Raw genomic sequence first — 115,343 nt, forward strand, 5'->3', positions numbered from 1 at the left:
TCGTCAGCAGCGTCATGTTCATGCCCGATCAACAGCGCGGCGATGACGGCTGGAAGGCATTCGCGGCGCAGCGCAACCGGATACTTGAAACCATTCGCTCCAACGCCATCAAAAACGTGGTGTTCGTCTCCGGTGACATTCATGGCTCTCTGACTTGCCAACTGCGCCACAGCAAAAGCCCGGGGTTTGTTGTACACAGCATCGTGTCTTCACCCTTGTGCAATACCAAGCTGCTGCCGTATGCCAAAGCCAGTGACCTGATCGTCAACGGCCCCCTGACGACGATCGGTACAGGCACTTACTCGCTCACACTCACCAGCCGAGTGGTGAGCGAGGACAACTTCGCCTGCCTGACCATTGAAGACCAGAAGCTCAAGGTCGATTTTCACAATAACAATGGCCAAATCATCGAGTCAGCGACCATTACGCTGACATAAGTGCTAAACCTTGTGGGTCGGCCTGCAGAAATCCGTTGGCCGGCCGATAAGCCCCTATAGCACTTAGCCTTTATGTTCACTTGTCAGCGCCGTGAGCATGATGCAACCTTGCCGCAAACCACAGAAACAGGGTGACAGCCCGTGCGCAATCCGCATTTGTGAAGCGAGTGCCCCAATGAAAAGCCAACCCGATGCTGCCCCGCGGATGGCAGCCGAGGTCGTAACCCAGCTCCCCGTGCCTTCCAGACTTGGCATGCTGCGTTTCGAACGGCTGAACGAAGCCAGCTGGGCCATGTTCTACCTCGACCCTCACTGCGAACGCCAATTCGGTGTACCCGCGGCAGAGCTGTGCGCGCTGGTTGGCTCGCCCTATGCCAGCTTGATGGAGCCCCAGGCCCGCTATCGGCTGCACGATGCCATTGAGTACCAGCTCAGAACCAGCCACCACTACGTGGTGCATTACACCTTGCACACCGCTCTCGGCCCACTGAACCTGATGGAGCTGGGCGAAGCGTACAAGCAGCACAACCGTCACTTCTTGCGCGGCTACCTGCTCGCGGTCGAAGACAGCGCTGCCAGCCCGTTGCCGGCGCCTGTGGCCGAGCTTGAGACCCAAAACAGTCGCCTGCAGATCGCACTGGCACTCAATCAGCGCGCCCAACACGATCAGCTCCAGCACCTGGAGCGCGTACGCGCCCAGCAGGATTTAATTCTGCGTCTGGCTCGCCACCGGTACAGCCAGCACAACTCGCTGCAAGAAGCCGCCGAACTGATCACACGCAGTGCCTGCGACATTTATCAAATCGACGGGGCCAGCCTGTGGAACCTCGAAGGCAGCCAGTTGGTGCCGGTTTCAGCTTTCCAGCACGAGACCCAGGCCCACATCGCACAAGATATCTTCGACGCCAGCCTCTTCCCCGACTACCTCGAAGCCTTGCACACCAGCCGCTCGATCGACGCCCAGAATGCCAGCCGCGACCCGCGTACCCGCAAGCTGGTGGAAAGCCTGGGGCGATGCGAAGCCAGTGCCATGCTCGATGCAGGCATACGCATCGATGGGCAGGTCGTCGGCGTCCTGTGCCTGGAACAAATCGGCAAAACACGCATCTGGCAGGCGGATGAGATCGCCTTTGCCGGCGAACTGGCCGACCAGTTTGCCCAGGTCATCAACAACCACAATCGACGGACCGCCACCAACGCCCTGCGCTTGTTCCAGCGTGCGGTCGAGCAAAGTGCCAACGCCTTTTTGCTGGTCAACTGCGACGGCGTGGTGGAATACGCAAACCCCAGCTTTACCGCCATCACCCAGTACAGCACCGAGGAAGTCCAGGGCCACAAGCTGTCCGAGCTACCCGCGCTGGAAAACCTCAGCGAGTTACTCTTCGATGCCCATTCAAGCCTGAGCAATGGCAACAGCTGGCAGGGTGAGTTCAAAAGTCGGCGTAAAAACCTGGAGCCCTACTGGGGCCAGATGTCGATCTCCAAGGTCTATGACGACAACCGGGAACTGACCCACTACATCGGTATTTACGAAGACATCACCGACGCCAAGCTGGCGCAGCAGCGTATCGAGCGCCTCGCTTACACCGACAACCTGACCAATCTGGGCAATCGCCCGGCTTTTATCCGCAGCCTCGACGAGCGTTTCGCCCGCAACAGCAGCACACAGGTTTGCCTGTTACTGGTGGACATCGACAACTTCAAACGCATCAACGACAGCCTCGGCCACCAGACCGGTGACAAGCTGCTGATCAGCCTGGCCCGCCGCCTGCGCAACAGCCTGAGCCCCAGCGACGGTCTGGCGCGCTTTGCCAGTAATGAATTCGCGGTACTGCTGGACGACACAGACCTGGTGACAGGCCAGCAGATTGCCAGCCAACTGCTGATGACCCTCGACAAGCCGATGTTCGTCGACAACCAGTTGATCAGCGTTACCGGCTCGGTCGGTGTGTCCTGTGCCCCCTTGCACGGCCGCGACCCGCAAACCCTGATGCGTAACGCAGGCCTGGCGCTGCACAAGGCCAAAGCCTGCGGCAAGCATCAGGTGCAAGTGTTCACTGAAGCCCTGAATGCCGAAGCAAGCTACAAGCTGTTTGTCGAAAACAACCTGCGCCGTGCCCTCACGCAAAATGAACTCGAAGTGTTTTATCAGCCCAAGCTGTGCCTTCGCACCGGGCGATTGCTGGGCATGGAAGCCCTGCTGCGCTGGAACCACCCCAAGAACGGAATGATCCGCCCGGACCAGTTCATCAGCGTGGCCGAAGAAACAGGGCTGATCATTCCCATCGGCAAATGGGTCGCCCGCCAGTCCTGTCGAATGAGCAAGCAACTGAGCCTGGCCGGGCTGGGTAATCTGCAAGTGGCGATCAACGTCTCACCCAAGCAGTTTTCCGACCCGGACCTGGTGGCCTCGATTGCCAGCATCCTCAAGGAAGAACAGCTCCCGGCCGCACTGCTGGAGCTGGAACTGACCGAAGGCTTGCTGCTGGAGGCCACCGACGACACCCGCCTGCAACTCGATCAGCTGAAGAAGCTCGGCCTGACCCTGGCAATGGACGATTTCGGCACCGGCTACTCTTCGCTCAGCTACTTGAAGAAATTTCCGATCGACATCATCAAGATCGACCGCAGCTTCATCAAAGACATCCCCGACAACCAGAACGACATGGAGATCACCTCCGCCGTGATCGCCATGGCCCACAACCTCAAGCTCAAAGTGGTTGCCGAGGGCATTGAAACCGCTGCACAGTTGGCATTCCTGCGCCGCCATCGTTGTGATGTGGGCCAGGGCTATCTGTTCGATCGTCCGATCCCCGGCAGCGAACTGATAGAAAAGCTCAAGCGTTACCCCCGTGGCCCCGTGGCCTGACAGCGCGGCAACACTCGGGCACACTAGCGGCCTGACTTCCTACACTCTGACTGAGAGGACTTGAACCATGGTCTTGCGCTCGGAAATCCTGGTGAATAAAAACGTGCTCCCTACTAAAGAACAAGCCCTGCCGGGCCGCGACACCCACGTACAGCTGCCGGAAACCCACTACGTCACCGGCGAGCCGCTACTGGGCCCGTTTTCGAAGAATGTGGACTTTGCGATTTTTGGCCTGGGCTGTTTTTGGGGTGCAGAACGCAAGTTCTGGGAACGTGAAGGCGTGGTCAGCACCGTTGTGGGCTATGCGGGCGGCTACACTCCAAACCCGACTTACGAAGAAGTCTGCTCGGGCCTGACCGGCCACACTGAAGTGGTGCTGGTGGTCTACGAACCAGAAATCGTCAGCTACAAGCAATTGCTGGCCATGTTCTGGGAACTGCATAACCCGACCCAGGGCATGCGTCAGGGCAACGACATCGGCACCCAGTACCGCTCGGTGATCTACTGCACCACCCCTGAACAACTTGAGCAGGCACTGGAGAGCAAAAAAGTGTTCCAGGCCGAACTGGACAAGGCTGGCCTGGGCACCATCACCACTGAAATAGAGCAGGCGCCTACGGTCTACTTCGCCGAGGCATACCACCAGCAATACCTGGCGAAAAACCCGCAAGGCTATTGCGGCATTGGCGGCACCGGCGTGACCTGCCCGATTTGATCAAAGGCTACTCCTGTAGTCGCTGACGAGGAACGAGACTGCGATGGGTTGCGAAGCAGCCCCGGCATTCTGGAGGTCCTTCGGCCCTTTTCGCAGCCTCGTACCTCGTCAGCGACTACAACATCAGCTTACTCAGCGATCAACCATTCCATCTGCCAGCCACCCTGGGTTTGCCCCAGTTTCTTGGCCAGCCACGGCAGCAGTTCACGCAGTTCTTCTTCCAGACCCCAAGGCGGATTGGCAATCGCCAAGCCCGAGCCATTGAGGCTGTTGGGCGTATCCAGTGGATGCACGAACAATTCGACCTGCAGCAGTTTCGGTGCGCCCGAACCCGCCAGGTCCTGATAAAAACGGCGCAACTGGCGCTTGTCCTTAATCGGATACCAGATCGCCACCACGGTCTGACGCATACGGCTGATCGCGTCTTTCAACGATTCCGCGCAGCGTTTCATCTCGTCCAGTTTCTCGAACGGCGGGTCGATCAACATCAGCCCGCGCTTCTCGGCCACCGGCAGCAGCGCCCGCGGCACATGCCAGCCTTCGCCCAAATGCACGGCTACACGGCGATCGCCTTTCATGTTGTCCTTGAGCAACACACCGTCTTCGGGGTGTTTTTCGTTCAACAGCACGCGATCCTGGGAACGGGTCAGGCGACGCGCCCACTCCGGCGAACCCGGGTAATAGCGCAACTCGCCATCGGGGTTCATCTTGTGCAGCACTTGCATGTAGTCATCAGTCACTGCAGGCAGGTCTTTCTGGCCCCACAACCGTGCGATGCCTTCCAGATACTCACCCGTACGGCTGGCCTGATCGCCCTTGAGGTCGTACAGACCAATACCGGCGTGGGTATCGAGGTAGGCAAAAGGCTGCTCTTTGCGCGACATCAGGGCGATGAGGCGGGTCAAGACGATATGTTTGAAGACGTCGGCATGGTTGCCGGCGTGGAAGGCGTGACGATAGTTCATGGTTGCTCCTGCGCAGGGGGCGAAGTTTACCTTGTACACAACCTGACGTCAGGTGGCAGGCCGATTTTCCGAGATACGGTGAGCAAGGCCCAGGCAAAAAAAACGGCCCGTCTCACCTGGAGACGGGCCGTTTCAGTACACCTTCAAGTCAGCGCATGCGCTTACCCGATCAGTGGTTCTGCTGGAAATCCTTCTCGGCAGCATTGAAGCGCTCAACCATGCCCTTGCTTGGGCCTTTGCCCGCAAGGCTCACCAGCACGATGGCCAGGCTGGCCAGGATGAAGCCCGGGATGATTTCGTACAGGCCGAACAGTGCGAAATGCTTCCACACGATCACGGTAAACGCACCCACCAAAATACCGGCCAATGCGCCATTACGGGTCATGCCTTTCCACAGTACCGAGATCAGCACCACTGGACCGAACGCAGCACCAAAGCCTGCCCACGCGTAGCTCACCAGACCCAATACACGGTTTTCCGGGTTGGAAGCCATCGCGATAGCGATCAAGGCAACCACCAGCACCATGATCCGGCCCACCCATACCAGCTCAAGCTGGGAGGCGTTTTTGCGCAGGAAGGATTTGTAGAAGTCTTCGGTCAGTGCGCTGGAGCACACCAGCAACTGGCAGCTCAGGGTGCTCATTACCGCAGCCAGAATGGCCGACAGCAGTACACCGGCAATCCACGGGTTGAACAGCAACTTGGCCAGTTCGATGAACACGCGCTCAGGGTTTTCGTTCACAGGACCTGCCACTTCCGGGTGAGCCGAGAAGTAAGCGATACCGAAGAAACCTACAGCCACCGTACCGGCCAGGCACAGGATCATCCAGGTCATGGAGATGCGACGTGCGTTGGCAATCGACTTGACCGAATCAGCGGCCATGAAACGCGCCAGGATGTGGGGCTGGCCAAAGTAACCCAGGCCCCAGCCCATCAGCGAGATGATGCCGATAAAGGACGTGCCCTTGAGCATGTCGAAGTTGCTTGGGTCGTTGGCCTCGATGGCCAGGAACGTCGTGTCTACGCCGCCAGTGGCCAGCAGTACGATGATGGGCGTCAGGATCAGCGCAAAAATCATCAGGGTGGCTTGAACGGTGTCAGTCCAGCTCACGGCCAGGAAGCCGCCGATAAAGGTGTAGGCAATGGTCGCCGCAGCGCCGGCCCACAAGGCTGATTCATAAGACATGCCGAACGTGCTTTCGAACAGACGGGCACCGGCCACGATGCCGGAAGCGCAGTAGATGGTGAAGAACACCAGAATCACGATGGCCGAAATAATCCGCAGCAAGCCGCTGTGGTCTTCAAAACGGCTGGAGAAGTAATCCGGCAGGGTCAGCGCATCACCGTTGTGCTCGGTCTGCACCCGCAGGCGACCGGCAACAAACAACCAGTTCAGGTAAGCACCGGCCACCAGGCCGATGGCGATCCAGCTTTCCGACAGACCGGACATGTAGATCGCGCCCGGCAAACCCATCAACAACCAGCCGCTCATGTCGGAGGCGCCAGCAGACAATGCAGTGACAACGCTGCCCAGGCTGCGGCCACCGAGAATATAGTCAGAAAGGTTGTTGGTGGAGCGATAGGCCATGAGGCCAATCAGCACCATTGCCGCGATATAGATCACGAACGTGATCAGGGTTGGGTTACTAACACTCATTGATAAAGCCCTGGCATTGTTTTTATGTTTAGCGGCGGTCTGGCCGTACGCTCACAAACGTCCTGTTTGAGACGATCAACCTTGCCGCGCATTTATGACTGATGTTTCCCCAGGAAACCCATCAGCCGATGAACCCGTCTTTTAGCAGGTTGCACCTTGGGCGCGAATGCTATGCAACAAACCAAATAAGGTGCAACCAGTTTCTACCGCACAAGTTGCACCTTGTCGTCTTTTCAACCCAATTCGATGTTTTTGCTCCTTTTCGGAGCTAAAACGGCGCAAATCCAATTAAAAAGCACCGCACCAGTGCGCCCATCCCGCCTTGCTCAAAAATTCCTGACGAAGCGTAGAACAATCCGCAAAAAAACGGGTTGCACTAGGTTGCACCTCTTTCAGCGCAGCGCTAATCTTGCCGCCAGCTGCTGCCACGCAAATGTGGCACCCATGAGGATAAAAATATGGCTACCACCACCCTTGGGGTCAAACTTGACGACCCTACCCGCGAGCGCCTCAAGGCTGCCGCGACCTCGATTGATCGCACGCCTCACTGGCTGATCAAGCAGGCAATCTTCAATTACCTGGAAAAACTCGAGGGTGGTGCAACCCTGACCGAGTTGAGCGGTATCCCTGGCAGCGCCAGCGATGACGCCGACGACGTGCACGCCGATCACGCGCATCAGTGCTTCCTGGAATTTGCAGAAAGCATCCTGCCCCAGTCCGTACTGCGTGCCGCGATCACCTCCGCTTATCGCCGCCCGGAACCCGAAGTGGTCCCGATGCTGCTGGAGCAAGCACGCCTGCCTGCGCCAATGGCCGAAGCCACCCAGACCCTGGCCGCCTCGATTGCCGAAAAACTGCGCAATCAGAAGAGCGCCGGTGGCCGCGCCGGTATCGTCCAAGGCTTGCTGCAAGAATTCTCCCTGTCGTCCCAGGAAGGCGTGGCGCTGATGTGCCTGGCCGAAGCGCTGCTGCGTATCCCGGACAAAGGCACCCGTGACGCCCTGATCCGCGACAAGATCAGCACCGGCAACTGGCACCCGCACCTGGGCAACAGCCCTTCGCTGTTCGTCAACGCCGCGACCTGGGGCCTGCTGCTGACCGGCAAGCTGGTATCGACCCACAACGAAGCAGGCCTGACCTCCTCCCTGAGCCGCATCATCGGCAAAAGCGGCGAGCCGATGATCCGCAAGGGCGTCGACATGGCCATGCGCCTGATGGGCGAGCAGTTTGTGACCGGCGAAACCATCGCCGAAGCCCTGGCCAACGCCACGCGCTTTGAAGCCAAGGGCTTTCGTTATTCCTACGACATGCTCGGCGAAGCTGCACTGACCGAACATGACGCCCAGAAGTACCTCGCGTCCTACGAGCAAGCCATCCACTCGATCGGCAAAGCGTCCCACGGCCGTGGCATTTATGAAGGCCCGGGCATTTCGATCAAGCTGTCGGCCCTGCACCCGCGCTACAGCCGCGCCCAGTACGAGCGCGTCATGGACGAGCTGTACCCGCGCCTGCTGTCGCTGACCTTGCTGGCCAAGAAGTACGACATCGGCCTCAATATTGACGCCGAAGAAGCTGACCGCCTCGAAATCTCCCTCGACCTGCTGGAGCGCCTGTGCTTCGAGCCGCAACTGGCGGGCTGGAACGGCATCGGCTTCGTGATTCAGGCTTACCAGAAGCGCTGCCCTTACGTGATCGACTACGTGATCGACCTGGCTCGCCGCAGCCGTCATCGCCTGATGATCCGCCTGGTGAAAGGCGCGTACTGGGACAGCGAAATCAAGCGCGCCCAGGTCGAAGGCCTGGAAGGCTATCCGGTCTACACCCGCAAGGTGTACACCGACGTGTCCTACCTCGCTTGCGCGAAAAAACTGCTGGCCGTACCCGAAGCCATCTACCCGCAGTTCGCCACTCACAACGCCCAAACGTTGTCGGCGATTTACCACATCGCGGGTCAGAACTACTACCCGGGCCAGTACGAGTTCCAATGCCTGCACGGCATGGGCGAACCGCTCTACGAACAGGTTGTAGGCAAAGTTTCCGAAGGCAAGCTGAACCGTCCGTGCCGTGTGTACGCTCCAGTCGGCACCCACGAAACACTGCTGGCTTACCTTGTTCGACGCTTGCTGGAAAACGGTGCGAACACCTCGTTCGTTAACCGCATCGCCGACCACACGATCGCGATCCACCAGTTGGTGGCCGACCCGGTGAGCCAGATCGAGCAGATGGCCACGGCCGAAGGCGGCTTCGGCTTGCCGCACCCGCGCATCCCGCTGCCGCGTGACCTGTACGGTAGCGAACGCGCCAACTCCAGCGGCATCGACATGTCCAACGAACACCGCTTGGCGTCGTTGTCCTGCGCCTTGCTGGCCACAGCCCACAACGACTGGAAAGCCGCGCCGATGCTCGGTTGCGATTCCAGCAGCGAAACGCCTGCGGCGGTACTCAACCCGGCTGACCTGCGTGACGTGGTGGGCTATGTGCAAGAAGCCACCGTTGAAGACGCCGACAACGCTATCCAGTGCGCCCTGAGCGCCGCACCGATCTGGCAGGCCACCCCGCCCGCCGAACGCGCTGCGATCCTGGAACGCGCCGCCGACCTGATGGAAGGCGAGATCCAGCCACTGATGGGCCTGCTGGCCCGTGAAGCTGGCAAGACCTTTGCCAACGCCATCGCCGAAGTGCGCGAAGCCGTCGACTTCCTGCGTTACTACGCGGTACAGGCTCGCAACGATTTCACCAACGATGCCCATCGCCCGCTGGGCCCGGTGGTCTGCATCAGCCCGTGGAACTTCCCGCTGGCCATCTTCAGCGGCCAGGTGGCTGCGGCACTGGCTGCCGGCAACCCGGTACTGGCCAAACCTGCGGAACAAACTCCGCTGGTGGCCGCCCAGGCCGTGCGCATCATGCTCGAAGCAGGCATCCCGCAAGGCGTGCTGCAGTTGCTGCCGGGCCGTGGTGAAACGGTTGGCGCACGCCTGGTCGGCGACGATCGGGTCAAAGGCGTGATGTTCACCGGCTCCACCGAAGTTGCACGATTGCTGCAACGCAACGTGGCAGGCCGCCTGGATGCTCAAGGCCGTCCTATCCCGCTGATCGCCGAAACCGGCGGCCAGAACGCCATGATCGTCGACTCCTCGGCGCTGACCGAACAAGTGGTTATCGACGTTGTGTCTTCGGCCTTCGACAGCGCCGGTCAGCGTTGCTCAGCCCTGCGTGTACTGTGCCTGCAGGAAGACTCGGCAGACCGCGTCATCGAAATGCTCAAAGGTGCCATGGCCGAATCGCGCATGGGTAATCCTGAACGCCTGAACGTAGACATTGGCCCGGTGATCGACGCCGAAGCCAAGGCCGGGATCGAGCAACACATCCAGGGCATGCGCGACAAAGGCCGCACTGTTTACCAGATGGCCATTGCCGACATCGAAGAATGCAAGCGCGGCACCTTCGTCATGCCGACCCTTATTGAACTGGAAAGCTTCGACGAACTGGAACGCGAGATCTTCGGGCCCGTGCTGCACGTGGTGCGCTACAAGCGCAAAGACATCGACCAGTTGATCGCACAGATCAACGCTTCGGGTTACGGCCTGACGCTGGGCGTACACACCCGCATCGACGAAACCATTGCCAAAGTGGTCAACAACGTCAACGCCGGTAACGTCTACGTCAACCGCAACATCGTGGGTGCCGTGGTCGGCGTGCAACCGTTCGGCGGCGAAGGCTTGTCGGGCACAGGCCCGAAAGCCGGTGGCCCGCTGTACCTGTACCGCCTGCTGTCGACCCGCCCGGGCAATGCGATCGAACAATCGTTCGCCAAGGTCGATGCCATCAGCGCACCGGATACCCAGGCTCGCGAAGCCCTGAGCATACCGCTCAGTGCCCTGCACACCTGGGCAACCAGCAACCAGCAACCGGCGCTGGCCGAACTGTGCACCGAGTACGCTGCGCACTCGCAAAGCGGCATCACTCGCCTGCTCAACGGCCCGACCGGCGAACGCAACAGCTACGCCATTCTGCCGCGCGAACACGTGTTGTGCCTGGCTGAAGTGGAAAGCGACCTGCTGACCCAACTGGCTGCCGTACTGGCCGTGGGCAGCACCGCGGTACTGCCGCAAAGCGAACTGGCCAAAGCCTTGTACGCCCGTCTGCCAAAAGAGGTGCAGGCACGCATCACCCTGGTGGCTGACTGGACCAAGGACGACGTGATCTTCGACGCCGTCCTGCACCACGGTGACTGTGATCAGTTGCGTGACGTGTGCAAGCAAGTGGCCCAGCGCGCAGGCGCCATCGTTGGCGTGCAAGGTCTGTCCCAAGGCGAAACCAACATCGCCCTGGAACGCCTGGTGATCGAGCGCGCACTGAGCGTCAACACCGCTGCTGCTGGCGGTAACGCGAGCTTGATGACCATCGGCTGATGGTTTGATCGGGCAATAAAAAACCGGGCACCCGAAGGGGTTGCCCGGTTTTTTTATGCGTTGAGGCTTTGCAAACGTAAAGAGGGCTCAGATCTTGAGATTAATTGCGGTGAAAAAAATGATAATCCAACCTAACCATAAATAGCCAAACACCCCTGCCCAGATACCGTTGGCAAACGACAGAGTCGAATTACTATGGCCTTCGGGGTCGGCTTCCAAAAAATTGATAGCTCTCTGGGCACCTGCCAGTAAAAAACCGAGTACGCCTAAGATCATGACATTGACGACAACTAGCCACGCAGGAATAAAGGTGGCATTACCTATCACTGAAAAAATAATGCACACGACTGTTATGGCCAAAATCAATGCTCCACGCATGACTGGGGACCACTCGTAAGCTCGTCCCGACTCACTCAGTGACTTTTGGACTTTAGAGAACAAGGAGAAAATCATTAACGCCCCGAAAAAAGCACGAACTGCCGGCCAAACCTTGATTCCAGTCGCCAACCGATACTGCTTCCAGTGCTCGTAAAACCAGACAATCGAATAAAGCCCCATCGTCATGAAATACAGAACCATGAATTTCTTCACGGAAATCACAAAGAACGTGTGCGCACTCTGAGCAGGTGTTGATTCTTCTGAGTCAGGATTATCTTTTTTCAATAGAGATAACGGCATTTTTTCGCCCCGCAGAGTTAAATTGAGGCGGAAGTAGACAAAATAAGCCCAACAATGAAATGCAGTCCTCATCTCGTAATTTCGTCGGAAGATGCCCTGATACCCACCATACTGTGCACATGCCGGTATCCAACCATCGCCGTTAGCCATGTCAGAAATGAAAAGACACTGCGCCAACGCATCAGATGCAGCGTGGTAAGCCTGCTTGGATTTGGAAGACAGCCGCCCCGCACAAAACCTTTTTGACAGCCCGCCAATAACGCAGGTTAGAATCGCTGGCACGCAGACTGCATGAGCCGTTTGCGCCCTGTCTTTTGAGCTTTCTGGAGTACTGCCTTTGAATGCGACGACCATCAACAGCCTGTTCTTGATCGGCGCGTTGCTGGTAGGTGCAAGCATTCTGGTAAGTTCTCTGTCCTCGCGTCTGGGCATCCCGATTCTGGTCATCATCCTTGCGGTGGGCATGACTGCGGGTGTCGATGGCGGCGGCATTATTTTTGACAACTACCCCACCGCCTATCTGGTGGGCAACCTCGCCCTCGCGGTGATTTTGCTCGACGGCGGCCTGCGTACGCGGGTCTCCAGTTTCCGCGTGGCGTTATGGCCTGCGTTGTCGCTGGCGACCGTGGGGGTAATGATCACCACCGGGCTGACCGGCATGATGGCCGCCTGGCTGTTCAACCTCAATTTGATCCAGGGCCTGCTGGTGGGCGCCATTGTCGGTTCGACCGATGCGGCAGCCGTATTCTCGCTGCTGGGCGGCAAGGGCCTGAACGAACGGGTCTCGGCCAGCCTTGAGATCGAATCCGGTAGCAACGACCCGATGGCGGTGTTTCTCACCGTCACCCTGATCGACATGCTCGCCAGCGGCGAGACCGGCCTTCACTGGAGCCTGCTGCTCAACCTGCTGAGTGAGTTCGGTATCGGCGGTGCTGTCGGGCTGGCTGGCGGCTGGCTGATGCTGCAAATGGTCAACCGCATCAACCTGGCCAACGGCTTGTACCCGATTCTGGTCATCGCAGGCGGCCTGGTGGTCTTTGCCCTCACCAACGCCCTGCACGGCAGCGGGTTCCTCGCGGTATACCTGTGCGGCCTGGTGATCGGCAACAGCCCGATCCGCAGCCGTCACGGCATCTTGCACATGCTCGACGGCATGGCATGGCTGGCCCAGATCGGAATGTTCCTGGTGCTGGGCCTGCTGGTCACGCCACACGACTTGCTGCCGATCGCGATTCCGGCCCTGGCACTGGCCCTGTGGATGATCCTGTTCGCACGCCCACTGTCGGTCATGGTGGGCCTGCTGCCCTTCAAAGCGTTCCACGGACGCGAGAAGGCCTTTATTGCCTGGGTGGGCCTGCGCGGTGCGGTACCGATCATTCTGGCGGTGTTCCCGCTGATGGCCGGGCTGCCCAATGCGCAGCTGTATTTCAACCTGGCGTTCTTTATCGTGCTGGTGTCCCTTCTGGTGCAAGGCACCAGCCTGCCCTGGGTCGCCAAGTTGCTCAAAGTGACCGTACCCCCGGACTTGGCACCGGTCTCGCGCTCAGCCCTCGAAGTTCACGTGACCAGCGAGTGGGAACTGTTTGTTTACCGCCTCGACGCACAAAACTGGTGCATCGGTGCGGCCCTGCGTGAACTGAAAATGCCCGAGGGCACCCGTATCGCGGCCCTGTTTCGCGATCAGAAACTGCTCCACCCGTCGGGTAGCACCACCCTCGAAATTGGCGATTTGCTCTGCGTCATCGGTCACGAACACAACTTGCCAGCCCTGGGCAAACTGTTCAGCCAGCCTCCGAGCCGTGGCCTGGATCTGCGCTTTTTTGGCGACTTTGTGCTCGAAGGCGACGCCCAGCTGGGCGCTGTGTCGGCGTTGTATGGCCTGAAGCTGGACGGCATCGACCCCAACATTCCGCTCAGCAGCTTTATTGCGCACAAGGTCGGCGGCGCGCCGGTGGTCGGCGATCAGGTGGAGTGGAACAACACCATCTGGACAGTCGCCGTGATGGAGGGGAACAAGATAGCCAAAGTGGGCGTCAGATTCCCCGAAGGAAGTGCACCGGGGCCCGGGCTGTTCCTCTAAACTCCAACTTTCTGACCTTTGTCTGACCGGTATCTATGCCAACTCTGCGCACGTTCATCGCAACAGTCCTGCTCGGTCTGAGCCTTTGTGTCGGCACGCTACACGCGGCCGAACCGCCTACCTCCGAATCGGTGCAGCAAAGCCTGGACAAAATTGCCGATCGCAAGCTGCCAGATGCAGACCAGAAAGCCCTGCAGGCAGTGCTCCAGCAAACCCTCACCCTGCTGGACAACAAAGCCGATTACGAACAGCGCCTGAACGACGTCAAACAACAGCTCAGCAATGCGCCGCGCCAGACCAGCGAAAACCAGCGTGAACTGGCCCGCCTCAAGGCCAGCAAAGCCCTGCCGGTGGCCCAGCGCTACAGTGATTTGGCCGTGCCGCAGCTGGAGCAAATGCTGGCTGAGCGCACGACGCAGCAGGGCGAACTGCAAAAAGCCCTGGCCATTGCCAACAGCCAGAGCATTGCCGCACAAACCCGCCCGGAAAGGGCTCAGGCCGAAATCAGCACCAGCCAGACGCGTATTCAGCAGATCAACAACATCCTGAAAACCGGTCGTGACAATGGCAAATTGCTCACCCCGGATCAGCGCAACCAGCTCAACGCCGAAGTGGCCTCGCTCACCGCACTGATCGCCCTGCGCCGCCAGGAGCTGGCCGGTAACAGCCTGCTGCAAGACCTGAGCGGCAGCCAGCATGACTTGCTGCTGGAAAAAACCACGCGTCAGGATCAGGAAATCCAGGAGCTGCAAACCCTGATCAACCAGAAGCGTCTGGCGCAGTCGCAGCAGACCGTGACCGAACAATCCATCGAGGCGCAAAAGTCCGGCAGCAGCAGCCTGCTGGCGACCGAAAGCGCGATCAACCTCAAGCTTTCCGACTACCTGCTACGCAGCACCGACCGCCTCAATGAAGTCACCCAGCAGAACCTCGAAACCAAGCAGCAACTGGACAACGTCACCCAGAGCGATCAGGCGCTGGACGAGCAGATCAACGTGCTCAAGGGCAGTTTGCTGCTGTCCAAGATTCTCTATAAGCAGAAACAGGCCCTGCCGCGCCTGCAGAAAATGGACAAGAACCTGGCAGACGAAATCGCCGATATTCGTCTGTATCAGTTTGAAATCAACCAGCAACGGGAGCTGATCAGCAACCCGACGTCCTACGTCGACAACCTGCTGTCGACCCAGCCTGCCGATCAAGTTACCCCTCAACTGCGCAAGACCCTGCTCGAACTGGTCAACACCCGCAGTGACTTGCTGGACCGCCTGAATCGCGAGTTGAGCTCCCTGCTCAACGAATCGATCACGCTGCAACTGAACCAGAAGCAACTGCTCAGCACCGCCCAGAGCCTGCGTGCCACGCTGGACGAGCAAATGTTCTGGATTCCCAGCAACAAGCCCCTGGATCTGGAGTGGCTGGAAACTGCCCCGCGCCAGCTGGAACAGCAAGTCACCACCCTGCCGTGGGGCTCCAGCGTCAGCGAGCTGGCTGAAGGTCTGGTGCAGAGACCACTGTTGTTCCTGCCGTTCTTGCTGGTGGTGGCAGCCTTGCTGTGGAAGCGCCGTTACCTCTACAGCAAATTGAACAAAATCCATCAGGACATTGGTCACTTCAAGCGCGATAGCCAATGGCATACGCCACTGGCCATTCTGATCAATATTCTGCTGGCGATGCCTATTTCGCTGGCTCTGGCGCTGTGCGGCTATGCCCTGCAAACCGATGCCCGTGGCATGAACGCCAATACGGGCGCGGCCCTGATCCAGATGGCCGAAGCCTGGCTGGTGTTCTACACCGCTTACCGGATTCTGGCACCAGGTGGCGTGGCCGAACTGCATTTCCGCTGGGAAAAACCGCTGGTCGCGTTCCTGCAAAACTGGATTCGCAAGCTGGGCTTTGTCGTCCTGGCCCTGGTGGCCGTGGTCGCCTTTGCCGAGCAACAACCCGCTGCACTGGCCGATGACGTACTGGGCATCCTTGTGGTGTTGAGTTGTTATGCCGCCATGGCCTGGTTGCTGTGCCGCCTGCTGCTCAACGACTTCGAGACAGCGACAAAAGCCTATCGCCTGCGCAAATTGCTCGGTTTTGCCTTTGCGCTGTTGCCGCTGGCATTGTTCGTTGCCGTCTGTTTTGGCTACTACTACACCGCGCTCAAACTCAGCGACCGACTGATCAACACCCTCTACCTGCTGATGCTCTGGCTGGTGGTCGAAGCGGCCTTCGTGCGCGGCCTGGCGGTGGCGGCACGGCGCCTGGCCTACCAACGCGCACTGGCCAAACGTCAGGCGGCCAAGGAAGCAGGCGAAGGCAACGACATCATCATTGAAGAACCGACCCTGGACATCGAACAGGTCAACCAACAATCGCTGCGCCTGATTCGCCTGGCCCTGCTGGCGGGCTTTATCGGCATTTTGTACTGGGTCTGGGCCGACCTGATCTCGGTCTTCTCCTACCTCGACAACATCACCCTGTACGAGTACACCAGCGGCACCGGCGCCAACATGAGTATGGTGCCCATCAGCATTGGCGACGTGATCGGTGCACTGGTCATCATCGGCATCAGTATTGCCCTGGCGCGCAACCTGCCCGGGCTGCTGGAAGTGCTGGTGCTGTCTCGCCTCGATCTGGGCCAGGGCAGCGCCTACGCCACCACCACCTTGCTGACTTACGTGATCATCGGCGTAGGCTTCGTGTCCACCCTGTCGACCCTGGGTGTGAGCTGGGACAAGTTGCAATGGCTGGTCGCCGCGCTGTCGGTGGGCCTGGGCTTTGGCATGCAGGAGATTTTCGCCAACTTCATCTCCGGGATCATGATTCTGTTCGAGCGCCCGGTGCGGATTGGCGACACCATCACCATCGGCAACCTGTCGGGCACTGTGAGCAAGATCCGCATCCGTGCGACCACCATCACCGACTTCGACCGCAAAGACATCATCGTCCCGAACAAGACCTTTATCACCGGGCAGCTGATCAACTGGTCCCTGACCGACACCATCACCCGCGTCACCCTCAAACTGGGTGTGGACTACGGTTCGGATCTGGACCTGGTAAAAAGCCTGCTGCTCAAGGCTGCACAAGAGAACCCCCGTGTACTCAAAGACCCTGAGCCGCACGTGTACTTCCTCAACTTCGGCGCCAGCACCCTGGACCACGAACTGCGCATGCACGTCCGTGACCTGGGCGACCGTAACCCGGTGATCGACGAGGTAAACCGCTTTATCAACCGCGAGTTCAAGAACCACCACATCAACATCTCGTTCCAACAGATGGAGGTGTACCTCAAGAACTTGCAGGGTCAGGAATACAAGTTGGTGCCCGTAGGGCCGGAAGTCCCGCCCGAGCCGACACTACCCCCGCAAAAGCCGCAGTTGGGCAAGCTCGACTGACTCAAGGCTGATGCAACCTCTGTGGGAGCTGATTTGCCTGCGATGCAGGCAAATCGGTTTAACTGGCCAAGCCCGTTGATACCATCGCGAGCAAGCCCGCTCCCACCTTTGAAAATGCTTACTGGAGACGGTCATTGAAAGCCCTCGACGAACTGACTTTTGATAACCGTTTCGCTCGACTGGGTGACGCGTTTTCAACTCACGTGCTGCCCGAGCCCATCGACGCACCGCGCGTGGTGGTTGCCAGCGATGCCGCCATGGCGCTGCTTGACCTCGACCCGGCCGTGGCCCAGGACCCGGTGTTCGCCCAGCTGTTTGGCGGGCACACCCTGTGGGCCGACGCCGAACCCCGCGCCATGGTCTATTCCGGTCATCAGTTCGGCTCCTATAACCCGCAACTGGGTGACGGCCGCGGGCTGCTGCTGGGCGAGGTCTATAACGAGGCGGGCGAACATTGGGACTTGCACCTCAAGGGTGCCGGCATGACGCCCTATTCGCGCATGGGCGATGGTCGCGCCGTGCTGCGCTCATCGATCCGCGAGTTTCTCGCCAGCGAGGCACTGCACGCGCTGGGCATTCCCAGCAGCCGCGCACTGTGCGTGATCGGCTCCGACACCCCGGTGTGGCGTGAAACCCAGGAGCGCGCGGCCATGGTCCTGCGCCTGGCGCCCAGCCATGTACGCTTCGGGCATTTCGAATACTTCTACTACACCAAGCGCCCCGAGCAGCAAAAGCAGTTGGGCGAGCATGTACTGACCCTGCACTTTGCCGAGTGCCTGGAGCAACCCGAGCCCTATCTGGCGATGTTCCGCGAGATCGTCGAGCGTAACGCCGAGCTGATTGCCAAGTGGCAGGCCTACGGTTTTTGTCACGGCGTGATGAACACCGACAACATGTCGATTCTGGGCATCACCTTCGACTTTGGACCGTTCGCCTTCCTCGACGACTTCGACGCCAATTTCGTCTGCAACCACTCAGACCACGAAGGGCGTTACTCCTTCAGCAATCAGGTGCCTATCGGCCAGTGGAACCTCAGCGCACTGGCCCAGGCCCTGACGCCGTTTATCAGCGTTGAAGCCCTGCGCGAAACCCTGGGGCTGTACTTGCCGCTGTATCAAGCGCACTACACCGACCTGATGCGCCGCCGACTGGGCCTGACCACCGCCGAAGACGGTGATCAACAATTGATCGAAACCCTGTTGCAACGGATGCAAGGCAGCAGCATTGACTACACCCTGTTCTTCCGCCGCCTGGGCGACTTGCCAGCAGAGCAGGCCGTGTCCCGCATGCGTGACGAGTTTGTCGACCTCAAGGGTTTTGATGAATGGGCAGCGCAGTACGTTGCCCGGGTCGCCCGTGAAGGCGTGAGTGATGAAAGCGCACGCCGTGAGCGCATGCACGGGGTCAACCCGCTATACATCCTGCGCAACTATCTGGCGCAAAAAGCCATCGATGCCGCCCAAGCCGGGGATTACAGCGAAGTGCAGCGCCTGCACAACGTGCTGACCCGACCGTTCACCGAGCAACCGGGCATGGAAACCTATGCCGAGCGCCCGCCTGAATGGGGCAAGCACCTGGAAATCAGCTGCTCGTCGTAATGCAAAGCCTCAGATAAACATATCCACAGGCACGTTGAAGTAGTCCGCCAGCCAGCGTATCTGCCGAACGTTGAGCTGGCGCTTGCCGCTGAGGATTTCGGACACCACCGATTGGGTCCCCACGCCCGGCAAGTCGCTTTGAGTCAGCCCGTGCTCCTGCATCACCGAGCGCAACACATCGACACCACTGACCTTGGGCATCGGCCGATGCTCGAGGTCGTAGGCTTCAACCCAGTCACCGATGATGTCCACCAGGCTCATCAAGGGGTGACTCTCATCGTCGCCAATCAAGTCGGTCAACCCGTCGAGGGCTGCGACCAACTCATCGTAATCTGCTTCGGTTTTCGGTTTGCGTAGTAAAGGCGCCACGAACTTCCAGTGTTCTGCCGCCTGTGCGATCAATGCGTTCATTGTGCTTACTCCTTCCAATTGCCCTTGTCATAGTCACTGTGATCGAGCACATGACGAATGTAGAGGCGCTGTACCCGATAACGCACCACGGCGATCAGCCGCAGCTTGTTACCTCCAATATTGAAAACGTGGAACGAACCGACCTTGTCGGTAGCAGGGAAAAACGACCTTAACGCGGCAAAGTCCTGGGGGTTGAGGACCTTGATCTTGCGATACCACTCATCGAGTGCGCTCGCCGATTGCGGCCATTGTGCTTTCGCTTCCCAAATACGCTTGGCTGTTATCACTCGCATGCAACGTCCCTATCGCATCTTGCTATGGAGGTTAAGTCAGGGATCACTCAATCGCAATATGCGATAACCCGCCCCTGACCAATGGCGCTGTCGCTGTCTCGCTTCAAAGCCTAGATAAGAGCTGCGAAGCCGGCTCAGCACTGTATGAGCAAATACGTCGCCTCGTCCTGCCATAACAAAATCGCATATCAACCTGCCTAAACAGTCTTAGACGAACTAACGCGCCCTGATTATGGTGACGCCCGCGCGGCGGCTCTGGCCTGCCCGATACCTCATACGAGATTCGTTGCATTAAGGAAGACCCATGTCCTGGGACTCACTCCCCCTGCTGTTTGTTGCCGCTCTGCTGGTGTGGTTGTTGGTGTCGTTTGTGCGCGAGAAGTGGAGCGCCGATGTCGTAGCCGCCATTGGTGTTGCCGCCCTGCTGGTCACGCAGATTCTGACGCCCCACGAAGTGTTGAGTGTGCTCAGCAACTCGGCTCCCGCCACGATTGCCTGCATGTTTGTGCTCTCGGCCGCCCTGGAGCGTACCGGCTGCATTGATGCCCTGGGCAACTGGCTGGGCAACCTGGTAGGCGACAAACCGCTGCGGGTGCTCGGCGGACTGATGATTACCGCGCTGGTCATTTCGGCGTTCCTGAACAACACCCCCGTGGTGGCCATTTTGACGCCGGTGGCGATTGCCCTCGCCAAGCGCTCCCACAGTTCGCCGTCCAAGCTGCTGATCCCGCTGTCTTACGCCACGGTACTGGGCGGGATGCTGACGATGATCGGCACCTCGACCAATATCCTGGTGGACGGGGTTGCACGCAAAGCCGGGCTCGCACCTTTCGGCATGTTCGAAATCACTCAGGCCGGGCTGATGTTTGCCGCCGTGGGTTTTGTGTACCTGATGATTTTCAGCAACCGCCTGCTACCTGATCGCGACAGCCTGTCCAAGCAATTGCGCCCGGACCTGACTCGCACCTTCATGAGCGAACTGCTGGTGCCCCACCATTCGCCCGTGATCGGCAAAACCCTGACTGAAGCCAATCTCAATGGTGGCAGCGGCCTGCAAGTCCTGAAGATTTTCCGTGACGAGCAAGAGCTTTCCACGCCAGAGCCCACCACCCAGTTGCGCAGCGGCGATCGTCTGGTGCTGCACGGGCAGGTACAGAATGTGGTCGAGCTGCGTGAAAGCGGCGTGCTGGCCTTCAACCGTGGTGATGCGTTCGAAACCATCAGCAACCACGACGTGATCCTGGCCGAAGCCATCGTGGGCCGTAACTCGCGCTACAGCCACCGCCCCATGCGCGACCTCGACTTGACGGCGCGTTACGGCATTGCAGTGCTCGCGGTGCATCGCCAGGACGAAAACATTCAAGGCAACCTCGACGATCTGCACCTGCAATTTGGCGATGTGATCCTGGTTGAGGGCACGCCCAGCCAGATCCGTCGTTTCGCCGAAAATGGCGACTTGATCAGCCTCAATACCGTCCTGGAGCGCGCTTATCGCCGCGACAAAGCGCCGATTGCGATTATTTCGACGCTGGCGGTGATGATTCTTGCGGCGCTGGAAGTCATGCCCATCGAAGGGCTGGCACTCATCGCCGCAGTGACGGTAGTCGCCACACGCTGCCTGGATGTGCAGGACGCTTACAAGGCGGTGGACTGGAAAATCCTGAGCCTGATTTTCGGCATGCTGGCCATCAGCATTGCGATGGAAAAAGTCGGCCTGATCAATTTGGTGGTCAACCAGACCATGGCCGCCATCCCCAATGCCGGACCGCTGCTGATGCTGGGGTTTGTCTATTTACTGACCAGCCTGCTCACCGAGATCCTCTCCAACAATGCCGTGGCGGTATTGCTGACGCCGATCGCAATTGGTGTAGCGCAACAGATGGGTGTGGACCCCAGACCTTTCGTGGTGGCCGTGATGTTCGCTGCCAGCGCCAGCTTCGCAACGCCGATTGGCTACCAGACCAACACCTTTGTGTATAACGCAGGCGGGTACAAATTCAGCGACTTTTTGCGCATCGGCATCCCGCTGAATGTACTGATGCTGATAGTGGCAATGCTGGTGATTCCCTGGATCTGGCCGCTGACGCCAGTGGCGAGTTGAGCAATCATCTGCTGAACTGCACGCTCATGCGCCCCCCTTGTAGAGAATGACTGATGACCGAACCGCTGCTGATCCCCTGCCCACACTGCAACGGCCTTAACCGTATCCCCGCCGAGCGTATCGGCGAGCACCCCAAATGCGGGCGCTGCAAGAATGCGGTGCTGCTCGCCAAGCCCTTCGATCTTAAACAAACCGACTACCCCAGCCAGATCAAGGGCGACCTGCCGCTGCTGGTGGATGTTTGGGCCGAATGGTGCGGACCGTGCAAAGCCTTTGCCCCGGTATTTGAACAAGCCGCCAGCCAACTGATCGGCAAATGCCGACTGGCCAAACTTGACAGCGAATCCAATCAACAACTGGCCGGACAATTGGGGATACGCTCCATCCCTAGCCTCATCCTGTTTAAAAATGGCCGCGAAGTCGCTCGCCAGAGCGGTGCGCTGCCGTTGCAGCAACTTACCGCCTGGCTGCGCAGCCAGGGCATCAGTGCCTAAGCGTTCTGATCCAGATAATCGTGCAACTCTACAAACTGTTGAGTGAGTTTGTGCCGCGGGTCGAAGTGGATCAAAGGCTGACAGGCCTGGTGCGACTCGCGCATCCGCACGGAGCTGCTCAGGTACATCGGCAGCACCGGTAGCCCTTCAGCGATCAACTCATCGAGCATTTGCTGGGGCAGGCTGGCCCGGGCCTGGAACTGATTGACCACAATGCCTTCGACCAGCAGGTCTTCGTTGTGGTCTTCTTTCAGTTCTTCGATTTCAGCCAGTAGCCCGTAAAGCGCCTGACGCGAAAAACTGTCGCAATCAAATGGAATCAGCACCCGATCACAAGCGATCAACGCCGAAACGGCGTAAAAGTTCAATGCGGGAGGTGTGTCGACATAGATGCGGTCATAGTCTTCGGACAATTCTTCAAGCAGTTTTCGCAGCTTGTTGATCTTGTGCTTGGCTTCAAGCTTTGGCTGCAAATCAGCCAGTTCGCCCGTGGCGGTGACAACGTGCAAATTTTCAAAGGGTGTTTCGTAAATATCGACACGATTTTTTTTCGAACCGATCCCGGCTGACAAACTGTGCTTGAAGAAGTCGGCAATCCCCATCGGGATATCGTCGCCCGTGAGTCCGGTCAGGTATTGAGTGGAGTTGGCCTGGGCGTCCAGATCCACCAGCAACGTCCTGTAGCCCTCGCTGGCACTGACCGCAGCCAGATTGCACGCGATGCTGGATTTACCCACACCGCCTTTTTGGTTGAACACCACGCGACGCATTTCAAAACCTCCGTGTACCAATGTGTCCCCGAGTGTAGATTGCCTTTGTGCGGCTTAGCTACCTCGCAGAGAAATGCCTTACATCTATTAGAGATTTAACCGCAATAGTCGTCGAACATATCCGCCATATGGGAAGTATTAGTCTTATATTTTTCAGATCACGCAAAAACCATACTTGAAATGTAAGCAATATTTGCTACAAGCCAACTGCACCGGGATAATGTCGCCATTCTGTATCAGGTGTGGCATCGACTGATGCCCACTTTCGCATCAAGGAAGCCTGCAAGGGCGGGATGAAACTCCAGTGATCAATTTCAATATCGCCGCGTGGCGCGCCTGGGCTCCGGGCCTCGACAGCGTGGCCGATTGGCAAGCCTGGAGTCAGCAACCCAGCGTACTCGCCGCCAGCAACGCAGCACCTGATGTCTCGTTTCTACCCGCCATGCAACGCCGTCGCCTCAGCCGCCTGGCACGGATGGCATTCAGCGTCGGCTGGCCACTGGCACAAGGCCACGAGGGACTGCCACTGGTATTCGCCTCACGCCACGGCGAAACCCCGCGCACATTCGACATCCTCAGCGACCTCGCTGCCAGCCAGCCCCTGTCCCCGACACAATTCAGCCTCTCGGTGCATAACGCGGTCATTGGCCTGTGGTCGATCATGCGCGGCGAAACCAGCGAGATGACGGCCATTGCCGCTGCCGGAGACGGCCTGGAGCATGGCCTGATCGAGGCCTGCGCGCTGTTGAATGAAGGTGCGCCCGCCGTACTGCTGATCATCACCGAAGAGCAACCGCCACACGCCTACGCCCAATGGATTGATGATGTGCCCTTTCCTTACGCCGTCGGCCTGCTGCTGACCCCCGGGACGCAATGGCAGGTCTCCCTCGCAAGCACGACCACCGACATCGAAAAAGCCCCGTGGCCCCATAGCCTGAACCTGTTGCGCCACCTGTTCGATGGACAGGCGTCATTCCAGCACGCCTGGAAAGATCGCGTATGGAACTGGCAACACAGTCTGTGAGCGAGCATCGCGATGCTTATGTCTGGCGCCTGATCGCCACGGCGATCAGCTTTACACTGTTCGGTCTCGGATGCCTGTGCCTGCGGGTGGTGATTTTCCCGGTACTCGGTTGCCTGCCGGGAAACGCCGTTCGTCACCGCGAACGTGCCCGTGCAACCGTCAGCCGGCTGTTCTGGCTGTTTATTCGCACCATGGCCCGCATGGGCGTGCTGACCTATGACGTACAAGGTGCCGAACGGCTCGGTCGACCCGGCCAGATGATCATTGCCAACCACCCGTCGCTTATCGACGTGGTTTTTTTGATCGGCCTGGTAAGAAACGCCAATTGCGTGGTCAAAGAGAGCCTTTGGCAGAACCCGTTTACCCGCAGCCCCGTGCGCGCCACGCAGTACATCAGCAACGATGGCAGCGTCGACATGCTCGATAACGCCGCGCGAGCGCTGCAGGAAGGCCAGACCCTGATCATTTTCCCGGAGGGCACCCGCACGCAGCCGGGCACGGCACCTGCCTTTCATCGCGGCGCCGCCGCGATAGCACTGCGGGGTGCGAAAATCCTCACCCCGGTGGTGATCAAGGTCAGCCCCACCACGCTGACCAAGGCCGAACCCTGGTACCGCATCCCCTATCGGCGCGTGCACTTCAGTATTCGTGTCGGCGCCGATATAGATCCAGACACTTTTACCGCGCTTGGCCCGCCGCCTAAAGCCTCGCGCCTGCTCAATGACTTCGTGCATGACTACTTTATTAAGGAGCTCGCCACAGATGAGCGATCTGAAACGCGACATTAAACAGCTGATCATCGATGCCCTGGGCCTCGAAGACATCAGCGTCAGCGACATTGGTGACGAACAAACCCTGTTTGGCGATGGCCTGGGGCTGGATTCGGTCGACGCACTTGAGCTGGGCCTGGCGATTCAAAAAACCTACGGCATCAAAATAGACGCCGATGCCAAAGACACTCGCAATCACTTTTCCAACGTGGCCAGCCTTGCGGCTTTTGTCACGGCCAAACAGGCAGCCTGAGACCGAACCATGCAAACCCGTGACGACATTTTCAATACCCTGCGCGACGCCCTGGTCGAACTCTTCGAACTGGAGCCCGAGCGCGTCACCCTGGACGCCAACCTGTATCAGGACCTGGAAATCGACAGCATCGACGCCGTTGACCTGATCGACCACATCAAGCGCAAAACCGGCAAAAGAATCGCCGCTGAAGAATTCAAATCGGTGCGAACCGTCAATGACGTGGTCGAGGCAGTTTATCGCCTGGTTCACGCTGACGCATGAGTCGACTGATTGGCCTTGGGCTGTTGCTGGCGGGCCTGCTGTACCCCTTTGCGGTGTATTTCGGCATGGCCCATTTCGCCCCATGGCAGTTCGCGTTACTGCTTGGCGGCCTGTGGCTGGCCCGTGCCCTGACCGGAGAACGGCGCCCCGGCAGCCTGTGGATGGCGGTCGTTGCACTGGTGTTCTGCGGCCTGCTGGCGCTGTTCAACAGCCCGGCACTGTTGCGCTGGTACCCGGTCCTGATCAGTACGTTCATGCTCTGCCTGTTCGGTCTGAGCCTGAAGTTCGGGCCACCGATAATCGAGCGCCTGGCCCGCTTGCGCGAGCCGGTATTACCCGACATCGCAATTGATTACACACGGCAGGTGACCAAGGTCTGGTGCCTGTTTTTCATGCTCAACGGGTTAGTCGCAGCCAGTTTGACGCTGTGGGCGCCGCTGAGCTGGTGGACGTTGTACAACGGCCTTATCGCCTACGGGCTGATGGGGCTGCTGTTTGCCATTGAATGGCTGATACGACAAAAGGTAAGAGGCCGGGCATGAATTGGATAAAACTTGAGCAGCTATTGCTCAAGGGACACGCAGAGCGCCGCGTTACGGTTGACCCTGCGCTGAACCACGACACCCTCTGTAAACAGGCCTTGCGCCTGGCGGGCGGCCTGCAACAGCGAGGCGTGCAGCACATTGCCGTGCACCTTGAGGACGCTGGCGAACTGGCAGTGGCTTTACTCGGTGCATGGCGCGCCGGCGTCAGTGTGCTGCTGCCTGCCGACCTGCAAGCCCAAACCCGTCAGCGCTGGGATGACCGGGTTGACCTGTGGATAACTCAAAGCGACCAACTGCAAGCCTTGTACGCCGATGCAGTGCCGGCAGCAGAACTGGATCTGGACAAGTGCCAGCTCAGCCTGTGCACCTCGGGCTCCAGCGGCGAACCCAAGCGCATCGACAAAAACCTGCGCCAGATGGCCAACGAAGTCCAGGCGCTGGAACAGCTGTGGGGCGCCGATCTGGGTGATGCGTGCATCATTGCCAGCGTGGCTGCACAGCATATTTACGGGCTGCTGTTTCGCGTGTTGTGGCCCCTGTGCGCAGGCCGCACCTTTGTCCGCAAACAACTGGCGTTCCCTGAAGACATGCAGCGCGCCAGCCGCGAGCATTCATTATTCGCATGGGTCGCCAGCCCTGCCCTGCTCAAGCGCATGGCCGACAACCTGAACTGGCCCGCCCTGAGCCCGGTACGCCGGGTTTTCTCGTCGGGCGGCGCCTTGCCTGCAGAAGCGGCGCAAGGGTTGTTCGAGCGTCTGGGCCAGTGGCCGACCGAAATCCTTGGCAGCTCGGAAACCGGTGGGATCGCGTGGCGTCAGGGCCCAAACCTGTGGCAACCATTTGCCGATGTGCAACTGAGCCAGAGCGAAGATGGCGCCCTGATAATCGCCTCGGCGTACTTGCCCGCAGGTCATATCGAACAGACTGCCGACGCGGCTCGCATCGAGGCCGATGGTCGTTTCGAGTTGCTCGGGCGCCTGGATCGCATCGTCAAACTGGAAGAAAAACGTATCTCCCTGCCCATGCTCGAGCACGCGCTGGTCAACCACGACTGGGTGGCTGAAGCCCGCCTGGGCGTGGTCAACGAAAACCGTGCGTCCCTGGGCGCCTTGCTGGTACTCAGCCCCAGCGGTCTGTTTGCCTTGCGTGAACACGGTCGCCGCGCCCTGACCCAAACCCTGCGCCAGCACTTGAGCCAGCACTGCGAAGCCCTGGCCTTGCCCCGTCGCTGGCGCGTGTTGCGCCAGATGCCACTCAACAGCCAGGGCAAGCTGCCCCAGGCCCAGGTCGATACGTTATTGCTGGCACCCCGGCCTAAAATGCCCGAGGTGCTGAGCCAAGCCGAACATGACGGCCAGTGGACCCTCAACCTGTCGATCCCGCCAGACCTGGCCTACTTCAGTGGTCACTTCCCCAAAACCCCGGTACTGCCGGGCGTGGTGCAAGTGGATTGGGCAATGGCACTGGGTCAGCAACTCCTCGACCTGCCGCCGCGTTTTGCCGGAATGGAAGTGCTCAAGTTCCAGCAACTGGTACGCCCCGGCGACGCCATCGAACTGACCCTGCGTTTCGACCGTGAGCGCAGCAAGCTGCACTTCGCCTACCGCAACGCGACGGCGCCCTGTTCCAGTGGCCGCATCGTGCTGGAGCCCGCCCATGCATAACCCCTGCGCCGTGATTCCGGTGTACAACCACGAAACCGCCGTGCCGGCCGTGGTTGACGCCCTGCTCGCCGCCGGCTTGCCCTGCGTGCTGGTTGACGACGCCAGCAGCCCCGCGTGCAGTGCCGTTCTCGAACAGCTTGCCCAGGGCGAGAACACTTTCCTCATCCGCCTGGCCATCAATCAGGGCAAGGGTGGCGCGGTCATGGCGGGGCTGCGGGAAGCCGCCAGGCTGGGCTTCACCCACGCCCTGCAAGTAGACGCCGACGGCCAGCACGACCTGCGCGACGTCGCGACCTTTATGCAGGTGTCGCAGCAAAACCCCCAGGCGCTGATCTGCGGTTATCCGCAATACGACGACAGCGTACCCAAGGGCCGCCTGTATGCGCGCTACCTGACCCACGTGTGGGTGTGGATCAACAGCCTGTCGCTGCAGATTCCCGACTCCATGTGCGGTTTTCGGGTCTACCCGCTGACGCCGACGCTGGCGCTGATCAATTCGGTCAAACTGGGCAAGCGCATGGACTTCGATCCCGAGATCCTGGTGCGCCTGGCGTGGCGCAACCAGCCCATGCGCTGGCTGCCGACCAAGGTCCATTACCCCCAGGACGGCCTCTCGCACTTTCGCCTGTTCCATGACAACGCGCTGATTTCCGGCATGCACACCAAACTGTTTTTCGGCATGTTGATCCGTTTGCCGAGCATCCTCTGGAGGCGTTTCAAAGCATGAGCGAACCTCAACAGCATTGGGCTGACCACAAGGAGCGCGGCAGTTTCCGGCTGATGAAGCTCACTGCGTTCGGCATCAAACTGCTGGGCCGACGCCTGCTCAGCCCGGTGCTCTACGCCATTGTGCTGTACTTCTTTGTCTTCGGTGGCCGTGCCCGGCGCAGCATCTGGCAGTACCAGCAGCGGTTGGCCGACTGGAGCGGGAAAAGCGACCTGCGCCCCACCCGCAGACGGGTGTTCGGGCAGTTCATGGCCTTTGCCGATGCCCTGCTCGACAAGCTCGACGTGTGGAACGGGCGCCTCAAGATCGAAGACATCGACATCATCGACCCCGCCCTGCTGCGCAATCAGTTACGCGGCGAACGCGGCCAGATGCTGGTGGGCGCACACCTGGGCAACCTCGAAGTGTGTCGCGCACTGGCCGAGCTGGGCGAACAGGTGACCATGAACGTGCTGGTGCACACCAAGCACGCCGAACACTTCAACCGCCTGCTGGGCGAAGCCGGGGCCAGCCATTTACGGCTGATTCAGGTCAGTGAGCTCAACCCGGCAGTGATGCTGCAACTCAATCAGCGCCTGGAAGACGGCGAATGGCTGGCGATTGCCGGTGACCGGGTTCCGCTGCATGGCGGGCGCAATGTCGAGGTCGACTTTCTCGGCCACCCTGCCGCATTCCCCCAAGGCCCGTGGCTGTTGGCCGGGCTGCTCAAATGCCCGGTCAACCTGATGTTTTGCCTCAAGCACGAAGGACGCTACCGGGTCATTCTCGAACCCTTCACCGACGCCGTACTCTGGCGGCGCAGCGACCGCGAGCAGGTGATCGCCCAGTGGGCCACGCGCTACGCCGAACGCCTGGGGCACTACTGCCTTGAAGCGCCCCAACAATGGTTCAATTTTTACCCTTTCTGGAAGACCGATGACGACGCATCCGCATGAGCCAGTAACCTTCGGCCAAACCCCGTTGCGCATTGAAGACGTGCTGGCCCTGGCCAATCGTCAGGCGCCGACCCGTCTGCAAGACAACGCCGACTATCGCGAGCGCATCGCCAAGGGCGCACGCTTTCTCGACTCGCTGCTGGACAAGGAAGGCGTCATCTACGGCGTGACCACCGGCTACGGTGATTCGTGCGTGGTGGCGGTGCCGCTGGAGCATGTTGAAGCGCTGCCGCGCCACCTCTACACCTTTCACGGCTGCGGGCTGGGCAAACTGCTCGACGCCCAGGCCACCCGCGCCGTGCTCGCTGCACGCCTGCAGTCGCTGTGCCACGGCGTGTCCGGAGTGCGCATCGAGTTGCTGGAACGTTTGCAGGCTTTTATTGCCCACGACATCCTGCCGCTGATTCCCGAAGAGGGCTCGGTGGGCGCCAGCGGCGATCTGACGCCGTTGTCCTATGTGGCGGCCACGTTGTCGGGCGAACGCGAAGTATTGTTCAAGGGTGAGCGCCGCCTCGCAGCCGACGTGCATCAGGAACTGGGCTGGACACCGCTGGTACTGCGGCCCAAGGAAGCGCTGGCGCTGATGAACGGCACCGCCGTGATGACTGGCCTCGCGTGCCTGGCCTATGTCCGCGCCGACTACCTGCTCAAGCTGGCCACGCGCATCACCGCCCTCAACGTGGTGGCACTGCAAGGCAACCCCGAGCACTTCGACGAGCGCCTGTTCGCCGCCAAGCCCCACCCGGGGCAAATGCAGGTGGCGGCCTGGATTCGCCAGGACCTGGCCATCGACGCCCCGACCGCGCCATTGCATCGCCTGCAAGACCGCTACTCGCTGCGCTGCGCCCCCCACGTGCTGGGGGTGCTGGCTGACAGCCTGAACTGGCTGCGCGGGTTTATCGAAATTGAACTCAACAGCGCCAACGACAACCCGATCATCGACGCTGAAGAAGAGCGCGTGCTGCATGGCGGGCACTTCTACGGCGGTCATATCGCCTTTGCGATGGACAGCCTCAAGACCCTGGTCGCCAACGTCGCCGACCTGCTGGACCGCCAGCTCGCGCTGCTGGTGGACGTGCGTTACAACCACGGCCTGCCGAGCAACCTGTCGGGCGCAACCGCCGAGCGGGCGATGCTCAACCACGGTTTTAAAGCGGTGCAGATCGGCACCAGCGCCTGGACCGCCGAAGCCTTGAAAAACACCATGCCGGCCAGCGTGTTCTCGCGCTCCACCGAGTGCCACAACCAGGACAAAGTGAGCATGGGCACCATCGCTGCCCGCGATGCGATCCGCGTGCTTGAACTGACCGAACAGGTCGCTGCTGCCACCTTGCTGGCGGCTAATCAGGGCGTGTGGTTGCGCAGCCGCGCTGAAGACGCCCGCCCGCTGCCACCCGCACTGGCCCGGATGCACGCCGAATTGGCGAAGGACTTCCCGCCGGTGGTCGAAGACCGCGCCCTGGAAGCCGAACTGCGCTTGTGCCTGAGCCGTATTGCCCAACAACACTGGAGGCTGCATGCGTAGCAAAGGCGTTTTGCACGTTGATACCGAAGTGCTGGTGCCGTTTTTCGACATCGACACCCTGCACGTGGTGTGGCACGGCCACTACGTCAAATACCTCGAAGTGGCGCGCTGTGCGTTACTTGACCATATCGGCCACAACTACACGCACATGCTCGATGCGGGCTATGCGTGGCCGGTGATCGACATGCAATTGCGCTATGTCCGCGGGGCCACGTTTGGGCAGCGCATCAATGTGCGCGCCAACCTGGTGGAGTGGGAGAACCGCCTGAAGGTCAATTACCTGATTACCGACCTGGCCACAGGCGAGCGGCTGACCCGGGCCGTTACGGTGCAAGTGGCGGTCGAGATCGCCAGCAAGGAGATGCAACTGGTGTCGCCCAAGTGCTTCACCGACGCTGTCGCGAGGATGCTGCCATGAACCGCCTTGGTAGTCGCTGCCGCAGGCTGCGATCGAGCCCGAAGGGGTCGCGCTTTTTCAATATCGAAGGGCCTTCGGCCCTTATCGCAGCCTTCGGCAGCGGCTACAGGGGGTTGATTGTTACGCTGTTGCTCGGATTCACTCCTCTGGCCCACGCCTTCGACCTGCAACAACTCAGCGAACAACTGGCCAAACCCCAGGTGATCCACGGTGATTTCATCCAGGAAAAACACCTGCGCGCCCTGCCCAAGCCGCTGACCAGCACCGGTACCTTTGTACTGGCCAAGGATCACGGCCTGCTTTGGCAATTGAAAACCCCGCTGCAACAGGATTACCGCATCACGTCCCAAGGCATCGCCCGGCGAGACGGCACGCGCTGGCAAATGCTGCCCGGCAAAAGCGCCGGCGCCGAGCAAAACCGCTTGTTCCTCGCCGTACTGCAAGGCGACAGCAGTGGCCTGCAACGGGACTTCGACCTGCAACTGCAAGGCGAACCCGCCCACTGGACGCTGACCCTGACCCCACGCTCACTGCTGCTCAAGCAAGTGTTCAAGCAGATCAACATCGGCGGCGGCGAACTGGTGCAACGTATCGAACTGCAAGAAACCCAAGGCGACAGCACGCTGCTGACCCTGCTCAACAGCGTCAGCAACCAAGCCTTGAGTGAAACGGAGCAGCACGATTTTGCGCAGTGAACGCTGGTTGCCCCGTGGCTTCATGATCCTGCTGGTGGCGGTGCTTGCACTCGCCGGCTGGCAATGGCGCCACGGCGCACCGCTGTCGGCCAACCTGATGGAACTGGTGCCAGGGGATTCACCGGATGCGCTGGAGCTGAGCGCAGAACAACGCATGCAGGAACCCCTGAACCGCGAAATGCTGGTGCTGGTGGGCAGTAGCGATCGCCAGCAAGCCATCGCCTCGGCTGAGCAATTGGGCCAGCAGTGGCAAGCCAGCGGCCTGTTTGAAAAGGTGCAATGGAGCCTGCAGGCCGACCTCCCGGCGCTGCGTGATCAACTGCTGCGCGGCCGATTGGCAATGCTGTCTGCAGCCGACCGCACGCAACTGATCGAACACCCCGACGCCTTTATCCAGCAACGGGTACAAGCCCTGTTCGATCCCTTCACCGGGTTCAGCCTGGTGCCGAGCCAGGACGACTGGCTGGGTCTCACCGGGCGTATCCAGAACAGCCAGCCGCAGCGCGGTGCAGTGCAACTCGATATAGGCAGCGCAGCGCTGGTCGCCGAGGCCGACGACAAACACTGGGTGCTGCTGCGCGCCCGTACCCAAGGCAATGCGTTTGACATGAAACTGCCGCTGCGGGTTGCCGAGCTGCTTGAGCACAGCCGTCAGCAGGTCGCACCCCACGATGTGCAACTGCTCGCTGCCAGTGGCCTGCTCTACGCGGCCAGCGGGCAACAGCAAGCCACCCGCGAAATCACCTGGGTCGGCGGTGGAGCCACCGTCGGAATTCTGCTGTTGTTACTGCTCGCGTTCCGGCGCTGGCGGGTGCTGCTGGCGTTTGTGCCCGTGCTGGTCGGCATGCTGTTTGGTGCCGTGGCCTGCGTCGCGTTCTTTGGCAGCATGCACGTGATGACGCTGGTACTGGGCTCCAGCCTGATCGGGGTGGCGGTGGATTACCCGCTGCATTACCTGTCCAAAAGCTGGAGCCTGAAACCCTGGCGCAGCTGGCCCGCCTTGCGCCTGACATTGCCCGGTTTAAGCCTGAGCCTGGCGACCAGTTGCATTGGTTATCTGGCACTGGCCTTCACCCCGTTCCCGGCGCTGACCCAAATCGCCATCTTCTCCGCCGCAGGCCTGGTCGGTGCTTACTTGAGCGCCGTATGCCTGCTGCCCGCGCTGCTCAAAGGTGTGGAACTGCGCCCTGCGCAATGGCCCCTGCGTATTGCGCAATCGCTGCTCGACGTGCGCGAAGCCTTGCTCAAACGCATCCCCACGCCAGCCTTGCTGGTTTTACTGCTGGGGTTTTGCGCGGCCGGTTTGTGGCAACTGACCACCAAGAACGACATTCGCCAATGGGTCGGCGCCCCGCCGCAATTGATGGCCGAGGCACAGGCCATTGCACGGATTACCGGCTACCAGCCCACCAGCCAGTTTTTCCTGGTGCGGGCCGACAACGAGCAGCAATTGCTTGAGCGCCAAACCGCCCTTGGCGAGCGTCTCGATCAGTTGGTGCACATGGGCAAGTTGCAGGGCTACCTGGCGCTGAACCAATTGGTCAGCCTGCCCGGCGAGCAACAGCAATTGCGCAGTGCGCTGTCTCAGCTGGCGCAACATTGGCAGCCGCTGCTGGAGCTGGGCGTACCTGAAACCGCTCTGCAGGCCGAGGTTGCGCAATTGCAGGCCTTGCCCGAGCAACATATCGATGACGCGTTGAGCGGCCCGCTGGCCGAACCCTGGCGCGCACTCTGGCTAGGCAAGAACGCCGAAGGCGTTGCAGCCATGGTCAGCCTGCAAGGGTTGAGCAGTGCCAGTTTGCTGCGGGTGCAAGCGCAAGACCTGCCGGGCGTACAACTGGTCGACCGCCTGGGCGACTTGAATAACGTATTCGCCGCAACGCAAATCAGCGCCGCCGAATTGAAGCTGCTGTCCTGTGCCTTGATCGTATTGCTGCTGATCGCTCCGTTCGGTTTTGGCGGTGCACTGCGCATCGTCGCACTGCCGCTGCTGGCCGCGATGTGCAGCCTGGCAAGCCTGGGCTGGCTGGGTCAGCCGTTGACGCTGTTCAGCCTCTTCGGCCTGCTGCTGGTGACGGCGATCAGCGTCGATTACGCGATTCTGATGCGCGAGCAAATCGGCGGCGCCGCCGTCAGCCTGCTCGGCACCTTGCTGGCGGCATTGACCACATGGCTGTCGTTCGGCCTGCTGGCCGTGTCGAGCACACCTGCCGTCAGCAACTTCGGCTTGTCGGTCAGCCTGGGGCTGGCGTTCAGTTTTATCCTGGCGCCCTGGGCGGGCAGACAGGAGCACAGCCAATGATGACAGCCCTGTTCTGGCTGCTGGCCCTGGCCCTGTTTGCCTTGGCCACCCGCGTGGGCCGTCATTTCGGCGTGATTCCGATTGTCAGCCAGTTATTGCTGGCATCCATCGTCCTGCCGCTGTTGATGCTGTTCTGGATCGAACCGCACTGGCAGCTTGACGGCGCCCAACTGGTCGCGCCGGTCTGGCTCAAAAGCCTGTACAGCCTGAGTTTTGCCCTGTTGCTGGGCACCATTTTGAGCGACGTGATTGATCTGCGCCTTGATCGCCAGAGTGTAAAGATCGCCCTGCCCAGCTTTGCCGTGCCCTTCGCCTGCGGGCTGGCCTGCGCCGTCTGGCTGCTGCCTGAACAACCCTGGTTGAGTTCACTGGCGGTGGGCCTGGTGTTTGCCATCACCGCGATCCCGGTGTTGTACCTGTACTTGCGCCACATCGATTACCCGCCCGCCGCCACTCGGCGCCTGGTGCAAAGCGCGATCCTTATCGACCTCACATGCTGGACCCTGTTTGGCCTGGCCCAGGGCAGCCTGGACCTGAGCAGTTTGCTGCTGCCCCTGGCCGGTGCCCTGCTGCCGCTGCTGTTGCGCGCCCTGCGCATCCGTCAGCCGTTGTGTTACAGCCTGAGCTTTTTTGCCTTGCTGGTGGTGGCCGAACATTACCGCCTCAATGCCCTTATTTTCGGCGTCGGCTATTTGATCTGCATGGCGTGGCTCAAGGTGAAGCTGGTCATGCCGTTAAACGCTGTATGGCTGGAACGCTTGCAGACCACGTTGGCGATCCCGCTGATCCTCACGTTCGGCATTGTGCAAATCAATGTTCACAGCGCCCTGAGCGACATCAGCCTGCTGCAACTGACCGCACTATTGCTGCTGCCGATGGTCAGTAAGCTGCTGGGTAACTGGCTCGGGGTGAGCTGGGCCACGCCGTCGTTTGCCGGGGCCAGCAAATGGCGTGAAAGCCTGTTACTGAACATTCGCGGATTGAGCGAAATCGTCTTCCTCAACCTGCTGCTGCAACAACAACTCATCAGCCCCGCGCTGTACTTTGCGCTGATGTTGATGAGCCTGATCGCTACGCTGTTACCGGCGTTGGCGGGCATGAGTAAACCCCCTTTGAAGTCTGCCGTAGTACCCGGCAAGGAGCGCCTGTGTCAGGAATAGAAATGGAACGTCGTCAGGTTGTCGTGATTGGCGCAGGGCCGTCCGGCGCCATCGCTTCGGCCTTGCTCAAACGCAAGGGCCACGATGTGTTGATCATCGAGCGCCAACACTTCCCGCGCTTTTCCATTGGTGAAAGTCTGCTGTCGCACTGCATCGACTTCATCGAAGAAGCGGGCATGCTGGAAGCGGTACAAGCGGCCGGTTTCCAGCTCAAAAACGGCGCCGCCTTCGCCTGGGGCGAGCAATACAGCGCCTTCGATTTTGGTGACACGTTCAGCAACGGCAAACCCACCACCTTTCAGGTGCAACGCGCCGATTTCGACAAGCTGCTGGCCGATCAGGCCGCCTTGCAAGGTGTTGAAATCCGCTACGGCCAGACCGTGATCGCCACCGATGTTGAACGGGACAGAGCGTTGCTGGACATTGAACGCGAAGACGGCAGCCGCTATCAGCTCGAAACCGACTTTATCCTCGACGCCAGCGGCTATGGCCGCGTGCTCCCGCGCTTGCTCGATCTTGAAGCGCCGTCGAATTTCCCGGTGCGCCAGGCCGTATTTACCCACGTTGAAGACCGCATTGATTGCGACGGTTTTGATCGCAACAAAATCCTCGTGACCACCCATCCGACCCAGCGCGATATCTGGTTCTGGAGCATTCCGTTCAGCAATGGCCGCTGCTCGGTGGGCGTGGTCGCGGCAGCTGAACATTTTGCCGGGCGCAGCGAAAACCTCGACGAGTGCCTGCGCAGCTTCATCGACGAGACCCCTAGCCTGCAACGCGTGCTGGCCAATGCTGTGTGGGACACTGCGGCGCGTACCATCGGCGGCTACTCGGCCAACGTCAAAACCCTGCACGGCCCTGGCTTTGCGCTACTGGGCAATGCCGCCGAGTTCCTCGATCCGGTGTTCTCTTCGGGCGTGACCATTGCCATGCGCTCGGCCAGCATGGCCGCTGGCGTACTGCACCGTCAGTTGCAAGGCGAGGCCGTGGACTGGCAAGCCGAGTTTGCCGAACCGCTCAAGCGCGGGGTCGACACCTTCCGCTGCTACGTCGAAGGCTGGTACGCCGGCACCTTCCAGGACGTGATCTTCCACCCTGACAGCTCGCCACAGATCCGCCGCATGATCAGCTCAATCCTGGCGGGCTATGCCTGGGATGAAAACAACCCGTTTGTCAGCGAACCCAAGCGCCGTTTGCGCATGCTGTCGGACATTTGCGCTACGGAGTCGCCATGAAACCTCTGAGCGATACCTACGTTGAAGAAACCCGTCTGGGCTTCTGGTTTTTGCGCAGCCACACCTGGCAGCACCATGTGCTGCGGGTGGCCATCAATGACCTGCGCAGCCTGTTCAGTGAAGAACTGCCAAGCGCGCCGGTGATTCTCGATGCCGGCTGCGGCCAGGGAAAATCGTTCCAGTATCTGCATAAAACCTTCACCCCCACGCGTCTGGTTGGCCTGGATGCCGATCCGCTGAGCCTGCAATTGAGCGCAGAAGAAGCCCGGCGTCAGGGTATCGACATCGAACTGATCGGCAGCGACTGCGCCGAACTTGACGTGCCGGATGCCAGTGTCGACATCCTGTTCTGCCACCAGACCTTCCACCATCTGGTGCAGCAGGACCGGGCACTGGCCGAGTTTTACCGGGTGCTCAAACCGGGGGGGTACTTGCTGTTTGCCGAGTCCACCGAAGCCTACATCGACACCTGGGTGATCCGCTGGTTGTTCCGCCACCCCATGCATGTGCAGAAAAGCGCGGAGCAATACCTGGACATGATCCGTGATCAGGGTTTTGAATTCGGTCCGCAAAACGTCTCATACCCCTACCTGTGGTGGAGCCGCTCCAAGGATTTCGGCCTGCTGGAGCGCTTGGGCGTGCTCAAGCCAAAACCGGTAGGGCAACGGGAGGAAACCCTGATCAACGTGGTGGCGCGCAAGCCCCAATCCCCTGTGGGAGCGGATTTACTCGCGACAGGATCGCTGCGGTGAATCCGTTGAACCGAGTTGCCTGCATCGCGAGCAAGCCCGCTCCCACACGGATAATGTTTGTGTGGTTGTTGATGTGCATGCTGCTCAGTAGCTGCACCAGCTTGCCGCTGCCCAGGCACACCCCAACCCTGGCCTTGCCCATGCAGTTGCATATCCAGCGTGAACACGCCGATGAGCGTCAGGACTGGTTACTGGTGATTCAGCAGGAAAATGCCGGGCTGCGCTGGTCGTTGATGGACCCGCTGGGCATTCCTCTGGCACGTCAATTGTTGCAGGACGGCACCTGGCACGCCGATGGTCTGTTGCCGCCCAATCCCGAAGCCCGCGAGCTGTTCGCGGCGTTATTGTTTGCACTGACACCTGCGGCTGAATTGTCGGTTAATTATCCACAGGCAACCGCTGAACCTGATCGGCGCTTCATGGAACAGCGCTGGCAAGTGCAGTACCAGCAACCCCGGTTCTTTCGTATCGATATGAAGGGCGATCTGCACTACCGGATCAGCCCGCTGGAGGCCGCCCCATGACTGCTTACCTCAATGCCCTGGGCGTGGTCTGTTCGCTGGGTCGCGGCACCGATGAAGTCGCGCGCAAGCTGTTTGCCGGTGACTGCTCCGGCATGCAGCGTCAAAGCGGCTGGGTGCCCGAGCGCTCAATCACCCTCGGCGCGGTCAGTGGCGAGCTGCCTGCAATTGCGGCTGAACTCAGCCCGCAATGCAGTCGCAATAATCAGTTGCTGCTCGACGCTGCGTTGCAGATCAAAGACGACATCGAACAGGCGATCCAGACGTTCGGCCGCGAGCGCATTGCCGTTGTGCTGGGCACCAGCACCTCGGGCATCGATGAAGCCAGCCGTGGCATTGCCCACTACCTGCAACATCAACAGTTCCCCGGCGATTACGACTATCAGCAGCAAGAGCTGAGCGCACCGGCCACGTTTCTGGCCGACTGGCTGAACATCAACGGGCCGACCTATGTGATTTCTACCGCCTGCACCTCCAGCGCCCGCGCCCTGATGAGTGCCCAGCGACTGCTGGACATGAACCTGTGCGACGTGGTGCTGTGCGGCGGTGTCGACACGCTGTGCAAACTCACGCTCAACGGCTTTTCATCGCTGGAAGCCGTGTCGGATGAACGCTGCAACCCCTTTTCGGTGAACCGCCACGGCATCAATATCGGGGAGGCGGCGGTGCTGTTTGTGATGAGCAAGCAACCCGCGGGCACTCACTCCATCGCCCTGCTCGGCGCGGGCGCCAGCAGTGATGCGCACCATATTTCCGCCCCTGAACCCTCCGGGCGCGGCGCAGCTCAAGCCATGCACAAGGCTCTGAGTCGTGCGGGTTTGCAGCCCGCGCACATCGGCTATCTGAACCTGCATGGCACCGCCACCCTGCACAACGACGCGATGGAAAGCCACGCCGTGACACAGGTCTTCCCCCAAGGCGTGCCGTGCTCTTCGACCAAACCCATGACCGGCCACACCCTGGGTGCGGCAGGGGCACTGGAGGCCGCCTTTTGCTGGCTGAGCCTGACCCACGGCGATGCCCTGCCCCCGCACGTCTGGGACGGTCAACCCGACCCGGTGCTGCCTGCGCTGAACTGGGTAACGCCCGGCCAGACCCTGGCACCGGCGCCACAACGCTGCCTGATGAGCAACTCGTTTGCCTTCGGCGGCAATAACGTCAGCCTTATTATCGGAGACGCCCCATGATTGATTGGCCGCTCGCCGAACTGCTGCCCCACGCTGGCGACATGATCCTCATCGATCAGGTGCTGGCGTTTGATGAAGAGCAGATTCAAACCTGTCTCACCGTGAACGCAGGCGGTTTGTTCAACCGCGAAGACGGCAGCCTGCCCGCGTGGGTGGGCGTTGAGCTGATGGCGCAAAGCGTCGCTGCCTACGCCGGTTGCCACGCCCGCCTGCAAGGCCGTTCCGTGGCGCTGGGCTTTTTGCTCGGCACCCGCAAATTTGAATGCAACGTCGAACACTTTCCCCTCGGTGCCCAACTGCACATCCACGCGCTGCGCTCGCTGGAAGACGACAACGGCATGGGCGTGTTCGAGTGTCACCTCACCGGCCCCGGCATCCGTGCCAGCGCCCGCCTGAACGTGTTCCGTCCGCCCCAGGCTGAAAACTACCTTGTTCAAGCATCCCAGGAGACCCGCCATGACTGAGTCCATTTTGGTCACAGGCTCCAGCCGTGGCATCGGCCGCGCCATTGCCCTGCGTCTGGCCCAAGCCGGTTTTGACCTGGTGCTGCATTGCCGCAGTGGCCGCAGTGAAGCCGACGCCGTCATGGCTGAAGTCCAGGCATTGGGCCGCAGCGCACGGGTGCTGCAATTCGACGTGTCGGATCGCGCCCAATGCAAAGCCATGCTCGAAGCCGATGTTGAAACCCACGGTGCCTATTACGGCGTCGTGCTCAACGCCGGGCTGACCCGCGACGGGGCGTTCCCGGCCCTGAGCGAAGACGATTGGGACGTCGTGATGCGCACCAACCTCGACGGTTTCTACAACGTGCTGCACCCGGTCATGATGCCCATGATCCGTCGCCGTGCTGCCGGACGCATCGTCTGCATCACTTCGGTATCGGGCCTGATCGGCAATCGCGGCCAGGTCAACTACAGCGCCTCCAAGGCGGGCTTGATCGGCGCCGCCAAGGCCCTGGCCATCGAACTGGGCAAACGCAAAATCACCGTCAACTGCGTTGCGCCGGGGTTGATCGACACCGCCATGCTCGACGAAAACGTACCGGTAGAAGACCTGATGAAAATGATCCCCGCCCAACGCATGGGCACCCCGGAAGAAGTCGCCGGGGCGGTTAACTTTTTGATGTCGGCCGAAGCGGGTTACATCACCCGTCAGGTGCTGGCCGTCAATGGAGGCTTGTGCTGATGAAGCGCGTTGTCGTCACCGGCATGGCCGGTATCACCTCCCTGGGCAGTGACTGGGCCAGCATCGAAGCCAACTGTGTGGCCGGGCGCAGTGGCATTCGGCGCATGGACGAGTGGGACCGTTTCACCGAACTCAACACGCGGCTGGCCGGGCCGATTGATGACTTTGCGGTGCCCGCGCACTGGACCCGCAAACAATTGCGCAGCATGGGCCGCGTCTCGCGCCTGGCCGTTGGCGCAGCGGAGATGGCCTTGCAGGATGCCGGCTTGCTGGGCAACCCGATCATTCGTGACGGGCGCATGGGCGTGGCCTGCGGCTCGTCCACCGGCAGCACCGATGAGATCAAGGCATTCGGCAATATGCTGCTCAACTCCGTGGCGGACGGCCTCAATGCCAACAGCTACGTGCGCATGATGCCGCACACCACGGCGGCCAATATCAGCATCTTCTTTGGCCTGACCGGGCGCCTGATCCCCACTTCCAGCGCGTGCACCAGCGGCAGCCAGGGCATCGGTTACGCCTACGAGGCCATCAAGTTCGGTCGCCTGCCCCTGATGCTCGCCGGCGGTGCAGAAGAACTGTGCCCCACCGAAGCCATGGTATTTGACGCCCTCTACGCCACCAGCCTGAAAAACGACGCGCCGCACACCAGCCCGCGTCCCTATGACAAGGGCCGTGACGGCCTGGTCATCGGCGAAGGCGGCGGCATGCTGGTGCTTGAAGAGCTGGAACACGCACTGGCCCGTGGCGCGCATATCCATGCTGAAATCGTCGGATTTGGCAGCAACGCCGACGGCCAGCACACCACCCGCCCGGAAGTCAGCACCATGCGCCGGGCGATGGAGCTGGCACTGGAAGACGCGGGCATTGGCGCGCAGGCCATCGGCTACGTAAACGGCCACGGCACCGCCACCGAGCAAGGCGATATTGCCGAGACCCTGGCCACCCGCGAGCTGTTCGGCACACACATGCCCATCAGCTCCCAGAAAAGCTATCTGGGCCACACCCTGGGCGCCTGTGGCGCGCTGGAATCGTGGTTCAGCATCGAAATGATGAACAGCGACCGCTACCTGCCCACGCTCAACCTGGATGAAGTCGATCCCCGTTGCGGCGAACTGGACTACCTGCGCGACGAATTGCGCGTCATGCACAACGATTACGTGATGAACAACAACTTTGCCTTTGGCGGGGTCAACACCTCGTTGATCTTCCGTCGCTGGGTTTAACACCTCTGGAGCCAATGGAATGCCTTACTTGCTGCGTATTACCCTGATAGCCCTTGCCCTGCTGGGCACCGTGTCCTGCACCAGCAAACCCATTCAGAACCCGGACCGCACCTTGCATGCCTCGATCCACAGCGACCGTGCGCAAATGCAGCAAGCCATCGTCAAAGCCCTGGTCGGGCGTGGCTGGACGGTGCAAAAAATCACCCCCCAGCAGGTGCAGGCGCAGATCACCGTGCGCGAGCAATACCACGCTGAAATCGACATTCCGTACAGCGCCGACCATTACCGTATCCAGTACCGCGACAGCAGCGGCCTGGACTACAAGGACGGCAAGATCCACAAGAACTACATCCGCTGGGTGCGCCTGCTGGACCGCGATATCGTGCGCGACCTCAAGGACAACCAGAATGAACGCACGGCCAAACAGCTGTCTGAAGCGGCGCTGGTAAAACCGTTGTAAGCCTCAGAAATGACAAAGGCGCCTTTCGGCGCCTTGTTTACAAACAAACTGGTTTGTCATCGCACTGCATCTGTCCGGCTCTGGGATGGCTGGTTATCCAGGGTCTTCAGAGTCTCACGTGCCTCGGCAACCCTGACCATGGCTTTGGCAATGAAGGCAAGATCATCACCCGCTTCATCCCTGCAGGCTTCAAGATAGTGCCCAATATCTTCTTCCGTTTTAAGGAATTCGGTACTGTCCCAACGAGTGAAATGCTCAGTCACAAGTCTTTCTCCTTCCAGGTTTTGGCAATCAACCGCGCTTGTTTGATATCACGGGTTTGACTGCTTTTATCCCCAGCACACAATAAAACGATCCATTGATGGCCATGCTGCATGAAGTACAGCCTGTAACCGGGGCCGTAATTGATTCGAACTTCATTCAGCCCTGCCCTGATCGACTTGGTATCACCAAAATGACCTTCTGCCATCCGATCAATTCTGACCAAAATACGCGCACGGGCTCGACTGTCAGGCAAGCCTGAAAGCCAACGCGAAAATGTTGAACTGCGAGTGATTTCAATCATCCGCAAAAGGTAAGCCCAAGGCTACACCCGCAGAATCAGGCGATTACACTCCCTTCCGTCAGAAAATCCAGTTTGTTTAATAAGCCATTAGTGACCTTGCGCGAGAGCGACCCCTCGGTTTATCTGGCAAATCGCGGGCGCCGGTTTTGCGACCGCTTCGCGATCGGACGCAGCCTCGTTCTACTCGTCAGCGGCTACAACGCGGGGTTGGCGACAAAATCTGTAGCCGCTGACGAGCTGTGCGAGGCTGCGCAGCAGTCGTAAAGTCAGCGCCCACAAAAAACCTGGCAGCCCTAAACCCTGGCCACCGTTTTACGGGTCAGTAAATCCGCGAACGCATTCGCCATCGGTGAGTTGCTGCCCTTGCGCTGCACCAGCCACACCGCCGTGTTGGCATCCGGATCAAGCAGCGGCCGATAGACCACGCCCTTGATGCGCATATGCTGGAACGACGCCGGCAACACCGACACCCCCAGCCCCGCCGACACCAGCCCGATGATGGTCATGGCTTCACCCGCTTCCTGTGAAAAGTGCGGGCTGAACCCCGCCTGGCGCGCCAGGCTCAATAACTGCGCATACAAACCGCTGCCATAACTGCGCGGGAAGAACACAAAAGGTTCATCCGCCAAAGCCGCCAACTGCAAGCCATGGTCACTGCCTTCAGCCAAGGGGTGATCGGCGCGGATCACCGCCACCAGCGGCTCACGAAACAACTCCACGGCACTTAACGACTCTGGCAACGCCAGCGGACGCATGATGCCGACTTCAATGGTCTCATCCACCAACCCCTCGGCCACCTCACGGCTGCTCATTTCCTTGAGGTTCAGGTGCACCGCCGGGAATGCCTGGCGGAACGCAAAAATGGCCTGGGGAATGCTGGAATTGAACGGTGCCGAGGAGGTAAAGCCGATCTTCAATTCGCCCAGTTCACCCAGCTGCGCGCGACGGGCCACATCGGCCGCCTTGTCGACCTGGGCCAGCACCAGTCGCGCCTCTTCCAGAAACAATCGCCCGGCTTCACTGAGCTCAACCCGACGGTTGGTGCGATCAAACAAACGTGCCCCCAGTTCCTGCTCCAGCGCCTGTATTTGCTGGCTCAGGGGCGGTTGCGAGATACCCAGCAACTGCGCCGCCCGACCGAAGTGCAGCTCTTCGGCGACGGCGATGAAGTAGCGCAAATGGCGCAATTCCATACAAGCTCCATTGAGTCGTTAAACCTATCAAACAGGTCGAACAATATATTGGAAAGAATCGTTAGCTGCCTATATTCTTTCGTCATTGCCGCTCGGCTTTACCGCAATTTGAGGTCCCCGTGAAAACTGCTGCTGCACCGCTCGCCCACGAAATCCCGCCGTCCGTGCTGGATGATGTTGTCTCCCAACTCAATGATGTGTTTATCGAGAAAGGCACGCCGATGTTTATGCGCACGGTGCTGGCGCTGTTCTCGGGGGGCTTTGCGACTTTTGCGCTGCTGTATTGCGTGCAACCGATGATGCCGGTGCTGTCCCATGAATACGGGATCAATGCGGCACAAAGCAGTCTGATCCTGTCGGTCGCCACGGCGATGCTGGCCATTGGTCTGCTGATTACCGGGCCTATTTCCGACGCCTTTGGGCGCAAACCGGTGATGGTATTTGCACTGTTTTCTGCCGCAGCCTTTACATTGCTCAGCGCCATGATGCCGACCTGGGAAGGCGTGCTGATCACCCGGGCGCTGGTGGGTTTGTCGCTCAGCGGTCTGGCAGCCGTGGCGATGACTTACTTGAGTGAAGAAATTCACCCCCAGCACATCGGTTTGGCCATGGGTTTGTACATTGGCGGTAACGCCATTGGCGGGATGAGCGGGCGGTTGATCAGTGGCGTGTTGATCGACTTTGTGAGCTGGCACACCGCGATGCTGGTCATCGGCGGCCTGGCCCTGGCCGCCGCGATGATCTTTGTGAAGATCCTGCCCGAGTCGCGCAACTTCCGCCCCCGTGCCATGAACCCGCGCAGCCTGCTGGACGGGTTCACCATGCACTTTCGCGATGCGGGCCTGCCGTGGCTGTTTCTCGAAGCCTTCTTGCTGATGGGCAGCTTTGTGACGTTGTTCAACTACATCGGCTATCGCCTGCTGGCTGACCCTTACAACATGAATCAGGCGCTGGTGGGTTTGCTGTCCATCGTCTATCTGTCGGGCATCTACAGCTCGGCGCAAATTGGCGCGCTGGCCGACAAGCTGGGCCGCCGCCGTGTGCTCTGGGCCGTGATTGTGCTGATGCTGGCCGGGATCGCACTGACCCTGCTCGAACCCATCGCGTTTGTGATTATCGGCATGCTGATGTTCACGTTCGGCTTTTTCGGTGCGCATTCGGTGGCCAGCAGCTGGATCGGCCGCCGGGCCATCAAAGCCAAGGGGCAGGCATCGTCGCTGTACCTGTTCAGCTACTACGCCGGGTCGAGCGTCGCCGGGACCCTGGGTGGCGTGTTCTGGCATCTCGCAGGCTGGAACGGTATTGGCGCATTTATCGTCGGCATGTTGCTGATTGCGCTGCTGGTGTCGCTGCATCTGGCCCGATTGCCGGTGCTGCCGGGCAATACCCGCCTCCTGTAGCGTCAGTTGTTGATCTGCAGCCGGGCCTGGAGGCTGCTGTCGCGCTTCTCCAGGCTCAGACTTTCGAAGCGGGCGCCCTGTTGTTCGATGCGGTTGAGCCAGCCCAGCACCGCAACCGCATCCCCGATCAGGGTGATGCGTACAACACCGGCCTCCAGCTCGAACTGCTCGACATTCAACCCCGAACTCGCAGCACTTTCGCTCAAGCGCGCGGCCAATGGCTGACCAGAATCCTGCGCGGCTGAAGCTGGCCTGGCCCGCTGGACTTCATCCGCGAGTGCCACGTTTTTAAGGTGCAGCCCTTGAGCCGCCACCAACCTCTGCTGGGCCGGCAACCAAAGCCCATAGACACAGAATACAACCAGCAATAACACCGCCAGCCCGCCACACAGTTGACGATCTCGACGCGACAAGTGCTGCCAGCGCTCACGCAGATGGGGTTTCATATAACGTCCTTCAGGGTGAGTAATGCCTGCACCCGGCTGCCCTGCTGGCTGGCAGTGCCCAGGGTGACGGGCAGTGCGTTCTGCACACCCCGCGTACGCAGGTATTCAAGCTCGGCGAAGCTGGCGGCGGTGATAGTGAGTACCCAGCCGACATCCGTGCGCCATTCCATGCGTTGCACTTCAACACTGCTGGCACCTATCACCTGTTCAGTCAGTTGCACCAGCCGCGCCATATGACCACTGTGCGGGGCAGCCGCTTGTTGTTGCAGTGCCCTGAGTTGCGCGGTCAGGTCAACAATACGGGTTTGTTCGGGGTAGAGGGTCTTGAAGCGCTGCTCGCTGAGGGCCTGCAAGCGCGCCGCTTCACCTTCCAGAAAACTGCTGCGCCAATGGGTGAAGCCCAAGGCCAGGGCAAATATGATCAAAAAACCGGCACCGACTCGCCGCCACGGCAAACCCTTGATCAGGGGACGAAGCTCGCCTTGCAACAGGTCGATAGCGCCTTTGGGGGGAGCATTGCAATCGAAGTCCCGGTCAGTCAGTTGTGTGGGCAAAGCGCTTTTCACAACCGCCAGCGCCTGCTCTGTCAACGCCAGCCTGGCCTCCAACGCCCCACCAATAATCCAGCGCCCATCCCACCAGGCCATGCAGGCCTGATCGTGGGGTAACACGTCGGCGTCCGCCTGCACGCTGACGATGTTCAACCCACGCTCATGCAGGTGTGCCAATAACCCCTGCAAGCGTTGTTTATGGGTAATCAGCAATGGATAGCGCTGCTGGGCATCCGCCGGGCCGACGGCGATGTGCAGCTCATCAAGGTCCCCCGCCAGTTGATCTTCCACGGCGAAGGCCAGTGCTTGCACGCTGGGCCGACGCCTGCCGGGCCAAGGTTCCGTCAATAGCCAGGTGCACATCTCCATCGGCAGGATCAATCTCACCTCATGGTCTTTCAGTCCGGCCGCAGCCGCGCTCAGTGAGGTGTTTTCAAGGGGGGCGCCGTCGCGCCAGACGATTACGCGGGCGTGCTCGAAGTCTGGATCAGCACTGTGGGCAAAGCCTTCGACCGTGAGATAAAGCCAACTGTTCATCAAGAGGATTCGCTGTGTTGGGGCGCTAAAAAGCGCCGCTGCAGGAGGTGCCACTTCCCGGTTTCAAGATTTCGCGCCATATCGCTTTCAAGGCGCAAACGGCTTTGCCCCAGTCGCACCTCGGTGGTGATCCGAAACCAGCGGCTGCCAATCCCCAGGCCCTGGCTTTGGACCCCAAGCCCGATCAGCGCGGGTAAAAAGGTAAAGTCCTGCACGCTGGCGTAGCCTTGCAACGGACGCTCGGCCACAAGCCTGCGCGCCATGTCTGACGTCACGCCCTCAAGGGTCGCCAGCAGGGTGGCAGATGCGGTGTTGATGTTCAGCAGCCCGCCGCAGCCCAACAACGCGAGCCAGGGTTGCATGCGCGTCAACCACCGGGCGTCGACGCCGGGTACCTGACGCAATTGGCTGATATCGCTCAGGCTCAGCCCCTGGAGGGTACTGGCGGGTACGGGGGTGACTTCAAGCAGGGTTTGCAGGCGCAACCAGCGTTGGGCGATCACTTCATCGACGGGCGCTTTGCCGAGCAAGGCGGTCATGTCAAAGCGCCCTGCCAGGTCTTCGATCTGCACCTCAATCCGGGCATTTTCGCTGTCCAGTGCCGGTGTACCCGTGGCCCAGCCTTGCCCCGCGGCCACGACTGCTTTTGGATCGACCAGCATATCGCGCAAGCGCTGACGCCCCCAGGTTTCTCCGGCAATGCTCAACTGGCGCAATTGCAGTTGGTGAATTTGTTGAGCGCTGCTGTGCAAGGCCAGTCGATGGCTGCGCAGCATGCCCGCGGTGATCAACAGCGCCAGGCTCATGACCAGCAAAACGGTGAGTAACGCGATACCTTGCTGGGCCTTGCGCATTACTCCCCCTCCGGCAGTAACAGCACGCGGCGAACCCGCTCAAATCGCCCGACCGAAAACTGGACTTCCAGGGCTTTGGGCGCTGTCTTGGGGGCCGCCTTGCCGGTGGGCCAATCGCTGCGCCAACCGGTGTGTTCGTCGTATAAGCGCCAGCTCATGTCACGCACATCGCCAAGCAGTTTTTGTTTTTGCAGCACGGGTAAATCCACACCTTGGCTGTAGCGCCAGAGCACACCGTTTTCGAGCTGATAGCTGATGTCTTGAAGCTCGCTGCGCGGCTGGCCCAGCGGGTTGCGCCAATTGCCTCGGCGCAGGGTGAGTTCATTGGGCAACACCCTGAAGCCCGGCTGCCTGGCCGAGGTCTGGACCTGCAACACATCGCGCTCGATCATCGCAACGGCACGCTGCAAGCTGCGCAGGGATTGTTCGTGAGCACTGCTGCTGCGCTCGGCGCGCACGATGGCGTCAAACAAGCGCCAGCAGCCAATGCCCAGCAACGCAAAAATCGCGATGGCGATCACCAGTTCGAGCAGCGTAAAACCCGCCTGTGGCTTAGTCATGTGTGGCGCCGATCCAGTGGGTCACCGATTGCACAGTCTGTTCGCTACCCGCCGGGCTGACGCTGAGCTCAACCCGCAGCAAACCCGTGCCAGGCTCGGACACGATGCGTTGGCTCACGCGCCAGTCGCGTTGTGCATAGCTCAAGTGAAGGGTTTTTTGCCCCGGCGCCGGTGGCGGGGTTTGCAGCTGCAATTCGCTGAGGTGGTTGTCGGCCAGCCAGGCGCCAAACAGCCGGGCCTCAACCCGCGCGCTTTGCCCCAGCACATACTGGCTGGCAGACATGAGCGCCGCCGCCAGCGTGGCGAACACGGCGAGTGCAATCATGATTTCCAGCAAGGTGAAGCCTTTTTCAGCTTTCATGTCGGGGCTCGGGTACGTCAATCACGGCATCAGCCAGGCCATCGCTAACGATGCTGCGCCAGCGCTGCGGCGGGCTGTCGAAGTGCAGTTCGAATGCCGTGTTTTCATCGCTGCTCAACCACAACAACTGCGGCGTGACCGAACCCGCTGTCAGTGGCTGATCCTGACCATCCAGCGTCAGCGCCAGTACCAGCCCCACAGGCAGTGACACCCGTGGTTCGACTGCCTGCCACTGCTCACCTTCAAAGCGCATCAGTTGGTAGGCCCCGGGCTCCAGCCGCAGGCCATATTCCTGCCCCTCAAGCACGGCCTTTTCGCGCAAGCCGTGGATCAGGCCAAGCAAGACGTCTGCTTCCTGACGCGCGTTGCGGCTGTTGTTGTCGCCAAGGCTGATATGCACCATCGAAACGAGCACGCCGATCAACACCATGACCACCATCAGCTCGATCAGGGTGAAACCGGCCGCCGCTCGACGCATGCCTCAGTTGCTCCAGTTGCCGATATCGGCGCCATACCCTTCACCGCCAGGCACCCCGTCGGAGCCAAAGGAAAACAGGTCATAACCCGCCGAGCGAGTGCCCGGATTCAGGTATTGATAAGGCGTGCCCCAAGGGTCCAGCGGCATGCTTTTCAGATACCCCTGGGGGTTCCAGTTTTTCGCCACCGGGCTGCCAGAGGGCTGTTTGGTCAGGGCTTCCAGGCCCTGCTGGGTGGAGGGGTAGTTGAAGGTATCAAGACGGTACATTTCCAGGGCGGTGGCGATCGCCTGAATATCGGTGCGCGCAGCGGTCACTTTGGCCTGGTCCGGACGGCTCATGAATTGCGGAACCACGATGGCGCCGAGTACGCCGATAATCACCACGACCACCATGATTTCAATCAGGGTGAAGCCGCGTTGAGAGGATTTTGCAGGGAGTGTCATCAGTCAATTCACCAGTTGATTAAGACTAAGAATGGGCAACAGGATGGCCATGACGATCAGTAAAACCACGCCGCCCATCAGCACCAACATGATCGGTTCAAACAAGCTCACCACCAGCGCGATGCGCGCCGCGAGGTTTTTTTCCTGTTGCTCGGCGGCGCGCGCCAGCATGCTGTCCAGCTCACCGGCGCGTTCGCCGCTGGCGATCAGGTGCAGCATCATCGGGGGGATATCGCCACTGCGCTCCAGCCCTCGGGCCAGGGTGCCGCCTTCACGTACGGAACGGGCGACATCCAGCATGCGTTGGCGAATGGCCAGGTTGGCAATCACCGTGGCCGAGATTTCCAGGGCATCCACCAACGGCACGGCGCTCTTGCCCAAAATCGCCAGGGTGCTGGCAAAGCGTGCGGCTTCCATCGCACGCAGCACCGGGCCCACCAGCGGCAGGTTGAGTTGCAGTACATGCCAGCGCAGCTTCAGCCGGGGTTGACGCAAGGCCCAGCGAGCAGCGCCTGTCCCCGCCATCAGGAGCATCAGCAGGAGCCAGCCGTAGCGGCGCAAACCGTTGCTCATGGCGATCATGGCCTGGGTCAACGGGGGCAGAGGCTGGCCGCTGTTGATAAATATTTTGACCACGTCGGGCACCACGTAACTGAGCAAAAAGCCGACGATGGCCACCGAGGCGAACATCAGGATCATTGGATAGACCAATGCCAGCTGAATTTTCTGGCGCGAGGCCTGGCGGGCTTCGGTGTAGTCGGCCAGTTGCTCCAGCACATGGCCCAGGTGGCCGCTGCGCTCACCGGCGGCCACCGTTGCCCGAAACAGCTCCGGGAATGCAAGCGGGAACGCCGACAGCGCTGTGGCCAGTGCATGACCTTCCGTGACACGGTTGCGCACGGCGGCCAAGACGTTGCTCACCGCCGTTTTTTCACTTTGCGCTGTCACCGCGGACAAGGCTTCTTCCAGTGGCAGACCGGCATGAATCAGGGTCGCCAGCTGGCGTGTGAGCAAGGCCAGGTCAGTGACCCCAAGCCGCGTACCCGCCTGCCCATGCCGACCGCCAGGGCGGCTTTTTTTAGCCCCGCTCAAACGGGTGATGCGCAAGCCCCGCTCACGCAGTATCTGGCGTGCATGGCGGGCGCTGTCGGCCTCTTGCTGGCCTCGGCAGGTGCGTCCATTGGCGTCCTGCGCCTGATAGTCAAAGGCTGGCATGCTCAGTCCGCCTGGGTGACGCGCAGCAGTTCATCGAGGCTGGTCAGGCCTTCAAGCACCAATCGCTGACCGTCTTGAAACAGGCTGGGGGAACGTTGGCGCGCCTCCCGTGCCAAGTCCGGTTCGCTGGCACCCTGGTGGATCAAATCGGCCAGGGCCGGGGTGATGCTGACCAGTTCGTAGATGCCGGTGCGCCCACGGTAGCCTTGCTGACAGTGGCTGCAACCCTGGGCGCGATACAGGGTCGGGGCGGCTTGGGTGTCAAGTCCCAGCCGGGTACAGGCTGGAGGATCGGCGGGGTACGGGACTTTGCAGTCGGAACACAGGGTGCGCAGCAGGCGCTGGGCCAATACCCCGACCAGGGACGAAGCCAGCAAGTAGGCGTCGCCCCCCATGTCCACCAGCCGGGTCACTGCGCCAATGGCGCTGTTGGTGTGCAGGGTCGACAGCACAAGGTGCCCGGTCAACGACGCCTGGACGGCAATTTCTGCGGTTTCGCGGTCGCGGATTTCACCCACCATGACCACATCCGGGTCCTGGCGCAAAATCGCCCGCAAGCCACGGGCGAACGTCATGTCGGCCTTGGTGTTGACCGGCGTTTGGCCGATGCCCGGCAGGTGATATTCCACCGGGTCTTCGACCGTCAGAATATTGCGGTTCGGGTGGTTGAGATGGCTGAGTGCGGCATACAGGCTGGTGGTTTTGCCCGAGCCCGTGGGGCCGGTCACCAAAAAGATCCCGTGGGGACGCGCCAGGATCCGCTCAAACCGGTTCAGGGTGGCGGCGGGCATGCCCAGGCATTTGAGATCCAGGCGCCCGGCCTGCTTGTCGAGTAAACGCATCACCACGCGCTCGCCGTGGGCCGAGGGCAAGGTCGAAACCCGCACATCCACTTCATGCCCGGCCAGGCGCAGACTGATGCGGCCATCCTGGGGCACGCGCTTTTCAGCAATATCCAGCCGGGCCATGACCTTGATCCGTGACACCAGCAAGTTGGCCAGTTCGCGCTTGGGCCTGAGGACTTCGCGCAGTTGACCGTCGATACGCATGCGCACCGACAGGTAATGCTCGAAGGTTTCAAGGTGTACGTCCGAGGCTTTCTCGCGCATGGCTTCGCGCAACAAGGCGTTGATCAGCCGAATGATCGGAGCATCATTTTCTTGCTCCAGCAGGTCGGCGGTCTGGGGGACTTGTTCGGCCAGGCTCATGAGGTCAAGGTCGTCGTCCAGCCCCTGGGCCACCTGCTCGGCGGCACTGTGGCTGGCGCTGTAGCTCTTGGCCAGGCGCTCGCCGAATTGCGCATCCGCGATCACCTCCACGGTCACTTCGTGGCCTGCCCAGCGCCGCACTTCGGCCAGTGCGCTCAAGGGTGTGTCTGCTCGAACCAACAGGATCGGCGGGATTGAAGAGGCGTCCAGCAGCACCCCGAAACGTCGGGCGAAGCTGAATGGCAAACGTGCGGGGATCAGAGTCATGGGCGCTGGGCTTTGGGCTGACGCAGATCCACCGCCGATGGATCTTGCAGCCTGGCGTCGAACATTTGATTCGCTTTGCTGGGCAACAACCGAGCGTTTTTGTCTTTGCCAGCGGGCTGGCTCAGGTTGCGCAAGGTGTTGTAGCGGGCTTCGCTGATCTCACGCAGGTCCTGTTTGCTGCGCACAATGGTCGGGCGCAAAAACACCATCAGGTTGGTTTTGGTGTGGGTATCCTTGTTCCAGCGAAACAACGCACCCAGATACGGAATGCTGCGCAGCAATGGCACGCCACTCACTTGGGTGCGCACACTGTCTTTGATCAACCCGCCAATCACGATGATTTCGCCGTCTTCAGCCAGGATGGTGCTTTTTAAAGCGCGCTTGTTGGTGATCAAATCGGTCGAGTCGATGCCTTGCAACGAAGGCGCAATCTCGGAGTTTTCCTGTGCGACTTCCAGGCGCAGCGAACTGCCATCGTTGATGTGAGGTTTGATCTTGAGACTGATGCCGATGTCCTGGCGGGTCACGGTGGTAAAGGGGTTGTTGGAATTCTCGCCAGAGCCCGTGTAGGAGCCGGTTTTGAACGGTACGTTTTGCCCCACCAGAATTTCGGCTTCCTGGTTATCCAGCGTCAGCAGGCTGGGCGTGGACAGCACATTGTTGTTGGTATCGCTGGCCAGGGCCGAGATCAGCGCATTGAAACGATCGCCGCCCACTTGCAACACGCCTCCTTCAGGCAGTTTCGCATTGCTCGCGGACAAGGCACCGATCTGAATGTTGGTGCCGGGAAAGCTGATCCCGCCCGTGGCACCACCGGTGTTCACTCCCCATTGCACGCCAAGGGTTTCAACAATATCCCCGGAAATTTCAACAATGGCGGCGTGGATCAACACCTGTGAGCGAGGCTGATCGAGTTGGCGCACGATGCTTTCAAGGGTCCTGACCTGCGCGGGATCAGCCATCAGCACCAAGGCGTTCTGGCTTTGATCGGCCGCCACCATCACCTCGCGAGACGACGCTTTTTGGCTGGCACCGGCCAGGGCGGTCTCTTGCTTCATGCCTTGACCCACGGCCAGCAGTACCTCGGCCAACAGCTTGGCATCACTGTGACGCAGACGAATGACCCGCGAGTTTTCTTGCTGGGCGTTGGCCGGTGTGTCCAGCGAACGGGCCAGCGCGCTTAAACGCTTGCGCATGGCTTCACTGCCCAAAATCACAGACGATTGGCCGACATGTCTGCAATCACCTGGCTGCTCGCGCCCGTGGCTTTTTTATCCAGTGACTGCTCCATGACCTTGGCGATGTCACTGGCCAGCCCATGTTTAAGCTCGACCACGGAATGGCCATAACGGGTACCGGCATCCAGCTGACGCACGATATCGGTAATACGCCGGGTATTGGCTACGGTGTCGGTGATGACCAGCGCATTGGTCGAGGCCGAAGGTCCCACATAGCCATTGTTCGACACCAGAGGCCGCAACAGGCCTGCCAGATCGGCGGCAACGCTGGCATTGAGTTCGATCACACGGGTAACAAATGCCTGGGCCGGGGCAGATCGGGTATCCGTATTCCCTGCCTGGGCCTTGGCCTCGGCTACTGGAATGATCAATAAACGATCACCTTGATCGATGACGGAGAACCCCTGCGCATCCAGCACTGCGTAGAACAACCGGCGCACGCCTTCCCGATCCAGTTCCTGCTCGGAGATTACTGTGATCCGCCCCTGCACCCGAGGATCGAGCACCACGGTAGTGCCCAGTACCGCAGACATTTCCTGCACCACATCACGCAGCTCGGCATCCTTCATTGCCAACTTCCAGTACTGCCCGGCGGCAGTGGCCGAGGTGTGAAACAGCAGCGCGCAGGACATGACCCCGCATGCCAAAAATTGGCCGATGCTTAACGTATTGAATGGGGTCATGGCATTTCTCTATGGTTGGCCAACAAGGGGCCGCAGATGGACTGAAGTGGCTAGCGGGTCAGGGCTGCCGGTAGCTGATGCAGGTAACACATGCCGACTGGCGGGCTTGAGCGTGAGGCGCTCTTCACGACCATTTCGCCACAGCACTACATGGCCAACCTCGACACGACGCAAAACGCTGCCACCGGGTAAAAGATCACCTACCGAGTAAAAGCGGCTGCCTTGTGCGCCAGCCAACAGCGCTTGAGACGGGCCTTGAGTCGATACAAAACTGGCCCGCAACTGCAAGGCTTCCGCGCTCGGCACCCAGGCAGCCTGGGTGTTCAGGCCCATCACCGTGGCAATGGCTTGGGCTTTAAAAGGCTGGGCCGCAGGCACAACCGGCGCACTGACAGGAGCAAACTCGCGGGCCGGGCCCAAGGCGTCGCGATACTGCAGTTCTTGCCATGCCAGATAACTGCCATAGACCAAAGGCAATACCAGCAGCCCCCCGCTCATTGCAGATGCCCCATAACGGCTAATCACGCGCTTAAAACTGTTCAAGACCGTCTCACCTGGGTGCCTTTGCAGTCCCGCCAGGCCCTGCAGTTAATTGTGCGTTACGAAAACATGCGTTTAATGATGGGTCGGCCTGCACAGTGGTGCTTGATCACCGCTGCCACATGCACACTCACCAACAACACCAATACTGCGCAGGCTTGTGTATGAATAAGGGCAAATAATTCATGCAATTGGCTGTTTTCCATGGGCGCTGGGAAACTCACAATATTAAAAAAACTGATCGGTACGTCCATCATCAAAACACCTGAAACCAGAACCGTTACAACCGTCAGATACAGCAGGGTATGGATAAAAAAAGCCAGCCATGGCACAAGATTATTAACGTCCACTGTAACCGGACAACCTCGACCAAAAGACACACAAAGCCTGAGTATAAAAACGGGTGTCAGCAGCAGCCCTAACGAAACATTCATGCTGCCAATAACTTGCTTATAACTGACTGCCTCAGCGACAAGCCCTATATAAAAACCCGACGCCATCAACCAAATAATCAACATTGCAGAGAACCCATGGAGCACTTTCTGCAATGTCGAGTAGTTAATAGTCTTCATCGAAGCTTATTCCCTGATCTCTTCAACAAACCGGGCTGTTCATGATAAACAGCCCGGTGTTGTTCAGGACTGCTTACTTCTCAGTCCATGCCATGTTCCAGTGCGAGCCGGTACCCGGTTCAAACTGAGTGGCTGTAGGCGAGTACTGTGCGCAGTAACCCGAAGCAGGCCACGGCTTGCACTCGTACACCTGGCCGTTTTTTGGCTGCAACACAGTGGTACCTGCCTTGTAAGCCTTGAAACCTTCAGGGTAGATGGCATCGTACTGCTGACCGCCACCTTCGCCGGTCAGGGTCAAGGTTTTCAACTCCTGAAAGTTTTCACGACCATCTGCACTGCTGGCAATCAGCTTCAAGGCGTGAGCACCCGGGGCGCTGCTGACGTCAACGCTCAACGGTGCAGTGGTCGCGTTCACGTTTTGCTTGGTGTAGCCCACTTGTTTGTTGGCTTCGTTGTAGACCGTCGCTTCAACTGTAAGGTTTTTGTTGGTCATCAGGGTCAAGCCAACAGCGCCTTTGCCTTTGTCCAATACGTACTCGGCGGCAACGTCATGCACGTGCATGTAGGCGGCCGGGTCTGGAATCATCTGGGTCAGCAACTGGTAGTTGGTGACACCGCTTTGGGCCTTGGCGTAGAAGGTATTGGCACCTTTGATTGGCTCAATGACGCCTTCTTCGTTGCGAATACCGGCACGTACCGACTTGTTGCTCGCGTTCACGGTTTGCGCCAACTTGTAGGACCAGTTTTCTGGCAAGCCTTCTGCTATGGAGTCGATGCCGATCGAGAAGCTGTATTCGGCACTTTCCGCACTGCCGGTAAAGGCTCGAGCCTTGACGGTGTCGCCTGGCAGCAATGAGTGAGTCGGCGTCAACGCTCCGACTTTGGTCCAGCCGTCAGGCGCTGCCCCTTCAGCGGTGATATTGACATCCACCACGTCGTAGAAAGCCGCCGCAGTGTCGTCTACTGTCCATGCTCCCAAAATCACGTGCTGACCCGTGCGGTCTGCCGGAATCACACAGGCGTGTTTTTTGGCTGCCGGGCCATTGCCGCCCGCTGCGCCATCGATGGGTACGCCACCGCCGCCTTCAACGCTGCAAAACGGGGTCGTATCAAAGTCATCGCGGGTGAGGGGCCGATTAGGGTTCCAATCGGTTTTGGTGATGAAGTATTCCCACTTGGTACTTTTATGGGCAGCGGTGTAGAACCAGCTGAATTCAATGTTGCGGTTCTTGATTTCGCTCAGATGCCAGCGGGTTGCAGACTGGGCATCCAGAGCCGAGAACATGGCATTGCCACCGCTCGGGATCTTGCCATCGGCAGGACCAAATGCCGGGAAGCCTTTAGGAGCTTCACCCACTGTTTGCGGTTCATATTCAGCTGGACCACAGTTGGTGTTCAGGGCCAAGCGACAGGCATACGCGCGTGACGGTGGCTCGTTCATATAACCATGTGCAACCGCCTGTTGTGACGCGAACAGTGACGCCAGTAGAGTCAGCGAAGATGCACACCCCATCAAAGCCCCAGACTTAGAAAGTGCAAATTTCATATAAGAGTTCCTTAGTTTTTATTAGGCAGCCGTTACGACCGCTATTTTTGGCACTGCATATTCGAACAACGCACGCAACATCACAAAAAACGATGACCGCTAAGTCATGACTTCAGCAAAGAAACATGTAGACATATTTAACCCCCACCAAAAGCGACAATCCTTTGATGAACATGCCACCCCAAGTAATATTTTTTACTGAAACAAATAAAGCAATAGCGCTCGGATTTTACGGAGGCGTATCGAAATGTATGTAGGAAACTTCCTGCAAGGATGTAGGAGTATGAATTAGTTATTCAATAGCCATTGTCACAGTCATAACCCATAACTGATGCAAATAGCAGTCAAAAAAAACCCCGGCATTCGCCAGGGTTTTTTAAAAGTCGAGCTTACTCGTGATACTGCCCCGAGAACTCGTGCACCGCGCTGATGAAGGCGCCTGCGTGTTCCGGCTTCACTTCCGGGGTGATGCCGTGACCCAGGTTGAACACATGGCCCGAACCCTTGCCGTAGCTGGCCAGGATGCGCTTGACCTCGGTGCGGATTGCTTCCGGGTTTGCGTACAGCACGGTCGGGTCCATGTTGCCTTGCAGCGCAACCTTGTTGCCCACTCGCTTGCGGGCTTCGCCCAGGTCGCAGGTCCAGTCCAGACCCAGCGCATCGGCGCCAGCATCGGCAATGCTTTCCAGCCACAGACCACCGTTCTTGGTGAACAGGATGACCGGCACTTTGCGGCCTTCGTGCTCGCGGATCAGGCCGCTGACGATTTTGCGCATATAAGCCAGGGAGAACTCCTGGTACGCCGCAGACGACAGGTTGCCGCCCCAGGTATCGAAGATCTGCACCGCTTGCGCACCGGCCAGGATCTGCCCGTTGAGGTAAGAAGTGACCGACTGCGCCAGTTTGTCGAGCAACAAGTGCATGGCTTGCGGGGTGTCGTAGAGCATGGCCTTGGTTTTACGGAAGTCCTTGGAGGAGCCGCCTTCAACCATGTAGGTAGCCAAAGTCCACGGGCTGCCGGAGAAGCCGATCAGGGGCACGCGACCATTCAGTTCCTTGCGGATGGTGCTGACGGCGTTCATCACGTAGCCGAGGTCTTTTTGCGGATCGGGAATCGGCAACGCTTCGATGTCGGCCAGGGTGCTGACGACTTTTTTGAAGCGGGGACCTTCGCCGGTCTCGAAGTACAGGCCCTGGCCCATGGCATCGGGGATGGTCAGGATGTCGGAGAACAGGATGGCCGCATCCAGCTGCGGGAAACGGTCCAGAGGCTGCATGGTGACTTCACACGCGAATTCGGCGTTCTTGCACAGGCTCATGAAGTCGCCGGCCTTGGCGCGGCTGGCACGGTACTCCGGCAGGTAGCGACCGGCCTGACGCATCATCCACACAGGGGTTACGTCTACGGGTTGCTTGAGCAAAGCGCGAAGGAAACGGTCATTCTTGAGAACAGTCATGTCAGCATCCGGAAAAAAAGTGGGGGCATTTTCTCAGAGACGGACGCAAAAGGCACGGCAAGTGCCGTGCCTTTTATCTATCGGGGCGATTTGTCGCGGTTTAACCCACAAATACAATTTCCTGTAGCCGCTGCCGAAAGCTGCGAAAAGGGCCGGAGGACCTTCGCTCTTCAAGGAGAAGAGCGACCCCTTCGGGCTCGATCGCAGCCTGCGGCAGCGACTACAGGGGATCGGGTTACACGCCCAGGTAATCCATGATCCCTTCAGCCGCAGTACGGCCTTCGAAGATCGCGGTCACGACCAGGTCCGAGCCGCGCACCATGTCGCCACCGGCAAAAATCTTCGGGTGGCTGGTCTGGTGCTTGAATTTCGACTGCTCGGGCGCAATCACGCGGCCCTGGCTGTCGGTCTGGATGTCGAACTGCTCGAACCATGACGCCGGGCTTGGGCGGAAACCAAAGGCGATGATCACGGCGTCTGCCGGAATGATCTCTTCAGAACCCGGAATCGGCTCAGGGCTGCGTCGGCCACGGGCATCCGGCTCGCCGAGACGGGTCTCGACCACCTTCACGCCTTCAACCTTGCCTTCACCAACAATGGCAATCGGCTGACGGTTGTAAAGGAACTTCACGCCTTCTTCCTTGGCGTTCTTCACTTCTTTACGGGAGCCGGGCATGTTGGCTTCGTCACGACGATACGCACAGGTCACCGATTTGGCGCCCTGGCGAATCGAAGTACGGTTGCAGTCCATGGCCGTGTCGCCGCCACCCAGTACCACAATCTTTTTGCCTTTCATGTCGACGAAATCTTCCGGCGACTTTTCAAAGCCCAGGTTGCGGTTGACGTTGGCGATCAGGAAGTCCAGTGCATCGTGCACGCCTGGCAGGTCTTCACCGGCAAAACCACCTTTCATGTAGGTGTAGGTGCCCATGCCCATGAAGACGGCGTCGTACTCGGCCAGCAGCTGTTCCATGCTGATGTCCTTGCCGATTTCGGTATTGAGGCGGAACTCGATACCCATGCCGGTGAACACTTCGCGACGGTGGCTCAGTACGGTTTTCTCCAGCTTGAACTCCGGGATACCGAAGGTCAGCAGGCCGCCGATTTCCGGGTTCTTGTCGAAGACCACCGGGGTCACACCACCACGTACCAGCACGTCGGCACAGCCCAGGCCCGCAGGACCCGCACCGATAATGGCCACACGCTTGCCGGTCGGGACGACCTTGGACATGTCCGGGCGCCAGCCCATGGCGAACGCGGTGTCGGTGATGTACTTCTCCACCGAACCGATGGTCACTGCGCCAAAACCGTCGTTGAGGGTGCAGGCACCCTCGCACAGGCGGTCTTGCGGGCACACCCGGCCACAGACTTCGGGCAGGGTGTTGGTCTGGTGCGACAGTTCGGCGGCGGCGAGGATGTTGCCCTCGGCCACCAGTTTCAGCCAGTTGGGAATGAAGTTATGCACAGGGCATTTCCATTCACAATACGGGTTGCCGCAGCCCAGGCAGCGGTGGGCCTGCTCGGCCGACTGCTGGGGTTTGAAGGGTTCGTAGATTTCCACGAACTCTTTTTTGCGTTGACGTAACAGTTTCTTCTTCGGATCTTTGCGCCCGACATCGATGAACTGGAAGTCGTTACTCAGACGTTCAGCCATGGTTAAAACCTCATCAAACTTTTCAGGCGCATATCACTGCGGGTTGGCACGGATGCTGGAAAGCAACGATTTCAAGCTGGCAGCCTTGGGCTTGACCATCCAGAAACGACGCAGGTAATCATCGAGGTTTTCCGAGAGGTTGCGACCCCACTCGCTGTTGGTTTCCTCAACGTATTCGTCCAGCACGTGTTGCAGGTGATTGCGGTAGGCCTCCATCGCTTCACCACTGATCCGCTGGATTTCCACCAGTTCGTGGTTAACCTTGTCGACGAAGGTGTTGTCCTGATCCAGCACGTAGGCGAAACCGCCGGTCATGCCCGAGCCGAAGTTGTAACCGGTTTTGCCCAGTACGCAGACGAAACCGCCGGTCATGTATTCGCAGCAGTGATCGCCCGTGCCTTCAACCACGGTGTGAGCACCGGAGTTACGCACTGCAAAACGCTCACCCGCCGTACCCGCAGCAAACAGCTTGCCGCCGGTTGCGCCATACAGGCAGGTGTTGCCGACAATGGCGCTGTCCTGGGTTTTGTAGATGCTGCCCGCAGGCGGCACTATCACCAGCTTGCCGCCGGTCATGCCTTTGCCCACGTAGTCGTTGGCATCGCCTTGCAGGTACATGTGCAAACCACCGGCGTTCCACACGCCAAAGCTCTGACCTGCAGTGCCTTTGAAGCGGAAGGTGATCGGTGCTTTGGCCATGCCTTGGTTGCCGTGAGCACGGGCAATTTCACCCGAGATACGGGCACCGATCGAACGGTCGCAGTTGCAGATGTCGAGGTCGAACTCGGCACCGCTCATGTCGTTGATCGCTGAAGTGGCCAGTTCGACCATCTTCTCGGCCAGCAGGCCTTTGTCGAACGGAGGGTTGCGGTCGACCTGGCAGAACTGGGGTTTGTCCGCCGGGATGTGATCGCTGCCCAACAGAGGAGTCAGGTCCAGGTTGTGCTGCTTGGCGGTCTCGCCCTGCAGGATTTCCAGCAGGTCGGTACGACCGATCAGCTCTTCGAGGGTGCGCACACCCAGCTTGGCAAGCCACTCGCGGGTTTCTTCGGCCACGTAGGTGAAGAAGTTGACCACCATGTCGACGGTGCCGATGTAGTGATTTTTACGCAGCGATTCGTTTTGGGTCGCAACGCCGGTGGCGCAGTTGTTGAGGTGGCAAATACGCAGGTATTTGCAGCCCAGTGCGATCATCGGTGCAGTACCGAAGCCAAAACTCTCTGCGCCCAGGATCGCAGCCTTGATCACGTCCAGACCGGTTTTCAGGCCGCCGTCGGTTTGTACCCGCACTTTGCCGCGCAGGTCGTTGCCGCGCAGGGTCTGGTGGGTTTCAGCCAGGCCCAGCTCCCACGGAGCGCCCGCGTACTTGATGGAGGTCAGCGGTGATGCACCGGTGCCGCCGTCATAGCCGGAGATGGTGATCAGGTCGGCGTAGGCCTTGGCCACGCCTGCGGCGATGGTGCCTACGCCTGCTTCTGCTACCAGCTTCACCGATACCAGCGCTTTCGGATTGACTTGTTTCAAGTCAAAGATCAACTGCGACAAATCTTCGATGGAATAGATGTCGTGGTGCGGCGGTGGCGAAATCAGGGTGACGCCCGGTACGGCGTAGCGCAGTTTGGCGATCAGGCCGTTGACCTTGCCGCCCGGCAGTTGCCCGCCCTCGCCCGGTTTGGCGCCTTGGGCAACCTTGATTTGCAGCACTTCGGCGTTGACCAGGTATTCCGGGGTCACGCCGAAACGGCCAGTGGCCACTTGCTTGATTTTGGAGCTTTTGATGGTGCCGTAACGTGCCGGGTCTTCGCCGCCTTCACCGGAGTTGGAGCGTGCGCCCAAACGGTTCATGGCTTCAGCCAGGGCTTCGTGGGCCTCTGGTGACAGGGCGCCCAGCGAGATACCGGCCGAGTCGAAACGCTTGAGAATCGAGTCCAGCGGTTCGATGTCGTCGATGGCCAGCGGCGTGTCGAGGGTCTTGACCTGGAACAGGTCGCGGATCATCGACACCGGACGCTTGTCGACCAGCGCGGTGTATTCCTTGAACTTGCTGTAGTCACCCTGCTGCACAGCGGCTTGCAGGGTAGCGACTACGTCCGGGTTGTAGGCGTGGTATTCGCCACCGTGCACGTACTTGAGCAGACCGCCTTGCTGGATCGGCTTGCGCGCACTCCAGGCCTCGGCTGCCAGCAGCTTTTGCTCGGCTTCAAGGTCGACGAAGCGTGCGCCCTTGATGCGGCTTGGCACGCCACGGAAGCTCAGGTCGCAGATTTCTTCGGACAGGCCGATGGCTTCGAACAACTGCGCACCGCGGTACGAGGCAATGGTCGAGATACCCATCTTCGACAGGATTTTAAGCAAGCCTTTGGTGATGCCTTTGCGGTAGTTTTTGAACACCTCATAGAGGTCGCCCAGCACTTCACCGGTACGGATCAAGTCACCCAGTACTTCGTAAGCCAGGAACGGATAGACCGCCGAGGCGCCGAAGCCGATCAGCACCGCAAAGTGATGCGGGTCACGGGCAGTAGCGGTTTCAACCAGGATGTTGCTGTCGCAGCGCAGGCCTTTTTCGGTCAAGCGGTGATGCACGGCGCCCACAGCCAACGAGGCGTGAACCGGCAACTTGCCCGGTGCGATATGACGGTCACTCAGAACGATCTGGGTACGACCGGCGCGCGCGGCTTCTTCGGCCTGATCGGCGATATTGCGCACGGCCGCTTCAAGACCCACGCTCTCGTCGTAGTTGAGGTCGATGATCTGACGCTCAAAGCCCGGCAGGTCGAGGTTCATCAGCGAACGCCATTTGGCAGGCGAGATCACGGGCGAACTGAGGATCACACGGGAAGCGTGCTCCGGGGATTCCTGGAAGATGTTGCGCTCGGCACCGAGGCAGATTTCCAGCGACATGACGATGGCTTCACGCAGCGGGTCGATCGGCGGGTTAGTCACCTGCGCGAACTGCTGGCGGAAGTAGTCGTACGGCGTGCGAACACGCTGGGACAGCACGGCCATTGGCGTGTCGTCACCCATCGAGCCTACGGCTTCGTAGCCTTGCTCGCCCAACGGACGCAGCACCTGGTCGCGCTCTTCGAACGTCACCTGGTACATCTTCATGTATTGCTTGAGCTGATCAACGTCGTAGAACGCCGAACCGTGGTCGTTGTCTTCCATGGTCGCCTGAATGCGCAGGGCATTCTTGCGCAGCCACTGTTTGTACGGGTGGCGCGACTTCAAGCGGTTGTCGATGGAGTCGGTGTCCAGCACCTGACCGGTTTCGGTGTCCACGGCCAGGATCTGGCCCGGACCAACACGGCCTTTGGCGATCACGTCTTCTGGCTTGTAGTCCCACACGCCGATTTCAGAAGCGATGGTGATATAGCCGTTGGTGGTTGTCACCCAGCGCGCAGGGCGCAGACCGTTGCGGTCGAGCAGGCAGACAGCATAACGACCGTCGGTCATCACTACGCCAGCCGGGCCGTCCCACGGTTCCATGTGCATGGAGTTGTACTCATAGAACGCCCGCAGGTCGGGGTCCATGGTTTCAACGTTCTGCCACGCCGGTGGAATCAGCATGCGCACGCCACGGAACAGATCGATACCGCCGGTGACCATCAGTTCCAGCATGTTGTCCATGCTCGAGGAGTCAGAACCCACGCGGTTAACCAGCGGGCCGAGCTCGTCGAGGTCACCGATCAGGTCATTGGCGAACTTGGTGCGACGGGCCTGGGCCCAGTTGCGGTTGCCGGTGATGGTGTTGATCTCGCCGTTGTGGGCGAGAAAGCGGAATGGCTGGGCCAGCGGCCATTTCGGCAGGGTGTTGGTGGAGAAACGCTGGTGGAACACGCAAATTGCGGTTTGCAGGCGTTCATCGCTCAGGTCTGGATAGAAGGCGGTGAGGTCCGCCGGCATCATCAGGCCTTTATAAATGATGGTCTTGTGGGAAAAGCTGCAGATGTAGTGATCGGTGTCAGCGGCGTTGCTCACCGATGAACGGCGACGGGCGCTGAACAGTTTGATCGCCATGTCCTGATCGCTCAGGTTTTCGCCAGCGATGAACACTTGCTCGATCTGCGGCAAACGTTCCAATGCCAGACGGCCCAGAACGCTGGTATCGATCGGCACTTTGCGCCAGCCCACCAATTGCAGGCCCGCCGCGAGGATTTCGCGGTTCATGTTGTCGCGGGCCGCTTCAGCCTTGATCGGGTCCTGGTTGAAAAACACCATGCCGACGGCGTATTGCTTGGGCAAATCTGCGCCGAACTGTTCTTTGGCGGTTGCACGCAAGAACAGGTCAGGCTTTTGAATCAGCAGGCCACAACCGTCACCGGTCTTGCCATCTGCGTTGATCCCACCGCGGTGGGTCATGCAGGTCAGGGCTTCAATGGCGGTTTGCAGGAGGGTATGACTAGGCTCGCCCTGCATATGGGCAATCAGGCCGAAACCACAGTTATCCTTGAATTCATCGGGGTGGTACAGACCTGCTTTCATAGACACTTTCTCACCAGGCTGCCCCAAAAAGGGGCAAATTTCTTTTAATTCAACCACTTGCTCCCCGCGCTGAACGTACGCCAGCTTGGCAGGGGCAAAAGGGTGGTCATTCTACACACCGTCACATAGGCCCACAAATTTAACGGCGATTAACCGTAAGTTCGTGTCGCATTTATGAAAGGTTTAAAGCGATTGCTCGTGCTAGTCAAAACATTTTTGATGTCGACTGCTGCGCGGCGCAGACACCACAAGGCACACGGCTTGATAAGCCCGTATGCACAAGCAGGAATTTGATGTGCTAGAACGGCGACCTGGGTAAGGTCGCCGGATCATCAGCGAGCTGTAGCCAGCTCTTTTTGGACGCTGGCGACAGTGCGAGGCCAAGGTTTACCAGCCTGTGTCTTCGCTGGCAAGTTCTTGATTGCCGCGGTGGCTGCGGCATGGCTTGGGAAATTGCCGTAGGTGACGACGTACAGCGGCTTGCCGTTCAAGGACTTCTTGAAATAGCGAGCATCGCCGCCCAGTTCTTTAGCGACATTTTGCGCAGACGCTTCAGAGCTGGTGCCGACGATCTGCACCACATAGTTGTTGGCAGGCTGGCTGGAGTACCAGCTGCCGCCCGGTGCGGCCTTGGCAACAACGACCGGCTTCTCGACTGGCTTGACCACCGGCTTGGCTGCCGGGGCTGGGGCCGGAGCAGGCTTGGCGACAGGGGCAGGCGCTGGCTTGGCCGTCGCCACGGTTGGCGCCGGCGTCGCCACTGGCGCAGGGCCCGATGGCACGCCAACCGGTGGCGCCGTGGTGGTAACGGTTGGCGGCGAAGCTACACCGCCGTCGACCGCAGGCACACCGCCATCGTCGCCCTCAGGCATATCACCGGCCGCTTCGGCCAACGGACCACGCATCACCGGTTGGGATTGCCCCACCAGCGGCAATGGCATCGGCTGCGAAGAGCCAGCGAAATCAACAGACGGCTTGGCGCCGCCATTTGGAGCGGCCTGCCCCAGTTGTGTCTGTTCGGCACCCGGCGCGACTGGCGCCTTGCCACGACCAGGAATCAATACAGCAGCAGCGACAGCCACTACCACTACTGCACCAATGGCCAATACGTGTTTCTTCGGCATCTTGAACCCCATACTTGGACGCTTGACCGCTGAGCGGCTGGCAATCATGGCTTCGATCATTGCATCGCGGGCGACCTGGTTGATAGTGCCAGGCCAGCCTTCGGAGCTCTCGTGTATATCTGAGATCTGCTGAGCGCTAAAGAGTTCGATTCCTGCCCCAGCACCTTCGAGGCGCTGAGCCAGATACTCACGGGTTTCATCGAGGGTATACGGCTGCAATTCGATGACATGAAAACGTTCTTCATCCGGGCTCAACTGCTCCAGCCCGGCAATCATCGACGGCTCACCGAACAGGAACACATGCGGACGGCCTTCCGGCGCTCCCGCAGCCAGCGCCAGCAATGCTTCCAGTGCCGACTCGTCCAGCTGCTCGGCGTCATCGACCAACAAGTAGACTTCTTGTCCGGTCAGTGCCAATTGCACGACTTGGGCCAGAATGGAGCCGACATCGGGGCGTGCAACATTCAGGGTCTGTGCCACCTGGTGCAGAATGCCAGCCGCATCGCCAGCACCCCGCGCAGAAACCACAACACTCTGCACAGACTGTTTGTTGGTGCTCGCGACCAGCGCCTGGCGCAGCAAGGTTTTACCGCTGCCCTCAGGCCCGGCAACCACCAGCAACAACTGGCTGTAGCGGGCAAGGTGATGCAACTGCCCCAGCACCGGTTTGCGCTGGGCAGGGAAAAACTTGAAGCCCGGCACCCGTGGCGCAAAAGGGTCGTGGTTGAGCTGGAAGTGACCGAGGAACGCCTCGTCGGCATGCAAACTAGTCATCGGGATCTTATTAACCTTTAAGCTGAGCCAGCGCGCGGTAATCCGCACCCAGCGTGGCTTGGAGAACCTCGTGTGGATAATCGTCAGTCACCGTGGCTTCGCCCAGACGACGCAACAGCACCAGCCGCATGCGGCCGTCGATCACTTTCTTGTCAACCGCCATGTGCTGCATGAAGTCGGCTGGCGTCATTTCGCCGGGCGGCACTACTGGCAAACCGGCGCGCTGAAAAATTCGAATGCCGCGATCACGCTCTGCATGGCTGATCCAGCCCAGGCGGGCGGACATTTCCAGAGCCATTACGGTGCCAGCGGCTACCGCTTCACCATGTAACCATACGCCGTAGCCCATATGGGTTTCGATGGCATGGCCAAAGGTGTGACCGAGGTTGAGGGTGGCACGTACCCCCGTTTCGCGTTCATCGGCACCCACCACTTCAGCCTTGGCGGCGCACGAACGCTGGATCGCAGCGGTCAGGGCGACCTGATCCAGCGCACGCAACGCGTCCATGTTGTCCTCAAGCCAGGTCAGGAACGGCTCATCGCAAATCAGGCCGTACTTGATGACTTCTGCCAGCCCTGCAGACAATTCGCGGGCCGGGAGAGTGTTGAGGGTCTGGGTGTCGATCAGTACCAGGTTGGGCTGATAAAAAGCACCGATCATGTTCTTGCCCAGCGGGTGGTTGATCCCGGTTTTGCCGCCCACCGACGAATCGACCTGAGACAGCAAGGTGGTCGGCACCTGGATGAAATCAACACCGCGCTGGTAACAGGCAGCGGCAAAACCCGCCATGTCACCCACCACGCCGCCGCCCAAGGCAATCACCGTGGTGCGCCGATCGTGGCGAGCCGTGAGCAGGCCGCTGAAAATCAGCTGCAGGGTTTCCCAGTTTTTGAATGATTCGCCATCGGGCAGGACAATCGGCACTACCGAGTACTGCGCGAGGCTGCGCGTCAGGCGCTCAAGATAGAGGGGTGCGACCGTTGCATTGGTCACAATGGCCACTTGGCGACCCGCGATATGGGGGGCCAGCAACTGCGGCTGATCCAACAAACCTTCGCCAATATGAATCGGGTAGCTACGCTCGCCTAGATCAACCTTCAGTGTCTGCATGAATCCCCGCGTTGAAACAGGTCACCGGCGACCTGCTTCGCAATTATCAAGTGATGGTCGCCTCTTTTCTGACACGACCCGATAGCCTTTGCTGGCGCCGAGGATAGCGCATTTCGTACCGCACTTTAATGGTCCAGCACAGCGGTCTTACCGAGGAGCAAGCTGCGCCAGTCGCTCGAGAATATCCAGAACCACCATGCGAGGCGGTCGCTCATCGGTTTCGACCACCAGATCAGCGATTTCCCGATAGAGGGGATCGCGAATGGCCAGCAAGTCGCGCAGGATTTTTTCCGGGTTTGCGTTGCGTAGCAAAGGCCGATTGCGGTCACGTGAGGTACGCGCAACCTGCTGCTCGATGGAAGCATGCAAGTAAACCACTCGTCCGCCATTGCGCAACGCCTGGCGGTTTTCCGCACGCATGACGGCACCACCACCGGTCGCCAGCACGATGCCATTTTCATGACACAGTTCGACAATCATGGCCGTTTCACGGTCACGAAAGCCGGGCTCACCTTCTTTGTCGAAGATCCACGGGATATTGGCACCCGTGCGCACTTCAATTTCCTTATCGGAATCTTTGAACGGCAGGTGCAACTCTTTGGCCAGCAAACGTCCGATGGTGCTTTTTCCAGCCCCCATTGGCCCAACAAGAATCAAATTTCTCACAGAATCAATGACTCACAGCAATCGCCTGGTTGTTCATGATACGCGGAGTCAGGAACACCAGCAGTTCGGATTTTTTTTCCAGGACAACGTCTCTACGGAAAAGTCGGCCAACATACGGCAGATCTCCTAAAAATGGCACTTTATCTACTACTTTGCTCTGAGTATTTGAGAACACTCCCCCAATCACGATGGTTTCACCGTCCTTGACCAGCACCTTGGCCCGGACCTCATTCTTCTTGATTGGCGGCACATCATGGACCCGGTTCATGTAATCGGGCTCGTCCTTGGTTACGACGACCTCCATGATGACGCTGTTGTCAGGGGTTATTTGCGGTGTCACCTCCAGGGACAACGAGGCCTCCTTGAACGATACCGATGTGGCACCGCTTGAGCTGGACTCTTGATAGGGAATTTCAGTGCCCTTGAGGATTTTGGCGGTTTCCTTGTCGGAGGTAACTACTTTGGGCTGAGAGATGATTTCACCGTTGCCGGTTTTTTCCATGGCTGCCAGCTCCAGGTCCAACAACACATTGTTGGTGATAAAGGCGATGCCCAGCCCTGATGTATTACCCGAAACGCCCAGGTCCACAAAGGGCGCGCTCAGATCGCCGGGCACTGCCCCTGATGCAGGCGTGCGGGTAATACCGCCCGCACTCCAGTGGCCTTCGTTGCGCAGGGTGCCACCCCAACGAACCCCCAGGCTTTTCTCATAGTCCACACCCGCCTCAACAATTCGGGCTTCGATCATCACCTGACGTACCGGCACATCCAGCTGAGCCACGAGGCGGCGCAACTCCTCCAGCCGCTCACCAGACTCAAAGGCAATTATGTTATTGGTGCGCTCATCCACGGCGATTGTGCCCTGCCCGTCAACGTCGGGCTGAGCACCGGTCACAGACTGGAACAATTTGGCAATATCTGCAGCCTTGGCGTAATTGACCTGCACCAGCTCTCTGCGCAAAGGCGCAAGGCGGGCCAGTTGATTGCGGGCCTCAAGTTCATGACGCTCGCGAGCCGCGATGTCTTCAGAGGGCGCGATCAACAGCACATTACCCTCAAGGCGCTTGCCCAGACCCTTGCTTTTAAGCACCAGATCCAGCGCCTGATCCCACGGTACGTCCTGCAGGTTCAGGGTAATGCTGCCCTGTACGGCGTCGCTGACCACCACATTGAACCCCGTGAAATCTGCCAGTAGCTGAAGCACTGCGCGCACTTCGACCTCCTGAAAGTTCAGGGACATTGTTTCGCCGACATACGAAGAGGGGATGACTGTGGCCTGGGCAGCCGCCAGCGTTGACTGCGAATTCAGCGCACTCCATAGCGCCAGTACGCAGACCGGTAAAATCCTTTTCATGGTGTTTATCCGTTAAGAGTGTTGCTTTAAAGGGATCGTCAGGGACCTTTCCAACCAGCCGCCCCGACCATCGGAAATCACTTCAAACACTTCAACCTGGGTCACGTCCACCGAAGCAAGCTGGCCATTGTTGCGCCCCAGGTAATCACCTACTTTCAAACGGTGGATGACACCGTTAACCCGTAGCAATGCGTTGGTTTCCAGATCATTGGACAGCGTCCCGACCATCTCGAATTGCTCAAGATCGAAGCCTTCCAGAAACTGCCGTGCCCGGTCACCGTCAAGCTCGTCACCGACGAGGCTGACCTGCCAATTGCCAGCCCCGCGCCCGGGCACGGCCTGAAAAGGATTGCGCAGCGTCAACGCGTCATAGGTGAACACGTGCGCTGGATTGATTTCCGGAAGAGGCTCAATGGCCTCACCCGAGTGCACCTGAGCGGTCTGCAAATACGTTTGCAGCTCAACGGTACCCTGCGGGCCATCGCACCCCGCCAGCGTCGCCAGCAATCCAGCGCCAAACAGTCGAAAACAGACACTCATGGGATCAGTCCTTGATCGTGGGTGCGGTAGGCCCTGGCCAGCAGCGTCATGCGTAACTGGCCGCTACCTGAGCTGTTGAGCGGAGCAAGTGCGAAATCATGAAGGGTGACTATGCGTGGCAGGCTCGCCATGGCGCTGACGAAGAGCCCCAACTCGTGGTACCCACCGGCGAGAGTCATCTGCAGGGGCAGTTCGGCATAGAACGGCTGAAGGACTTCGGGCAACCACTCAATATGCTCGACCACCAGGCCGTTGAGGTGGCTCAGTCGCGAAATCTCATCCAGCAAACCGGGCACTTGCGCCTGGGCAGGGAGTTGTTCGAGCAATACGCCAAAGGCGGCTTCCAGCCCTTGCATTTGCTTCAAGTAGGCATCCAGGTTCGCAACCTGGGCAACCCTGGATTCAAATTCGGCCTTTAGTCTGGCTTGAGCTTCATGCTGCAGTTGCAACCGGGCAAACGAGGGCTGCAACAGCAACGGATACCCCAGCGCCAGGATCATGCCCAACCACGCCAGCGCGACGAGATTTTTGCGTTTTGGCGACCAGACTCCCGGATGCCCGAGGTCCAGCTCCCGAAGGTCAAAGCTGCGCAGGCTGTGTAGCCACTGCGCGGCCATCACAACGCCCCCGCAGCGGGTGTATGCCGGGCCTCGCGCACCGTCAGTTGAAACTGACGCTCTGGCCCGCCGGCATGGGCAGGATCGGCCTTGACGTCATTGAGCTCGGGCGTTTCCAGCCAGTGTGAAGCATCCAGATTGCGCATCAATTGCGCGACGAGGGTATTGGACTGGGCAACCCCCGTGATGACTATTGTGCCCTCGGTCATTTTCACGTCAGTGAAGTGCACGCCTTCGGGCAAGCTGCGCGCCAATTGCTCCAGAATAATCCCGCTGCTCGATCGGCTGCTCTGCAGCGCCCCGATTGTTTGCATACGCTCAAGCAATTGCTCGCGGCGTACTTTCAACTGATCGATTTGCTCCGCACGGCCGTCCAGCTGGAACGTGGCACTGCGGATCAAGTCATTGCGCTCCAGCTGCTGCTCTACCAGGTTGTCGATAAACTGGTCAGCAGCAAACAATCCGGCCACTGTTCCCACCGACAGGACTGCCAGCACCATCAAAAACCGCTTGCGCCGCTTTTCACGCAACAACGCGCGCCAGGGCAACAAATTGATTCTCGCCATCAATCAAACCCCCTCAAGGCCAGACCGCAGGCAGTCAACAACACAGGAGCATCGCAGAGCAAGGCTTCAGGTGCGAGCCCAGGCTCAACGTTCATGCCCATAAAGGGATTGGCGGCGCGTACAGGCCTTCCGAGCCGGGCTTCAACCCACTGACTCAGCCCCGGAGTCGCTGCCGCCTTGCCAGCCAATATGATCATGTCGATCGTGCCTTCAACGCCGGACTGAAAAAACAGCTCCAGCCCGCGCTCCAGATGCCCGGACACCCTGCTTTCGAATCCGTGCGCCTCTGTGTCTCCGTGCTCAGGGAGCAACTCGCGGTAGTAAACAACCTGCCCTTGGTACACAACGCTCAACAGCGCTGCATGGGTTGCAAGGTCGAGTACTGCCACTGCACCTTGCAGCGCCATGTCCGCTGTCATTGCCTCAACCCCGCACGCCAGGGCATGGGCCTGGACAGCAACCACCCGAGGGGTCAGGCCTGCGCCGGTCAAGACCGAACGATGCCACTCAAGAGCCTCTTGGCGGCACGCCGCCATCTGCACGCGGACCCGTCCGGGATGGGTCGATGAAACGTCTTCAACCTCGAAATCAAGCGCCACGTCATCCAGCGCATAAGGAATGTATGGCTCCGCTTCCAGTCGTACATGAAGCTCAAGCTCGACTTCATTCAAACCCGCCTCGATCTCCAGGGTTTTGCAGATGACTTGCCCATCAGGCATCCCGACAATCGCATCACGGGTCACAACGGCAGCTTTTTCCAGCGCCCCGAGGAGCACTTGAACGACACTTTTGGACTCGGCGCCGGTCTGAAGTTCCGTAAGCCCGGCTGGCAGCGGTTCTATGGCATAACCCTGGAGCTTGAGCCGGCCCTGGGAGCGGCTCAGTTCGACGATTTTGATTGCTTGCTGGCTGATATCAACGCCGAGACAGCGATGGCGTGTTCTGGGAAGAAATCCGGGCACTTTTGTTTTCCCTAATGCAATCCGTAACTTACGGAGGGTAAAAAATGAGATCCGTTCAAAACCTGTTCTGACATGCGGCTCATGACGCCCATGAGCGAAAAATGCTTATAATGCCGTGCGTTTTTTTCCGTATCGTCGACCCGGCGCAGCTGCGCACTACCCTGACGTGCAAACCCATTTCTTAATCTGGAAATCCAAAAGCCTTGATTCGTCTGCTGAAGTTTTTCGGGTGGTCTTTCGTTGCTGTGTTCTGCGGGCTGTTGCTCGTGTTGAGCGGCGCGTTTCTCTATCTTAGTCCTGGCTTGCCGTCCGTAGAGTCGTTGAGAAGCATCCAGTTGCAGATTCCTTTGCGGGTCTACACCAGCGACGGAAAGTTGATCGCAGAGTTTGGCGAAATGCGCCGCTCTCCAATCAAGTTCACCGACATTCCCCCCAATTTCATCAATGCCCTGCTCTCTGCAGAAGATGACAACTTCGCCAATCATTACGGGGTTGATCCCAGTAGCCTGATGCGTGCCGCTACCCAACTGGTAAAAAGCGGACACATACAATCAGGTGGCAGCACCATCACCATGCAGGTGGCGAAGAACTATTTCCTGTCCAGCGAGCGCAGCTTTTCGCGCAAAACCAACGAGATCCTGCTGGCACTGGAAATCGAACGCGAACTGACCAAGGACGAAATCCTTGAGCTGTATGTGAACAAGATTTACCTGGGCAACCGCGCTTACGGCATCGAAGCCGCTGCGCAGGTTTACTACGGCAAGTCGATCCGCGACCTGAGCCTGGCGCAGATGGCCATGATTGCCGGCCTGCCCAAGGCCCCTTCGCGCTTTAATCCACTGGCCAATTCGGTACGCAGCAAAGAGCGCCGCGACTGGATCCTGGGCCGCATGTACAAGCTGGGCAAGATTGATCAGGCCAGCTACGAAGCTGCTGTCGCAGAGCCCGTAAACGCCAGCTACCACGTGCCAACCCCGGAAGTGAGCGCGCCTTACATCGCTGAAATGGCCCGGGCCGAAATGGTCGGACGCTATGGTAGCGAGGCTTACACCGAAGGTTTCCGCGTCACAACAACGGTGCCAAGCGACCTTCAGGAGCTCGCCAACACTGCAGTTCACGAAGGTCTGATTGCCTATGACCAGCGCCACGGCTATCGAGGCCCCGAGTCGCGCCTGCCGGGCAAGACCCTGGCCGTCTGGACTCAAGAGCTGGCCAAGCAACGGGCAATCAGCGGCCTGGAGCCTGCAATCGTGACCCAGGTCGACAAGGACGGCCTGCAAGTGCTGACCCGCACCGGCGAAGTTCACGTTTCCTGGAACACCATGAAATGGGCACGCAAGTTCCTCAATACCAACAGCATGGGCCCAATGCCCAAGCAGCCTTCGGATGTCGCTCAGGTCGGCGACCTGATTCGCGTGCAGCCGCAGACCGATGGCAGCTACAAGTTCAGCCAGGTGCCCACCGTACAAGGTGCGCTGGTATCCCTGGACCCGAACAACGGCGCTATCCGCTCACTGGTGGGAGGCTTTGCCTTCGAGCAGAGCAACTACAACCGTGCGATGCAAGCCAAACGCCAGCCAGGCTCAAGCTTCAAGCCTTTCATTTACAGCGCCGCGCTGGATAACGGCTACACCGCCGCCACTCTGGTGAACGATGCACCGATCGTGTTTGTCGACGAGTACCTGGACAAGGTCTGGCGTCCAAAGAACGACACCAACACCTTCCTCGGCCCGATTCGCGTGCGAGAGGCCCTGTACAAATCTCGCAACCTGGTCTCGATCCGCTTGCTGCAAAGCCTGGGTGTCGACCGCACCGTCGACTACATCAGCAAGTTTGGCTTCAACAAGCAGGACCTGCCGCGCAACCTGTCGCTGGCCTTGGGAACTGCAACCCTGACGCCTATGGAGATCGCTACCGGCTGGAGCACGTTCGCCAACGGTGGTTACAAAATCACGCCGTATCTGATCGACAAGATCGAAAGCCGCAACGCCGAGACCCTGTTCGTGGCCAACCCGCCAAGCGTGCCCAAAGCCGCAGGCAAGGATGTGCCGCCAGAAGCTGCAGCGCTGACCATCGACACCATCAATGCAGCACCCGGCCTGCCTACCGTCGAGACGCAAGCCGTGGCCGAACGCATTGTTGACGGCCGCACCACTTACATTCTCACCAGCATGCTGCAGGACGTGATCAAGCTCGGTACTGGTCGCCGCGCCCTGGCGCTGGGACGCACCGACCTGGCGGGTAAAACCGGTACGACCAACGAGTCCAAGGATGCATGGTTCTCAGGCTACAACGCCGATTACGTGACTACCGTATGGACCGGCTTTGACCAACCTGAAAGCCTCGGCCGTCGGGAATATGGTGGCACCGTAGCCCTGCCGATCTGGATGACCTACATGGGTGGCGCGCTCAAGGGCAAGCCGGCTCATACGTTGCCTGAACCCGAAGGCATCCTCAGCTTGCGGATTGACCCGTTAAGTGGCCGTATCGCTTCCCCTGGAACGCCAGGCGCCTACTTTGAGCTGTTCAAGAGCGAAGATACGCCGCCGACCAACAGCGAACTGGGCAACAGCGTAGCGCCTGGCAGCCCGCTGCCGGCAGATGATGGGGCTCCAATAGATCTCTTCTGACGAAGAGAGCAGCGAGCGCTTAGCTACAAGTTGCAGGTGAAGAGCGGTTGTTCGCGTGTAACTTGTAGTTTGCTCAAGCGAGCATGTACTTCAAGGGACCAGTCCCGTCGAGCATCTCAGCTACCGGCGCCATGGCCAGCTGATCGATACGGGTACTTTCGGCGTGTGCCTCCCAGCGCGCCAGGCTTTCGGCCAGGACATCGCAGTGCTGCGCGAACCCTCCATATACATCTCTGCGACTGGGCACCCTGAACCTCAATTGGTATAGCCCCTCGCGGGTTTTCTGGACGTTGCCCATCTCGCGCATCAACAGATTCATGACTCGTACTTGCTGTTCAAATACACCGTCGGCCCGCGTCATTACCTCACGGTAGTGAGCCCGCAGTTGTTGGGCGACGTGTTCAAGTGCCTGATCCACAAACAGTACTTCACGCTCCGTCACCAGCGAGCAATGGGCATTCAGCGCTTGCTGGCTTCGACGCAGAACCGCCCAACTGCTCGGAATGTAACTGTCGACCATGAACTGCTGGCCAACGTCGACCCGTTGCTTGAGCAGCCCATCGGATTCTGGCACGCCGATTTTTTGCTCAAGCATCGCGTGACTCACAGCATGCTGGGTGACGGTATCGCTCAACGGCCCCCACATCACATGCGACACCTGCCCCTGACCAAACTCCACCGGCATGAAGTGACGCAAGGTTCCGTGATGCTGATAAGGCTCCCCAAGCAATTGGCTCAGGCCTGCCACAAACACCCCAAAACCTGCAGGCACATTCGTAAAGCTGAGCACCGAACCTGCGCGATAAGCCGATAACGGGCTGTTCATCCAGCTTCCAGGGACACTGGGGATCGAGTCGTGATGGTTGACCATGCGCTGATGCACCAGCCCACTGGCTGCATTGACGAAGGCCCCATCTGCTGCACGAGGGGCTCCATAGGTGTAGAGCCGTACGTCGCAAGCCCGGCGCAAACGCAGCATCTGCGCAAGGATCAAACCAATTGCCCCTCCCTGGCTGTGACCGCAGACCAGTACTTTTTGCCCGGCATGGAATTTATCCAGATAAGCATCAACAAGCTCAAACGCCTGCCGTGCAGCTTCGTAAAAACCGCCATGCACCTTTCCCTCGCCTTCTTCAAACGGCACTTGAGGGGCATCTGCATCCTGCAAGAGGTCGGACCAGGAGCAGGTGCCTCGAACCGCAATCAAAATGACTTTGTCGTTATGGGTCACAAAGGTTTGTGCACTTGTACCTTTTGATCCAAAACGAATATCACCGCGAAAATGCACACTGGTCGGAGTCTGCTGATCCGCCCCACCAAGAGGGTTATTGACCGGATACAGCACAGGGTCAAAAGGAACAATTTCCAGTCGTCTGGAGTACGCCACCTCTTCATACAGCGGGTAATAGGACTTGGCTTGCTCCGGGCTGACCTGCCAGTCCCCCATGCTCAACTCCGCACAGGGCGTGGTCACTCGCGACTTGCCTGTGGCGTGCTCGAAAGGACAATTGCTCAACGTGGCCATCAATGCCAACTGGTAAAGATTCAGCGCGCAAAACTGCGAATCGGTAGACAGCAACGGGCACAAGGCTCGCAAGGGCCGAACTTCCAGCAAGGCATGACGACCGACCGCCAGGGATACCCCAAGTGGGCCGCGTTCAAGGGGGTGGTGACAATCGACCATAGGCGGCAAGTGCGAAACATGCTCGACAAGGTGTCGGACTTCAACCTGGAAGTAATCGGTACAGGCATCGATAGGTAGCGGTTTATGCTGCGTGCGGGCGCCGTTTTTATTGAGGTATCGGGTGTGCTCGGCCCTGACCTGAAGCTCGGTAATCTTGAGGGGGTAATGCTTGCGATGGATTAGCCGCGAATACACATCATTGCGACCGCTATATAACTGCCTGAACGTGATGGCAACTGGCTCTACAAGATGATTGCCAACCTCACCGACTCCAGTGGCATCCAGATGGCCGCTGTGCTTCTTTCCTTCCCTGTCTACGAGCTCATAGACCAACCCTGCATAGGGCTCACCTGCGCCTCGCTCGTCAATCAATTGAAAACTGGTCCTGCTATTGCGCTTCTGACGTGAGGGCGTGAACATCCGTGATTCCTATAGGCACAGAGGGCAAACTTCAGAAAAAAGCACCCTTAAAATAAAGGAGTGACGCTAACGGATGATCGCGGGACTTTATGTAAGAAAGATCCTATTTTTTATGTGGAATAATCCCGTCTTCCTACGAGCTGATAAATGATCCAGCCCTGCAAAAACTAAAAAGCCCCGACGCTTTGCAGCGCCGGGGCTTGAGTTGACACGCTACACGGGTTTAGCCGTTGAAGACGTCATCAACGCTTTTGAGCGGGTAGTTCTTCGGGTATGGCAGGGTTGCAACACCGGTCTCGATAGCCGCTTTGGCAACTGCGTCGGAGATCAGGGTGATCAGGCGCACGTCCATTGGTTTCGGGATGATGTATTCACGACCGAATTCCAGCTTGATGCCGCCGTAGGCGTCACACACTTCTTGTGGCACTGGCAGTTTGGCCAGTTCACGAAGCGCATTGGCCGCTGCGATTTTCATTTCTTCGTTGATGCGCTTGGCGCGAACGTCCAGAGCACCACGGAAGATGAACGGGAAGCCCAGTACGTTGTTGACCTGGTTCGGGTAGTCCGAACGACCGGTGGCCATGATCACGTCGTCACGGGTGGCGTGAGCCAGTTCCGGCGAGATTTCCGGATCAGGGTTCGAGCACGCGAACACGATCGGGTTAGGTGCCATGCGCAGCAAGTCTTCAGCGCTCAGCAGGTTCGGACCCGACAGGCCAACGAACACGTCTGCGCCGTTCATGGCGTCAGCCAGGGTGCGCTTCTCGGTTGCGTGGGCGAATACCGCCTTGTACTGGTTCAGATCGTCACGGCCGGAGTGGATCACGCCGGTGCGGTCGATCATGTAGATGTTTTCGATGGTTGCACCCATGCTCACCAGCAACTTCATGCAGGAGATGGCTGCTGCACCGGCGCCCAGGCAAACGATCTTGGCGTCAGACAGGGTCTTGCCAGCGATTTCCAGGGCGTTGATCATGCCGGCCGCGGTCACGATAGCGGTGCCGTGCTGGTCATCGTGGAATACAGGAATATCGCACTGCTCGATCAGAGCACGTTCGATCTCAAAGCACTCAGGTGCCTTGATGTCTTCGAGGTTGATGCCGCCGAAGGTGATGGAGATGCGTTTTACGGTGTCGATGAAAGCCTGTGGGCTCTCGGAGTCAACTTCGATATCGAATACATCGATACCGGCAAAGCGCTTGAACAACACGCCTTTGCCTTCCATAACAGGCTTGGAGGCCAATGGGCCGAGGTTACCCAAGCCCAGAATAGCGGTGCCATCGGAAATCACGGCTACCAGGTTGCCTTTGCCAGTGTATTTGTAGGCAAGTTCAGGGTCGCGGGCGATTTCGCGTACTGGTTCGGCTACACCCGGGCTGTAAGCCAGCGCTAGATCGCGGGCTGTAGCGGTAGGTTTGGTGAGCTCGACACTCAGTTTCCCTGGACGGGGCTGGGCATGGTATTCGAGAGCGGCGGTTTTCAAATCAGACATGTGGGCATTCCGCTTTTTTGCTGTTGGACAGACGAATCGCCGAGCATACGCGTGTCGCAAAGTCCCGACAAGACTGACCAGTCAGCAGTGTCAAGGGCTTTGCCTTACGACTTTGGCCCAAGAGCCGCGCCCCATAAGGGCTAGAGTGTTCACAATCTATATTAAAAATTGTCTACAATTTTTAATGCGCTGCCACTTTCAGCATCCCCGGATGAGTCAAAGACAACATCCAGCGCGCCTGCCCTTCCTTTAACCCGCCTCGACGCGAACGATCCAGCACCCAGCCTCTGGCCTCGACCTGTTTACCTTGCAGGCCAGCAAGGGTTTTCTGATCGAAATTGGCCAACTGATTGGGTGCAATATGCAGCACCAAACCACCCTGCATATCGATCCAAAGCCCCCCACGATTGCGCTGCACCTTGTCGACCTTACCGCCCACCAGAGCAAAGCCTGAACGGCTGATTTGCTGCGGCGCCAGCACCGGCGATTGCCGCCAAAGCCCCAGGCCTGCTGCCCGGGCACTGCGCTCAGCCGCTTGCTGACAATCGAGCAGTGCGACATTGGGCGCTATCGCCACCTGATACCCCAGGCCATCTGCCAGAAGCTGGGCTTCTAGATTGCTGCCATCAGCACCAAACACATGGGCCAGGGTACGACCATAACGGTCCTGGGCCTGCGTACCCACCAACAGCCCGACCCGGCCATCGCTGCGCGCAACCAGCGCTTGCAGGCGTTTGTGGGCTGCGCCAGCAAAAGGCTCGGCGGACTGGCCTTTCTTACCTGTTTCAGGAGCATTGATACCGATCATGCGCACGCTGCGACCATCCTTCAGACGCAAGGTGTCGCCGTCGGACACGCGCTCTACCAACGCGTAGGAAACAGCGCCAGGGGCCGGGCAAAGCGGCGCAGCCCAAGCGCCGGAAAACCAAATCGCAGGCATAAAAAAGGCGCCCGCAAGGGACGCCTTTTTCAATAACCTGACCAGACCCGAAAGGCTGCTCAAGGTCATCAGCCTTACTCGGCTGCTTTTTCTGCTTCTGCTGCTGGAGCTGCTGCTTTAGCGCCGAAAGCACCAAAACGAGTCTTGAAGCGATCAACACGACCGCCAATGTCCAGAGTCTTCTGCTTACCGGTGTAGAACGGGTGGCACTCGTTGCATACGTCAGTGCCCAGTGGCTTGCACAGGTTCGAACGAGTTTCGAACTTGTTGCCGCAGCTGCAAGTTACCAGGATTGTTTCGTACGCTGGATGGATATCGGCTTTCATGGGGTATTCCTCGGGCTAGCGTGCCGCCACTCAACACCATTGTTGAATACCGCACGTAAAATTAGGGCGCCGATAATACCAGACCTTTGCATTGACGCAAGCGGCCAAGCATGCTCCATCAAAAATCATTCATCTTTCAGCACCTGGCCTTTTAGTCCCGCAGGGCTTTGTCTGCTAGGCTCCGGGCCATCTTTGCCGTTCATCACTTGAGAGCCCCGCGTGCCCGACGCCATTTTGCGCCTTGCCCTGCCTTCCCCCCTGCGCCGACTGTTTGATTACCGGGCGCCTGCTGGCGTGCTGCGCAGTCAACTCCAGCCGGGCATGCGCCTGCGGGTGCCGTTTGGGCGACGCGAGATGATCGGCATCCTGGTCGAAGTGGTCGATCACAGCGAAGTCCCGGCCGACAAGCTCAAACCGGCGATTGCCCTGCTCGACGCCGTGCCGCCGCTGCCGGCTTCCTTATTTAAGCTGTGCCTGTGGACGTCCCAGTATTACCAGCACAGCCTGGGCGACACCCTGAGCTGGGCGCTGCCGGTTTTGCTGCGCCAGGGCGAACTGGCCGAGACTCGCCAGGAGCGTTTCTGGCAGATAGCCCCCGGCGCCCGGATGGACGATCCGCGCATCGCCCGCGCACCGCGCCAGCGTGAAGCACTGGCCACGCTTGCCCAACACCCCCACGGCGTGGCGCATCAGCTATTGAGCAAGCTGATGCTGAGCAAAGACAGCCTCGACCTGCTGCTGGCCAAAGAACTGGTGACCGTTGAAGTGCGCCGGCACGCACCCAGCGAGCGTCACGAACATTGGCTGGCCCAACCAGAGCTGCCGCTCAACAGCGAGCAACGGGCGGCCTACGAAGCGATTCGCGCAGGTTTTGACCACTTCCATGCCTTCTTGCTGGCCGGAGTGACCGGCAGCGGCAAGACCGAAGTGTATTTGCAGTTGATCCGCGAGACCCTGCAGGCGGGCAAGCAGGCACTGGTGTTGATCCCCGAAATCAACCTTGGTCCGCAAACCCTGGCCCGTTTCGAGCAGCGCTTCAATGCGCGCATCGCCTTGGTGCATTCGGCGGTCAACGACCGTGAGCGCCTTGAAAGCTGGCTGGCGGCACGGGATGGCGAGGCCGACATTATTATTGGCACTCGTTCTGCGCTGTTCACCCCGATGAAAAACCCCGGGCTGATCATCATCGACGAAGAGCATGACGGCTCTTATAAACAGCAGGAAGGTTTGCGCTATCACGCCCGAGACCTGGCGCTGGTTCGAGCTCGGCAGGAAAACATCCCCATCGTGCTGGGCTCCGCGACACCTTCTCTTGAAAGCCTGCACAACGCCTACACCGGTCGTTATGGCCTGCTGCGGTTGAATGAGCGCGCTGGCGGGGCCAAACAACCTCGCTTCCTGCGTCTTGATGTGAAAAGCCGCCCGCTGGACAGCGGGATATCCGGCCCGATGCAACAAGCCATCGGTCAGACTCTCGCTGCCGGCCAACAAGTCCTGGTGTTTCTGAACCGCCGCGGCTTTGCCCCCACACTGTTATGCCATGACTGCGGCTGGATGTCGGAGTGCCAACGCTGCGATGCGCGCATGACCGTTCATCAGCGCTCCGGCGAACTGCGCTGCCACCACTGCGGCTACGTCGAGCGCGTTCCACGCAATTGCCCGCAATGCGGCAAGGTTGATTTACGCCCGGTAGGCGCAGGGACTGAGCGCGCTGAAGAGCGGCTGGGGATTTTGTTCCCCGACTACCCCGTGCTGCGGGTCGATCGCGACAGCACCTCGCGCAAAGACGCGATGAACCAGTTGTTTGCCACCATTCAAAAGGGTCAACCGTGCATTTTGATCGGCACGCAAATGCTCGCAAAAGGCCATCACTTCCCACGGGTGACGCTGGTCTCGATTCTGGATGCCGATGGCGGCCTGTTCTCCGGTGATTTTCGCGCCAGCGAGCGCATGGCCCAACTCATCGTTCAAGTCGCAGGCCGTGCGGGCCGCGCCGAAGAGCCGGGCAAGGTAATCATCCAGACCCATCTGGCCGACCATCCGTTGTTGATCCAGCTCACTGAGCAGGGCTATTTTGCCTTTGCCGAACAGGCTTTGAGCGAGCGTCGGGCTGCGGGGCTGCCACCTTTCGCGCATTTGGCGCTGCTGCGTGCCGAAGCCCATAAACCCGGACAGGCGGAAGGTTTTCTGGATGAGGCCTGCACCGAGGCTGAACGCCTGCTGGCCGAATTGAATCTGGGCGGCATCGAACTGCTCGGCCCGGTGCCCGCACCGATGGAACGCCGCGCGGGGCGCTACCGCGCCCAGTTGTTACTGCAAGCCAACGCCAGGGGGCCGCTGCATCGATTGCTGAGCCAATGGCTGCTGGCCCTTGAACAAATGCCCAGCGGTCGCCAGGTTCGCTGGTCGTTGGATGTGGATCCGGTAGACCTTTATTAAGTCACCTCATGACACCCGCACCCACCGTTTTGCAGTAATAACCGAACACCGCAGATCCATAACCCGCCTGCTATGGTTGGCAAGGCCGACCCGGCAACGGATAATGCCCAGTTTTTCCACCTGCGCACTGAAGCGCTACCGCGCTTGCGGTCGAAAGAGAAGACCATGAAAGACACCATTCGCCAGCTGATTCAACAAGCCCTAGCTCAACTCGTCACAGAAGGTGTGTTGCCTGAAGGCCTGACGCCAGCGATTCAGGTGGAAAACGCCCGTGACAAAACCCACGGCGACTTCGCCAGCAATATCGCCATGATGCTGGCCAAGCCTGCGGGCATGAAGCCCCGTGATCTGGCTGAAAAAATCATCGCCGCACTGCCGGCCGATGAGCAAATCAGCAAGACCGAAATTGCAGGCCCCGGCTTCCTGAACTTCTTCCAGAACACCCAGGCCCTGGCCTCGCGCCTGGACGCAGCCCTGGCCGATCCAAAAATCGGCGTGCGCAAAGCCACTCCAGCCATGCGCACCGTGGTCGATATGTCGGCGCCCAACCTGGCCAAAGAGATGCACGTGGGCCACTTGCGCTCCACCATCATTGGCGACGGCGTGGCCCGCGTGCTGGAGTTCCTGGGCGACGACGTGATTCGTCAAAACCACGTAGGCGACTGGGGCACCCAGTTCGGCATGCTGATGGCCTACCTGGAAGAAAACCCGATCACCAGCGACGAGCTGAGTGACCTGGAGAACTTCTACCGCGCCGCCAAGAAACGTTTTGACGAGTCGCCGGAATTTGCCGATCGCGCCCGTAGCCTGGTGGTCAAACTCCAAGCCGGCGATCCGGACTGCCTGGCGCTGTGGACCAAGTTCAAGGACATCTCGCTGTCGCACTGCCAGAAAATCTACGAGCAGTTGAACGTAAAATTGACCATGGCCGACGTGATGGGCGAAAGCGCCTACAACGACGACCTGATCAACGTGGTTAACGACCTCAAGGCCAAAGGCATGCTGGTCGAGAGCAATGGCGCCCAGTGCGTATTCCTCGACGAGTTCAAAAATGCCGACGGCGAGCCCCTGCCGGTCATCATCGTCAAAGCAGACGGTGGCTATCTGTACGCGACAACCGACCTGGCAGCCATCCGCTATCGCAGCGGCGTATTGAAAGCTGATCGCGCCCTGTACTTCGTCGACCAGCGTCAGGCCCTGCACTTTCAGCAAGTGTTTGCCGTAGCCCGCAAGGCCGGTTTCATCACCCATCCGATGGAAATGGAGCACATGGGCTTCGGCACCATGAACGGCGCTGATGGCCGTCCATTCAAGACCCGTGATGGCGGTACGGTCAAACTGATCGACCTGCTCAACGAAGCCAAAGAGCGCGCTTACACGCTGGTCAAAGAGAAAAACCCGGAGCTGGCGGAAGACGAACTGCGCGCCATCGCCAAAGTTGTCGGGATTGGCGCCGTGAAATACGCGGACCTGTCCAAGCACCGCACCAGTGACTACAGCTTCAACTTCGACCTGATGTTGAACTTTGAAGGCAATACCGCACCTTACCTGCTGTATGCCTACACCCGTGTCGCGGGCGTATTCCGCAAGCTGGGCAAGGGCTTCGAAGAGGTGCAGGGTCAGATCGTGCTTGAAGCTGCGCAAGAGCATGAACTGGCAGCCAAGCTGGCACAGTTCGGTGAAGTGCTGAACAACGTTGCTGAAAAAGGCACCCCGCACACCCTCTGCACCTACCTGTACGAAGTAGCCGGGCTGTTCTCCAGCTTCTACGAGAACTGCCCGATCCTGAGCGCAGAAAACGAAGCGCAAAAACAAAGCCGCTTGCGCCTGGCTGCTCTGGCGGGCCGTACCCTAAAGCAAGGCCTGGAACTGCTGGGTCTGGAAACTCTGGAGCGCATGTAAGTTGGCAGCCAAGAAAAAACCTGCACCCAAGCGCGGCGCCAGTCGGTACCAGGCACCGGCTAAAAAGCCGATTCCGGGCTGGCTATGGATGGCCATCGGCCTGACCGTTGGCGCATTTATCGTGTTTTTGATGAAGCTTGAGCCCGGCCAGGGCGACGACGTCAAACGGGTCAAGCAAGAGCAGGTCAAAGCCACGAAAGCGGCGGAAGCCAACAAGACAGCGCCTAGCCCGACCCAGCCGGCCAAACCCAAGTACGACTTCTACACCCTGCTGCCCGAGTCTGAAGTGATCGTGCCGCCAGAAGCCGTACCCGAGAAGACCCTGCCAACGCCGCAAACCGCGCCGCTGGCACCGGTCACGCCGGCTGAAGCTGCAAAAATCGACACCGCCCGCGCCCAGGCAGCCCTGAGCGGTATTACACCGCCTCCTGCGCCGCCTGTCGTCAAAGCGGCGCCGGTCACCAAGTTCTTCCTGCAAGCGGGCTCGTTCCGCAAACAGGCCGATGCTGAAAAGGTACGGGCGCAAATCATCCTGCTGGGCCAGACCGCTACGGTTGAAGCCGGTACGGTAAAAGACGAAACCTGGTACCGGGTGCTGGTCGGTCCGTTCAGCAACCGCGATCAATTGACCGTGGCCCAAAAGCAATTGGCGGGCGGCGGATTCAACAACTTGCTGCTGCAACAACGACGCTGACAGCAACCGTTCCCACGGGGTTCCACTGCACCCTGTGGGAGCGGGCTTGCTCGCGATGCAGGCGACCCGGAGTGTCAGGGTAATCGCGGTGATGCCATCGCGAGCAAGCCCGCTCCCACACCACCCTCGCAAAATTCTGCCCCCCCGCTCATCCCCATTCCCTCCCCGCTGTTGAAAAATCCGCGACAACCCCCATATGTATTTCCATCAGGCATTTTCGCCCCGCTGCGTGGAGACTCTCCCTTGACCACCATCGTTTCAGTACGCCGCCACGGCAAAGTCGTCATGGCTGGCGACGGCCAGGTTTCTCTTGGCAATACCGTGATGAAAGGCAACGCGAAAAAAGTCCGCCGTCTCTATCACGGCCAGGTAATCGCCGGTTTCGCCGGTGCCACCGCAGATGCATTCACTCTGTTCGAACGTTTTGAAGGCCAACTTGAAAAGCATCAAGGCCATCTGGTTCGCGCCGCTGTCGAGTTGGCCAAAGAATGGCGTACCGACCGCTCGCTGAGCCGCCTGGAAGCCATGTTGGCAGTTGCCAACAAGGACGCATCCCTGATCATCACCGGTAACGGTGACGTGGTTGAGCCCGAAGACGGTTTGATCGCAATGGGTTCGGGCGGTGCATTTGCCCAGGCTGCAGCCCGCGCCCTGCTGATGAAAACCGATCTGTCGGCCCGCGAAATCGCTGAAACAGCACTCGGTATTGCTGGCGACATCTGCGTGTTCACCAACCACAACATCACTATTGAGGAGCAGGACCTCGCTGAATAAGACGCCTGCCGGGCTGGAGTGCCAGCCCGTTTGTGAACCTTACTTTAGCTAGAGGAACGCCAACTACCATGTCCATGACTCCCCGCGAAATCGTCCACGAACTCAATCGCCACATCATCGGCCAGGACGACGCCAAGCGCGCCGTAGCCATCGCGCTGCGTAACCGCTGGCGCCGTATGCAACTGCCCGAAGAACTGCGCGTTGAAGTAACCCCAAAAAACATTCTGATGATCGGCCCTACCGGTGTCGGTAAAACCGAGATCGCCCGTCGTCTGGCCAAATTGGCCAACGCACCGTTCATCAAGGTTGAAGCCACCAAGTTCACCGAAGTTGGCTATGTAGGCCGTGACGTCGAGTCGATCATCCGTGATCTGGCAGACGCTGCAATCAAGCTGCTGCGCGAACAGGAAATCGTGAAGGTTCGCCACCGTGCCGAAGACGCCGCCGAAGAGCGCATCCTCGACGCCCTGCTGCCTCCTGCCCGCACATTCGGCGAAGAAGCCGCCGTACCGCAGGATTCCAACACTCGCCAACTGTTCCGCAAGCGTCTGCGTGAAGGCCAGCTGGACGACAAGGAAATCGAAATCGAAGTCGCCGATGCCGTTGGCGTGGACATCTCCGCGCCGCCTGGCATGGAAGAAATGACCAACCAGCTGCAAAGCCTGTTTGCCAACATGGGCAAAGGCAAGCGCAAGAGCCGCAAGCTGAAAGTCAAAGAAGCACTGAAAATGGTGCGTGACGAAGAAGCCGGTCGCCTGGTTAATGACGAAGAACTCAAGGCCAAGGCCCTGGAAGCAGTCGAGCAGCACGGCATCGTGTTTATCGATGAAATCGACAAAGTTGCCAAACGCGGTAATGTCGGTGGCGCCGATGTGTCCCGCGAAGGCGTGCAGCGCGATCTGCTGCCGCTGATCGAAGGTTGCACCGTCAATACCAAGCTGGGCATGGTCAAAACCGACCACATCCTGTTTATCGCCTCTGGCGCGTTCCACCTGAGCAAACCAAGCGATCTGGTGCCAGAACTGCAAGGTCGCCTACCGATCCGCGTTGAACTCAAGGCCCTGTCGCCACAAGATTTCGAGCGCATCCTCAGCGAGCCACACGCATCCCTGACCGAGCAATACCGCGAACTGCTGAAAACCGAAGGCCTGAACATCGAGTTCCTGCCTGAAGGTATCAAGCGCCTGGCCGAAATTGCCTGGCAAGTGAACGAAAAAACCGAAAACATCGGTGCTCGTCGTCTGCACACACTGCTTGAGCGCTTGCTCGAAGAGGTGTCTTTCAGCGCCGGTGATATTGCCAGCGCACAGAAAGACGAGCCTATTCGCATCGACGCCGACTACGTGAACAGCCACCTGGGCGAACTGGCCGAGAACGAAGACCTCTCGCGCTACATCTTGTAAACCGAACACCTGTAGCCGCTGCTGCAGGCTGCGATAAGGCGAAGGCCTTCAACGATCTACGGATCTTGCGCCAACTGCGTTGGCGATCGCAGCCTGCGCCAGCGGCTACAGTGTTTGTGCAATGACCTAAGGTTATGACCATGATCCCCAGCGCCATCAACCTGCACAAAGCCTCCAAAACCCTCACGCTTAAATACCCGTCCGGCGAGCAATACCACTTGCCTGCCGAATTTTTGCGCGTGCACTCCCCGTCCGCCGAAGTTCAGGGCCACGGCAATCCGATTCTGCAATTCGGCAAAATTAATGTCGGTTTGAGCAAGATCGAGCCAGCAGGCCAGTACGCGCTGAAACTGACCTTCGATGACGGACACGACAGCGGGTTGTTTACCTGGGAGTACCTCTACCAGCTCGGCGTACGCCAACAAGAGCTGTGGGCTGACTATCTGCAAGAGCTGGAAAAAGCCGGCAAGTCCCGCGACCCGTCGGTATCGGTCGTAAAGCTGATGCTTTGATCCCGTTGCACCTATCTCTGTAGCAGCTACGTTACTACGTCAGCTGCTACAGGGTTTAATGTGCCTGCAATCAAGCAGACGTTGTGGGTGTAGTTGCCGCTGCCTCAGCCGTAGGCGTTTTGGGAGCCGCTGCGGGCTTTTTGGCAGCAGGCTTTTTGGCGGCGGGCTTGGCTGTTGCGGCTTTGGCAGGTGCAGGCTTGCTGGCCGCCGCAGGTGCCTTGGCCGCAGGTTTGGCTACCGCTTTGGCAGTGGGCTTGGTGGCGGGCTTGGCAGCCGCTTTTACCGCTGGTTTAGCCGTCGATTTTACAACCGCCGGTTTTGCCGCAGCTTTTACTGCAGGCTTTGCCGGTGCAGGCTTGCTCGCAGCCGGGGCCTTGGTGGCCGTGACTTTGGCAGCGGCCGCAGTCAGCTTCTCTATATGCTTGGTCAGCGTCTCGACCTTGGCATGCAGCGCTTTGACTTCTTCTCGGCTGGGTACACCCAATCGGGTAATGGCACTGTTGAGACGCTTATCGAAAGCCTCTTCGAACTCGCTCCATTTCTCCAGTGCCAAATCTTTAACATCTTCAACCCGAGAACGGGCAGATGACGTTGATGCCTTTACACCCTCGGCTACTTTGTGACCCGCGTCCTTGGCCAGCTTTTCGGCTTTTTCGCCATCCTTGACCAGGGTGTCAAACAGCTTGCTGCCATCGGTATCAATCTTCGAGTACACGCCCAGACCTGCCAACCAGATTTTGCGTGAGTACTCTTCAACCTTGCCAACCCATGAATGACTTTCTTTTGCAGTCGGTTTTTTAGCAGCCATCGTGTTCCCCTTAATGTTAAGTCGCGACGTCAGTGAGCAAGATCGTCGAATCATCAAGATGAACAAAGGTGCTCACCTGCTTCAGGTGTAGACGCTAAACAACCTTGTATCAAGGTGAGCACCACGGTTTAGCGACCCATTAAACGAGCTTGATGTCACCGGGTTGCGCTTCAGACAAGTCAATCTTAAGCAGCGCTTCATCGATATCAGGGAATTCGATTTCTTTCACTGTTCGAAGGGGTTTTAGCAGCGTTCCAGGTATTTGTTCCGAGTCAGCGAACTCTTTTTTCATTAACGCCCCCATCTCGGCTTCAACAGCATGGGCGTTGGCCAGCGCTTCTTGTGCGCCAAACACATACACAAAAAACTGGACCACGCCGGAACCAACCATTACAAAACCCGTTCGTTGCGAACTGGAACTCTGCAATATAAAGCGTTCACCCTCACACCCCGGGACAACTTGATAGCCTCGCGAAGATGAAAAAGACTCTGCAACACGCCTGACCCTGTCTGCCATTACGGCCTCAGTCAGCGTTGTTTTATAAGTAATGGAACACACGTGATAAGTCATGCAGGATTACCTTTGTTGTTTATGTTTAAAACAACACTAGGTAAAAACCCATATAAACTCAAAACAACAAAATCGACCCTGGAATATAAAAAAACCTTCCACATCAACTACAAAAAATATTCGCTTATACGAAGTCAACTATTACAGCGCTTCATTTAGAACATTCTCACAATCATAATTCTGATGCCTGCCTATTCCGGCTCCGCCCACCGCAGATCATCACGACGGGCAGGCGGTTACGATCACGACAGGGCTTTGTCCAGCGACCGTTCGATTTCTGACTGGATCATGCCGCTCATCGCTGACATCAGCAGCCCAAGCTCCACATCGACCTTGACGCTGGTTTCGCTGATTTGCAGGGTGCCGTTCACACCGGAGCGTTTCAACTTTACGGTGTCACCGGCCCAGGTAGGGGTCAGGCCGTACTGGCTGGCCAGTTTCTCGACCAGAGGCTGGGCTTTCTCACGTGCAGCCTCAAGGCCCAGGCTGTGGGTACGTTCAACGCTGATACGCGCCATGGCGTCGCTCCTGTTAAATAAAGCCGCCACTATACATTCACCCTCGCCAAGACAAAGCCGGCCACCGGGATTAGAATGGCCAGCATTCTCTTTTGGTGACAGCGATATGACTGATCAGCGCAAAGGCAGCGATGCCGAACCCACCACTCACTTCGGCTTCAAAAACGTACCGGAAAGCCAAAAGGCCGAGAAAGTCGCCGAGGTTTTCCACTCTGTAGCCGGCAAATATGACCTGATGAACGACGTTCTGTCAGGCGGCATGCACCGTCTGTGGAAGCGCTTTACCATCGAATTGTCCGGCGTTCGCCCTGGCAACAAGGTGCTGGACATCGCCGGTGGCACCGGTGACCTGGCCCGCAAGTTTTCCCACCTGGTAGGTCCGACCGGCCAAGTGGTACTGGCCGACATCAACGCCTCCATGCTCAAGGTCGGCCGCGACCGCCTGCTGGACAAGGGCGTAGCCGGCAATATCGAGTTCGTTCAGGCCGACGCTGAAAAGCTGCCGTTCCCGGACAACTACTTCGATTGCGTGACGATCGCCTTCGGCCTGCGCAACGTGACCCACAAGGAAGACGCCCTGCGCTCCATGCTGCGCGTACTCAAGCCGGGCGGCCGCCTGTTGGTACTGGAGTTCTCCAAGCCGACCAACGCACTGATGTCCAAGGTCTATGACACTTACTCGTTCGCCTTCATGCCGATGGTGGGCAAGCTGATCCTCAACGACCCGGACAGCTATCGCTACCTGGCCGAATCGATCCGCATGCACCCGGATCAGGAAACCCTGAAGTCAATGATGGTCGAGGCCGGTTTTGACCGCGTGACGTATCACAACATGACTTCCGGCATCGTTGCCCTGCATCGCGGCATCAAGCCCTGATGTTGCTGCGCGGCCTTCTCGCCAGCGTCGAACTCGGCGTCAACCGCATAGTGCGGCTGGACAGCACGGCCCTGGCGCGCTTGCGCCCCTTGACCGGCAAGTTGATTGCCGTCGAGTGTGCGAGCCCCTCGCTGCACCTGTTCATTCTGCCCAGCGATGAAGGCCTGCTGCTGGCTACCCAATGGGCGGCCGACCCCGACTGTACCCTGCGCGCTCCCGCCTCCAGCCTGCTGCGCCTTGCCTTGAGCAAGGACAAAAGCACCATCCTGCACAGCCCTGAAGTCGAGCTGGAAGGCGACAGCGCGGTGCTGATGGAACTGGCAGCGGTGCTGCAAGACCTGGAGCTGGATTGGGAGTACGAACTCTCGAACTGGATCGGGCCGGTGGCCACGGCATTGATCGGGAGGCATGTGCGCAGCCGCGCCAACTGGTACCAGCAAGGCTTCGCCAGCCTCAATCAGAACCTGGCCGAATACCTGAGCGAAGAAGCCCGTACCTTGGTCGGCGAACGTGAGGCGCAAGCGCGCTTTGACGAACTCGACCAAATCAAACTCGACCTGGATCGCCTGGAGGCACGCGTTGAGCGCCTCTCCCGATCCCTCAATTCCAGCGATAACGCATGAAGCTGCTTGCCATACGCCGTTTGTTTCGTATCCAGCGCGTCGTCATTCGCTACCGACTGGATGACCTGCTGTTCGCCCTGCCGTTGCCGTGGTGGATGCTGTCCCTGCGCTACGCGCTGCCGTGGCGCTGGTTCCCGCGCAAAAAGCTGGAGCTGAGCCGCGGCGCGGCCCTGCGCCTGGCCCTGCAGGATCTGGGACCGATTTTCATCAAGTTCGGCCAGATCCTTTCTACCCGTCGCGACCTGCTGCCCGCCGACATCGCCGATGAGTTGATGTTGCTGCAAGATCGCGTGCCGCCGTTTGACCCGCAGTTGGCCGTCAAGCTGATCGAAGAGCAACTGGGCGCCAGGATCAGCGAAGTGTTCAGTCGCTTCGACATCCAGCCGTTGGCCTCGGCCTCGGTGGCCCAGGTGCACTCGGCCAAGCTCAAGACCGGCGAAGAAGTGGTGGTCAAGGTTGTGCGCCCGGGCCTCAAGCCGATCATCGGTTCCGACCTCGCCTGGCTGTTCATCCTGGCCCGCACGGCCGAGCGCCTGAGCGCTGATGCCCGCCTGCTGCACCCGGTGGACGTGGTGACGGACTACGAGAAAACCATTTACGACGAACTCGACCTGTTGCGCGAAGCGGCCAACGCCAGCCAGCTCAAGCGCAACTTCGAAGGCTCGCCCCTGATGTACGTCCCGCAGATCTACTGGGACTGGTGCCGCCCGAAAGTGCTGGTGATGGAGCGAATCTACGGGATTCAGGTCACAGACCTCGAAGCACTGGCAGATCAGCGCACCGACATGAAGATGCTGGCCGAGCGCGGGGTTGAAATCTTCTTCACCCAGGTGTTCCGCGACAGCTTTTTCCACGCCGACATGCACCCCGGCAACATTTTTGTCAGCACCGTTAACCCCTGGGCCCCGCAATACATCGCCATCGACTGCGGCATCGTCGGCAGCCTGACCCCCGAGGACCAGGACTATCTGGCGCGTAACCTGTTTGCCTTTTTCAAGCGCGACTACCGCCGTGTGGCGCAGTTGCACATTGATTCTGGCTGGGTACCGGCCCACACCAAACTCAACGAGTTTGAAGCGGCCATCCGCACCGTGTGCGAACCGATATTCGAAAAACCGCTCAAGGAAATATCCTTTGGCCAGGTGCTGATGCGCCTGTTCCAGACGGCTCGGCGCTTCAATATGGAAGTCCAGCCGCAGTTGGTGTTGCTGCAAAAAACCCTGCTCAATATCGAAGGCCTGGGGCGCCAGCTGTACCCCGACCTCGATCTGTGGAGCACCGCCCAGCCGTTCCTCGAGCGCTGGATGCGTGAACGCGTGAGCCCCAAGACCCTGCTGCGCAACCTGCACAGCCAGGTCGAGCAAATCCCGCACCTGGCCGGCATGACCCGCGACCTGCTGGAACGCATGTCGCAACCACACGCCAACAACCCGCCATTGATCGTTCGCGAGTCTCGCGACGGCTGGTTCCTGCGCCTGATCGGTGCCGGGCACTTGGCAGCTGGCGCATTGTTGGCCAGTATCGGTCCGCTGCACACTGCAGGCTATTGGCCTGCCGGCATAATGCTGGCCGTAGGCTTGTATCTGATCGTGCGCCGATAGCCAGCTCCGGGCGAGGCTGGCAAACTGTGAATTCACCAGGCCTCAGCCACAGGGTTGAGGCAGGTTGTCGGAGTCGAACATGAAAGACTGGCTGGACGAGATCAAGTGGGACAACGACGGCCTGGTGCCGGCGATTGCCCAAGACCACAAAACCGGGCGCGTGCTGATGATGGCCTGGATGAACCGCGAGGCCCTGAGCCTGACCGCCGCCGAGAACCGTGCCATTTACTGGTCACGTTCCCGTGGCAAGTTGTGGCGCAAGGGAGAAGAGTCCGGCCACGTGCAAAAGCTGCATGAAATGCGCCTGGACTGTGACGCCGACGTGATCATCCTGATGGTTGAGCAAATCGGTGACATCGCCTGCCATACCGGCCGCCAGAGCTGCTTCTATCGCGTATACGACAATGCCGAGTGGAAGACCGTCGACCCGGTGCTTAAAGATCCCCACGCCATTTATCACGCAGGGCACTCCCATGACTGATACCTTGAGCCGCGTAGCCCAAGTGCTCGAAGCGCGCAAAGGCGCCACCCCCGACAGCTCCTATGTCGCAAGCCTTTACCACAAGGGTCTGAACAAGATTCTTGAAAAAGTCGGCGAAGAGTCGATCGAAACCATCATCGCCGCCAAAGACGCCGCCATCAGTGGTGATTGCAGCGATGTGATCTACGAAACAGCCGATCTCTGGTTCCACAGCATGATCATGCTGGCCCAGCTGGGGCAGCACCCTCAGGCCGTACTGGATGAACTGGAGCGTCGTATCGGAACCTCTGGCCACGTGGAAAAAGCCTCACGGCCGTCCGCCTAAATCACTCTGTTAAGGATCACATCATGGGCATTTTTGACTGGAAACACTGGATCGTCATTCTGGTAGTCGTCGTCCTCGTCTTCGGCACCAAAAAACTGAAAAACCTGGGCACCGATGTCGGCGAATCGATCAAGGGCTTTCGTAAAGCCATGAACGACGACGAAAAACCAGCCGAGCCCGTGGTTCCGCCTGCGCAGCCAACCGCCGCCCCGCAGCCACACACGACTTCGACCCTGAACGAGCCGCACACCATCGACGTGCAGGCGCAAAAAGTCGAAGAGCCGACCCGCAAAGACGTGTGAGCCAAAACTAATGTTCGGTATCAGCTTCAGTGAACTGCTGCTCGTTGGCCTGGTGGCCCTGCTGGTGCTCGGCCCCGAGCGCCTGCCGGGTGCCGCGCGCACCGCGGGCCTGTGGATCGGGCGCTTGAAACGCAGTTTCAATGCGATCAAACAGGAAGTTGAACGTGAAATCGGCGCGGACGAAATTCGTCGGCAGCTGCACAACGAACACATCCTGTCGATGGAAGAAGAAGCCAAGAAAATCCTGGCTCCGCTGCAGGACGCCGTTAAGCCGCCAACGCCGACCGAGCCGACCGAGCCGACCGTCAGCACAGCGCCTGTCGAGCCTGCGAGCCCCGCGCCCGTGAGCCTGAGCAAAACCGCGTCCGACCCTGCGCCTCAACCGGCAGCGCCACACGACCCCACTCTGCCACCGCGAGCCCCTTAAGCGCATGAGCGATAAGCCAGAACACGACCAGCCAATGCCGCTGGTCTCGCATCTCACCGAGCTGCGCACCCGCCTGTTGCGCTGCATCGCGGCGATTTTCATCATCTTTGCCGGGCTGTTCGCCTTTACCCAGCAGATCTACACCCTGGTCTCCACGCCGCTGCGTGAATACCTGCCGGTGGGTGCGACGATGATCGCGACCGACGTGGCCTCGCCGTTCCTGACGCCGCTCAAGCTGACCATGATGGTCTCGCTGTTCATTGCCATTCCGGTGATCCTGCATCAGATCTGGGGCTTTATTGCGCCCGGCCTGTACAAGCATGAAAAACGCATCGCCGTGCCCCTGCTGGTGTCCAGCATCTTCCTGTTTTACGCCGGCATGGCGTTCGCCTACTTCCTGGTATTCCCGCTGGTGTTCAAGTTCTTCGCCGCTGCCACCCCGGAAGGCGTCGCGATGATGACCGATATCAGCAGCTACCTTGATTTTGTCATGACCCTGTTCTTTGCCTTTGGCGTGGCTTTTGAAATCCCGGTGGCCGTGGTGCTGCTGGTATGGATCGGCATTGTCGACGTGCAATACCTGCGCAAGATCCGCCCGTACGTGATCATCGGCTGTTTCGTGGTCGGCATGATCCTGACCCCGCCCGATATCTTCTCGCAAACCTTGCTGGCGATCCCGATGTGGATGCTGTTTGAAATCGGCATTCTGTTTGGCAGCCTGATCAGCAAGAACAAACGCGGCGAAGACCCGGACGAACCCTCGGCTGATAGCGACGCCCAACCGCCAGCACCGCAAGCGTGAACCTGCTGCTCCTCGAAGAGGCTGATTTCATTGCCGCCGACCGCGTGATCCTGCGCGATCGGCGCCTGACTCATATGCAGGAAGTTCATCGGGCCGCTGTCGGCGACAGCCTGCGCGTGGGCAAGATTGGCGGATTGATGGGCAGCGCCGAACTGGTGCGCCTTGAGGCCAGGGAAGCCGAACTGGTTATCCACAGCCTTGACCAACCACCACCGGCCAAACTGCCCCTGACCTTGTTGCTTGCCCTGCCACGCCCGAAAATGCTGCGCCGGGTACTGCAAACCGTGGCCTCGATGGGCGTGCCCAAGGTCATTCTGGTCAACAGTTATCGGGTCGAAAAAAGCTTCTGGCAGACACCGTTCCTGGAACCCGAAGCCATTCGTGAGCAATTGATCCTGGGGTTGGAGCAATCACGGGACAGCGTCTTGCCCGAAGTCATTATCGAAAAACGCTTCAAGCCGTTTGTCGAAGACCGTTTGCCGACGCTGGTCGAAGGCACATTGGGCCTGGTGGGCCATCCGGGAGATTACCCGGCCTGCCCGCGCGGGCTGGATGAAGCCGTGACCCTGGCCATCGGCCCGGAAGGTGGCTGGATTCCCTACGAGATCGACTTGCTGGCCAAGGCAGGCCTGCAACCGGTGCAACTGGGGGCACGTATCCTGCGGGTCGAAACCGCCGTCACCGCCCTGCTCGCCCGGTTGTTCTGACAGCCCGATTTAAATACATTTTGTATCATCTGCCTGCTTCAGTTTTGCTCGACCGAGCCGATGCATTAACACGTCAAGATCATTCAAGAAGCCATGGACGGCTGTTATCGATACCAATCGATCAAAAAAAGGAGTTCGTCCATGAACCATTGGTTATCTGCCACCCTGGGCAATATCAGTGTCATTCGTAAACTCAGCCTGGGCTTCGGTACCGTCTTGCTGCTGACACTGCTGATCACCGTCACCGGCTGGAAGGGGCTGATGTCTGTCATTGATCGCGGCGACAAGCTGGCCAATATTTCCCAGGTCATCACGCTGATCAAGGACCTGCGCATCGCCCGCGTCACCTACGACAAGGACAACGGCGAAAACGGCCCCGATCTGGTCAACGATCTGCTCAACGAGATCGGTACCAACCTCGCCGCCGCCAAGGAGCGCATGGTCCAGGCCAGTGACTTGAGCCTGAGCGACCAGGAACTCAAGGTCGTGTCGCAATACAAAACCATCTTCGCGGCTATCGACGAGGCAACCCAGGCCCGCGAGGTCAGCCGGGGCAAGCTCGGTGCAACGTCCGAAGCCGCCCTGGCCAGTATCGCCGCCATCGAAAAAGACGTGCTGCAGGGTGACAACCTGGCCGAGCTCAATAGCGTCAACCAGGTCAGCCGGTTGCTGTTGCAAGCGCGGTTCGAGGTGCGCGGCTATACCCACACGGGCGATCTTGAAGCGGCTACACCTGCGATCGAAGCCATCGACCAGGCGCTGACAGAACTCGCACGCCTGAGCAGCATCATGCCCAGTGCCTACAGCCCCCAGTTCGCGCAGGCCAGCACAGCACTGAAAAACTATCGGGCCGCCTTTATCGAGTTTCGCGACTCTCAGGTACACAGCGACAAGCAATTGTCGCAACTGCAAGTGCTGGGCAATGCCCTGGTGGATCTGAGCAATGAACTGTCGGCGTCCCAACTCAGCCAGCGCGACAGCGATACCCGCCAGGCCAAGTCCGCGCTGCTGATCTGCGCGAGCCTGGCCCTGCTGCTGGGCGTCATTGCGGCGTGGATCATCACCCGGCAGATCATCACCCCCTTGCGCGACACCCTCGATATTGTCAAAGCCGTGGCGGCTGGTGATCTCAGCCAGGAGCATCCGACCACCCGTCGCGACGAACTGGGCCAACTGCAACAGGCCATCGAAGGCATGCGCGGCGGGCTGCGAGAGCTGGTCGGCGGCATCGGCAACGGCGTCACTCAGATCGCCAGTGCGGCCCAACAGCTGTCCACCGTGACCGAACAAACCAGCGCCGGGGTCAACAGCCAGAAAATCGAAACCGATCAGGTGGCCACGGCCATGCATGAGATGACGGCCACGGTTCAAGAAGTTGCACGCAATGCCGAAGAGGCCTCCGAGGCGGCAATGTCCGCCGACGTGCAAGCCCGTGAGGGCGATACCGTGGTCGCCCAGGTCATTACACAGATTGAGCGCCTGGCGGCTGAAGTGGTGTTGTCCACCGAGGCGATGGCTCATCTGAAACAGGAAAGCGACAAAATCGGCAGCGTCCTCGACGTGATCAAGGCCGTGTCCCAGCAAACCAACCTGCTGGCCCTCAACGCCGCCATCGAAGCCGCTCGGGCGGGCGAAGCCGGGCGCGGTTTTGCCGTGGTGGCCGACGAAGTGCGCAGCCTGGCGCAGCGTACGCAAAAGTCCACGGAAGAGATTGAAGTCTTGATCATCGGCCTGCAAAGCGGGACTCAACAAGTGTCCAGCAGCATGGACAACAGCCGCCTGCTGACCGACAGCAGCGTTGAGCTGACCCGCCGCGCGGGCGAGTCCCTGGACACCATTACCCGCACCGTATCGACGATTCAGGGCATGAACCAACAGATCGCGACAGCAGCCGAACAGCAAAGCGCGGTGGCCGAAGAGATCAACCGCAGTGTGCTGAACGTGCGCGACGTGTCGGAACAAACCGCCGCAGCCAGCGAGCAGACCGCCGCCGCCAGCGTGGAACTTGCAAGGCTGGGAACGCACCTGCAAACACTGGTCACCCGCTTCAAGGTCTGACCCTCGGCCAGTGCGACTCCCATCACACTAACGGCAACTGCCCTTCAGTTCCGGCCCCCGGCGCCGATGGCCTGATACCCCTTGAAGGAGTATCACCATGTACCGTCGGCTGGCCCAACTGCTGGGCAATATAAGCGTCAATCGCAAACTCAGCCTGGGCTTCGGGCTGGTACTGGTGCTGACTCTGCTGATCGCCGCAACGGGCTGGAATGGCCTGATGTCGGTGATCGACAGAGGCGACAAACTGGCCAATATCTCGAAAATCATCGGGCTGACCAAAGACCTGCGCATTGCCCGCCTTGAATACGAACGCCATCCGGGAGAAGACACACGGGCCGGTGTCACCGGCCAACTGAGTGCACTGGACAACGCGCTGGAGCAGTCACACAAACAGCTGGTATCGCCCGACGACCTGGTGCTGGTCGAGCAGCAACTCAATGCCGTTACCGAGTACAAACGCGCCTTCACCGATCTCATCCAGGGCTCCCGCCCCGAACAGGCCGTTGAGCGCATGCACCAGCAGGGCGATGTCCTGATCGAGCAGAGCCAGAAGCTCTCGGCACTGCAGACAGCCAAACGCAACAGCGAAAGCCATCAGGCCACGACCCTGTTGATCAGTTGCGCGCTGCTGGCGCTGGTGCTGGGAATGATCGCCGCCTGGGTCATTACCCGTCAGATCGTGATCCCGCTGCAACGCACGCTCAAGACCGTTGAGCGCATCGCGGCCGGGGATCTGACTCAAGACCATCACACCGACCGCCGCGACGAACTGGGGCAGCTGCAGCAAGCCATACAACGGATGACCCAAGGCCTGCGCGAGTTGATTGGCGGGATCAGCGATGGCGTGACTCAAATCGCCAGTGCAGCGGAAGAACTCTCGGCGGTCACCGAACAAACCAGCGCGGGGGTTAACAGCCAGAAAGTCGAAACCGATCAGGTCGCCACGGCCATGCACGAAATGGCCGCCACCGTTCAAGAGGTGGCGCGCAATGCGGAAGAAGCCTCCGAGGCGGCTGTCGCGGCTGACCAGCAGGCCCGCGAGGGCGACAACGTGGTCGCGCAAGCCATCGCCCAGATCGAGAAGCTGGCCATTGAAGTCGGCCATTCCACCGATGCCATGGGCCATCTGAAACGCGAAAGCGACAAGATCGGCAGCGTGCTGGACGTGATCAAGTCCGTCGCCCAGCAAACCAACCTGCTGGCCCTCAACGCCGCCATCGAAGCGGCACGGGCCGGTGAGGCCGGTCGTGGTTTTGCGGTCGTGGCCGACGAGGTGCGCAGCCTGGCGCAGCGCACGCAAAAATCCACAGAAGAAATCGAAGAGTTGATTGCCGGCCTGCAAAGCGGCACCCAGCAGGTGTCCAGCAGCATGGACAACAGTCGTGCCCTGACAGACAACAGCGTTGAGCTGACCCGCCGTGCGGGCGAGTCACTGGGCAACATCACCCGTACGGTGTCGACGATTCAGGGGATGAACCAGCAGATCGCAGCCGCCGCCGAGCAGCAAAGTGCGGTGGCCGATGAGATTAACCGCAGCGTGTTGAATGTGCGTGATGTGTCAGAGCAAACCGCCGCCGCGAGCGAAGAGACTGCGGCTTCGAGCATTGAACTGGCGCGGCTGGGCACGCATCTTCAGGCATTGGTTGGACGGTTCAAGGTTTGACAGCCTTGTAACCCTGTGTGGGAGCGGGCTTGCTCCCACACATTCAGAACTACAGCACCTGACGCAAGAACGCCTGGGCGCGCAGGTCTTTGGGCGAGGTGAAGAAGTCTTCCGGGGCGGAGTCTTCCAGCAGCTTGCCATGGTCGAAGAACAGCACGCGGTTCGCCACTTCGCGGGCAAAGCCCATTTCGTGGGTCACGCAGACCATGGTCATGCCTTCGCGGGCCAGGGTCTTCATCACGTCCAGTACTTCGCCGACCATTTCCGGGTCGAGCGCCGAGGTGGGCTCGTCAAACAACATCACCTTGGGTTCCATCGCCAACGCACGGGCAATCGCAACGCGCTGTTGCTGGCCGCCCGAGAGGCGCGACGGGTACTCGTTGGCCTTCTGCCCGATACCCACCTTGTCCAGTAATGCGCGGGCCTTGGCTTCACGTTCGACCTTGCCACGCTTGCGCACAACCTTTTGTGCCAGGCACAGGTTTTCCAGCACGGTCATGTGCGGGAACAGGTTGAAATGCTGGAACACCATGCCGACTTCACGCCGATAGGCATTGACGTCGGTTTTGGGGTTGGCCAGGTCCAGGCCGTCGATGCTGACGGAGCCCGAATCGAAGTCTTCCAGGCCATTGAGGCAGCGCAGGAAGGTCGACTTGCCAGAGCCCGACGGGCCGATCACCACCAGTACTTCGCCCTGGGCGACAGTGGTGCTGACGTTGTCCACCGCACGAACGATGTGGCCGCGGGTGTCGAAGACTTTTACCAGTTCGCGAACTTCAATCACTTTGCGCGAGCCTCCGCTCAAGCCGGCTGGCGAAATGCGACAGCGGCAGGTTGATCAACAGGTACAGGCCCGCTACGCAGAACAGGATTTCGAACGGCGAAAACGAGGTGGTGATGACCTCACGGCCACTTTTGAGCAGTTCGGTAATGGCGATCACCGACACCAGCGAGGTGTCCTTTACCAGGCTGATAAATTGCCCGGCCAATGGCGGCAGCACACGTTTGAACGCTTGCGGAAGCACCACATGGCGCATCGACTGGCTGCTGTTGAGGCCCAGCGAGCGCGCCGCTTCGTTTTGCCCGCGGGCAATGGACTGCACGCCCGAACGAATGATTTCGGCCACGTACGCACCGGTGAACAGCGACAGCGCGGCAATACCGGCAAACTCGCGGGACAGGTTGAGCACCGTGCCAATGAAGAAGTAGAAGATGAAAATCTGTACCAGCAACGGTGTACCGCGTACCAGTTCGACGTACAGCGTCGAGAGGTCGCGCAGGGTCGGGTTGTTCGACAGTCGGCACAGGCCGGTGGCCAGCCCGATGATCAAACCCAATACGCCAGACACCAGCGACAGCCAGACGGTGGTCCACAAGCCCCAGAGCAGCGGTCCTGCGGCCCAGTGGCGGTTCACGCCAATGACATCGCCTTCATCGACCTCGTCGCCTTCAGCCAGTTGCAGGCTGTTGTCGGCAACGGTTACGCGTTGTTCTTTGCCATCTTCGCCACGCAGCACGACTTCGGCAGTGTCGCCCTTGCGTACCAGTTCGATGATGGTCGAGCGTTCAGCTGCCCGCTGGGCTTCTTCGGCCTGATAGGCGAAGTACTGCGGAACACGGTTCCAGCGCCATTCGTAAGACATCAGCGAAGTGGCGTAATACAACGCACCCGCCAGACCGATGAGCACCAGCACGGTCAATACGTGCCAGGGCCACTGGACTTTTTTTTGTTTGATCACTTTCAGGTTCCACGTTTTGTGTCGCTAGGGAGGCCGTCATCGCGGGCAAGCCCACTCCCACACAGGGTGCGGGAGCGGGCTTGCCCGCGATTGATCAATCAGCCTTATTCCATGTCTTTGAGCCAGGCGGTGTCTTTGAACCACTTGTCATGGATGCGATCGTAAGTGCCGTCTTCGTGGATCTGGTGCAGGAAGTTGTTGATGAAGTTGATGCTGTCGTAGTCGCCTTTCTTCAGACCAAAGGCCAAAGGCTCGTAGGTGAACGGCTTGTCGAGGAACACCAGCTTGCCGTTACCGAACTTGTTAACCGCTACAACGTTGTATGGGGCGTCGTAGATAAAGGCATCAGCCTTACCGTTGACGACGTCCAGAACACCTTCAGGCTCGTTGTCGTAGCCGTGGTACTGGGCTTTTGACATCAGTTTGCGAGCAACGATTTCACCCGTGGTGCCAATCTTGGACGTCAGGCGATATTGCGGGTCGTTGAGGTCTTTGTAAGATTTGACCTTGTCTTCCAGCTCTTTGCGAATGAGCACGGTCTGGCCCACTACGATGAAGGGTTCGCTGAAGTTCAGGCGCAGGTTGCGTTCCTGGGTCAGGGTCATGCCGCTGCCGATCATGTCGAACTTGTTGGTCATCAACGCCGGGATGATGCCGTCATAACCGGTGGAAACCAGCTCCAGCTTCACACCCATGGCCTTGGCCATCGCTTTGAGCAGGTCAACTTCAAAACCAATGATCTGGCCGCGTTTGTTGGTCATTTCAAATGGCATGTAGGTTGGGTCCATGCCCACCTTCAGAGTGCCGCGTTTGACCGCGTCATCAATTGCGCCTGCATGGGCTGCGCTGATCGCCAGTAATGCAGTCACACCGCACAGCAGTTTCGACACAAACTTCTTCATCACAACTCCCCCTCACCTACTCAATTAAGGCGTTGGCCAACGGCAGGCTCGATTCAAAAAGCCAATACAGCCGGGCACTCACCCATTCGAAAACGGATGCTAACTCACTGAGGGTTATGAGACGAGTTTTGCGAGAGAAAAGCACTATAGGCCGCAGGAACTGTAGTCGCTGCCGAAGGCTGCGAGGGGGGGGCGTGGTACCTTTGGAGAAACGGGTTGCTACGCAACCCTTCGCAGCCTTCGGCAGCGACTACAAAGCAAAAGCCCCACCGAGGTGGGGCTTTTATATCAATCAGGCAGCAGGCTGTAGCGGCAACAACGGTGCGTGAGGGTCAGCGGCAACCGACTCACGCCAGGCGTTCAGCCAGCCTTCGTGACCTTCGTTCCACACCAGCGCGTGCAAGCGGGCCAGGGCAACAGGGTCGCTCAAGAGCTCCATGCGCTCTTTGTCGCTGACACCCTGAGGACCCACCTTGAGTGCGTGACGCACACGTTCAGTACGCAGCCATTCAATCGGCTCGGCCTCACGGTGACGCGACGTCGCAAGGGCACAGGCCAGTGCGTTCTGCTGTGGATCAACCACGGCCCGCACAAAACCGTCATGCAGTGCGTGGTAGCGGTTTTCGTGGGTGTATTCGGCTGTGGCCGACAATTCACGGGGTGGTGCGTATTCCTCAGGAATCAGGAACAGGCTTTCATCGCGAGTCTTGAGGCCCAGCTTGACCCGGCTGGAGATCACCGACACCGGAATCGACAACATCAGCGAACCGACAATCGGCACCAGCCACCACAAAAAGCTCGGGTTCAACCACAACACCAACGCAGCCCAGGCCGCACCCAGCAGGGTTTGCGGACCATGACGGCGCACCGCTTCGCTCCACGGCGTGGAGTCATCGTCACGCTGTGGCGAATTCCAGGTCGCCGCCCAGCCCAGGAACGCAGCCAGTACAAAGCGGGTGTGGAAGATCATGCGCACAGGTGCCAGCAGCATCGAGAACAGCATCTCCAGCAGCATCGACAGCGTGACCTTGAACTTGCCACCAAACTCTTTCGCGCCCTTGGCCCAGATCAGGATGATGCTCAGCAGTTTAGGCAGGAACAACAGCACGATCGTGGTCGAGAACAGCGCCACGGCTTTATCCGGGTGCCATTGTGGCCACAGCGGATACAACTGGCGCGGTTCCATGAAGTACTGCGGTTCCATCAGCGTGTTGACTGCCAGCAAGGCGGTCGACAGCAACAGGAAGAAGAACCACAACGGCGCAGACAGGTAAGACATCACGCCCGTGAGGAACACCGCACGGTGTACCGGGTGCATGCCCTTGACCAGGAACAGGCGGAAGTTCATCAGGTTGCCGTGGCACCAGCGACGGTCACGCTTGAGTTCATCCAGCAGGTTGGGCGGCAGTTCTTCATAGCTGCCCGGCAAGTCGTAGGCAATCCACACGCCCCAACCGGCACGGCGCATCAACGCGGCTTCAACAAAGTCGTGAGACAGGATCGCGCCCGCAAAAGCACCTTTACCCGGCAACGGCGCCAAAGCGCAGTGTTCGATAAACGGCTTCATGCGGATGATTGCGTTGTGGCCCCAGTAGTGGGATTCACCCAACTGCCAGAAGTGCAGACCGGCAGTGAACAGGGGTCCGTACACCCGCGTCGCAAATTGCTGCATGCGCGCATACAAGGTGTCCATGCCCGATGCTCGCGGCGCGGTCTGGATGATCCCGGCGTCTGGCGTGGCTTCCATCAAGCGCACCAGGCTGGTCAGGCATTCACCGCTCATCACGCTGTCCGCGTCGAGCACCACCATGTACCTGTAATCACCGCCCCAGCGACGGCAGAAGTCGTCGAGGTTGCCGCTCTTGCGCTTCACACGACGGCGACGACGGCGATAGAAAATTCGCCCGAAGCCTTCTGTTTCGCGACACACATCCAGCCAGGCCTGTTGCTCGGCAACACAGATGTCAGGATCGTTGCTGTCACTGAGGATAAAGAAGTCGAAGCGATCCAGATCGCCGGTCGCGGCAACCGACTCGTAGGTGGCGCGCAAACCTGCAAAAACACGGGTGACATCTTCGTTGCAGATCGGCATCACCAGCGCAGTACGTGCCTGTTCAGGAATTGCCTCATTCCCGGCGCTTTTGCCGGAAATACGGTACTTGTCGTGGCCGGTCAGCAGCTCCAGAAAGCCCATCAAGGCCGTCCAGAAACCCGCCGATACCCAGCAAAACAAAATCCCGAACAGAATCAGGATGCTGGTCTGCAAGACATACGGCAGCACTTGTTGCGCCGTTTGCATCAACGGCTGGTGCAACACCTCTTCAAGGTCGACAAACGCCCAGCCCTGGTACGGCATGATGCCTTTCATGTACCAGCCGGCAACGATGGTCTGACCCAGCATCAAGACCAGCAGGATGTAACGGCGGATCGAACCCACCGTACGCCAGCGGGCATGGGGTAATACACGCTCGTCGATTTTCGGCGCAGGCGGATTGCTGCGACCGGTCAGGCGCCGCCAGCCACGGACCAGAATGTTGGTGCGCCACGGCTCGGGCACCACCTTGGTGCGACGAATCGGCGGCGTGGCCTTGAGCATCACCCGGCCGCTGGCATCGAGGGCGAGCATTTCTGCTTCCTCAAGCTCTGCGGCCGACGTCAGGTTCAGACGCGTGCCCACCGAGGCCTGCGCGGCCTCAGTAGCATCGACATCGGCCTGCGTGGACAGACGCGCATGCAACTCGGCGAACGAGGTGCAGCTCGCAAGGTCCGCGCGCTGCTCATCGCTCAGTGGCAGATGCGCCAGGTACTCGCTGAGCGAGGCTGGCTGGGGCTGAGCATTACTCATCGGCTGGCAACTGGTAGCTCCAGGTCTCGGTCAACACTTTTTCAGTCTTCACCGGTTCTGGAGTGGCTGCAGGCGCTTGGGCCGCAGGGGCCTTGGCGTCCTTGGCCACGTGATCTTTCTTCTCGTGTGCCTTGGCCACAGGGGCTTGCTCGATGTCCTGAACCAGCGCTGCGCGCATCTCTGTGGACTTGCTCGGATCCTTGATTTTCATCCGCAGCGTCAAGCGCCAGCCCTTGGTTTCAGGGTTGTAACGCACGTTGTTCTCAACCAGTTCGGCGTTGTCACCGACACTGACCTGACTGCGTACCGGGGTGTTTTCTGGCAAGGCCTTGAGCGACGGGCCTTCGAAGTCCACCAGATACGCAACGCTGCCGTCTGGCTGACGGATCAGGTTCGATTGCTTGACGTCGCCGGTCGAGCGCAGGGTTTGTTTGACCCAGGCGCTATCCGTTGGATGCAGGGCAGCTTCGTCCAGGGTCCAGTGCATGCGGTAAGCGAAATCAAACGGTTTGAGCGGCTCTGGCAGTGTTTCCGGGCTCCAGAACGCAACGATGTTGTCGTTGGTTTCATCGGCGGTCGGAATTTCTACCAGGTCAACGGAGCCTTTGCCCCAGTCACCCTGCGGTTCGATCCAGGCGCTTGGGCGCTTGTCATAGTTGTCGTCCAGGTCTTCGTAATGGCTGAAGTCACGGCCACGTTGCAGCAAACCAAAGCCGCGCGGGTTTTCAACCGAGAAGTTGCTGACCGACAAGTGTTTCGGGTTGTTCAGCGGACGCCAGATCCACTCGCCGTTGCCGGCATGAATGGCCAGACCCGACGAGTCGTGCAACTCGCGACGGTAGTTCAGAACTTTGGACGGTTGGTTAGCGCCGAACAGGAACATGCTGGTCAGCGGAGCAATGCCCAGCTTGCCAACCTTGTCACGCAGGAACATTTGCGCTTTGACGTCCACGACGGTGTCAACACCAGGGCGCAGGGTAAAGCGGTAAGCACCGGTAGCCCGTGGCGAGTCCAGCAAGGCGAAGATCACCAGGTGCTTGTCGTTAGGCTTGGGTTTTTCGATCCAGAATTCGGTGAAACGCGGGAACTCTTCACCCGACGGCAATGCAGTATCGATCGCCATACCACGGGCCGACAGGCCGTAGATCTGGTCCTTGCCCACAACGCGGAAGTAACTCGCGCCGAGCATGGTCATGATTTCGTCCTGCTTATCCGCCTTGTTGATCGGATACAGCACGCGGAAACCCGCCCAACCGAGGTTCTCGGTAGCTTTTGGATCAAACTGGACATCACCGAAATCGAAACGACTGGCGTCGTACTTGATTTCTTCAACCGTGGTGGCCGTCACTTCGTTGATTTTCACCGGCGTGTCGAAATGCATGCCCTGGTGATAGAAGGACAATTTGAACGGGGTTTTATCGCCCGCCCACTGGGCCTTGTCACGGTTGAATTGAATCTTCTGGTAGTCCGCGAACTTCATGTCGCGGAACTCTTTTGGCAAATTGCTGCGTGGCGCTTGGTATTTCTGTTCGGCGAGGGTTTTAGCCTCAGCCGCCACGTCATCCAGACTGAATGCCCACAGTTGACCCGCACCGAACAAGCAAAAGAGCGCAGAGCCCGTCACCAGTGCGTTGCGTAACCGCTTGGCAGACATTTTTGGTGCATTAAATGGACTAACAATCACGAGCAAACCTCGCCGAAAACAGATGATGAAACCAACGGCCAGCGATCTAAATGCCAGGTTGGCGAGCACTGTTCCGACCGTCAAAGGAATGAATGATTCCCCAGACGCGTCGGATTAGTCTCTGTGTAGCGCAGGATTATCTAGTAGCCCGCGTGACAACGCATCTACTGTCAGCAAGTATTTCTCGCTAAAACCGCCTGTTTTCAGACGAAAACGCGGTTTTTAAGGGTTTTAGATTTGTAACAGAAATGTCACAGGGCCATCATTGACCAAATGCACCTGCATATCGGCCCCAAAACGACCTGATTCTACTGTCGGGTGAAGACGTCTGGCCTCTCCCAGCAGATGATTGAACAACGCCTCGGCCAACGCAGGAGGGGCCGCCGTGGAGAAGCCGGGGCGCAGGCCACTTTTGGTGTCTGCCGCCAGGGTAAATTGCGATACCAGCAGCAAACCACCGCCAATATCGGCCAGCGAAAGGTTCATTTTGCCTTCGGCATCGCTGAACACCCGGTAGTTGAGGAGCTTGTGCAACAACTTGGCGGCGCTTGCCTCGGTATCACCGGGTTCGACGGCGACCAGCACCAGCAAACCCTGGTCGATCGAGCCGACTATCTCCCCCGCGACCTCAACCCGCGCCCCACTGACACGCTGCAACAACCCCCTCATGCTTCGTCCGGTTGCAAGTTGAGCAGGCTGCGGGCCATTTGCTCGGTGGCGCGTACCAATGCATCGGTAATCCCGGGTTCGGAAGCGACGTGTCCGGCTTCACGAATGATCTGCAGCTCACTGCCAGGCCAGGCCTGATGCAGCTCCCAGGCGTTATCCAGCGGGCAAATCATGTCGTAGCGACCATGCACGATGACCGCCGGCAGATGGGCAATCTTGTACATGTCACGCAGCAGCTGATTGGGCTCCAGGAACGCGTTGTTCATAAAGTAGTGGCATTCGATGCGGGCAATGGACAGTGCCCGGTGCGGGTCACAGAAGCGCTCGACCACTTGCGGGTTTGGCCGCAAGGTAGCCGCACGGCCTTCCCAGGTCGACCAGGCCTTGGCCACGTGCATCTGGGCAATCTGGTCATTGCCTGTCAGGCGCTTATGAAAGGCACTCATCAGGTCATGACGCTCATCCGGCGGGATTGGCGCTATGTATTCCTGCCAGTAGTCCGGAAAGATCCGGCTGGCACCTGCCTGATAGAACCATTCGATTTCTTGAGGACGAGCCAGAAAGATCCCGCGCAGAATCAGCCCGTGCACCTTGTCCGGATGGCTTTGCGCGTACGCCAGTGACAGGGTCGAGCCCCACGAGCCACCAAACAGCACCCACTTGTCGATGCCCAGGAACAGGCGGATCCGTTCCATGTCGGCAACCAGGTCCCACGTCGTGTTGCTGTCCAGACTGGCGTGGGGGGTTGAACGCCCGCAACCGCGCTGATCAAAGGTAATGATGCGGTACAGGCCCGGATCGAAGTAGCAGCGGCTGTTGGCATCGCAGCCCGAACCCGGTCCACCGTGGACAAACACCACTGGCAGGCCGTCTGGCGAACCGCTCTCGTCAACGTAAAGCACATGCGGGCCATCGACTGCCAGTTCATGCCGGGCGTAGGGTTTGATCTGCGGGAACAAGGTCTGCATTACGCACTCCGGGAGGTCGGGATAATGTTGCCTCTGGCATCATAAACCCGATTGGGTGCAATGAGCATGCCCTTAAAAACACTGTGGTTGAATATCGGGCTGTTGCTTAAACCCTGTGGGAGCGGGCTTGCCCGCGATGGCATCGCGGGCAAGCCCGCTCCCATACAACCCGACTCAGCCCTTGGAGTATCGCTGCTGGCCCCACTCGATAATCCGCGCCAGCAACTGCTTGAGCACCACCTGGGTCGGTGCCGCAAGGTCTTCGCGATAGTTGAACGGCTCGAACTCTTCCATATAAGTGCACTGGGCCAGTTCCAGCTGCACGGCATGGATGTTGTCCGCCGGACTGCCGTAGTGACGAGTGATATGACCGCCCTTGAAGCGTCCGTTCAGGATGTGGCTATAGGCCGGATGCTCGGCACAAATGGCTTCAAGGTCGCGGGCCAGGGTCGGATCGCAACTGGCACCATTGAAAGTGCCCAGGTTGAAGTCCGGCAAGCGCCCGTCAAACAGGTGCGGTACGCAAGAACGGATGGAGTGCGCATCAAACAGCAGCGCATAGCCAAACTCGTCCTTGAGGCGCTTGAGTTCCTGCTCCAGGGTCAGGTGGTAGGGTTTCCAGATCTGCTCCAGATACGTTGCACGCTCTGCGGCAGAAGGCACCTGCCCTTCGCGAAACAATGGCACACCGTCGAATAGCGTGGCCGGGAACAGCCCGGTGGTCGCACCTACATACATCGGCGCATCGTCCTGCGGGCGATTGAGGTCGATCACAAAGCGCGAATACTCCGCCGCCAGGGTGCTGGCACCCAGTTCGGCGGCAAACTCATAGAGCCGCGGGATATGCCAGTCGGTGTCCGGCAGGCTTTGCGCTTCGGGGATCAGCCCGGCCTTGACCGCAGGTGTCAGCTTCAAGCCTGCATGGGGCATGCTGATCAGCAATGGCACACGGCCTTGTTTGAATGTCAGAACCTTGTCCACAAGCTTTTCTCCTAAAGCGTTACGTCAACGCCGCTGCGCACGACGCGTTTGTCCAGATCACCACCCAGCCAGTAGGCCAGGTCTGCCGGACGATCAATGTTCCAGGCAACAAAGTCAGCCACTTTGCCGGGTTCAAGCGAACCGTGGGTCTCGCCCATGCCCAATGCCGTCGCTGCATGCTGGGTGACGCCAGCCAGGGCTTCTTCGGGGGTCATGCGGAACAAGGTGCAGGCCATGTTCAGCATCAGGCGCAACGACAAGCCAGGGGACGTGCCGGGGTTGAGGTCGCTGGCGATGGCGATTTTCACTCCGTGCTTGCGCAGGGCGTCCATCGGCGGCAACTGGGTTTCACGCAAGAAGTAAAACGCACCGGGCAAGAGCACGGCCACGGTGCCGGAGGCGGCCATGGCAATGGCGTCTTCTTCGGTCATGAATTCCAGATGGTCCGCCGACAACGCCTGGTAGCGCGCCGCAAGGCTTGAGCCATGCAATGAGGACAACTGCTCGGCATGCAATTTGACCGGCAAGCCCAATTGCTGCGCCACTTTGAATACCCGCTCAACCTGGGCGGGCGAAAACGCCAGGTATTCGCAGAACGCATCCACCGCGTCTATCAGCCCTTCGGCAGCCAACGCGGGCAGCATCTCGTTGCAGATATGCTCGATATAGTCGTCGGCACGGTCCTTGTATTCCGGCGGTAAGGCATGGGCCGCCAGGCAGGTGCTACGCACCGTGACCGGCAACGCTTCGCCCAGACGACGGATCACCCGCAAAATTTTGCGCTCGCTTTCAAGGCTCAGGCCGTAACCAGACTTGATCTCGACGCTGGTGACGCCATCGCGCAGCAAACACAGCAAACGCTGACGGGCACTGGCGAACAATTCATCTTCGCTGGCAGCTCGGGTCGCACGCACGGTGCTGGCAATACCGCCCCCGGCTGCGGCGATTTCTGCATAGCTCACGCCCTGCAAGCGCTGCTCGAATTCGCCGCTGCGATTACCGCCAAACACCGTGTGCGTATGGCAATCGATCAGCCCCGGCGTCACCCACGCCCCTTCCAGGCCGTGGGTTTGACCATACTCGCCCGTCGGCAACTGCTGACGCGGACCAATCCACTCAACGTAGCCATCACGGGTGACAATGGCGGCATCCTCGATGATCGAGTACGTGCCATTGGCCATGGTTGCGACATTGCAGTGTTGCCAAAGGGTTTTCATTGCGTCACTCCGTCAATGTTCAAAAACTCAGGAAAGCTCGGGAGCCACTTCAATCGCCCGACCCGCTGCCGGCTTTACCCACAATAGATAAGCCACCACCAGGAATACAATCCAGACCGCGCCTACCATCAGTGCCGCCTGGGTCTCAGGGAAGTAACCCAGTACGCCGAAGATAAACACCATGAATGCGATAGCAGCCATTGGCGCATACGGCCAGAACGGTACCGGGAACTTGAGTTCGGCTACTTGCTCACGGGTCATGGAGCGGCGCATGGCCACTTGGGTCACCAAAATCATCAACCACACCCAGACCGTGGCGAAGGTGGCAATCGAGGCGATGACCAGGAAGATGTTTTCCGGGATCAGGTAGTTGAGCACCACACCGCCCAACAACGTAGCGCCCATCACCAGTACGGTCATCCACGGCACGCCATGGCGGGAGATTTTTGCAAAGCCTTTAGGTGCCTGCCCTTGCTGGGCCAGGCCATACATCATGCGACCCGCGCCGAAGATGTCGCTGTTGATGGCCGACACCGCCGCCGAAATCACCACGATATTCAGAATGGTGGCCGCCGAGCTGATGCCCAGGCTGTCAAAGATCTGCACAAACGGGCTGCCCTGGCTGCCGATCTGGGTCCAAGGGTAGATCGCCATCAACACAAACAGGGTCAGTACATAGAACAGCAGAATGCGCAGCGGCACCGCGTTGATCGCTTTCGGAATCACACGCTGCGGATCTTTGGCTTCGCCGGCAGTGATGCCGATGATTTCAATACCGCCGAAGGCAAACATCACCACGGCAAACGAAGCGATCAAACCGCCCACGCCATTAGGCATGAAGCCGCCGAAGGACCACAGGTTGCTGATGCCGGTAGCCACGGCATCCGTGCTGCCAGACGTACCGATGCCAAACAGCATGATGCCGAAACCGGCCAGGATCATGGCCACGATCGCGGCAACTTTAAGCAGCGACAGCCAGAACTCCATTTCGCCAAAGACTTTGACGCTGCACAGGTTCAAGCCGCCGATCAGCAGCACGATGCCCAGCACCCAGATCCAGCGCGCGACTTCCGGGAACCAGAAGCCCATGTAAATGCCGAAGGCGGTGACATCGGCCAGACACACGATGATCATCTCGAAGGCATAGGTCCAGCCCAGGATAAAGCCGGACATGGGGCCCAGGTAGGTGCTGGCATATTGGCCAAACGAGCCGGATACCGGGTTATGCACGGCCATTTCGCCCAGTGCACGCATCACCATGAACACCGCGGCGCCACCAATCAGGTACGCCAGCAGCACAGCAGGCCCAGCCATTTGGATGGCAGCGGCTGAACCATAAAAAAGACCCGTTCCGATCGCTGAACCCAGCGCCATAAAACGGATGTGGCGAGCGGATAGCCCGCGTTTCAAACCTTGAGTCTGGTTTTGCATTTCGCGTCCTTGATTATTTTTGTCGGCGAAAACAGAGACGCAGAGGGTCGATAAGACCCTCTGCGTTTTTTGGGGTTACAGGCTTGGCAGAACGTGAGCAGGCAGCAGATCGTTCAGGCAACGGGTTGCCAGCAGTTGCATGGCAACTTCGATATCCGGCGCGAAGAAGCGGTCTTTCTCATAATGAGCGACCTTGCTGCGCAGGGTGGTACGAGCGACTTCAAGCTTGGCCGAGGTTTTCAGGCCATCACGCAGATCCAGACCCTGGCACGCGGCCAGCCACTCGATCGCCAGTACGCCACGGACGTTTTCGGCCATTTCCCACAGACGCTTGCCAGCAGAAGGGGCCATCGATACGTGGTCTTCCTGGTTGGCCGAGGTCGGAATGCTGTCAACGCTGTGCGGGTGGGACAACGCCTTGTTCTCGCTGGCCAGGGCTGCAGCCGTTACCTGAGCGATCATGAAGCCGGAGTTCACGCCACCATTGGCCACCAGGAACGGCGGTAATTGCGACATGTGCTTGTCCATCATCAAGGAGATGCGACGTTCGCTCAGCGAACCGATTTCTGCAATCGCCAGCGCCATGTTGTCAGCAGCCATTGCAACCGGCTCGGCGTGGAAGTTGCCACCGGAGATCACGTCGCCCTGCTCGGCGAATACCAGCGGGTTATCCGACACTGCGTTGGCTTCAATGCCCAGCACTTCGGCGGCCTGGCGGAACTGGGTCAGGCAGGCACCCATCACTTGCGGCTGGCAACGCAGGGAGTACGGGTCTTGTACCTTGTCGCAGTTCTTGTGCGACTCGGACACTTCGCTGCTCGCGCCCAGCAGGTCGCGGTAAATGGCAGCGGCGTCGATCTGACCGCGTTGACCGCGGGCAGCATGAATGCGTGGATCGAACGGCGAGCGCGAACCCAGAACGGCTTCAACGGTCAGGCCGCCACAGGCCATCGCGGCAGCAAACAGGTCTTCGCCTTCAAACAGACCGCGCAAGGCATAGGCCGTCGACACTTGAGTGCCGTTAAGCAGGGCCAGGCCTTCTTTGGCAGCCAGGGTCAGCGGCTCAAGACCGGCTTGTTTCAAGGCTGTGACGGCATCCAGCCACTCACCCTTGTAACGGGCCTTGCCTTCGCCCAGCAGCACCAGCGACATGTGCGCCAACGGCGCCAGGTCGCCGGATGCGCCTACCGAACCTTTAAGTGGAATGTGCGGGTAAACCTCGGCATTGATCAGCGCGATCAACGCATCGATCACCACGCGACGAATCCCGGAGAAACCACGGCTCAGGCTGTTGACCTTGAGCACCATGATCAGGCGTACCAGATCATCGCTGATTGGCTCGCCGATACCGGCTGCGTGGGACAGCACCAAGGAGCGCTGGAGGTTTTCCAGGTCTTCGCTGGCAATTTTGGTCGAAGCCAACAAACCGAAACCGGTGTTGATGCCGTACGTGGTGCGGTTCTCGGCAAGGATCTGCTCAACGCACGCCACACTGGCATCGATCTGCGCCGACGCACTTTCGTCCAGGCTCAGGGTGACTGGCTGCTGATAGATGTCACGCAGTTGGGCAAGGCTCAGTTGGCCGGGGATCAGGTTTAACTCAAGCACGTTAATACTCCTTCACGCGTGTAACCGAAATGTATGTGGTAGTCGCTGCCGCAGGCTGCGAAGGGTTGCGGAGCAACCCGTTTTCTTGAAGGCCCTGCGAGCCCCTTCGCAGCCTTCGGCAGCGACTACAGGTATTTATCAGCCGTTGATCATCGGCAGGTTCAGGCCCTGCTCGTTTGCACAGTCGATGGCGATGTCGTAGCCCGCATCTGCGTGACGCATCACGCCGGTTGCCGGGTCGTTGTGCAGTACACGGGCGATACGCTCAGCCGCTTCGTCGGTACCGTCACACACGATCACCATCCCCGAGTGCTGAGAGAAGCCCATGCCCACGCCACCGCCGTGGTGCAGCGAAACCCAGGTCGCGCCGCTCGCGGTGTTCAACAGGGCGTTGAGCAATGGCCAGTCGGACACGGCGTCCGATCCATCCTTCATCGACTCGGTTTCACGGTTAGGGCTCGATACCGAACCGGAGTCCAGATGGTCGCGGCCGATCACGATCGGGGCTTTCAGCTCGCCGCTGCGCACCATTTCGTTGAACGCCAGACCCAGCTTGGCGCGCTGGCCCAGACCCACCCAGCAGATACGTGCCGGCAGACCCTGGAAGCTGATGCGCTCACGAGCCATGTCCAGCCAGTTGTGCAGGTGGGCGTCGTCAGCGATCAGTTCCTTGACCTTGGCGTCGGTTTTGTAGATGTCTTCGGCATCGCCCGACAGCGCGACCCAGCGGAACGGGCCTACACCACGGCAGAACAATGGGCGGATATAAGCCGGTACAAAACCAGGGAAGTCGAAGGCGTTTTCTACGCCCACTTCTTTGGCCATCTGACGAATGTTGTTGCCGTAGTCGAAGGTCGGCACGCCCGCTTTCTGGAAGGCCAGCATGGCTTCAACGTGCTCGCCCATCGAGGCTTTGGCGGCTTTGACCACGGCTGCCGGATCGGTCACGGCGCGGTCGCGGTACTGCTCCCAGGTCCAGCCTTTTGGCAGATAGCCGTTCAGGGGGTCGTGGGCGCTGGTCTGGTCGGTGACCATGTCCGGGCGTACGCCACGACGAACCATTTCTGGCAGCAATTCAGCGGCGTTCCCACAAAGCGCGATGGAGATCGCTTTGCCTTCAGCGGTGTATTTGGCGATACGGGCCAGCGCGTCATCCAGGTCCACGGCTTGCTCGTCGACATAGCGAGTGGCCAGGCGGAAATCGATACGGCTTTGCTGGCATTCGATGTTCAGCGAGCAGGCACCGGCCAGGGTGGCGGCCAGAGGCTGTGCGCCGCCCATGCCGCCCAGACCTGCGGTCAGTACCCACTTGCCGACCAGGCTGCCGTTGTAGTGCTGGCGACCGGCTTCGACGAAGGTTTCGTAGGTGCCCTGGACGATGCCCTGGCTGCCGATGTAGATCCAGCTGCCGGCGGTCATCTGGCCGTACATGGCCAGGCCTTTGGCGTCGAGTTCGTTGAAGTGCTCCCACGTGGCCCAGTGCGGTACCAGGTTGGAGTTGGCGATCAGTACCCGCGGCGCATTGCTGTGGGTTTTGAACACGCCGACCGGCTTGCCCGATTGCACCAGCAGGGTTTCGTCATCGTTGAGGTTGGTCAGGCTTTCGACGATTTTGTCGTAGCACTCCCAGTTACGCGCTGCCCGGCCAATACCGCCATACACCACCAGCTCGGTCGGGTTCTCGGCCACTTGCGGGTCGAGGTTGTTCATCAACATCCGCAGCGGCGCTTCGGTCATCCAGCTTTTAGCAGTGAGCTGGGTGCCACGGGCGGCGCGGATTTCACCTTCACGGTGACGGGTGAACTCGGCAGGCGATTTTGGGGTAGTTGAAGTCACGGGTAACTCCTCAGCGATAGTCGGATGCGTCGGGTGTGAGAAGAGGATCGACGCACACTTATGTACTTGTACATACAAGCATATGCAAGTTAGCGGCCAATGTGTGAAATTCGCAAATGAAAAAGTTAGAGAGCCCGAAAACACAGGCTAAAAACCGTGCGCCAGGTTTTTGAGAAGAGGATGAATGATTCGCAGGAGTGTTACTGGAGGAGGTCTGTGCGCTGAGTTGGGGCGTTCGGTAACAGAGCGTGTAGCGTGTGTAGTCGCTGCTGCAGGCTGCGAAGCGGGACGTGGGACGTGGGACGTGGGACGTGGGACGCGGGAGCTCCAGGAAAACGGGTTGCTCCGCAACCCTTCGCAGCCTGCGGCAGCGACTACATGGTCAGTTAGACCGCGCTCAACTCAATCACACAGCACAGGCCTGTCACCGTCACTTCAAGCAACTCGCGATTGCCGCTCAGTTGCAAACAGTCGTAACGGCCCAGGTGTTCGTGGCAGGTGTTACCCAGGCCCACATGAACCTGTTCGCCTGCGCTGAAAACCACCAGGGTGTGCGCCGAAGTGAACACGCGCTGAGGGGTGGTCGCCTCCAGCCATTGCAACCGCGCGGTGTAGCGCTGCGGGGCATAGATCAGATTGAAGTCGCGAATCGGACCATCGATCAGGGTGCAGGCAACGGCGCTTTCACCCTTGAATGCAAAAGCATCGAACGGTAACAGTGCCCGCGTGCTCACCCCGTCGACCTGCAGGTTCATGCCCGCACCCTGCAGCACGCTGATGATTCGCTGGTAGCCGTCAAAACGTGAAA

General features: G+C 59.3%; 100 protein-coding genes and 2 pseudogenes (2 of these 102 cut by a window edge). 49 read left to right on the forward strand and 53 right to left on the reverse strand.

All coding sequences use genetic code 11. The features are described from left to right. The 3 genes from VSQ83_RS21950 to msrA form a co-directional block, all read left to right on the forward strand. Window positions 1–437, forward strand: the end of a protein-coding gene (locus VSQ83_RS21950; protein ID WP_326427517.1) for an alkaline phosphatase D family protein. The gene continues 949 nt to the left of window position 1, outside the view; 437 of the gene's 1,386 nt are visible here — the last part of the coding sequence; its start codon lies beyond the left edge, outside the window; the stop codon is at window positions 435–437. A gap of 175 nt (window positions 438–612) precedes the next feature. Further along, window positions 613–3,306: a putative bifunctional diguanylate cyclase/phosphodiesterase gene (locus VSQ83_RS21955; protein WP_219262162.1), complete on the forward strand. Its 2,694-nt coding sequence runs from the start codon at window positions 613–615 to the stop codon at window positions 3,304–3,306. A gap of 67 nt (window positions 3,307–3,373) precedes the next feature. After that, entirely contained in the window at window positions 3,374–4,021 is a 648-nt protein-coding gene (gene msrA, locus VSQ83_RS21960) for a peptide-methionine (S)-S-oxide reductase MsrA (protein ID WP_133076699.1), read from the forward strand. Window positions 4,022–4,149: 128 nt separating this feature from the next. Here msrA and VSQ83_RS21965 read toward each other — a convergent pair whose 3' ends face one another. After that, window positions 4,150–4,986 (reverse strand): 23S rRNA (adenine(2030)-N(6))-methyltransferase RlmJ, encoded by an 837-nt coding sequence (locus VSQ83_RS21965; RefSeq protein WP_133076700.1) that lies wholly within the window; start codon window positions 4,984–4,986, stop codon window positions 4,150–4,152. Between the two features lie 169 nt (window positions 4,987–5,155). After that, window positions 5,156–6,643 carry a sodium/proline symporter PutP gene (gene putP / locus VSQ83_RS21970; RefSeq protein ID WP_133076701.1) on the reverse strand — a complete coding sequence of 496 codons (1,488 nt, stop codon included), beginning with the start codon at window positions 6,641–6,643 and terminating at the stop codon, window positions 5,156–5,158. 458 nt (window positions 6,644–7,101) lie between these two features. On the opposite strand from putP, the gene putA reads away from it, so the two are divergent. Next, entirely contained in the window at window positions 7,102–11,055 is a 3,954-nt protein-coding gene (putA, locus tag VSQ83_RS21975; protein ID WP_326427518.1) for a trifunctional transcriptional regulator/proline dehydrogenase/L-glutamate gamma-semialdehyde dehydrogenase, read from the forward strand. An 87-nt stretch (window positions 11,056–11,142) separates the two neighbouring features. Here putA and VSQ83_RS21980 read toward each other — a convergent pair whose 3' ends face one another. After that, window positions 11,143–12,087 (reverse strand): hypothetical protein, encoded by a 945-nt coding sequence (locus VSQ83_RS21980; protein WP_219262165.1) that lies wholly within the window; start codon window positions 12,085–12,087, stop codon window positions 11,143–11,145. Here VSQ83_RS21980 and VSQ83_RS21985 point away from each other — a divergent pair. The 3 genes from VSQ83_RS21985 (at window position 12,071) to selO (ending at window position 18,794) form a co-directional block, all read left to right on the forward strand. After that, the gene (locus VSQ83_RS21985) at window positions 12,071–13,813 is read left to right on the forward strand and encodes a potassium/proton antiporter (RefSeq protein WP_133076704.1); all 1,743 of its coding nucleotides are present in this window, start codon (window positions 12,071–12,073) and stop codon (window positions 13,811–13,813) included. The two genes, VSQ83_RS21980 and VSQ83_RS21985, sit on opposite strands and share 17 nt — an antisense overlap. Before the next feature lie 35 nt (window positions 13,814–13,848). Then, window positions 13,849–17,196: a mechanosensitive channel MscK gene (mscK, locus tag VSQ83_RS21990; protein ID WP_133076705.1), complete on the forward strand. Its 3,348-nt coding sequence runs from the start codon at window positions 13,849–13,851 to the stop codon at window positions 17,194–17,196. 134 nt (window positions 17,197–17,330) lie between these two features. Beyond that, the gene (gene selO / locus VSQ83_RS21995; RefSeq protein WP_326427519.1) at window positions 17,331–18,794 is read left to right on the forward strand and encodes a protein adenylyltransferase SelO; all 1,464 of its coding nucleotides are present in this window, start codon (window positions 17,331–17,333) and stop codon (window positions 18,792–18,794) included. A 9-nt stretch (window positions 18,795–18,803) separates the two neighbouring features. Here selO and VSQ83_RS22000 read toward each other — a convergent pair whose 3' ends face one another. Beyond that, on the reverse strand, window positions 18,804–19,205 hold the full coding sequence (locus tag VSQ83_RS22000) for a helix-turn-helix domain-containing protein (RefSeq protein ID WP_133076707.1): 402 nt from the start codon (window positions 19,203–19,205) through the stop codon (window positions 18,804–18,806). Between the two features lie 5 nt (window positions 19,206–19,210). Continuing rightward, entirely contained in the window at window positions 19,211–19,498 is a 288-nt protein-coding gene (locus tag VSQ83_RS22005; protein ID WP_219262167.1) for a type II toxin-antitoxin system HigB family toxin, read from the reverse strand. Between the two features lie 304 nt (window positions 19,499–19,802). Here VSQ83_RS22005 and VSQ83_RS22010 point away from each other — a divergent pair, with 304 nt between their 5' ends. Together VSQ83_RS22010 and trxC are read left to right on the forward strand one after the other, a co-directional pair. Beyond that, window positions 19,803–21,599 carry an SLC13 family permease gene (locus VSQ83_RS22010; protein WP_219262168.1) on the forward strand — a complete coding sequence of 599 codons (1,797 nt, stop codon included), beginning with the start codon at window positions 19,803–19,805 and terminating at the stop codon, window positions 21,597–21,599. Window positions 21,600–21,652: 53 nt separating this feature from the next. Further along, window positions 21,653–22,093 carry a thioredoxin TrxC gene (trxC, locus tag VSQ83_RS22015; protein ID WP_133076710.1) on the forward strand — a complete coding sequence of 147 codons (441 nt, stop codon included), beginning with the start codon at window positions 21,653–21,655 and terminating at the stop codon, window positions 22,091–22,093. Here trxC and VSQ83_RS22020 read toward each other — a convergent pair. Beyond that, window positions 22,090–22,863, reverse strand: coding sequence for a ParA family protein (locus tag VSQ83_RS22020; protein WP_133076711.1), 774 nt, complete (start codon window positions 22,861–22,863; stop codon window positions 22,090–22,092). The two genes, trxC and VSQ83_RS22020, sit on opposite strands and share 4 nt — an antisense overlap. A gap of 304 nt (window positions 22,864–23,167) precedes the next feature. Between VSQ83_RS22020 and VSQ83_RS22025 the strand changes: the two genes are divergently transcribed. Genes VSQ83_RS22025 through VSQ83_RS22125 form a run of 21 tightly spaced genes read left to right on the forward strand, consistent with a single transcriptional unit; the run spans window position 23,168 to window position 41,711 of the window. Beyond that, a complete protein-coding gene (locus VSQ83_RS22025; RefSeq protein ID WP_326427520.1) occupies window positions 23,168–23,887 on the forward strand; it encodes a beta-ketoacyl synthase chain length factor in 720 nt (239 codons plus the stop codon). Next, window positions 23,863–24,675 (forward strand): lysophospholipid acyltransferase family protein, encoded by an 813-nt coding sequence (locus VSQ83_RS22030; RefSeq protein ID WP_326427521.1) that lies wholly within the window; start codon window positions 23,863–23,865, stop codon window positions 24,673–24,675. Before VSQ83_RS22025 ends, VSQ83_RS22030 begins: the two co-directional genes overlap by 25 nt. After that, window positions 24,650–24,910: a phosphopantetheine-binding protein gene (locus VSQ83_RS22035; RefSeq protein ID WP_133076714.1), complete on the forward strand. Its 261-nt coding sequence runs from the start codon at window positions 24,650–24,652 to the stop codon at window positions 24,908–24,910. Before VSQ83_RS22030 ends, VSQ83_RS22035 begins: the two co-directional genes overlap by 26 nt. 9 nt (window positions 24,911–24,919) lie before the next feature. Further along, window positions 24,920–25,174, forward strand: a complete 255-nt coding sequence (locus VSQ83_RS22040; RefSeq protein ID WP_133076715.1) for an acyl carrier protein — start codon at window positions 24,920–24,922, stop codon at window positions 25,172–25,174. After that, complete coding sequence (locus VSQ83_RS22045; protein ID WP_133076716.1) at window positions 25,171–25,716, forward strand: hypothetical protein; 546 nt, start codon at window positions 25,171–25,173, stop codon at window positions 25,714–25,716. Before VSQ83_RS22040 ends, VSQ83_RS22045 begins: the two co-directional genes overlap by 4 nt. Continuing rightward, window positions 25,713–27,383 carry an AMP-binding protein gene (locus VSQ83_RS22050; protein WP_326427522.1) on the forward strand — a complete coding sequence of 557 codons (1,671 nt, stop codon included), beginning with the start codon at window positions 25,713–25,715 and terminating at the stop codon, window positions 27,381–27,383. The genes VSQ83_RS22045 and VSQ83_RS22050 overlap by 4 nt, the downstream gene beginning before the upstream one ends. Next, window positions 27,376–28,110, forward strand: a complete 735-nt coding sequence (locus VSQ83_RS22055; RefSeq protein ID WP_326427523.1) for a glycosyltransferase family 2 protein — start codon at window positions 27,376–27,378, stop codon at window positions 28,108–28,110. Before VSQ83_RS22050 ends, VSQ83_RS22055 begins: the two co-directional genes overlap by 8 nt. Continuing rightward, complete coding sequence (locus VSQ83_RS22060) at window positions 28,107–29,045, forward strand: LpxL/LpxP family acyltransferase (RefSeq protein ID WP_219262172.1); 939 nt, start codon at window positions 28,107–28,109, stop codon at window positions 29,043–29,045. The genes VSQ83_RS22055 and VSQ83_RS22060 overlap by 4 nt, the downstream gene beginning before the upstream one ends. Continuing rightward, entirely contained in the window at window positions 29,026–30,570 is a 1,545-nt protein-coding gene (locus VSQ83_RS22065; RefSeq protein ID WP_326427524.1) for an HAL/PAL/TAL family ammonia-lyase, read from the forward strand. Before VSQ83_RS22060 ends, VSQ83_RS22065 begins: the two co-directional genes overlap by 20 nt. Further along, window positions 30,563–30,988, forward strand: coding sequence for an acyl-CoA thioesterase (locus VSQ83_RS22070; RefSeq protein ID WP_133076721.1), 426 nt, complete (start codon window positions 30,563–30,565; stop codon window positions 30,986–30,988). The genes VSQ83_RS22065 and VSQ83_RS22070 overlap by 8 nt, the downstream gene beginning before the upstream one ends. Continuing rightward, window positions 30,985–31,683, forward strand: coding sequence for an outer membrane lipoprotein carrier protein LolA (locus VSQ83_RS22075; protein WP_257622924.1), 699 nt, complete (start codon window positions 30,985–30,987; stop codon window positions 31,681–31,683). The genes VSQ83_RS22070 and VSQ83_RS22075 overlap by 4 nt, the downstream gene beginning before the upstream one ends. Next, on the forward strand, window positions 31,673–33,985 hold the full coding sequence (locus tag VSQ83_RS22080) for an MMPL family transporter (RefSeq protein ID WP_326427525.1): 2,313 nt from the start codon (window positions 31,673–31,675) through the stop codon (window positions 33,983–33,985). Before VSQ83_RS22075 ends, VSQ83_RS22080 begins: the two co-directional genes overlap by 11 nt. Further along, entirely contained in the window at window positions 33,982–35,145 is a 1,164-nt protein-coding gene (locus VSQ83_RS22085; protein WP_133076723.1) for a sodium:proton antiporter, read from the forward strand. The genes VSQ83_RS22080 and VSQ83_RS22085 overlap by 4 nt, the downstream gene beginning before the upstream one ends. A gap of 2 nt (window positions 35,146–35,147) precedes the next feature. Next, a complete protein-coding gene (locus tag VSQ83_RS22090; RefSeq protein WP_442800245.1) occupies window positions 35,148–36,380 on the forward strand; it encodes an NAD(P)/FAD-dependent oxidoreductase in 1,233 nt (410 codons plus the stop codon). Beyond that, window positions 36,377–37,132, forward strand: coding sequence for a class I SAM-dependent methyltransferase (locus VSQ83_RS22095; RefSeq protein WP_326427527.1), 756 nt, complete (start codon window positions 36,377–36,379; stop codon window positions 37,130–37,132). Before VSQ83_RS22090 ends, VSQ83_RS22095 begins: the two co-directional genes overlap by 4 nt. A 53-nt stretch (window positions 37,133–37,185) precedes the next feature. After that, entirely contained in the window at window positions 37,186–37,656 is a 471-nt protein-coding gene (locus VSQ83_RS22100) for a DUF3261 domain-containing protein (RefSeq protein ID WP_326427743.1), read from the forward strand. After that, window positions 37,653–38,840 (forward strand): beta-ketoacyl-[acyl-carrier-protein] synthase family protein, encoded by a 1,188-nt coding sequence (locus VSQ83_RS22105; protein ID WP_133076726.1) that lies wholly within the window; start codon window positions 37,653–37,655, stop codon window positions 38,838–38,840. Before VSQ83_RS22100 ends, VSQ83_RS22105 begins: the two co-directional genes overlap by 4 nt. Next, complete coding sequence (locus tag VSQ83_RS22110) at window positions 38,837–39,304, forward strand: hotdog family protein (RefSeq protein ID WP_326427528.1); 468 nt, start codon at window positions 38,837–38,839, stop codon at window positions 39,302–39,304. Before VSQ83_RS22105 ends, VSQ83_RS22110 begins: the two co-directional genes overlap by 4 nt. Further along, entirely contained in the window at window positions 39,297–40,025 is a 729-nt protein-coding gene (gene fabG, locus VSQ83_RS22115; RefSeq protein WP_133076728.1) for a 3-oxoacyl-ACP reductase FabG, read from the forward strand. The genes VSQ83_RS22110 and fabG overlap by 8 nt, the downstream gene beginning before the upstream one ends. Beyond that, on the forward strand, window positions 40,025–41,251 hold the full coding sequence (locus VSQ83_RS22120) for a beta-ketoacyl-ACP synthase (RefSeq protein WP_133076729.1): 1,227 nt from the start codon (window positions 40,025–40,027) through the stop codon (window positions 41,249–41,251). Before fabG ends, VSQ83_RS22120 begins: the two co-directional genes overlap by 1 nt. Window positions 41,252–41,270: 19 nt before the next feature. Next, entirely contained in the window at window positions 41,271–41,711 is a 441-nt protein-coding gene (locus VSQ83_RS22125; RefSeq protein ID WP_133076730.1) for a hypothetical protein, read from the forward strand. A gap of 56 nt (window positions 41,712–41,767) precedes the next feature. On the opposite strand, the gene VSQ83_RS22130 is transcribed toward VSQ83_RS22125, so the two are convergent. The 3 genes from VSQ83_RS22130 to VSQ83_RS22140 form a co-directional block, all read right to left on the reverse strand. Beyond that, the gene (locus VSQ83_RS22130; protein WP_326427530.1) at window positions 41,768–41,974 is read right to left on the reverse strand and encodes a transcriptional regulator; all 207 of its coding nucleotides are present in this window, start codon (window positions 41,972–41,974) and stop codon (window positions 41,768–41,770) included. Next, window positions 41,971–42,276, reverse strand: a complete 306-nt coding sequence (locus VSQ83_RS22135) for a type II toxin-antitoxin system RelE/ParE family toxin (RefSeq protein WP_219262175.1) — start codon at window positions 42,274–42,276, stop codon at window positions 41,971–41,973. Before VSQ83_RS22135 ends, VSQ83_RS22130 begins: the two co-directional genes overlap by 4 nt. 293 nt (window positions 42,277–42,569) lie before the next feature. After that, complete coding sequence (locus VSQ83_RS22140) at window positions 42,570–43,469, reverse strand: LysR family transcriptional regulator (RefSeq protein ID WP_133076733.1); 900 nt, start codon at window positions 43,467–43,469, stop codon at window positions 42,570–42,572. A 152-nt stretch (window positions 43,470–43,621) separates the two neighbouring features. On the opposite strand from VSQ83_RS22140, the gene VSQ83_RS22145 reads away from it, so the two are divergent. After that, window positions 43,622–44,869: an MFS transporter gene (locus VSQ83_RS22145; RefSeq protein WP_442800255.1), complete on the forward strand. Its 1,248-nt coding sequence runs from the start codon at window positions 43,622–43,624 to the stop codon at window positions 44,867–44,869. Window positions 44,870–44,871: 2 nt separating this feature from the next. Here the strand turns inward: VSQ83_RS22145 and gspM are convergent, their stop codons facing one another. The 24 genes and pseudogenes from gspM to pilM all read right to left on the reverse strand — a co-directional run bounded on the left by gspM (window position 44,872) and on the right by pilM (window position 71,676). Then, on the reverse strand, window positions 44,872–45,315 hold the full coding sequence (gspM, locus tag VSQ83_RS22150) for a type II secretion system protein GspM (RefSeq protein WP_326427532.1): 444 nt from the start codon (window positions 45,313–45,315) through the stop codon (window positions 44,872–44,874). Then, complete coding sequence (gene gspL / locus VSQ83_RS22155; protein ID WP_326427533.1) at window positions 45,312–46,403, reverse strand: type II secretion system protein GspL; 1,092 nt, start codon at window positions 46,401–46,403, stop codon at window positions 45,312–45,314. Before gspL ends, gspM begins: the two co-directional genes overlap by 4 nt. Beyond that, window positions 46,403–47,257 carry a type II secretion system protein GspK gene (locus VSQ83_RS22160; protein ID WP_326427535.1) on the reverse strand — a complete coding sequence of 285 codons (855 nt, stop codon included), beginning with the start codon at window positions 47,255–47,257 and terminating at the stop codon, window positions 46,403–46,405. Before VSQ83_RS22160 ends, gspL begins: the two co-directional genes overlap by 1 nt. Then, the gene (gspJ, locus tag VSQ83_RS22165) at window positions 47,257–47,817 is read right to left on the reverse strand and encodes a type II secretion system minor pseudopilin GspJ (RefSeq protein WP_326427536.1); all 561 of its coding nucleotides are present in this window, start codon (window positions 47,815–47,817) and stop codon (window positions 47,257–47,259) included. Before gspJ ends, VSQ83_RS22160 begins: the two co-directional genes overlap by 1 nt. After that, window positions 47,810–48,178 carry a type II secretion system minor pseudopilin GspI gene (gspI, locus tag VSQ83_RS22170; RefSeq protein WP_326427537.1) on the reverse strand — a complete coding sequence of 123 codons (369 nt, stop codon included), beginning with the start codon at window positions 48,176–48,178 and terminating at the stop codon, window positions 47,810–47,812. Before gspI ends, gspJ begins: the two co-directional genes overlap by 8 nt. After that, entirely contained in the window at window positions 48,168–48,656 is a 489-nt protein-coding gene (gene gspH / locus VSQ83_RS22175; protein WP_326427539.1) for a type II secretion system minor pseudopilin GspH, read from the reverse strand. The genes gspI and gspH overlap by 11 nt, the downstream gene beginning before the upstream one ends. A 3-nt stretch (window positions 48,657–48,659) precedes the next feature. Continuing rightward, on the reverse strand, window positions 48,660–49,100 hold the full coding sequence (gene gspG, locus VSQ83_RS22180) for a type II secretion system major pseudopilin GspG (RefSeq protein WP_133076741.1): 441 nt from the start codon (window positions 49,098–49,100) through the stop codon (window positions 48,660–48,662). Between the two features lie 3 nt (window positions 49,101–49,103). Next, complete coding sequence (gspF, locus tag VSQ83_RS22185; protein WP_326427540.1) at window positions 49,104–50,315, reverse strand: type II secretion system inner membrane protein GspF; 1,212 nt, start codon at window positions 50,313–50,315, stop codon at window positions 49,104–49,106. 2 nt (window positions 50,316–50,317) lie between these two features. Then, window positions 50,318–51,790 (reverse strand): type II secretion system ATPase GspE, encoded by a 1,473-nt coding sequence (gene gspE / locus VSQ83_RS22190; RefSeq protein WP_326427541.1) that lies wholly within the window; start codon window positions 51,788–51,790, stop codon window positions 50,318–50,320. After that, window positions 51,787–53,660: pseudogene (gene gspD, locus VSQ83_RS22195) on the reverse strand (type II secretion system secretin GspD). The gene gspE and the pseudogene gspD overlap by 4 nt, the downstream one beginning before the upstream one ends. A 60-nt stretch (window positions 53,661–53,720) precedes the next feature. Beyond that, window positions 53,721–54,254, reverse strand: coding sequence for a type II secretion system protein N (locus tag VSQ83_RS22200; protein WP_326397231.1), 534 nt, complete (start codon window positions 54,252–54,254; stop codon window positions 53,721–53,723). Window positions 54,255–54,310: 56 nt separating this feature from the next. Then, window positions 54,311–54,823: a cytochrome b gene (locus VSQ83_RS22205; protein WP_219262179.1), complete on the reverse strand. Its 513-nt coding sequence runs from the start codon at window positions 54,821–54,823 to the stop codon at window positions 54,311–54,313. Between the two features lie 73 nt (window positions 54,824–54,896). Then, on the reverse strand, window positions 54,897–56,369 hold the full coding sequence (gene gbpA / locus VSQ83_RS22210) for an N-acetylglucosamine-binding protein GbpA (protein WP_219262180.1): 1,473 nt from the start codon (window positions 56,367–56,369) through the stop codon (window positions 54,897–54,899). 389 nt (window positions 56,370–56,758) lie between these two features. Continuing rightward, window positions 56,759–57,826: a uroporphyrinogen decarboxylase gene (gene hemE / locus VSQ83_RS22215; protein ID WP_133076746.1), complete on the reverse strand. Its 1,068-nt coding sequence runs from the start codon at window positions 57,824–57,826 to the stop codon at window positions 56,759–56,761. A gap of 235 nt (window positions 57,827–58,061) precedes the next feature. Next, window positions 58,062–59,480 carry an FAD-dependent oxidoreductase gene (locus tag VSQ83_RS22220; protein WP_133076747.1) on the reverse strand — a complete coding sequence of 473 codons (1,419 nt, stop codon included), beginning with the start codon at window positions 59,478–59,480 and terminating at the stop codon, window positions 58,062–58,064. Between the two features lie 33 nt (window positions 59,481–59,513). Further along, a complete protein-coding gene (gltB, locus tag VSQ83_RS22225; RefSeq protein WP_133076748.1) occupies window positions 59,514–63,962 on the reverse strand; it encodes a glutamate synthase large subunit in 4,449 nt (1,482 codons plus the stop codon). Window positions 63,963–64,294: 332 nt separating this feature from the next. Then, the gene (locus VSQ83_RS22230; protein ID WP_326427542.1) at window positions 64,295–65,860 is read right to left on the reverse strand and encodes an SPOR domain-containing protein; all 1,566 of its coding nucleotides are present in this window, start codon (window positions 65,858–65,860) and stop codon (window positions 64,295–64,297) included. A gap of 10 nt (window positions 65,861–65,870) precedes the next feature. Then, window positions 65,871–66,971: a 3-dehydroquinate synthase gene (gene aroB / locus VSQ83_RS22235; protein WP_133076750.1), complete on the reverse strand. Its 1,101-nt coding sequence runs from the start codon at window positions 66,969–66,971 to the stop codon at window positions 65,871–65,873. A 147-nt stretch (window positions 66,972–67,118) separates the two neighbouring features. After that, window positions 67,119–67,637, reverse strand: a complete 519-nt coding sequence (aroK, locus tag VSQ83_RS22240; RefSeq protein WP_133076751.1) for a shikimate kinase AroK — start codon at window positions 67,635–67,637, stop codon at window positions 67,119–67,121. Window positions 67,638–67,641: 4 nt separating this feature from the next. Then, window positions 67,642–68,895, reverse strand: a pseudogene (locus VSQ83_RS22245) (type IV pilus secretin PilQ); the annotation flags it as partial. 108 nt (window positions 68,896–69,003) lie between these two features. Further along, the gene (locus VSQ83_RS22250; RefSeq protein WP_326427544.1) at window positions 69,004–69,531 is read right to left on the reverse strand and encodes a pilus assembly protein PilP; all 528 of its coding nucleotides are present in this window, start codon (window positions 69,529–69,531) and stop codon (window positions 69,004–69,006) included. Continuing rightward, a complete protein-coding gene (locus VSQ83_RS22255) occupies window positions 69,528–70,148 on the reverse strand; it encodes a type 4a pilus biogenesis protein PilO (protein ID WP_133076754.1) in 621 nt (206 codons plus the stop codon). Before VSQ83_RS22255 ends, VSQ83_RS22250 begins: the two co-directional genes overlap by 4 nt. Then, a complete protein-coding gene (locus tag VSQ83_RS22260; RefSeq protein ID WP_133076755.1) occupies window positions 70,148–70,714 on the reverse strand; it encodes a PilN domain-containing protein in 567 nt (188 codons plus the stop codon). Before VSQ83_RS22260 ends, VSQ83_RS22255 begins: the two co-directional genes overlap by 1 nt. Further along, window positions 70,714–71,676, reverse strand: a complete 963-nt coding sequence (gene pilM, locus VSQ83_RS22265) for a type IV pilus assembly protein PilM (RefSeq protein ID WP_326427545.1) — start codon at window positions 71,674–71,676, stop codon at window positions 70,714–70,716. Before pilM ends, VSQ83_RS22260 begins: the two co-directional genes overlap by 1 nt. 206 nt (window positions 71,677–71,882) lie before the next feature. Here pilM and VSQ83_RS22270 point away from each other — a divergent pair, with 206 nt between their 5' ends. After that, window positions 71,883–74,306, forward strand: a complete 2,424-nt coding sequence (locus VSQ83_RS22270; RefSeq protein ID WP_442800256.1) for a penicillin-binding protein 1A — start codon at window positions 71,883–71,885, stop codon at window positions 74,304–74,306. 73 nt (window positions 74,307–74,379) lie between these two features. Here VSQ83_RS22270 and VSQ83_RS22275 read toward each other — a convergent pair whose 3' ends face one another. The 4 genes from VSQ83_RS22275 to rpmE all read right to left on the reverse strand — a co-directional run bounded on the left by VSQ83_RS22275 (window position 74,380) and on the right by rpmE (window position 79,168). Beyond that, window positions 74,380–76,410 (reverse strand): lipase family protein, encoded by a 2,031-nt coding sequence (locus VSQ83_RS22275; protein ID WP_326427547.1) that lies wholly within the window; start codon window positions 76,408–76,410, stop codon window positions 74,380–74,382. A gap of 223 nt (window positions 76,411–76,633) precedes the next feature. Then, window positions 76,634–77,902 carry a malic enzyme-like NAD(P)-binding protein gene (locus VSQ83_RS22280; RefSeq protein WP_019825268.1) on the reverse strand — a complete coding sequence of 423 codons (1,269 nt, stop codon included), beginning with the start codon at window positions 77,900–77,902 and terminating at the stop codon, window positions 76,634–76,636. Between the two features lie 181 nt (window positions 77,903–78,083). After that, window positions 78,084–78,911, reverse strand: a complete 828-nt coding sequence (locus VSQ83_RS22285) for a thermonuclease family protein (protein WP_326427548.1) — start codon at window positions 78,909–78,911, stop codon at window positions 78,084–78,086. A 5-nt stretch (window positions 78,912–78,916) separates the two neighbouring features. Next, window positions 78,917–79,168, reverse strand: coding sequence for a 50S ribosomal protein L31 (rpmE, locus tag VSQ83_RS22290; protein WP_019825265.1), 252 nt, complete (start codon window positions 79,166–79,168; stop codon window positions 78,917–78,919). A 219-nt stretch (window positions 79,169–79,387) separates the two neighbouring features. Here rpmE and VSQ83_RS22295 point away from each other — a divergent pair, with 219 nt between their 5' ends. From VSQ83_RS22295 to VSQ83_RS22320, 6 genes are all read left to right on the forward strand, one after another. Continuing rightward, on the forward strand, window positions 79,388–81,607 hold the full coding sequence (locus tag VSQ83_RS22295) for a primosomal protein N' (RefSeq protein WP_133076759.1): 2,220 nt from the start codon (window positions 79,388–79,390) through the stop codon (window positions 81,605–81,607). A 165-nt stretch (window positions 81,608–81,772) separates the two neighbouring features. Continuing rightward, complete coding sequence (gene argS / locus VSQ83_RS22300; RefSeq protein WP_326427549.1) at window positions 81,773–83,509, forward strand: arginine--tRNA ligase; 1,737 nt, start codon at window positions 81,773–81,775, stop codon at window positions 83,507–83,509. 1 nt (window position 83,510) lies between these two features. Continuing rightward, the gene (locus VSQ83_RS22305) at window positions 83,511–84,203 is read left to right on the forward strand and encodes an SPOR domain-containing protein (RefSeq protein ID WP_133076761.1); all 693 of its coding nucleotides are present in this window, start codon (window positions 83,511–83,513) and stop codon (window positions 84,201–84,203) included. Between the two features lie 243 nt (window positions 84,204–84,446). Continuing rightward, window positions 84,447–84,977: an ATP-dependent protease subunit HslV gene (gene hslV, locus VSQ83_RS22310; protein WP_003438754.1), complete on the forward strand. Its 531-nt coding sequence runs from the start codon at window positions 84,447–84,449 to the stop codon at window positions 84,975–84,977. A gap of 68 nt (window positions 84,978–85,045) precedes the next feature. After that, window positions 85,046–86,380 (forward strand): ATP-dependent protease ATPase subunit HslU, encoded by a 1,335-nt coding sequence (gene hslU / locus VSQ83_RS22315; protein WP_133076762.1) that lies wholly within the window; start codon window positions 85,046–85,048, stop codon window positions 86,378–86,380. A gap of 140 nt (window positions 86,381–86,520) precedes the next feature. Continuing rightward, window positions 86,521–86,892 (forward strand): gamma-butyrobetaine hydroxylase-like domain-containing protein, encoded by a 372-nt coding sequence (locus VSQ83_RS22320; RefSeq protein WP_219262202.1) that lies wholly within the window; start codon window positions 86,521–86,523, stop codon window positions 86,890–86,892. Window positions 86,893–86,962: 70 nt separating this feature from the next. On the opposite strand, the gene VSQ83_RS22325 is transcribed toward VSQ83_RS22320, so the two are convergent. From VSQ83_RS22325 to VSQ83_RS22335, 3 genes are all read right to left on the reverse strand, one after another. Beyond that, on the reverse strand, window positions 86,963–87,700 hold the full coding sequence (locus tag VSQ83_RS22325) for a phasin family protein (protein ID WP_133076764.1): 738 nt from the start codon (window positions 87,698–87,700) through the stop codon (window positions 86,963–86,965). Window positions 87,701–87,839: 139 nt separating this feature from the next. Next, the gene (locus tag VSQ83_RS22330) at window positions 87,840–88,271 is read right to left on the reverse strand and encodes a hypothetical protein (protein WP_133076765.1); all 432 of its coding nucleotides are present in this window, start codon (window positions 88,269–88,271) and stop codon (window positions 87,840–87,842) included. 242 nt (window positions 88,272–88,513) lie between these two features. Further along, window positions 88,514–88,789: a polyhydroxyalkanoic acid system family protein gene (locus VSQ83_RS22335; protein ID WP_133076766.1), complete on the reverse strand. Its 276-nt coding sequence runs from the start codon at window positions 88,787–88,789 to the stop codon at window positions 88,514–88,516. Between the two features lie 106 nt (window positions 88,790–88,895). On the opposite strand from VSQ83_RS22335, the gene ubiE reads away from it, so the two are divergent. The 11 genes from ubiE (at window position 88,896) to VSQ83_RS22390 (ending at window position 98,655) form a co-directional block, all read left to right on the forward strand. After that, window positions 88,896–89,666 carry a bifunctional demethylmenaquinone methyltransferase/2-methoxy-6-polyprenyl-1,4-benzoquinol methylase UbiE gene (gene ubiE, locus VSQ83_RS22340; protein ID WP_016783172.1) on the forward strand — a complete coding sequence of 257 codons (771 nt, stop codon included), beginning with the start codon at window positions 88,896–88,898 and terminating at the stop codon, window positions 89,664–89,666. Beyond that, window positions 89,666–90,289 (forward strand): ubiquinone biosynthesis accessory factor UbiJ, encoded by a 624-nt coding sequence (locus VSQ83_RS22345; protein WP_326427550.1) that lies wholly within the window; start codon window positions 89,666–89,668, stop codon window positions 90,287–90,289. Before ubiE ends, VSQ83_RS22345 begins: the two co-directional genes overlap by 1 nt. Then, complete coding sequence (gene ubiB, locus VSQ83_RS22350) at window positions 90,286–91,890, forward strand: ubiquinone biosynthesis regulatory protein kinase UbiB (protein ID WP_133076768.1); 1,605 nt, start codon at window positions 90,286–90,288, stop codon at window positions 91,888–91,890. Before VSQ83_RS22345 ends, ubiB begins: the two co-directional genes overlap by 4 nt. Before the next feature lie 79 nt (window positions 91,891–91,969). Continuing rightward, window positions 91,970–92,371, forward strand: coding sequence for a phosphoribosyl-AMP cyclohydrolase (gene hisI / locus VSQ83_RS22355; RefSeq protein ID WP_133076769.1), 402 nt, complete (start codon window positions 91,970–91,972; stop codon window positions 92,369–92,371). Next, window positions 92,364–92,696, forward strand: coding sequence for a phosphoribosyl-ATP diphosphatase (locus VSQ83_RS22360; protein ID WP_016783168.1), 333 nt, complete (start codon window positions 92,364–92,366; stop codon window positions 92,694–92,696). Before hisI ends, VSQ83_RS22360 begins: the two co-directional genes overlap by 8 nt. A gap of 23 nt (window positions 92,697–92,719) precedes the next feature. Further along, window positions 92,720–92,998, forward strand: a complete 279-nt coding sequence (locus VSQ83_RS22365) for a twin-arginine translocase TatA/TatE family subunit (protein WP_019825245.1) — start codon at window positions 92,720–92,722, stop codon at window positions 92,996–92,998. 10 nt (window positions 92,999–93,008) lie between these two features. Beyond that, the gene (gene tatB, locus VSQ83_RS22370) at window positions 93,009–93,425 is read left to right on the forward strand and encodes a Sec-independent protein translocase protein TatB (protein ID WP_326427551.1); all 417 of its coding nucleotides are present in this window, start codon (window positions 93,009–93,011) and stop codon (window positions 93,423–93,425) included. A gap of 4 nt (window positions 93,426–93,429) precedes the next feature. Then, on the forward strand, window positions 93,430–94,227 hold the full coding sequence (gene tatC / locus VSQ83_RS22375) for a twin-arginine translocase subunit TatC (RefSeq protein ID WP_133076771.1): 798 nt from the start codon (window positions 93,430–93,432) through the stop codon (window positions 94,225–94,227). Next, window positions 94,224–94,934, forward strand: a complete 711-nt coding sequence (locus VSQ83_RS22380) for a 16S rRNA (uracil(1498)-N(3))-methyltransferase (RefSeq protein WP_326427553.1) — start codon at window positions 94,224–94,226, stop codon at window positions 94,932–94,934. The genes tatC and VSQ83_RS22380 overlap by 4 nt, the downstream gene beginning before the upstream one ends. Window positions 94,935–95,075: 141 nt before the next feature. Continuing rightward, window positions 95,076–96,992, forward strand: a complete 1,917-nt coding sequence (locus VSQ83_RS22385) for a methyl-accepting chemotaxis protein (RefSeq protein ID WP_326427555.1) — start codon at window positions 95,076–95,078, stop codon at window positions 96,990–96,992. Between the two features lie 97 nt (window positions 96,993–97,089). Continuing rightward, window positions 97,090–98,655, forward strand: a complete 1,566-nt coding sequence (locus VSQ83_RS22390) for a methyl-accepting chemotaxis protein (protein WP_326427557.1) — start codon at window positions 97,090–97,092, stop codon at window positions 98,653–98,655. Between the two features lie 49 nt (window positions 98,656–98,704). Here the strand turns inward: VSQ83_RS22390 and VSQ83_RS22395 are convergent, their stop codons facing one another. The 13 genes from VSQ83_RS22395 to VSQ83_RS22455 form a co-directional block, all read right to left on the reverse strand. After that, window positions 98,705–99,439 carry an amino acid ABC transporter ATP-binding protein gene (locus tag VSQ83_RS22395; RefSeq protein WP_133076775.1) on the reverse strand — a complete coding sequence of 245 codons (735 nt, stop codon included), beginning with the start codon at window positions 99,437–99,439 and terminating at the stop codon, window positions 98,705–98,707. Further along, window positions 99,432–100,391 (reverse strand): amino acid ABC transporter permease, encoded by a 960-nt coding sequence (locus VSQ83_RS22400; protein ID WP_442800257.1) that lies wholly within the window; start codon window positions 100,389–100,391, stop codon window positions 99,432–99,434. The genes VSQ83_RS22395 and VSQ83_RS22400 overlap by 8 nt, the downstream gene beginning before the upstream one ends. A gap of 107 nt (window positions 100,392–100,498) precedes the next feature. Further along, window positions 100,499–101,296: a transporter substrate-binding domain-containing protein gene (locus VSQ83_RS22405; RefSeq protein WP_133076777.1), complete on the reverse strand. Its 798-nt coding sequence runs from the start codon at window positions 101,294–101,296 to the stop codon at window positions 100,499–100,501. Window positions 101,297–101,588: 292 nt separating this feature from the next. Then, entirely contained in the window at window positions 101,589–104,141 is a 2,553-nt protein-coding gene (gene mdoH / locus VSQ83_RS22410; protein ID WP_326427558.1) for a glucans biosynthesis glucosyltransferase MdoH, read from the reverse strand. Next, a complete protein-coding gene (locus tag VSQ83_RS22415) occupies window positions 104,134–105,825 on the reverse strand; it encodes a glucan biosynthesis protein G (protein WP_133076779.1) in 1,692 nt (563 codons plus the stop codon). Before VSQ83_RS22415 ends, mdoH begins: the two co-directional genes overlap by 8 nt. A gap of 231 nt (window positions 105,826–106,056) precedes the next feature. Then, a complete protein-coding gene (gene dtd / locus VSQ83_RS22420) occupies window positions 106,057–106,494 on the reverse strand; it encodes a D-aminoacyl-tRNA deacylase (protein ID WP_133076780.1) in 438 nt (145 codons plus the stop codon). Further along, entirely contained in the window at window positions 106,491–107,462 is a 972-nt protein-coding gene (gene pip, locus VSQ83_RS22425; protein WP_133076781.1) for a prolyl aminopeptidase, read from the reverse strand. The genes dtd and pip overlap by 4 nt, the downstream gene beginning before the upstream one ends. Before the next feature lie 174 nt (window positions 107,463–107,636). After that, on the reverse strand, window positions 107,637–108,443 hold the full coding sequence (gene hutG / locus VSQ83_RS22430; protein ID WP_133079158.1) for an N-formylglutamate deformylase: 807 nt from the start codon (window positions 108,441–108,443) through the stop codon (window positions 107,637–107,639). 11 nt (window positions 108,444–108,454) lie between these two features. Continuing rightward, on the reverse strand, window positions 108,455–109,660 hold the full coding sequence (gene hutI / locus VSQ83_RS22435) for an imidazolonepropionase (RefSeq protein WP_326427559.1): 1,206 nt from the start codon (window positions 109,658–109,660) through the stop codon (window positions 108,455–108,457). Between the two features lie 27 nt (window positions 109,661–109,687). After that, a complete protein-coding gene (locus tag VSQ83_RS22440) occupies window positions 109,688–111,091 on the reverse strand; it encodes an amino acid permease (RefSeq protein ID WP_219262193.1) in 1,404 nt (467 codons plus the stop codon). 75 nt (window positions 111,092–111,166) lie between these two features. Beyond that, window positions 111,167–112,699, reverse strand: a complete 1,533-nt coding sequence (hutH, locus tag VSQ83_RS22445; protein ID WP_133079155.1) for a histidine ammonia-lyase — start codon at window positions 112,697–112,699, stop codon at window positions 111,167–111,169. Between the two features lie 138 nt (window positions 112,700–112,837). Then, on the reverse strand, window positions 112,838–114,535 hold the full coding sequence (gene hutU / locus VSQ83_RS22450) for a urocanate hydratase (RefSeq protein WP_326427561.1): 1,698 nt from the start codon (window positions 114,533–114,535) through the stop codon (window positions 112,838–112,840). A gap of 386 nt (window positions 114,536–114,921) precedes the next feature. Continuing rightward, window positions 114,922–115,343, reverse strand: the 3' portion of a protein-coding gene (locus VSQ83_RS22455) for a HutD/Ves family protein (RefSeq protein ID WP_133079153.1). It continues 157 nt past the right edge of the window; the window shows 422 of its 579 coding nt (coding positions 158–579); its start codon lies beyond the right edge, outside the window; it ends in the stop codon at window positions 114,922–114,924.

This window comes from Pseudomonas sp. DSV-1, from assembly GCF_035830915.1.
Lineage (GTDB): Bacteria > Pseudomonadota > Gammaproteobacteria > Pseudomonadales > Pseudomonadaceae > Aquipseudomonas.

Bases quoted from the DNA above. Each gene is read 5' to 3' on its own strand.
- VSQ83_RS21955 (WP_219262162.1), top strand. From the start codon at position 613: ATGAAAAGCCAACCCGATGCTGCCCCGCGGATGGCAGCCGAGGTCGTA.
- msrA (WP_133076699.1), top strand. From the start codon at position 3,374: ATGGTCTTGCGCTCGGAAATCCTGGTGAATAAAAACGTGCTCCCTACT.
- VSQ83_RS21965 (WP_133076700.1), bottom strand. From the start codon at position 4,986: ATGAACTATCGTCACGCCTTCCACGCCGGCAACCATGCCGACGTCTTC.
- putP (WP_133076701.1), bottom strand. From the start codon at position 6,643: ATGAGTGTTAGTAACCCAACCCTGATCACGTTCGTGATCTATATCGCG.
- putA (WP_326427518.1), top strand. From the start codon at position 7,102: ATGGCTACCACCACCCTTGGGGTCAAACTTGACGACCCTACCCGCGAG.
- VSQ83_RS21980 (WP_219262165.1), bottom strand. From the start codon at position 12,087: ATGGTCGTCGCATTCAAAGGCAGTACTCCAGAAAGCTCAAAAGACAGG.
- mscK (WP_133076705.1), top strand. From the start codon at position 13,849: ATGCCAACTCTGCGCACGTTCATCGCAACAGTCCTGCTCGGTCTGAGC.
- VSQ83_RS22000 (WP_133076707.1), bottom strand. From the start codon at position 19,205: ATGAACGCATTGATCGCACAGGCGGCAGAACACTGGAAGTTCGTGGCG.
- VSQ83_RS22005 (WP_219262167.1), bottom strand. From the start codon at position 19,498: ATGCGAGTGATAACAGCCAAGCGTATTTGGGAAGCGAAAGCACAATGG.
- VSQ83_RS22010 (WP_219262168.1), top strand. From the start codon at position 19,803: ATGTCCTGGGACTCACTCCCCCTGCTGTTTGTTGCCGCTCTGCTGGTG.
- trxC (WP_133076710.1), top strand. From the start codon at position 21,653: ATGACCGAACCGCTGCTGATCCCCTGCCCACACTGCAACGGCCTTAAC.
- VSQ83_RS22020 (WP_133076711.1), bottom strand. From the start codon at position 22,863: ATGCGTCGCGTGGTGTTCAACCAAAAAGGCGGTGTGGGTAAATCCAGC.
- VSQ83_RS22030 (WP_326427521.1), top strand. From the start codon at position 23,863: ATGGAACTGGCAACACAGTCTGTGAGCGAGCATCGCGATGCTTATGTC.
- VSQ83_RS22035 (WP_133076714.1), top strand. From the start codon at position 24,650: ATGAGCGATCTGAAACGCGACATTAAACAGCTGATCATCGATGCCCTG.
- VSQ83_RS22040 (WP_133076715.1), top strand. From the start codon at position 24,920: ATGCAAACCCGTGACGACATTTTCAATACCCTGCGCGACGCCCTGGTC.
- VSQ83_RS22045 (WP_133076716.1), top strand. From the start codon at position 25,171: ATGAGTCGACTGATTGGCCTTGGGCTGTTGCTGGCGGGCCTGCTGTAC.
- VSQ83_RS22050 (WP_326427522.1), top strand. From the start codon at position 25,713: ATGAATTGGATAAAACTTGAGCAGCTATTGCTCAAGGGACACGCAGAG.
- VSQ83_RS22055 (WP_326427523.1), top strand. From the start codon at position 27,376: ATGCATAACCCCTGCGCCGTGATTCCGGTGTACAACCACGAAACCGCC.
- VSQ83_RS22060 (WP_219262172.1), top strand. From the start codon at position 28,107: ATGAGCGAACCTCAACAGCATTGGGCTGACCACAAGGAGCGCGGCAGT.
- VSQ83_RS22065 (WP_326427524.1), top strand. From the start codon at position 29,026: ATGACGACGCATCCGCATGAGCCAGTAACCTTCGGCCAAACCCCGTTG.
- VSQ83_RS22070 (WP_133076721.1), top strand. From the start codon at position 30,563: ATGCGTAGCAAAGGCGTTTTGCACGTTGATACCGAAGTGCTGGTGCCG.
- VSQ83_RS22075 (WP_257622924.1), top strand. From the start codon at position 30,985: ATGAACCGCCTTGGTAGTCGCTGCCGCAGGCTGCGATCGAGCCCGAAG.
- VSQ83_RS22085 (WP_133076723.1), top strand. From the start codon at position 33,982: ATGATGACAGCCCTGTTCTGGCTGCTGGCCCTGGCCCTGTTTGCCTTG.
- VSQ83_RS22090 (WP_442800245.1), top strand. From the start codon at position 35,148: ATGGAACGTCGTCAGGTTGTCGTGATTGGCGCAGGGCCGTCCGGCGCC.
- VSQ83_RS22095 (WP_326427527.1), top strand. From the start codon at position 36,377: ATGAAACCTCTGAGCGATACCTACGTTGAAGAAACCCGTCTGGGCTTC.
- VSQ83_RS22100 (WP_326427743.1), top strand. From the start codon at position 37,186: ATGTTTGTGTGGTTGTTGATGTGCATGCTGCTCAGTAGCTGCACCAGC.
- VSQ83_RS22105 (WP_133076726.1), top strand. From the start codon at position 37,653: ATGACTGCTTACCTCAATGCCCTGGGCGTGGTCTGTTCGCTGGGTCGC.
- VSQ83_RS22110 (WP_326427528.1), top strand. From the start codon at position 38,837: ATGATTGATTGGCCGCTCGCCGAACTGCTGCCCCACGCTGGCGACATG.
- fabG (WP_133076728.1), top strand. From the start codon at position 39,297: ATGACTGAGTCCATTTTGGTCACAGGCTCCAGCCGTGGCATCGGCCGC.
- VSQ83_RS22120 (WP_133076729.1), top strand. From the start codon at position 40,025: ATGAAGCGCGTTGTCGTCACCGGCATGGCCGGTATCACCTCCCTGGGC.
- VSQ83_RS22125 (WP_133076730.1), top strand. From the start codon at position 41,271: ATGCCTTACTTGCTGCGTATTACCCTGATAGCCCTTGCCCTGCTGGGC.
- VSQ83_RS22135 (WP_219262175.1), bottom strand. From the start codon at position 42,276: ATGATTGAAATCACTCGCAGTTCAACATTTTCGCGTTGGCTTTCAGGC.
- VSQ83_RS22140 (WP_133076733.1), bottom strand. From the start codon at position 43,469: ATGGAATTGCGCCATTTGCGCTACTTCATCGCCGTCGCCGAAGAGCTG.
- gspM (WP_326427532.1), bottom strand. From the start codon at position 45,315: ATGAAACCCCATCTGCGTGAGCGCTGGCAGCACTTGTCGCGTCGAGAT.
- gspL (WP_326427533.1), bottom strand. From the start codon at position 46,403: ATGAACAGTTGGCTTTATCTCACGGTCGAAGGCTTTGCCCACAGTGCT.
- VSQ83_RS22160 (WP_326427535.1), bottom strand. From the start codon at position 47,257: ATGCGCAAGGCCCAGCAAGGTATCGCGTTACTCACCGTTTTGCTGGTC.
- gspJ (WP_326427536.1), bottom strand. From the start codon at position 47,817: ATGACTAAGCCACAGGCGGGTTTTACGCTGCTCGAACTGGTGATCGCC.
- gspI (WP_326427537.1), bottom strand. From the start codon at position 48,178: ATGAAAGCTGAAAAAGGCTTCACCTTGCTGGAAATCATGATTGCACTC.
- gspH (WP_326427539.1), bottom strand. From the start codon at position 48,656: ATGCGTCGAGCGGCGGCCGGTTTCACCCTGATCGAGCTGATGGTGGTC.
- gspG (WP_133076741.1), bottom strand. From the start codon at position 49,100: ATGACACTCCCTGCAAAATCCTCTCAACGCGGCTTCACCCTGATTGAA.
- gspF (WP_326427540.1), bottom strand. From the start codon at position 50,315: ATGCCAGCCTTTGACTATCAGGCGCAGGACGCCAATGGACGCACCTGC.
- gspE (WP_326427541.1), bottom strand. From the start codon at position 51,790: ATGACTCTGATCCCCGCACGTTTGCCATTCAGCTTCGCCCGACGTTTC.
- VSQ83_RS22205 (WP_219262179.1), bottom strand. From the start codon at position 54,823: ATGAAGACTATTAACTACTCGACATTGCAGAAAGTGCTCCATGGGTTC.
- gbpA (WP_219262180.1), bottom strand. From the start codon at position 56,369: ATGAAATTTGCACTTTCTAAGTCTGGGGCTTTGATGGGGTGTGCATCT.
- hemE (WP_133076746.1), bottom strand. From the start codon at position 57,826: ATGACTGTTCTCAAGAATGACCGTTTCCTTCGCGCTTTGCTCAAGCAA.
- VSQ83_RS22220 (WP_133076747.1), bottom strand. From the start codon at position 59,480: ATGGCTGAACGTCTGAGTAACGACTTCCAGTTCATCGATGTCGGGCGC.
- gltB (WP_133076748.1), bottom strand. From the start codon at position 63,962: ATGAAAGCAGGTCTGTACCACCCCGATGAATTCAAGGATAACTGTGGT.
- VSQ83_RS22230 (WP_326427542.1), bottom strand. From the start codon at position 65,860: ATGACTAGTTTGCATGCCGACGAGGCGTTCCTCGGTCACTTCCAGCTC.
- aroB (WP_133076750.1), bottom strand. From the start codon at position 66,971: ATGCAGACACTGAAGGTTGATCTAGGCGAGCGTAGCTACCCGATTCAT.
- VSQ83_RS22250 (WP_326427544.1), bottom strand. From the start codon at position 69,531: ATGAGTGTCTGTTTTCGACTGTTTGGCGCTGGATTGCTGGCGACGCTG.
- VSQ83_RS22255 (WP_133076754.1), bottom strand. From the start codon at position 70,148: ATGGCCGCGCAGTGGCTACACAGCCTGCGCAGCTTTGACCTTCGGGAG.
- VSQ83_RS22260 (WP_133076755.1), bottom strand. From the start codon at position 70,714: ATGGCGAGAATCAATTTGTTGCCCTGGCGCGCGTTGTTGCGTGAAAAG.
- VSQ83_RS22275 (WP_326427547.1), bottom strand. From the start codon at position 76,410: ATGTTCACGCCCTCACGTCAGAAGCGCAATAGCAGGACCAGTTTTCAA.
- VSQ83_RS22280 (WP_019825268.1), bottom strand. From the start codon at position 77,902: ATGTCTGATTTGAAAACCGCCGCTCTCGAATACCATGCCCAGCCCCGT.
- VSQ83_RS22285 (WP_326427548.1), bottom strand. From the start codon at position 78,911: ATGACCTTGAGCAGCCTTTCGGGTCTGGTCAGGTTATTGAAAAAGGCG.
- rpmE (WP_019825265.1), bottom strand. From the start codon at position 79,168: ATGAAAGCCGATATCCATCCAGCGTACGAAACAATCCTGGTAACTTGC.
- argS (WP_326427549.1), top strand. From the start codon at position 81,773: ATGAAAGACACCATTCGCCAGCTGATTCAACAAGCCCTAGCTCAACTC.
- hslU (WP_133076762.1), top strand. From the start codon at position 85,046: ATGTCCATGACTCCCCGCGAAATCGTCCACGAACTCAATCGCCACATC.
- VSQ83_RS22320 (WP_219262202.1), top strand. From the start codon at position 86,521: ATGATCCCCAGCGCCATCAACCTGCACAAAGCCTCCAAAACCCTCACG.
- VSQ83_RS22325 (WP_133076764.1), bottom strand. From the start codon at position 87,700: ATGGCTGCTAAAAAACCGACTGCAAAAGAAAGTCATTCATGGGTTGGC.
- VSQ83_RS22330 (WP_133076765.1), bottom strand. From the start codon at position 88,271: ATGACTTATCACGTGTGTTCCATTACTTATAAAACAACGCTGACTGAG.
- VSQ83_RS22335 (WP_133076766.1), bottom strand. From the start codon at position 88,789: ATGGCGCGTATCAGCGTTGAACGTACCCACAGCCTGGGCCTTGAGGCT.
- ubiE (WP_016783172.1), top strand. From the start codon at position 88,896: ATGACTGATCAGCGCAAAGGCAGCGATGCCGAACCCACCACTCACTTC.
- VSQ83_RS22345 (WP_326427550.1), top strand. From the start codon at position 89,666: ATGTTGCTGCGCGGCCTTCTCGCCAGCGTCGAACTCGGCGTCAACCGC.
- ubiB (WP_133076768.1), top strand. From the start codon at position 90,286: ATGAAGCTGCTTGCCATACGCCGTTTGTTTCGTATCCAGCGCGTCGTC.
- hisI (WP_133076769.1), top strand. From the start codon at position 91,970: ATGAAAGACTGGCTGGACGAGATCAAGTGGGACAACGACGGCCTGGTG.
- VSQ83_RS22360 (WP_016783168.1), top strand. From the start codon at position 92,364: ATGACTGATACCTTGAGCCGCGTAGCCCAAGTGCTCGAAGCGCGCAAA.
- VSQ83_RS22365 (WP_019825245.1), top strand. From the start codon at position 92,720: ATGGGCATTTTTGACTGGAAACACTGGATCGTCATTCTGGTAGTCGTC.
- tatB (WP_326427551.1), top strand. From the start codon at position 93,009: ATGTTCGGTATCAGCTTCAGTGAACTGCTGCTCGTTGGCCTGGTGGCC.
- tatC (WP_133076771.1), top strand. From the start codon at position 93,430: ATGAGCGATAAGCCAGAACACGACCAGCCAATGCCGCTGGTCTCGCAT.
- VSQ83_RS22385 (WP_326427555.1), top strand. From the start codon at position 95,076: ATGAACCATTGGTTATCTGCCACCCTGGGCAATATCAGTGTCATTCGT.
- VSQ83_RS22390 (WP_326427557.1), top strand. From the start codon at position 97,090: ATGTACCGTCGGCTGGCCCAACTGCTGGGCAATATAAGCGTCAATCGC.
- VSQ83_RS22405 (WP_133076777.1), bottom strand. From the start codon at position 101,296: ATGAAGAAGTTTGTGTCGAAACTGCTGTGCGGTGTGACTGCATTACTG.
- mdoH (WP_326427558.1), bottom strand. From the start codon at position 104,141: ATGAGTAATGCTCAGCCCCAGCCAGCCTCGCTCAGCGAGTACCTGGCG.
- dtd (WP_133076780.1), bottom strand. From the start codon at position 106,494: ATGAGGGGGTTGTTGCAGCGTGTCAGTGGGGCGCGGGTTGAGGTCGCG.
- pip (WP_133076781.1), bottom strand. From the start codon at position 107,462: ATGCAGACCTTGTTCCCGCAGATCAAACCCTACGCCCGGCATGAACTG.
- hutI (WP_326427559.1), bottom strand. From the start codon at position 109,660: ATGAAAACCCTTTGGCAACACTGCAATGTCGCAACCATGGCCAATGGC.
- VSQ83_RS22440 (WP_219262193.1), bottom strand. From the start codon at position 111,091: ATGCAAAACCAGACTCAAGGTTTGAAACGCGGGCTATCCGCTCGCCAC.